Below are 91,645 nucleotides of genomic sequence, written 5' to 3'. Positions count from 1 at the left end.
GCACAGCACAGCACAGCACAGCACAGCACAGCACAGCACAGCACAGCACAGCACAGCACAGCACAGCACAGCACAGCACAGCACAGCCGATTATAGCACCATCGCCATCAAATGATAGTATTATTTAGCACCTAATGCTTTACACAATTCATCGTATACATGTTCAACAGGTAATCCTACAACATTGGTATAAGAGCCTTCTATCTTCTCTACCCATAAAGCACCTTTACCTTGTATGCCATAGGCGCCAGCTTTGTCCATAGGTTCGCCACTAGCAATATAGGATTCTATTTCAAAAGGAGCTAATTTTTTAAAATATACCTTTGTTTCATTATGAAAAACTATTTCTTGACCTTTAATAAGCAAGGCTACACCAGTAATTACAGAATGAACTTGGCCTGATAAACGCTCTAGCATATGACGAGCCTCAGATTCATCATGAGGTTTACCTAGCACTTGATTGTCTAATACGACAATCGTATCAGCACCTAGTACGATGCTCCCTTCAGGTACGCCTACAGCCGCACGAGCCTTACCTAAAGCTTGTTCTTTCACCATTTCAATAGGATCATCATAACCCTTATTAGCCTCTTCATAGGCACTTGATACAACAATATGATCAATACCAACTTGTGTTAATAATTCAGTTCTTCGTGGTGATTGGCTCGCCAAATATAATCCAGCCATTTGCACTCCTTTATAGTATATGAATTTTAGTTAATTTCACCGTTTTATAAATAAAACCATTCCAACTAATTTAGATAATATAAATTAGAAAATATCTGTAAATTAAACAAGAATATCAGGTCCATCCTTTTCCGGTGTTGTTAACTTTTTATAGTACTCTTGTACATCTTCGCCATGTTTTACCGCATCAGCACGGACTGCAGCATAAAACACAATGTCCGCTTGAGGCACACGGATACGACCTGGCACATGTTCCTCTAAGATGTCAAAAAATTTATCATCTGCTTTCAATAAAAGGCGACCATTTTGAACCTTATCACCCTTTACAATCGCATATACTAGAGACCAAATAGGACGTGGATCAGAAGTTGAACATTTTCTATATTTATATCGATATTTAATATTTGTCAATAATTCACGTTCAAACTTAAATACGCCATCAATCATATCGTAATCTACCTCAAAATGGCGCTTTCTAAATACAGAAGCTTCTTCAATTACTAATTTTGTATCTGTCAAAATATAGGTATATCGACTAACAGCTTGTTTAACAATTACGATGATAGCCATAATTTCAATAAAATATTCTGCTATTAAAATAGTATGCAAGTTAATACTACGATATGTAGTGTAGCCAACACCACATAATAATAGAATAACAAAACATAATACTAGCCACTCTGCACTTTTAGCACGCTGAGATTTTTCTTCATATAATACTGTCATATGTTACCCCTTTAAAAGAACTACTACTTTATAACTATACATTCTATTATAAGGTATTCTAAGTATAAAAACTACAAAAACCCCGCCTATATCTATGATATAGACGGGGTTTTATGACTCTATTAGTCACCTAGTTCAGATACGAACTATATTATTTTTTCAAGGATGCTGTAATACGTTGAGTATCGCGAGCAATCATGATTTCTTCGTTTGTAGGGATTACGAAGATTTTAACTTTGGAGCCTTCAGCACTGATTTCTTGTTCTTTACCGCGGATGTTGTTGCGTTCAGAGTCAATGCGAGTGCCTAAGTATTCTAAACCGTTGCAGATTGCATCACGGTTACCGATACCGTTTTCACCGATACCAGCTGTGAATACGATAGCATCAACGCCACCCATAACTGCTGCGAATGCACCAATTACGCGGCGAACTTTGTAATGGAACATGTTCAATGCTAATTGAGCACGTTTGTTACCATTAGATGCTGCTTCTTCGATAACACGGAAGTCATTGGACACACCGGAAATACCAAGTACACCGGATTTTTTATTCATAATAGCGTCTACTTCATCGTAGTTCATGCCAGTTTTGTTCATCAAGAATGGAACGATAGCTGGGTCAATATCACCAGTACGAGTACCCATGATCAAACCAGACAATGGAGTAAAGCCCATTGTAGTATCGATGGAGCGACCACCTTTAATAGCGGATACGGAAGAACCATTACCTAAGTGACATGTGATGATGCGAAGATCAGACATGTGTTTGCCCATCAATTCAGCGCAACGTTGTGCAACATATTTGTGGGATGTACCATGGAAACCGTAACGACGGATGCCATAATCTTCATAGTATTCGTAAGGAAGCGCATACATGTAAGCTTCTTTAGGCATTGTTTGGTGGAATGCAGTATCGAATACAGCAACTTGTGGTACGTTAGGCATGATAGCTTGGCAAGCTTCGATACCTTGAATGTTTGGTGGGTTATGCAATGGAGCCAATGAGCAGCATTCTTCTAATGCTTCCATAACAGCTGGAGTGATCAATACGGAGTCAGCGAATTTTTCACCGCCATGTACTACACGGTGACCAACAGCGTCGATTTCGTCCATAGACTTAATTACACCATATTCAGCATCAACTAAAATATCAAGTAAAATACGAAGAGCTTCTTTATGATTCAAAATTGGTTCAACGCGTTCCAATTTATCTGCGTTAGGACGTTTATGAGTGAAGATAGCGTCTTGATCACCAATCTTCTCAAAAAGACCTTTTGCCAATTCTGTTTCAGTTGTCATATCAAGTAATTGATATTTCAAGGAAGAACTACCGCAGTTAACTACTAATACGTTCATCGATTAACCCTCTTTCTGTTGTGTAACTTGAATCTTGTTTTGAATTTCTTTGCTGATATCAGCACCTACCTGATCCTTTTCAGGATATTGGTAGACTATATTCCACAATACGCCATGATCTAAGAATACGTATTGAGAAAATCTAAATGTTTGCCCTTGAGTTGTATAAGTCACATCAAGCTTTTTAGCAGACGCGCCTTCTAAAGCTACAGACTCTTCTTTGATGGTGCCGCCAATTTTAGTAAACTCAGATTTGCTGCGGTTAACATACTCATCCACCGTTGGCAATGGTTTATTTTCACCGGCACGCAAAGCCTCAACCTCAATCACCATATGGTCTGTAACAGATCCATAAATGTCAATTGGATACCCATCATCAGACATATTTTTTGTGCTTTTACCCATTTCATAAGGCAAAGCAATGGTAATTTCAGATTGACCAGCACGGATAACTTGATGGCCAAAACTATATGTATCCATTACATTTGTAGAGCCACATCCCGCCATTGCTAGTAGCGCAGCACCGAGCAGAGCCCCTTGTAATGTACGTTTCCAATTTTGTTTCATCATATACCTCACATCAATTCAGCATTTACAGTTAATTATAGCCTATAGAACAAATAAAATCTACAAAAAACTTTAGTTTTACACACATTTTTTACATCTATTTCTTTACTATACGGCCTCTTAAGTTCAAAATTTATTTACAGTCTTTCTATGCTTTGTTACACTAACACTAATGAAAGGAGTCACTATGAAAACCATCGGTATTATTTGCGAATACAATCCATTTCACAATGGTCATGCACATCAACTACATACATTAGCTACAAAATACCCTGATGTATTGCGCATCTGCATTATGAGTGGCTCCTTTGTACAACGTGGCGAACCAGCCCTTTTCTCAAAATTCTATCGCGCGCGTTGGGCCATGCTTGGCGGTGCAGATGTTGTTATCGAACTCCCTACACTCTATTCCTTAGGCAGTGCGCAACTTTTTGGGACAGGTGCGGTTCGTTTAATTAAGGCTTTATCCATTGATACGCTTTCTTTTGGTTCTGAAACAACTGATTTAAATCAACTCATTCATACGGCTAAGCGTATGGATTGTGAAAGCACCCAAAATGAATTACGCAATTATTTAAATGAAGGCATGTCCTATGGTACAGCCTTCCGTAAAGCGCTAGGCTCCGAATCACTTAGCACACCTAATGCCTTATTAGGACTTGAATATATCCGTGCTGCAATAAAATATTATCCAAACTTAGAATATATTCCTATTCAGCGTACATCTGATCACCACAATCACAATTTCAATGAAGAGTTACCATCCGGTACGGCATTGCGTCATCTCATCACTACTGCTAATCCCTTAGATATGTGTTCAACGCTTCAAAGTACTATTCCAACACCAATTCTAGCTGATATGACGCATAGAATCACAAATGATGACTATGTCGACTACAATAGATATTACAATATGGTACATATGTTGAGTCGCCGCATGAATATCAATGAATTAGAGCGTTTTGTTGATTTTACTGAAGGTATTGAACACTTGTGGTTAAAAGCAGCACAACAGCCTTCATGGGAATCTGCCATTGAGCAAATAAAATCCAAGCGCTACACCTACGCCCGTTTACAGCGCATGGGTGCATATCTTACATTAGGCATTACGAAAGACTTGATAAATATCGCTATGCAAGACGGTCCTCAATACGCTAGATTACTAGCCTTTAACGACAGAGGACGTCAATGGCTGAGAACTAAACATGACATTCCACTCATTCAAAAATGGGCTAAAGCACCTACTCAGCTCAATAATCTTGGAAAATCTATGCATCATATAGATACGCTAGCGACAGATATACAAGCCTTATGTTTCCATAATGAAGCTAACCGTATAGGCCATACAGACTATACATATACACCACAATATATTAAATAAATAACTTAACTTTGTCATATATGTTTAGATTTAGATTGAGATAAAAAAACGAACAGAGCTTAATTTATCTAGATAAATTTAAGCAAACAAAAAGAAGGGGTTACAATACAGGTTATTCCTGTATTGTAACCCCTTCTTCACCATCTAAATCAGCAACGGCAACGCGTACACTTTCAAGATGTGACGTAGGAATATTTTTACCTACATAATCTGCACGAATTGGCAATTCACGGTGGCCACGATCCACGAGAACTGCTAACTGAATTGATTTAGGTCTACCAGATGTCATCAATGCATTTAAAGCTGCACGAATGGTGCGTCCTGTGTAAAGCACATCATCAACGAGGATAATTGTTTTCTCTGTAGTATCAATCGTACATGGTTCGCCTTCTTTTTGGCGAGCATCACGATCATCACGATACATAGCAACATTGAGTGATTCACATTCAATACGAATACCTTCAATGCGTTCGATTTCGGCCTGCAAACGTTTTGCCAAAATAACACCACGTCGTTCAATGCCTACAATAAGAGCATTAGATAAGCCTTTATTACGTTCTAGGATTTCGTGACTAATACGACGAATCGCGCGCATAATAGCATCTTGATCCATCAATAAGCGTTTCTTTTCCATATATACGCCCTTATAGCACAGAGTTCTCTATGCCCCTTTACAAATATAGTTAGAAGATTATTTAGTAAACCACAATATAAGGCAGTTATTTCATTTGCATGTATTTACGTTTGTCTACGTTTGTCTACGTTTCTTTACATTTCGTTTGATTTCTTTTCATTTTTTCGCTTATTTACGCTTATCTTCTCGATATGTTTTAGCAAACTCTATACATGCTTTGAAGTCATCTGGAAGAGGCGCCTCAAAATGCATACTTTCACCTGTAATAGGATGTTTTACATCTAGAGATTTAGAATGTAATGCTTGCCCTTCAATAGGGAAATCCATACGACGGTAACCATAGAATGGATCATTAACGACAGGATGTCCAATATGAGCAAAATGAACACGAATTTGATGTGTTCGACCAGTCTCTAAATTACATTCCACCAACGTTTGATGGCCAAAACGTTCAACAACAGTAAAGTGAGTGACTGCATCCTTACTATTTTCAAAGACAACAGCCATTTTCATACGATCCTTTGGATGTCTTCCAATAGGAGCCTTAATTGTGCCCTTCTCTTCTACAATATTACCTTGTACCAAAGCTAAGTACGTCCGTTTAGCCGAATGCTCTTTTACCTGCTCCGCTAGCCCAATATGAGCTGCATCATTCTTGGCAGCCATCATAACACCGGATGTATCCTTATCTAAGCGATGGACAATACCAGGTCTTATTTCACCATTAATACCAGATAAATCTTTGCAATGATATAACAATGCATTCACAAGTGTGCCAGAATAATTGCCCACTGCAGGATGAACAACCATACCACGTGGCTTATTTACAATGATAATATCATGATCTTCGTACAATACATCTAAAGGAATATCTTCCGCCTTTACCTCTACCGATTCAGGCTCTGGTACCTCTACATGAATCACAGTATTTGGTGTAAGTCTAAGATTTGCCTTACCAATCTTATTACCAACAGTAACGTGACCACCTTTTATTAAGCTTTGAATATAGCTACGAGACCCTTCCATTTGTTCAGTTAAAAACACATCTAGTCTCATGCCGTCTTGCTCAGCACTTACAATATATTCGTTCATCCTCTACCTCTCTATGAGTTAAGTATCATATTTAATTAATATTTATCATCATATATTAATTAATCATTTATCATCATCTTTTAATGTAAATAAATAGTAGACTACTAAAGCTACGCCAACACAGATACCAATATCAGCAACATTAAAAATAGGCCATATACGGAAATCAAAAAAATCAACAACGCCATGAAGCATGTAACGATCGATACCATTACCAATGGCGCCAGATACTAATAAAGCAGATCCAATCTGCAACGTCCACGGACCTTTTGACAAGCGCTTCCAATAATACGCACAAGCACCTAGCAAAATAACCGCTACCAATAAGAAGAACCATCGCTGATTAGCTAGCATACCGAACGCAGCACCGCGATTAATAATATATGTTAAATGAAATACATTAGGAATAACTGGTAAAGACTCCCCTAACATAAAATGATTCATTATGTAATATTTAGTCCATTGATCTAATAGTAACCATAGGATTAGTATAATATAAAACAAGATGTACTCCCTTACTATAATATATATCTTAATAGTCCTATTATACTAAGTTAACCAAATTTAGGCAAAATAAAAAGCCCCTCAATGAGGGGCGATTTAATTTGTGATTACTCAGCGGAAATTACAGATACTGGGCAAACGGATTCGCAAGAACCGCAATCGATGCAAGTATCGTTGATTTCATATTTAGTTTCGCCTTCAGAAATAGCAGAAACTGGGCAAACAGATGCGCAAGAACCACATTTAATGCAACCATCAGCAATAACTCTCATAATTAGGACCTCCATAAAAATATAGATCAGAACTTTTTATTATCATTTAGAAAGGCACTTGCCTCAACTTATGTTCTCATTATCACACAGTTCTTTTTGAAAGTCAAATGAAAATGATAAAAAACTGTATATATTTTTGCATATTACTTTTTCATTTTTATCATACAAAGCCTATGTTTATAGGTATTTTGATATTACTTTTCATTTAATTAATTGAATATGATATTCAACAAATGAGAATGTTGTAATTATCAATTTTATAAAATCCTAATCATTATAATAGGAATTTAATTATCAATATTTATTATCATAAAAACTATTTTTTTATTACAACAGATTTAACGCTTATCTATATTTTAATCTAACATATAAACTTCACTCTAAAAAAGGCCGAATCATACGATTCGACCTCATTTATATTTATAAAGTAAAGTAATATCTTTACTATTATTCACTATATAACAATAATACTATTTTTTTCTTATAGCACTTAGAAAGATGTTAAGAATGTTAGTGTACCTAAAATAACGCCTGCAAGGTTTGGTACGATTAAAATATAATCACGTTTAGGTGATTTTGTCCAACCATATAATACCCAGATCAAACAGGATACTGCTGCAAATAATGGTTGCCATGGTTGACTAGGTTGACCATGAAGATTAGCAATTATTTGTGGGATATAGGCTAAAAATACAAATACACCAATAAATGCACCAATAGAACCAACTAACATGTTAAATCTTTCTTTTGTCATAGATGAACTCCTTATTCAACATTACATTATTATATCTTACACAATATACTATATCATATTTTTTTCGATGTAGTCAATTGTGTAAAATTAATCATGCAAATTAGTTTAATTCATATTGCTTTTGATTACACTTATATGTAATCTATATTAAAATCATATAGGCTAAAATCATAAAAAACGAGGCCGAATCTTACGATTCGACCTCGTGTGTGCTTGTATAGTAGAGTAACCTATCCCCTATTATTTACCAGGGAAGAATGGCCATACCATTGGAATGATAATTAAGCTTACTACGAAGCAAACTAAAATCAATGGAACGCCGGCTTTTACATAGTCTGTAAATTTGTATTGACCAGGGCCAAGTACTAATGTATTTGGAGGTGTACCTACAGGTGTACCGAATGCACAAGATGCAGCAACGCCGATAGCCATCAATACAGCATGAGGGTCAGCGCCCATACCTTGAGCAATGGAGATACCGATAGGAGCCAATAATGCGCAAGATGCTGTGTTAGACATAAATTGAGTCATAACACAAGACAATGCGAATAATACTGCTGTTGCAAAGTAAGGGCTAGGGTCAGAACCCATAACACCGATTACTGCATTAGCAATCATTTTGCCTGCACCAGATTGATCAAGTGCAGTTGCTACTGGCATCATACCAGCGAATAAGAAGATTGTTACCCAGTCAATAGATGTGTAAGCTTGTTTTTCGTTCAAGCAACCAGTTAATACGCAAAGCATTGCGCCAATAACTGCAACCATGCTCAATGGTAAGTTGATACCATAACCTTTTAGGAAGTCACCTAAAATCATAGCAATGATTACGCCTAAAAGAATAAGACCAGAGTATAATTGTTTCTTAGGATCGTTAGAAATATCTTCAGCAGCTACTTCTTGTTCAACGTCGCCAGCATCTTGAATTTCATGCTTAGGCAATAAATGTTTACCAATAAGCATCATAAATGCGATAGTTGCGACAGTCAAAGGAATACCGATCCAAGCAAATTCAAAGAAACCAAATGGTTGTTCACCAAATTTAGTTAATGTACCACTTACAATAATGTTTGGAGGTGTACCAACCATTGTAATGATACCACCAATACCTGCAGCGAATGCTAAAGGCATCAATTGGCGAGATGCAGGAATCTTAGCAACAGCACAGATACCAACAACTACAGGAAGTAAAGCAGCTGTAGTACCAGTGTTAGATAAGAATGCGGACATAGTTGCTGTAACAACCATGATTGCTAGCATTAAGCCATTTTCGCTAGTACCAGCATGAGATACTACTGTTTCCCCAATTTTTTGAGCCAAACCAGTGTAGAACAATGCTGCACCAACAACGAACATGCCAGCAAACAACACAACTGTACTATCAGATAAACCAGAGAATACAACCTTAGGAGTAATAATACCCATAAGGCCAAGTGTAATAGCGCCGCCTAAAGAAGTAATAGCTAAAGGAATAATTTCCGTAACAAATAAAACAGCCATGACTGCGAGGACGATTAAGGTTTGTTCTGCAGTACCCATACATCATCATCTCCCTTCAGAGAAATGCACTGATATAGTTATAAGAGGTATAAAATATAACCTACGATACCAATGGCGGAAGCCATCAAAAAAGTAATCCCATATCCCTCTCTTGTTTTAGGATACCCAAAGAATAAGGTTTCACCTAAAAATCCTCGGCGATTAAACCAAGTATATTTAGTTCTGCGTTGAAACCATTTAGCTTTGCCTTCAACACCGATAATCAGTGCCGTAATAAAAAATACAATAAATGCCCAGATAAAACAAATCAGTATTTTTAATTCTACAGATAACAAGTGACCACCTCTACTAAATTTAAAGCACTAGAAGGTTATTGTGTGAATGCTTGTATCACCTAATGACCGATCTGAAAAGCATTTATTGCAAATATACCCTATTTATGCATGAATACATAGATTTGAAGGGTTTTTATATTCACCAATAGGTGTACCTAATTAGGCACACCTTGGTGAATAATTATTAAATTACTAGTGGTTGGACAACATAGCAAGCATTGTACCTGCTGCTACTGCTGTACCGATAACGCCAGCTACGTTTGGACCCATAGCATGCATGAGCAAGAAGTTAGCTGGGTTAGCTTTCGCACCTACAACTTGAGATACGCGAGCCGCCATTGGAACCGCGGATACACCAGCAGAACCAATAAGTGGATTTGTTTTACCACCATCTACTAAGCTCATCAATTTACCGAATAATACGCCACCAGCAGTACCACCGATGAATGCAACTAAACCTAAGCAAATGATAAGGAGTGTTTGCACGCTTAAGAAGTGTTCCGCACTCATTGTTAAACCAGTACCAGTTGCTAAGAAGATAGTAACAGTATTGATCAAAGCATTTTGAGATGTATCGGACAAACGATCAGTTACGCCAGATTCACGGAACAAGTTACCTAACATCAACATACCTAAAAGGGATGTAATGGAAGGAAGCAATAAGGAAATGAAGATCGTAGAAATAATTGGGAATACGATTTTTTCAAAACGTGTAACTTCACGCAATTGTTCCATAACAATTTCGCGTTCTTTTTGCGTAGTGAATAATTTCATTACAGGTGGTTGAATCAACGGTACCAAGGACATATAGGAATATGCGGCAACCGCGATTGCACCTAATAAATGAGGAGCTAGCTTAGTAGCTAAATAAATGGATGTAGGACCGTCAGCACCACCGATGATACCGATAGCAGCCGCTTCTTGAGCTGTGAAGCCAAGCATCATTGCGCCACCTAAAGCAACGAATACGCCGATTTGAGCAGCAGCACCTAAAAGCAATGTTTTAGGATTAGCAATGAGTGGACCAAAGTCAGTCATTGCACCTACACCAAGGAAAATTAAAGGTGGGAAGATTTCTTGAGAGATACCTGCACTAATAAGAGCCATAACGCCTTCTTCGAAGCCATTACGAGGAATATTAGCAAGTACACAACCAAACGCAATCGGACCCAACAATAATGGTTCAAACTCTTTAGCAAATGCCAAGTACAATAGGATCAAACCTACAAGAATCATAATAGCATTGCCTGTTGTAAATGCGAGGAACCCGCTATCAGTTATAACGGATTGAATCGCAACAGCAAAAGCCTCCATATGCGTTCCCCTTTCACAAATATAAAATTGTTATACGACGCGGACTAGCCGCGTCATACACAACTTGGTATTAACCAAGAACAACCATGTCATCGCCAGTGGATACAGTTTGGTTAGCAGCTACGCGAACTTCTGCAACTACAGCATCATGAGGAGCTGCGATTTCGTTTTGCATTTTCATAGCTTCAAGAATCAACAAAGTTTCGCCTTTTTTAACTGCTTGACCAGCGGATACTGCTACAGATAAGATTTTACCAGGCATTGGAGCTTTTACAGTTTCAGCACCTGCTGGAACTGGAGCTGCTGCTGCAGCTGGAGCTGGAGCTGGTGCAGGAGCTGCTTTAGGAGCTGCTGCTGGAGCTGCTTTAGGAGCCGCTGCAGGAGCTGCTGCTTTTACTTCATTAACTTCTACATCATATGCTGTGCCATTTACTGTAACGTTGAATTTTTTCATTTTAAATTCCTCCAAAATGTGTATGTCTACACAATACTTATAAATTTCTTTTACACATATAAATTAGATAATCTATTGAATTATCAAATTAGCCTATAATCTTATCGATTACCACGCAAACGGCCTTCCATTTTCCAATTATAGCTTACGATTGGACGGATATGCGCGATTTGATCAGCGGAATAACCCATTGCCGCTAATGCACCAACGATTACTGCTACTACATCTTGAGATGGAGCTTTACCGTTAGTTGTTGTAGCATTGCTCATTACAAATGCCTCCTAAAATTTTATTAACCTCTACCGCTTAAACGACCTTCCAAGCGCCATTTAGCGCTGGTTGCTGTAGGTCGAATAGATGCAATTTGTTCAGATGAATACCCCATCGCCACAATGGCACCTACGATAGCTGCTACTACTTCATCCTCATTTTGAGCAGATGCACTTGGTGCAGCCACTGGAGTAGCTGCTGGAGCCGCAACAGGTGCACTTGCTGGTACTTCTTTTTTCTTCTTAGTAGGGTCAATCAAATGAACAATTGTCATTAAAACACCTAAAAGAATCAACACAACAAATACAACTGTCATATTAATGGCCATGATTAACCAAGGATTGGTAGTAACTGCTTGTCCTTCCATAATCATTCCCCTTTCTAAAAAATTAGTAAAGAAAGGTATCTCCCAAATTCGATGTTCTTGTTATCGAAACGAATTATAATGGAATATTACCATGTTTCTTTGGAGCACGGTTTTCGCGTTTGCTTGCAAGCATTGCCAAAGCGTTGATAACTGCTGGACGAGTTTGTTTTGGTTCGATTACAACGTCTACGAAGCCACGTTCTGCAGCTTTGTATGGAGTTGCGAACTCTTCTACGTATTTAGCTGTTTTAGCATCTTTATCTTCGTCTTTCTTGAAGATAATGTTAGCTGCACCAGCAGGACCCATTACAGCGATTTCGGATGTAGGCCAAGCGTATACTTGGTCAGCGCCCAAATCTTGGGAACACATAGCGAGGTAAGAACCGCCGTATGCTTTACGAGTGATAACAGTAATTTTTGGTACTGTAGCTTCAGAGTAAGCATACAACATTTTAGCACCATGACGAATGATACCGCCCCATTCTTGATTTGTGCCAGGCAAGAAACCAGGAACGTCAACAAAGTTAACGATTGGAATATTGAAAGCATCACAGAAACGGATGAAACGGGAAGATTTGTCGGATGCATTGATGTCCAAGCAACCAGCCATTACTTTTGGTTGGTTAGCAATGATACCAACGGATTGACCGTCAAAACGTGCGAAACAAGTAATAATATTTGTAGCATAGAATGGTTGTACTTCATAGTATTCACCATTATCTACAGTAGCTGCGATAACATCTTTCATGTCGTATGGCATGTTACTGTTATCAGGCAACAAGCTGTTCAAGCCTTCGTCTTCGCGAGTTGGATCATCGCCAGTATCTACTAATGGAGCATCTTCCATATTATTGGATGGCAAGAAGCCTAATAAGTAGCGAATTTGAGCGATGCAATCATCTTCATCTTCAGCTGCAAAGTGAGCAACACCAGACACAGAGTTGTGAGCCATTGCGCCACCAAGGTCTTCAGCTGTTACTTCTTCACCAGTTACAGATTTGATAACTGCAGGACCAGTGATGAACATTTGAGATGTGTTTTTAACCATGTAGATGAAGTCAGTTAATGCTGGAGAATATACAGCACCACCTGCACATGGGCCCATGATTACGGAAATTTGTGGAATAACGCCAGATGCATTTGTATTTTCAAAGAAAATTTTACCGTAACCAGCAAGCGCATCTACTGCTTCTTGAATACGAGCACCGCCGGAATCATTGATACCAACGATAGGAGCACCCATTTTCATTGCTAAACGTTGTACTTTAACGATTTTAGCAGCATGCATTTCACCAAGAGAACCACCTTCTACAGTGAAGTCTTGTGCAAATGCATATACTAAACGACCGTCAATAGTACCATAACCAGTTACTACACCTTCGCCTGGTAATTCTTTCTTTTCTTGACCGAAGTTAACACAACGATGTTTAACAAATTGATCAAGTTCAACGAAAGAGTTATCATCGAATAATTTAGCCAAACGTTCACGAGCAGTCATTTTGCCTTGAGCATGTTGTTTCTCAACGCGTTTTTCACCGCCACCAGCTTTAACTTTAGCTAGTTTTTCGTGCAATAACTCGATTTTTTCTTGCACTGTTGCCATTATAGCACCTCCAAATAAAACTTGTTACAGTATCATTTTATTTCATAAATAATTAAAGTTCAAGCATGCATACATATTTAATATATAACTAGTGATTATATGAATATGTATATCTATTACTCATACATAATGATGTGAATTGGATACTGTATTATTTCATACGTTGACATAATTCAAGCAATACGCCACCTGTTGCTTTTGGATGTAAGAAAGCAATAGAGGAACCGCCTGCACCGTAACGAGGTTTTTCGTCAATCATACGAACGCCTTTAGCCATCAAATCAGCAATAGCATTTTCAATATTATCAACGCGCAATGCAACGTGTTGGATACCATCACGACCGCCATTTTTTTCGATGAATTTACCGATAGGGCCATCTGGAGTTGTAGTTTCTAAGAATTCAAGTTCAGCATCGCCACATGGGAAGAAGGATACTTTTACTTTTTGTTCTTCAACCACTTCATCTTCTGGAAGATGTTGAATACCCAATGCATTTTTATAGAATTCTTTAGTTGCTGCTAAATCATTAACACCAATACCGATGTGATCCACTTGTAATACTTTAAAAGCCATTTCGATTATCTCCTTTTCAAGGCTAAATCTCTAATGCTATGTAGTCGCCGTCTACTTTAGCACGCTTGTCATTACGCCGTTAACAACTGTGTATGGATCGCTTTCGCGTTCGTTAACAGCTGCCACTTGGCTATTAAATTCGTCGCTTGTAACAATTTTATCAGCTACATAACGACCAATTTGTTCATTAATCATTGCGATGATTTCATCACGAGTACGTTCTGCCCGACGAGATTCCAATTCACCAGAATCTTCAAGATACTCAAAATGTTCATCTAAAGCGTCGATGAGTTCATCTACGCCTTGGTCCTTGCTAGCAATTGTGCGCTTAATTGGTGGGCGCCATTTTACTTCACGAGAGTCTAGGTCAAGCATCATTTCAATTTCTACATTCAAACGATCACAACCATCTCGGTCAGCTTTATTGATAGCAAATACATCGCCAATTTCAAGAATACCTGCTTTGATAGCTTGGATATCATCACCGAGACCAGGAACAAGTACAACCAGTGTAGTATCTGCATTTTTAACGATATCTACTTCGGATTGACCTACACCTACTGTTTCAATGATTACTAAATCCATGCCAAAGGCATCCATGAGTTTTACAACGTCCGCAGTCTTTTTGGATAAACCACCAAGACTACCACGCGTGCCCATGCTTCGAATAAATACATTTTCATTTAATGTCAAATCATTCATTCGAATACGGTCCCCCAAGATAGCACCACCAGAGAATGGGCTTGTTGGGTCGATGGCAACGATGCCGATTTTTTTACCTTGATCTAGATAATGTTTAACAACTTTATCAGTCAAAGTACTTTTACCAGCACCAGGGGCCCCTGTAATACCGAGAATACGTGCATTCCCTGTTTTAGGGTAAATTGCCTTCATAATATCAATGGCATTTTCATACTCGTTTTCTACAGCTGTTATGGACCGTGCTAAGGCTAGTCGGGAACCTTCAAAAAGTTCTTTAACTAAATCCACTCGCCTCACCACCTATCTTAAAATATGGGAATAGAGGGGAGTCAACTATTCAGTTGAACCCCTCTCTTGCCCAATTAATTATTTAACGTTTTCGTTGATGAATTTAACGATATCGCCAGTTGGTGTACCAGGTGTGAATACTGCTGCTACGCCAGCTTTTTTCAAGCCAGGGATATCAGCGTCAGGAATAACGCCACCACCGATTACAAGTACATCGCCCATGCCTTTTTCTTTCAAAAGTTCAACAATTTTAGGGAACAATGTGTTATGAGCACCGGAAAGAAGGGATAATGCAACTACATTAACGTCTTCAGAAAGAGCTGCTTCTACGATTTGTTCTGGAGTTTGACGAAGACCAGTGTAGATTACTTCGAAACCAGCATCGCGAAGTGCGCGTGCTACTACTTTTGCACCACGGTCATGACCATCAAGACCTGGTTTTGCTACGATTACTCTAATACGTTTTTCTGCCATGATTAATTACCTCCGAAATTAGCCGATATTATAATGTGGAATGAGCTTCGTATTCACCGAATACTTCGCGCAATACATTACAAATTTCACCCAAAGTAGCATATGTTTTAACTGCATCAAGAATTAATGGCATCAAGTTAACGTTTTCATCAGCTGCACCAGCTTTAAGAGCTGCTAATGCTTTATCAACTGCTGCTTGATCGCGGTTAGCGCGAACTGCTTGAGTTTTCTTGGATTGGTTAACACCAACGGAAGCATCTACGCGAAGTAAGTCTTTTGGAGCTTCTTCTTCAACTTGGAATTTGTTTACGCCAACGATTGTGCGCAAGCCAGATTCAACTTCCATTTGCCATTTGTAAGCGGATTCTTGAATTTCTTTTTGGATGTAGCCTTTTTCGATTGCTACTACAGCGCCGCCCATTTCATCAATTTTCTTGATGTATGCCATAGCTTCGTCATAGATAGCGTTAGTCATAGCTTCTACATAGTAGGAACCGCCCAATGGGTCAACTACGTCAGCCAAACCAGATTCGTAAGCCACGATTTGTTGTGTACGAAGAGCTACTTGTACAGATGCTTCTGTAGGAAGAGCCAACGCTTCGTCACGGGAGTTTGTATGTAAGGATTGAGTACCGCCCATTACAGCAGCTGCAGTTTGAAGAGCAACACGAACGATGTTGTTATCAACTTGTTGTGCAGTCAACATGGAACCAGCTGTTTGAGTATGTACACGAAGCATCATGGATTTTGGTTTTTTAGCACCAAAACGTTCTTTCATGATTGTTGCCCATAAACGGCGGGATGCACGGAATTTAGCAACTTCTTCAAGTACGTTGTTATGAGCATTCCAGAAGAAGGAAAGACGACCAGCGAATGTATCAACATCAAGACCAGCTTTCAAAGCTGCTTCTACGTATGCGATACCATCAGCAATTGTGAATGCGATTTCTTGAGCTGCTGTGGAACCTGCTTCACGGATATGGTAACCGGAGATGGAGATTGTGTTCCATTTTGGAACATTTTGAGAACAATATTCGAAGATATTAGTAATCAAACGCATGGATGGTTTTGGTGGGAAAATGTAAGTACCACGAGCTGCGTATTCTTTCAAAATATCATTTTGAATTGTACCTTTCAATTCTGTGGAAGGTACGCCTTGTTTTTCAGCTACTGCGATGTACATTGCCAACAAAACGGATGCTGGAGCGTTGATTGTCATGGATGTGGATACTTTACCAAGATCGATGCCGTCGAACAAGATTTCCATATCTGCCAAGGAGTCAATCGCTACACCTACTTTACCAACTTCGCCTTCTGCAACTGCATCGTCGGAGTCATAACCAATTTGTGTAGGTAAGTCGAATGCACAGGAAAGACCAGTTGCACCAGACTCGATTAGGTAGCGGTAACGTTTGTTAGATTCTTCTGCTGTAGCGAAGCCTGCATACATACGCATTGTCCAGAAACGACCACGGTACATAGTAGGTTGTACGCCACGAGTATAAGGGAATTCGCCAGGCATACCCAAATCACGTTCATAGTCAAAACCTTCGATATCAACTGGTGTATATACACGGTTGTATTTTAAATTTTGACGTTCTGGAGTTTTTGCACTTTTTTCGTCACAAAGTTTGTTGTACTCAGCAATTTGGGCTTTTAAGTTTTCGTAAGCCATGTTTTCATCATCCTCCTAAAAAAACAGGTTATTTTTTCATGCTTCCAGTTTCTGTGAAGCGTTTATGCCAAGAAAGAGCTTCATCAAGCAACATAGGTGTATGGGCATTCTTTGTTGCAGCTAATGCTTTTTCTAGGTATTCAGTTAACATAGGTTTGTAGTCTGGGTGAGCACATTTTTCAATGATCAAACGAGCTCTTTCCACTGGGCTCAAACCACGGCAGTCAGCAACACCTTGTTCTGTACAGAAAATCATAGTGTCATGTTCTGGGTGATCCACATGAGATACATATGGAACGATAGAACTGATGTCGCCATTTTTAGCAACGGAGTTAGTGCAGAAAATAGTGAGATAAGCACTACGTGCAAAGTCACCAGAACCACCAACACCATTCATCATTTTGCTACCCATAATATGAGTAGAGTTTACATTGCCAAAAATATCAAATTCGATAGCGGTATTCATGGCAATGACACCAATACGGCGAGCAATACCAGGGTTGTTGGAAATTTCTTGTGGGCGAAGAATGATTTTTTTACGATATTCATCAATATTCGCATAGAAACGTTTCAACCCATCTGGAGAAGGACTTAATGCAGTACCAGAACATACAGTTACTTTACCAGCATCGATCAAGTCGAACATACCATCTTGGATTACTTCTGTATAGATGGACAAATCTGTGAATGGGCCTTTAGCAAGACCACTGATTACAGCATTTGCCACAGAACCTACACCAGATTGTAATGGAAGCAAGTTTTTAGGTAAACGACCTTCTGCAATTTCTTGTTCGAAGAATTTGATAAGGTGTTGACTCATTGCTTTTGCATCATCATCGATAGGTGCCAAAGGTCTTGTTGTATCAGGAACATCACAAGGTACAACTGCAACAATTTTACTTGGGTCACAAGGAATTGCTTCAGTACCAATACGATCACCAGGTGTTTCCAATGGAATTGGTTTACGATGTGGTGGATCGAGTGGTTCATAGATATCATGCATACCTACCAAGGAAAGTGGTTGGGATACGTTTACTTCTACGATAACCTTTTTAGCTTGACTAACAAATGTTGGAGAGTTACCAACAGATGTTGTAGGTACTAAAGAGCCATCTTCGTTGATTTGACAAACTTCTACGATAGCTACGTCTAAATCGCCAAAGAAACCATAGCGAACATTTTGTGCCATTGTGCTTAAATGCATATCGATGTATTTAACAGCACCGCTATTTAAGGCTTTACGTGTATCCCCATTTGTTTGATATGGGAAACGACGATTGATACCGTTAGCACGAGTTAACGCGCCATCAGCTTCATCACCTACGGAAGCACCTGTCCACAAATCAATTTTGAATGGTTCTTTTTCCATTCTTTCTGCCAATGCCAATGGCACTGCTTTTGCATAACCAGATGGAGTAAAGCCGGAAATACCAACTTTATCGTTAGGGTTAATCAAAAGAGCTGCATCATAAGCAGTGACAATTTTACCTTGGAGGGCCGCACATTTAACGCGGTCTTTGATGTCTATCACCATTACCATCTCCTTTAAGAGTAACATTGTATAAACGACAGTTTGATCTCTTGGTCGTTCCTTAAACCGACTTCATCGTAGTCCACATCCAACGTATTGTCAACTTATATGACTAAAATGTATTTTTCATCACACTTTATGGGTGCATTATGATTAAAATGCATAGATTTTCATATATTCACATAAGTTTTATTCACATCGCTATAACTCACAGGAATTATCGATTTATGGCATATATTGATGTTTTTCAATTAAATCGAACTCTCTCTATACAATATATAGACACTTTTCAATACAAAACAACATCTCATATACAAGAACTAGACCATACACCTCCCTATAAAGATACAATGATATACAAAAAACCGGCTTTCAAATGCCAACGATAATGTTCAATTATGTCTAACATTAGAAAACCGGTTATACTACTTAATACGTACCTACCCAAGGTATGTATTAATTATACCATATTATGAAATTATATATCTACCATAAAACATGCTAATTATACAAGATATGACAATTATGCAGATTTATCAGCAGACAGTTGAACTTTTACAAAGGCCCCTACCCAGCCAAACAATTGCCAAAATACAATAGTCACTTGATGACTGTATAGCTCAAAATCAGATAAGCCACTAAATAAAACACCTATAGCCAAAGCACCTACACCTATTTGTGCAGCTTGACGGAATATATCGCCTTTAAGTCTTATAGATGTAATAACATGACCTACGATAACTGCTAGGAATGATAGCAATCCTGGAATACCTGTTTCAGCTAACATATTAAGGTATAAATTATGAGCATGATACATCAAGATGTGAGGTCCTTGAATATAGTAATTATAATCTGGATATACTAAATAAAATGTATTCCACCCAATACCAAAGATAGGATTTTCTCGTACGATATACATAGTACTATCCCATAAGGCCCATCGAAGATCAGCTGACGTATCGTGACCTTGGAATATAGACCACAACCTTGAAGCTATTTCACCATCATAAAAATATAAAATTATTGGCACTGCTAATAGGGATAAAAATAATCTTCGCTCCACAAAGATTGCCCAGTACAAAATCATCGCTCCGAAGCTAATCCAAATTCCCCGAGAATAGGTTAATAGCATCGTTAAGAATAATATAATACCTATAATTAGCATTGAAATAACTTCGCGCGTACGATTTTCCTTCATATATACCAAGATATAACTGATACATACACTGAGTACCATCAATAGATAGGCACCCAATAAATTAGGATTTTGTAATGTAGACGACATGCGACGCATCAATTTAGGGAACTGTGCCGCATCTACCCACTCTTTTATATGTATATTAGGAACAAACACATATTGATAAGCACCTATAATACACACTAGAACAGCAGTACCTAGCAAGGCACGAAGAAAATAGTTCCACTGTTTAGGCGTTTGAATGTATGTACGAACTAAATAATACATACCCCCACTAGCCACAATTTGATAAAACCAACTTTGAATTGACCAATCCCAATTTTCTGACACTATAGAAGATATGCCAGTCCATACCACAAAGATCATAACAGACCACGATAAATAGCCTGTTGGTAAACTCAAAGATTTACTAGATATTAAATCATATAGTGCAAGGCCTATCGCTAGCCAAAGGAGCACATCACCCACCATTGGTTGCAAAGGCATGGCCACAACAACGCCATAAATTAAACGTTCAATATAAAATGTAATTCTCTTCTGATTAGGAATAAGTGAGAGTTCCATAGGCTCACCTTAGTGACTCATCTCATGGTTAAACCACTGACGAGCATCTCCTAAAATATATAAAGAACCACAAACAGTGATAATATCACCAGTTTTTGTATGTTTATATGCTAAAGCCAATGCGTCTTCAACAGAATCTGCTGTTTGCGCTATAGCTTTTGGAACGATGTGACGTATTTTCTCAACCAAAACCTCTGGCACTTCAGTTCTATCTGTTGGAGCTGGTACAACTAGAACCGTATCGCCTGCCTTAACAACTTCGCGGATAATAGCATCTTGATTTTTATCTTTCAGAATTGCCATCACAATCGTTTTTGGAGTGTCCTTAAATAATTCAGCATAGGTCATACTGAAAGATTCAGCACCTGCCGCATTATGAGCACCATCAAAGATAAAGGTGCGATCCAAGCCTCGTTTAACTTCAAATCGACCTGCCCACGTAGTGCGAGCAAATCCTTCACGCATCGTTTCTTCACTGATGTTAGTATCTTCTTTCATCAGTAACCGTACAGCCATTAATGCACACGCAAGATTGACAGATTGGTGAATGCCTGCCATTGTCGTAAACAACATTGCAGGAGCGGCATCATTAGTACTAACCGTAATCATTTGGCCACCAGTTACAGCACTACGGCTATCTATACCAAAGTCTTTATTGAAAGCATATACTTTAGCATGCTTCTCTTTAGCTACCTCTTCAATTATACGAAGCGGTGCATCCTGTGCAGCCGTTACAACAGGAACTTTAGATTTAATAATCCCTGCCTTATGACGCGCAATTTCCTCAACAGTATCACCACAATACGCTTGATGGTCTATTGTTACATTAGTAATAACCGATACCTTTGGTGTCACGATATTAGTAGAATCTAGTAATCCACCTAAACCAACTTCCACCACCGCATAGTCCACATCTTGTTCTTTGAAGAACAAAAAGGCAGCAGCCGTCAAAATTTCAAATTGCGTTGGCGCTTCTATGCCGTTAGTAATGATAGTATCAACTGCCACTTTTACACGACTAATTAGATTACCGAAGGCTTCCTCTGTTATATTTCCATCATTGATTTGAATTCGCTCCGTATAGGATTGAAGGTGAGGCGATGTAAATCGCCCCACCCGTAGTCCACTTGTAAACAGTGCGTAGGAAATATATGAGGTAACCGAGCCCTTACCATTCGTGCCTGTTACATGAACAATCTTATAGTCATCTTGTGGATTCCCAAGGGCTTCCATAAGCGCTGTAATTCGTTCAAGGCCAGGCTTAATACCGAATGAAGATGCCTGTTCTAAATAGGCTAAGGCCTCTTGATATGTCATATAAACCTCCTATTATAAGGTTTCAAGGAACGCTTCACGTTCCAATAACGCTTGTTGTTTTTGTTTATATTCTTCTAACTTTTCTTTTTCTTTTGCTACTACAGCTTCTGGAGCTTTTGCTAGGAAGCCTTGGTTAGACAATTTGCCTTCCAAACGGGAAATTTCTTTTTCCATTTGGATTTTTTCCTTTGCAATACGCTCTCTTTCTTTTTCGCCGTCAATTAAGTCTTTAAGCAAGAGGTATACTTCCATACCATTTACAACTGTTACAGTTGCATTTTCTGGTTTTGGATCATCGTCACCAAGAATAGTTACCTTCTCAGCCCAAGCTAATGTTACGAAGTAATCGCTATGACCTGCTACAGTTTGAGCCAATGCTTCATCTGTTGGCGCCACAATAACCTCAGCTTTTTTACCTAAAGGCACATTCATTTCAGCACGCATATTGCGAATACCTTTGATAGCATCCATCATAACTTCCATTTGACGTGCTGCACCTTCAAGATTATCAAACTTCAATGCTTCAGGCCATTTTGCAACAACAATGCTATCCCCTTCATGAGGCAAGTGTTGCCAAATGTGTTCTGTTACGAACGGCATAAATGGATGTAACAATTCAAGCATGTGACGCAAGATTGTTACAAGTAAATATTGAACTGTACGACGATCACGTTCATTACCATCGTTGTATAAACGAGGTTTAGCTAACTCAATATACCAGTCACAGTATGTGTTCCAAATGAAATCATATACAGAACTTGCAGCTTCACCCAACTCGAATTTATCGAGATTAGACGTTACACTTTGTACTGTTTCGTTATATTTTTGAACAATCCATTGGTCTGCTAATGTCAAATCATCTGCAGTTGGAACGAAGCTTTCATCATAATTTGTAAGATTCATCAATACAAATTTGGATGCATTCCAAATCTTATTGGCAAAGTTACGATTAGCCTCAACACGTTCCATATAGAAGCGCATATCATTACCTGGTGTGTTACCAGTAACAAGAGTAAAGCGCAATGCATCGGCACCATATTGGTCGATAACTTCAAGAGGATTAATACCATTGCCCAAGGATTTACTCATTTTACGACCTTGGCTATCACGAACAAGACCATGAATAAATACATGTTTAAATGGAATTTCATGTTCGAACTCAAGAGCCATAAAGATCATACGAGCAACCCAGAAGAAGATGATATCGTAGCCAGTTACAAGAACACTTGTTGGATACCATTGTTTAAGCTCAGGAGTTTGCTCAGGCCACCCCATTGTAGCAAATGGCCACAAGCCAGAACTGAACCATGTATCAAGAACGTCTGGATCTTGTGTAACATGACCGTGGCAATGAGGACATTCCGTAATATCGTCACGACTAACGATTGTTTCGCCGCATTCATCGCAGTACCATGCAGGAATACGATGGCCCCACCACAATTGACGGGAAATCGTCCAGTCGCGGATGTTTTCAAGCCAGTTTACATAAGTTTTTGTAAAACGTTCAGGAACAAACTCTACTTCGTGATCTTTAACGACTTTAAGAGCTGGCTCTGCTAATGGTTTCATATCTACGAACCATTGTTTAGATACCATTGGCTCAATAATTGTGTTACAACGAGAACAATGACCTACTGCATGGTCATGATCATCGATTTTTTCAAGTAAGCCTAGTTCTTTGAGTTCAGCTACAACTTGTTTACGAGCTTCTTCACGAGTCATGCCATTGAACTTGCCAGCACCTTCATTCATTGTCGCATCATTGTTCATAACAACGATGGATTCCAAATTATGACGTTGGCCCATTTCAAAGTCATTAGGGTCATGAGCAGGCGTAATTTTTACACAGCCTGTACCGAAGCTAGCATCTACATAGTCATCGGCAATTACAAGAATTTCTCGATTAACAAATGGTAAAATCAATGTTTTGCCGATGAGGTCTTTATAACGATCATCATCAGGATTTACTGCTACTGCCACGTCACCGAACATTGTTTCTGGACGTGTGGTAGCAACAACAACAAAACGATTATCTTCACCTTTTACAGGATATTTAATATGCCATAAATGGCCATGTTCGTCTTCATGTTCAACTTCAACATCAGATAAAGCAGTGGCACAACGAGGACACCAGTTGATAATGCGTTCACCGCGATAGATTAATCCTTTTTCATAAAGGCTTACGAATACTTCGCGCACAGCATGATAGTATCCTTCATCCAATGTAAAACGTTCGCGAGACCAGTCACAAGATGCGCCTAGGCTACGGATTTGTTTTACGATAGTATCACCGTATTCTTTTTTCCATTCCCATACGCGTTCTACAAATTTTTCACGGCCTAAATCATAGCGAGATTTCCCCTCTTCTTTAGCGAGCATCTCTTCTACTTTGATTTGAGTAGCAATACCAGCATGGTCAGTACCAGGCATCCACAATACATTGTAACCTTGCATGCGTTTGAAACGGATGAGGATATCTTGCAATGTATTATCTAAAGCATGGCCCATATGCAACATACCAGTTACATTAGGAGGCGGCAACACGATACTAAATGGCTCTTTATTTGTGTCTACTTCTTCGTGAAAGTACCCTTGGTTTTCCCAATAAGAATACCATTTCCCTTCTATTTCACCGGGGTTATAAGTGGTTAAATTTTCGTAGGTTTTCATCGTTCCTCCTAAATAAACTCCTTAGCGCTTCATAATCTTAGCCAATACAAATAGGCTCGTTTCATATAGCAATATCATAGGTAATGCAATCATCGTTTGAGAGAACATATCCGGTGTTGGTGAAATGACAGCACCTATGATAAAGGATATAAGAATAAATATCTTACGTTTCGTTTTTAAAAAACGTGATGTAATTAAGTTGAAATATCCCAAGATGATTAAAATCAACGGCAACTCAAAGATAAATCCAAAGGGTAATACAAAGGACAATACAAAGTCCATGTACTGACCGATGGAAAATAACGGTTGTAATTCGTCTGTAGCAAAGCCCATAAAGAACTTAACGGCTGCTGGTAGTACAAGGAAATAAGAAAACACAATACCTATGCCAAATAGGCCTATTGCAACTGGTAAAATCCAGTTAGATAGCTGTTTTTCTCGCACCGTAAGGGCGGGCTTAACAAATAGCCAGATTTGATGCAATATAATAGGCGCTCCTATAATAAGACCACCTACTATGGATACCTTCATATAGGTAAAGAAGGCCTCAGTCGGTTTCATATAATAGAGCTTACCAGCTGGCTTTAGGAGTATTTCCAATAAGAAGTCTACATAATAATAAGAAATACATGTTCCTATGACTACTGCAACAGCCATTATAATAAGGCGCTTTCGCAATTCAGATAGATGGCCTACAAGGGATATTTCCCTCGCCTCGTCCATCATTTTCTGTTCCATTTCAGTATAAATTGGCTCGTCCTCAGGTTCCTCAGGAACGCGTTGATTTGCCACCTTATACCGTTCTTGCTCAGCCTTTAACTCTGCTTCGCGACGTTTTTGACGAACTACACTATCAAAAGAAGGTTTTTGTATGGGATATTCGAAGTCCGGTTTTGGTTCGAATGGTTCCATATTATACCTTTCTATCAGCTAAATTTTCTACTGCCATCACAAGGAATTCCTTGCCTGGGAAATCACGTACAGCATCGAGCGCTGCCAAAGCATCCTTGCAATATTGATCAGCTACAGCTAATGTATTATCAATACCGCCTTGAGCGATAACATAGTCGATAATAGCCTGCTCATCGCCGCCATTATTCAAGGCCTTAATGTCCACAAGCAATTTATCTTTATTATCATCGTTAACGATGCTTAACAACGGATATGTCAATAACCCTTCGCGCAAATCATTCCCTACTGGTTTACCAGTCGTCGCTGTTGTTTCACGATAATCCATAATATCATCAGTGATTTGGAATGCCATGCCCAAAGCATGACCATATTTTTTCAACTCAACGATTTCAGATTCGCTCCAGCCCCCTAATAGGCCACCCAATTCCATACAGCCTTCCATAAAGTCCGCTGTTTTCTTTTGGGTCTTAGTCATATAACGTTCAATCCCTTGATCGATGCGATACACATCTTCCATCTGCATAAACTCGCCTTCCACAAGGCAAGTAATGATATGTGAAAAAATCTGCAAATATTTCATATTAGGCATTTCAGATACAATTTGGAATGCTTTAGCAAACAAGTAATCACCACTAAGAATAGCTACCTTATTTCCTTTATGCATATGTATCGTTTCTTCACCTCGACGAATCTCTGCTTGATCTAACACATCATCGTGAATCAAAGTCGCTAAATGAAGCATCTCTACGGCTTCAGCAATTCTAATACGCTGACGTTCTACAGATGTACCTGCATTAGCAATCAATAAACATAATTGCGCGCGCAAGCGCTTGCCACCTGCAGCAGATAATGGTCGAATCAGTGCATTAAAGTCTTCTGCACCTGTATTAAAAGATGATGCAAGAGACTCTTCCACACCCTCTAAATCTAGAGCAATGCGTTCCATAATCTCTAATTCATTGGTTTGACTCATGCTTCATCTCCTACTAGAACTTTATTGATGCGTTGTTGTAAAAGTTCACGTCCCGTGTGTTTTAAGGAGCTATATAAAATAGGCGGTGTATTCGTTGGATACATTTCCTTAATTTTAGCCAAGTTCGCAGACTTCTCTTTAGCCGTTAGTTTGTCAGCTTTAGTAACTACAATTTGTAATGGTACACCAGCCTCAATAAGCCAATCATAGGCCACCTTATCGATAGGCATCTCTGGATGACGGCCATCAATAAGTAAGCACAACAACATCAATCGTTCAGAATGTAAAATATAATCGGCAATAAAGGAAGACCACAAGTTGCGGTTTCCCTTATTTGTCTTTGCAAAACCATAACCAGGAAGGTCTACGAGAAACCAGTTATATCTGCGTTCCTCTGTTTCAGAAATATCCTCTTTTGATTCAATATCAAAGTAGTTAATTGTCTTAGTCTTACCTGGTTGGCCACTAACGAGAGCCAACCCACGATAATTACACAACGAGTTAATCAACGAAGATTTGCCCACATTAGAGCGCCCGATGAAGGCTATTTCCACAGTATCCCCTTCAGGATATTGATCAGCCTTAACACAGGAAGTATTATATTTTGCTGCTATAATACGAGGCCCCTTCGGTTCTTTTCGTGTATATTGTGGTTTTGGGCCCATTTGTTTAGTGGATTTTTTCTTTTTTTGCATTACACAAGTGCCTTTGCTAATACTTCATCCATTGTCTTAACTGGCGTAATAATGAGACCGTCTTTTACAATATCAGGTAATTCTGCAATATCCTTTTCATTACCTTTAGGAATCAATACTTCTTTAATACCATTAGACAAGGCTGCTAATAACTTTTCTTTTAAACCGCCAATTGGTAGTACACGGCCACGCAATGTAATTTCACCAGTCATGGCAATATCAGAACGAACCTTACGGTTTGTTAAAATAGATACCATAGCCAATGTCATCGTAATACCTGCGGAAGGGCCATCCTTAGGTGTTGCACCTTCTGGCAAGTGAACGTGTATATCGAGCTTCTTATAGAAATCATCTTCGATTTTTAAGGCTTTTGCATTGTGGCGAATATAGCTCATTGCAGCTTGACCAGACTCTCGCATAACCTTACCTAAGCTACCCGTTAACGCAAGTTTACCTGTACCGTTCATAGTTGTTGCTTCGCATGGCAATACAACGCCACCTACAGAAGTCCAAGCTAGACCATTTACATAGCCAATTTGCGGTTTCTTTTCGCGCTCTTGGTCAACAAAAATTGGTGCACCCAAGAATTCGTGAAGATTTTTTGTCGTTACTTTCGGTGCATCCCCACCTTCTTCAACGACTTTATAAGCAATCTTACGACAAATCTTAGCAATCGTTTTTTCTAAGGTACGAACACCCGCTTCACGAGTATATTCGGAAACTACCTTTTTCAATACTGCATCAGATAATTTAACCTTGTAATCTTCAAGACCATTTTTCTTGATTTGTTTAGGTACTAAATAGCGCTTAGCAATTTCTAATTTTTCTTGTTCCATATAGCTAGATAGTTCGATAATTTCCATACGATCTAACAATGGACCTGGAATATTGGATGCAACGTTAGCCGTTGTAATCCAGAACACTTCGGAGAAATCAAATGGTACTTCAATGAAGTGATCACTAAATGTGCTATTTTGTTCAGGGTCCAATACCTCTAACAATGCAGAGGATGGATCGCCTTTATAATCAGATGCAAGTTTATCAATTTCATCCAATAAGAATACAGGATTCTTAGTGCCTACATTCTTGAGGCCTTGAATCATACGACCAGGCAATGCACCAATATACGTACGGCGATGGCCACGAATTTCAGCTTCATCACGAACACCACCTAAAGATGCGCGGATGAACTTACGGTTCATTGCTTTAGCTATAGACGTAGCCAAGGATGTTTTACCAACACCTGGTGGTCCAACTAAGCAAAGAATGGAGCCACTATTCTTACCAGTTAACTTACGAACAGCTAAGAATTCAAGAATGCGTTTCTTAACCTTTTCAAGGCCATAATGATCAGCCTCAAGCATATCATGAGCTTCTTTAATATCTAAGCGATCCTCAGTCAATTCGTTCCAAGGTAACGCCAACACCCAATCTAGGTAATTGCGCAAAATAGTTGCTTCTGGCATCAATTGAGGCATACGACTATAACGAGAGATTTCTTTATCAATACGTTCATGTACATCTTCGCTAAGGTTGAGTGCTTTCAATTTAACACGTAACTCTTCTGCTTCTTCCTCTGGATCTCCTTTGTCACCCAACTCATCGTGGATAACACGAATTTTTTCACGCAAGAAATATTCTTTTTGCGCTTTTTCCATAGATTGACGAACTTGATTATTAATGGAATTTTCCAAATCAGAAATTTGTAATTCCATATTCAAGATGCCTACGATCATATTTAAACGACGAGCTACGGATAACTCTTCAAGTAACTCTTGGCGTTTAGTATTATTAATAGGCAACAAGAACGCAACTTGGTCAGCTAATTCACATGGATCACGTAATTCCATAACCCGTGTTACGCCTTCATCGGTAACAGATTTAGCCTCTTCAGCCCATTCGCCAAACTTAGATTGCACTAAACGACGATAGGCTTCTAACTCAACATCGTCTTCAAATTCGGAGGCTACACGTTCGTAGTCCCCTACATAGTACGGATCCATACTTGTTATATTCATTACGCGAATACGTGTAATGCCCTCTACAAGAACACGTACAATACCACCTGGCAAGCGTAACATTTGCTTAATTTTTACTAATGTACCCATTTGGGCTAAGTCATGAACAGTTGGCGAATCAACAGCATCATCCTTTTGGCTGACAACTGCTAAAATGCGATCCTCGTTCATTGCGGCTTCTACCGCTTTAATGGATTTGTCTCGACCGATATCGAGGTGAATCACGATATTCGGGTATACAACCATGCCTCTAAGGGGTACGGTTGGAATCCCAATTTCGAGTAAATTCATACTTCCTCCAGGTATTTATATTATGAAAAGAAACTCATTCCTACACAGAAATGAGTTTCTTCGAATTACGATTTCAACTGGATGTCTTGGTCTGCCTCATTTTTGAGTATAGGTTCACCTGTGCTCAACACGGATTCACGATTAACTATGCACTTAGTTACTTCCGGCATGGAAGGAACTTCAAACATAACGCGTTTCATCACCTTTTCAATGATAGCACGCAAACCACGAGCACCTGTTTTTCGCTGTAATGCTTCATCAGCGATTTCTTCTAATGCATCTTCAGTGAAAGTTAATTCTACACCATCAAGGGATAGAATTTTTTCATATTGTTTTGTTAATGCATTTTTAGGCTTTGTCAAAATTTGGATCAATGCATCTCTATCCAATTGATCTAATGTTACCATTACTGGCAAACGACCAATGAACTCAGGGATTAAGCCAAACTTCAATAAATCTTCAGGTACAACATCCTTCAAGATAGCCGATATATTACGTTCTTCTTTACGTTGTACATCTGCACCAAAACCAAGGGTTTTCTTAGCGGTACGCTTAGTAATAACCTTGTCCATACCATCAAATGCACCACCACAAATAAAGAGAATATTTGTAGTGTCAATTTGAAGCATTTCTTGATTTGGATGCTTTCTACCACCTTGAGGCGGAACAGAAGCTACGGTACCTTCTAAGATTTTAAGTAATGCTTGTTGTACGCCTTCACCAGACACATCACGTGTAATGGAAGGGTTCTCAGACTTACGTGCAATCTTATCAATTTCATCGATATAAATAATGCCACGTTCAGCCCGAGCTATATCATAATCTGCAGCTTGGATAATTTTGAGCAAGATATTTTCCACATCTTCCCCTACATAACCAGCTTCAGTTAAGCTTGTAGCATCTGCAATAGCAAATGGTACTTCTAGCATTTTCGCTAAGGTTTGAGCCAATAGTGTTTTACCACTACCAGTAGGACCAATGAATAAAACATTAGCCTTTTGTAATTCTACATCATCAACTACATTATCTGTTTGTAAACGTTTGTAGTGATTATATACAGCCACAGCTAAAGAGATTTTAGCATCATCTTGACCAATAACATATTCGTCAAGATGAGCTTTAATTTCTCTCGGCGTTGGCAATTCTTTTAAGTTGAAGTCGTCCGTCTCTACGTCACCTAACTCATCAGCAATAATACGTTCACATACTTCAACGCATTCATCACAAATATATACGTTAGGACCCGCTACTAATTTGCGGACTTCTTCGCTTGTGCGTCCACAAAAACTGCAGCGCATAGTGTCTTTATCTTTTGCCAATGGGCGCCTCCATTACTTGCTTTCTACAGGTTCTCTTGTGAGCACCTCATCAATTAAGCCGTATTCAACGGCATCCTGAGCACTCATGAAGTTATCGCGATCTGTATCGCGAGCTACTACTTCAATATCTTGTCCACTGCGAGAAGCTAAGATACCATTTAATTCTTCACGCATACGAAGAATCTCACGGGCATGGATTTCAATTTCAGATGCTTGCCCTTGAACACCACCTAATGGTTGGTGAATCATAACGCGTGCATGAGGCAACGCATAACGTTTGCCCTTGGCACCTGCTGTTAAAAGCACTGCCCCCATGCTTGCTGCAGAGCCTACACAAATGGTAGACACATCTGGTTTAATATATTGCATAGTATCATAAATAGCCATGCCGGCAGTTACAACACCACCGGGGCTATTAATGTACAAATGGATATCCTTATCAGGATCCTCTGCTTCTAGGAATAACATTTGCGCAATAACCGCATTTGCTACATTATCATCAATAGGTCCACCTAGGAAGATAATGCGGTCCTTTAACAAGCGAGAGTAAATATCATAGGAACGCTCACCGCGTTCACTTTGTTCAACTACGATTGGTACATACATATATTCACCTTTTCATGTACCTAGTTGAGCAAACTATTATTTAGCCGCTTCAGCGCCTTTTGCATTATCAATAATGAATCGAGCTGCTTTTTTGCGAGCTACAGAGCCTGCCAACATAGCTACACGACCTTCTTTTGCAATAATATCCCAAACTTCTTTAGGATCTGCCCCAAAGTTTTGAGCCATAATGAAGATTTCACGGTTCATATCATCTGGAGTTACTTCGATACCTTCAGCAGTTGCGATAGCGTCTAATACTAAATCAGCGCGTACGTTTTCAGCTGCGGAATCTTTGTATTCAGAACGTAAATCTTCGATAGTTTTGTTGGAGAATTTCAAGTAGTCATCAAGTTTCAAGCCACGGCCTTCCATGTTCATAGCCAATTCTTGAATCATTTGTTCTACACGATCTTCGATCATTACTTCTGGGATTTCAACAGTAGCATTTTTAACAGCTGTTTGAATCAAGTCAGCATTGTAAGTATCGATTGCGCGACGGGAAGCTTCTTCTTCCATTTTAGCGCGAAGATCTTTTTTCAATTCTTCAATAGTTTCGTAAGAGCTTGCTTCTTTTGCGAACTCGTCGTTCAATTCAGGCAACTCTTTACGTTTGATATCATGAATATGAGTTTTGAATTCTGCTTCTTTACCAGCAAGTTCTGCTACGAAGTAGTCTTCAGGGAATGTTACTTTTACAGTTACATCATCGCCAGCTTTAGCGCCGATCAATTGATCTTCGAAGCCAGGAATGAAGCTACCAGAACCGATTTGCAATGGGTAGGATTTACCTTCACCACCATCGAATGGTTTGCCATCAACGGAACCAGCGAAGTCGATTACTGCGAAGTCGTCTTTTTGAATTGTAGCGCCTTCTTCAGCAACAACCATTTTTGCTTGTTGTTCACGGATGTTGTTCAATTGTTCTTCGATTTGTTCATCAGTTACTGTAGCATCTTGTTTTTCAGCTTCTAAGCCTTTGTAGTCGCCAAGTTTAACTTCAGGGCGTTTAGTTACAGTAGCTTTGAAAATCAAGTCTTTACCTTCTTCGAATTGTTCGCGTTCGATTTCTGGTTCAGATACAGGAACGATATCGTTTTCACGAAGTGCAGCACTGTAGTTTTGGCTAGCCAATACTTCGAATGCTTCTTCCATGATAGCGTCTTTGCCGAAGTTCATTTCCAAAATACGGCGAGGCGCATGACCTTTACGGAAGCCAGGAATGTTTACTTGACTTGCAATGCGTTTTACAGCTTGCTTAATGCCTTTATCTACTTCTGCTGCAGGTACTTCAATAGTTAACGTTACTACGTGTTGATCAACAGGATTTACAGTTGCTTTCATTTAAAATATGTCCTCCTCGAAGGGCAATACGCCCAAATTTCTGTAGTATATTATGCACTCCTAATAATAACATAAATGCAAAGTCAATGCAATTCTTCTCAATTTACACTAAAAGACCACCCCGAAATGGGTGGTCTTTCTATGTTCTACATAATTATGCGAATTAGTTATCTTTAGCAATCAATTTGATAATGTCACGACGAGACAAGATACCAATCAAATGGTAATCCTTATCTACAACAGGAACATTTTTCAAATGTTGATCAAGCATAACAGATACAATTTCCTCTACATCTTTATCCGGTGTAGTTGTAATGACTTCGTCAGTCATCAACTCATGAACGTGAGATGCTAACAATTTTTTGAATTGCGCATTATATTCGCCGATACCATTGTAATAAATACTAGCGCCCAACACATTTACATAGTGAGGTACATGAGGGCGAACTTTTTTATAAAGCAAATCACCTTCAGAAATAATACCTAATAATTTATTGTTGTCATCCACTACGGAAACAGCTGTTAAATTATATTTTACCAATAAGTCAGCCACATCAGAAATCGGCGCATCCTTGCCAACAGTAACAGGGTATTTATTCATTACTTCTTGAATTTTCATAGTGAATTCCTCCTTACAAATACATCTTGCTTTATTATACTATTCGACATAGCATAATAAAACTCCTTTTTTATAAGAATATTATATAAATAATTTATAAGTCTATTACCAATGATATGGTTCGTTACGATTAATCTTAGAGGCTCTATAAATTTGCTCTACTAGCAATAAGCGTACCATTTGATGGGTAAAGGTCATTGGGCTAAAGGATAACTTATAATTTACTGACCTACGTAGTTCATCACTTACACCAAAAGCACCGCCAACGATGAAGGCCATATCGCTAACGCCATCTACTTCTAATTTTGCTACAGTCTTTGCTAAGTCTTCCGAGGACATCGTTTTACCGTACACATCGAGTAGCACTGTATAAGCATTCTTAGGAACATTTTTTAATAATCGTTCCCCCTCTTCTATAACGACTTGTTTACGATCTGCATCACTTGGTTTATCTCCAATTTTACTTTCATTTAGTTCAGTAATGGTAATGCCGCCATATGGTCGCATACGCTTCACGAATTCTGCTACCCCATCACGTAAATAAGCATCTTTTAGTTTGCCAATACAAATTACATAAAATCTCATACTCTACCTCTTTATTGATTGCATAGACACAATTTCATTAGGCTGACCATGTTGTAATTTCATTTCCGGCCCAATACGTACGCCACCATCTACGAGCATTTTCCCAATTGTTTGAGTAACAAGGACGGCATTATTATTATTTTCAGAGCGATGAGCTAAAATAACTTGCATAAAGTCAGGCCGCTTCATCATAAGCAAGGCTTGAGCTGCCATTTCATTACTTAAATGGCCTTCATCACTGGCCACCCGTTGTTTTAAAAATGGTTGATACGGTCCAAAACGCAACATATGAGGATCGTAATTAGCCTCTAGCACTAACAACGTACTATCATCGATTCTATGTAATATATCATCAGAAATGATACCCGTATCGGTCACGACTGTAGCCTTGTCTTTTCCAGAAAATACATTTATTCCGATTGGATCTGCTGCATCATGACTCACTGCAAAAGGTTCTACAATGAGATTCCCTAAGGTCAAACTCCCTTTAGTCAGTTCAATTAATTGATTCTTTGGTACGACGAGCTTGTCTTGTATTTCACGCCACGTCCCCTGTTTCGTGTACACAGGGATATCAAAACGTTTCAACAGTTGTTGCAGTCCTGCAATATGATCACTATGCTCATGACTGATAAATATGCCCTCTACCTGTGCCATATCGATATGCAATTCTTTTAATCCATTTACGATGCGCCGACAACTAATGCCTACATCGTGCAATATGACGGAGTTCCCTTTTTTTATTACTGTACAATTGCCCTTGCTACCACTAGCAAGGACATGGACCTCCAACGGTGAGGATTCACTCATCAAAACACTCCATATACTTAATCATAATTCTTTACATATTTTTGTGAAAGTCAGTGACTTAGTTATTCGATATAACTATTGTATTAAGTTATATAACCCTAAACTATCATGACTTACTTTCAGATAAGTCAGTCAAACGCTCTACAAAGTAAGCCATATTTGACTCTATGTCCGGACCTCTACGGAACATATCGCCCCCAACGAGGAACATTGTATCATTACCGTATAACTTAACTAGTTCATTAAGACGAGCATCTGTTACACCACCACCTGGTGCTGGACACGCAGCCTTCATCAAGGCCATCGGTTGTTTAATATAGTTGGATATCCGCTTACACTGTTCCTCAGTGAAAGTAAAACGACCGCCATAGGATACAAAAATCGGCATATCTGCACCAAAGATACGAGGCAACAAGCCTAATTGTAGATAATCAGCTATACCAGATGTGCCAGGACTTACAAATCCACCTGAATAAGCGGGATGATGAATAATGGGCAATCGTAATTTTTCATCACTAGCCAGTTTATGTAGCCAACCAAACCCAACTAGTCCTGATGCTACCATGATGGCCGTTGCGCCAGCTTCCTTAGCAAAATAAGCACGTTCTATTACGTCTGTACCATCGCCAGACACATTAGCTGCATATAAGGTATGTCTGCCGTGTTTATCATTCATTTCGCGCACTATAGCAGCACATCGCTTTACCCGATCTTTAAATTGAGAGAACGACTGGTTAGAGATACCATGGTCATCCTTAATAACATCTGCCCCACCACGTGTATAAGCTCCACACATACGAGCTAACTCTTCATTAGGTGTCCCCATAGGTTTTACAACGGCTTGAATCATAGGACGCGTTGGTGTTTCCACTAATTCGCGAAGCCCATGCAAACCAAAACGTGGTCCTTTAAACACATCGTAAAGAGTTGGGCATAATTCAACATCCACCACCCAAATATGAGGTTGTAAGGATGAATTTCCAAAAACAACATTTAAAAATTGCGTTGCTTCTAAGGCAGTAGTATCTACAAGATATGAAATACGAGCCACATAGTAACGAGATATATCGATAACAGCATTAGGCATGACACCAACATTAACATATGCAGAATCTTGTTCCATCGGTTCAAGAGATTCTAATCGACCAGTAATAGTTCCTTTAATATATGGATCTGTAACAAACTCATAAGGAAACTCTATGGTTTGTTCTACTTGAACAGCCCACGCAATAGCTTTTGCCTCTTCATATGAACTTGCTTCTATTCGATACGTAACTATAAATCGCTCGTCTTTCATAATGCGTCTCCTTTGCAATAATATTATTTAATTATATACCAAAGTAGTGCTTCATTCCATACAAAAAAGGCCTCACTCTAAAACTAGAGCGAGGCCTTTTTGAAAGAGTGATAACATGTATATAGATTTTTTACCTATACGAACAAGGTTTCTACCGTGAGAGACAATACATGTAATCATATGAGAATTAATTGACTTAACTATATCTTATTGATAGAAATGTTTAGGATAACCTTTGAATCGTGTGAAGTGACGATACTTACGTGCTGCACGGTTAGGTTCGTTAACAGTTTTGTAACCAAAGCCATTGAATACTACATTCAATAAAACGGCTACAATACTACCAGCTGTGATACCAGATTTCAAAAGAATTTGTGCCCAAGCTGGGAAGTGTGCATAGATTTGAGGTGCTGCCAACGGAATCATGGATACCCCAATACTAATTGCTACAAGCATTAAGTTATAGTTGCCATCGAAGCTAACTTTACCAAGGGAACGAATACCACTGGCAATAATCATACCAAACATAGCAATCCCTGCACCACCTAATACTGCATTAGGGATACTAGCTACAACAGCTGCTAATTTAGGGAAAAGACCTAATAAAATCAAAATTACACCGGATGCTGCTACAACGAAGCGGCTTTTTACGCGTGTTACAGCGATAAGGCCTACGTTTTGAGCGAATGCTGTGTAAGGGAAACTATTAAGCACACCACCGATAAGAGTGGATAAGCCATCGGCACGAAGCACTGCAGCTAACTCTTTTTGACCGATAGGTTTATCTACGATTTCACCAACAGCAATACTATCACCAGTTGTTTCTACCATAACTACAAGCATTACAATAATCATAGAGATGATAGAAGCAAAATCAAAGGTTGGAAGGCCAAAGTAGAACGGTGTTACAACGGAAACCCATTGAGAACGACCTACTTCAGAGAAGTCTGTAATACCACAAATCATAGCAAGAGCAGTACCGAGGATAAGACCTACCAAGATAGCCAGATTACCTAGGAACCCTTTACCAAATCGATATGTTAAAATAACGAGAATAAATGTAGCTACACCAAGAGCTATGTATAGTGGATCGCCGAAGTTTTTGTTACCTACGCCCCCACCCATCCAGTTAACTGCTACTGGCATCAAGTTGATACCGATAATAGTAATGATGGTACCTGTTACTACAGGTGGGAATAGACGGATTAAGCGACTAAAGAATGGTGCTACCAAGAATGTAAATATACCAGCCACGATAATAGCACCATAAATAGTATTAATATCATGCTGTTGGCCAATCAGAATCATCGGCCCTACAGAAGCAAATGTTACACCTTGAATAAGAGGAATACGACCACCAACAGGACCAAAACCTAATGTTTGTATCAATGTGGCTACACCACATGTGAACAGATCGGCTGTGATCAAACGAATTAAATCTTCAATTGGCAAATGCATGGCTTGCGCAATAATGATTGGTACCGCTACGGCACCAGCATACATGGCCAACACGTGCTGTAAACCATAAGCAAATAATTGCGGGATTGGCAGCATACCATCTACATGGTTGACACCAGATACACCTTTACTCATAAGAATCACCTCATATCTTACGTTTTAGTTACTAGTAAATAATATAGTCATACTATCGTACTTGATAGAGTTTAAAAATCTCATAGACTTCACGTGGGAACCTTGATGGTCAGGGGCTAATGCCCCTAACCACTAAGCAAATATTCTATTTTTTATAACCTGTATGTTGAATCGGCAAGGACCTACGTGGTTCTCCGTCGATACGACGATACGCATTTGCAATGGCTGGTGCAATTGGGATACTGGAGATTTCACCAATACCTTTAGCGCCGTATGCATATTGTTCAGGTGTCCCTTTTTCAATAAGACTTACTTGAATTGGTGGACATTGTGTAGCTCTAAGAAGACCTAATGTACCATATTTAGCTGTTACATAACCATCTTTATAAGGGAAGTCTTCTGTAACCGCATAGCCCATACCCATGATGGCGCCACCTTCAGCTTGACCAGAGCAAGATTGAGGATTAACTACACGACCTACATCGTATGCTACATGTAATTCAGCAACTTTATTATCTTCCCCAATTCTAGCTACACATGCACCATAACCATAAGCAACATGATTTTTCGGATGTGGTTTATCAGAGTTGAATGGATCTGTTTCACCAAGGAATTCTTCGTAAATTTCCACACCATTCAATTCTTCTAATGTCTTAGTTTGTAACATTTCTTTCAAGCGAAGACTTGCTTGACGTGTTGCTTCACCAGTGAACACTGTTTGACGAGATGCAGTAGTTGTACCAGAGTCTGGAGTACGTACTGTATCAGGGCGCTCTACAAATACTTTATCAGCTGTTAAACCAGTTGTTTCACAAAGTACTTGAGTAGCCATTGTAGCCATCCCTTGACCGATACAAGCTGCGCCAGTACGGATACGAACTTTACCATCTCGTACTTCTAAGATAACGCGACCAGTATCAGGTAAACCTACGCCGATACCACTGTTTTTCAAACATACTGCAAGACCTGTGCGGTCAGATGCATAGTATGCATCTTTTACTGCTTCCAAGCATTCTGCTAAAGCAGTTTCTTCTGAGCAAATTTGGCCATTTGGCAAGGAGTCACCAGGGCGAACTACGTTTTTATAGCGGAATTCCCATGGATCCATGCCTACCAATGCAGCTAATTCATCAATGTTTTGTTCTTGACCAAAGATAGTTTGTGTTACGCCGAACCCGCGGAATGCACCACCAGGAACAGTATTTGTGTAAACACAAACGCCATCAAAGGCAAAGTTATCAAATTTGTAAGGACCACAAGAGTGTGTACCAGCACGTTGAAGTACTGGGCCACCTAAGGATGCATAGGCCCCACAGTTAGATACGATGTTTACCTTACTTGCCACCAAGTTGCCTTCTGCGTCACAAGCAGTAGTAATATCCATTTCCATCGCATGGCGTTTAGGGTGAATATTAAGACTTTCTTGACGAGAGAATAGAACCTTAGTTGGTTTACCTGTGAGCCAAGCTACAAGAGAAGCATGATGCTGTACACTCATGTCCTCTTTACCACCAAAGCCGCCACCTACGAGCATGCTGTGAACTTTTACAGCTTCTTCAGGAATGCCAAGCATACGAGACACTTCGTGGCGATCATCGTAAACGTTTTGGCTACCGGAATGTAAATGGATTACATCGCCTTCACGATATGCTACAGCACATTCAGGTTCCATGAATGCATGGTCTGTTTGAGGTGTGGAATAGTGATTTGTTACTACAAATGCAGCCTCTGCAATAGCCTTATCTACATCGCCGCGAGATAATGTTTGACGAGACAATACATTTCCGTTTGGATGTAACTGAGGTGCATCTGGTTTCAATGCTTCTAATGGGTCTACTACAGGCTCTAACTCAGTATAATCAACTTCAACGAGAGCAAGAACTTCATCTAAGTATTTTTTCTCAGTTGTTGCTACTAGTGCAATAGCATCACCAACATAACGAGTGATATCGCCTTCTGCAATGAGCACATCCCAGTCTGGTACCAAGTGACCAGTCTTATTGAATGGAACATCTTTAGCAGTTAAAGCCGTTACACATTTAGGATGTGCAAGTGCTTTAGAAACATCAACGCGATCAACTCTAGCGCGAGGATATTTAGAGCGCAATGCTTTAGCATAAATCATGCCATCCATATGTATATCATCAGCGTATTGTCCAGTACCTAGTGCTTTTTCCTCTGCATCTACACGGTGTAAACGAGCACCTACATTACCAGTTGTATCCTTTTCAGGAACTGGTAAGTTCTCACGGAACATTTTTGCTGCCAGCATAATGCCTTCTTCAATTTTTACATATCCTGTACAACGACAAATGTTGCCTAAAATAGCTTTTTTAACATCATCAGGTGTAGGGTCATTATTTTCATCAATCAAAACTTTTGCACTAATAATCATACCTGGGATACAGAAACCACACTGCACCGCTCCGCATTCACCAAAAGCATAGGTGTATACTGCTTTTTCCCGTTCAGACAGTCCCTCAATTGTTACAACCGATTTACCATCTAATTGGGATAATTTAGTTACACAAGCCTTTGCTTTTTTTCCGTCTATAATTACTGTACACGTACCACAAGCACCAGCACTACAGCCTTCTTTAGTGCCCGTCAATTTCAAATCAGCTCTCAAGAAATCAATTAAACGTTGATCCTCTTGAACCTCATGTTGGGTGCCATTCACTTGAAAGCGGTACATATATAGCCCTCCTCTCATTAAGGAATACATTCACCAAGATATGATTCTATTAAGGATCCATCTTGTACCACATGGTGACCTCTAAGGATAACATCTCGAACTTTACCTGTTACAGATATGCCCTCATAAGGTATATAGTCTGCCTTTGTATGGGCGGACTCTTTCGAAAGCACATGCTCAATGCGCTTATCAACAATTGTAATATCCCCATCGCTACCAACGGCTAACGTGCCCTTCTTCGGATACATACCGTAAAGCTTTGCAGGATTTTCACTAACTAATTTCATAAAATCTACAACGCTCATATTGCATTGATTTACCAACACATCATAAGCTATGATTCCTCGTTCCTCAGCACCTGGAATACCACCAGGTATACGAGTAAAATCATGTCGACTTTTTAGCTTTTGATCATCAAAAGTAAAACTACAATGATCAGACCCAATCGTTTGGAATATGCCATTTACTAAGGCATCCTTTATTGCCATTTGATCCTGAATTGTTCTCAACGGTGGGCTCATCACATATTTAACACCTTCAAAATCAGGCAAATTATATCGTGATTCATCGAGCACTAAATATTGTGGACATGTTTCACAAGTCACTTTATGCCCTAGGTTCCGTTCTCGAATAACCTCTTCAAGGCCCTCTTTAGAACTTACATGAACAATATGTACAGGATAGTCTAATGCAGCACCAATTGTACTAAAGCGCTTAATCGCTTCCGATTCAATCATGGCAGGTCTTGTGAGTGGATGATTGCTTACATCTAATTCACCACGTTTACGTTTATCAGCTACGAGCGCATCAATAAGATCACCATTTTCACAGTGCGCTCCAACGAGAGCGCCCGTAGGTTTGATTGCCTCTATAGCATCATAAATCTTTCGATCTGTTAAACGGAAGCCATACGCTAAATACACTTTAAAGGATGATACACCGGCATCTACAACCTTTGGTATCTCACAAGCTACATTTTCATTCATTTCTACTAGTTCCATATGGAATTTGTAGTCACAGGAGCAATGCCCTGCGGCACGCTCCTTATGAACTTCTAAGCCTTTACAAAGGGATCCTTCCTCAGGAGAAGCAAAATTAATGATTGATGTTGTTCCACCAAGAATAGCGGCTTTTGTACCACTATCAAAATCATCCGCAGTAGACGCTAAGGCATTTGTCATCTGAAAGTGTGTGTGTGGATCTATGAATCCAGGGAACACATAGCAACCTTTTGCATCAATTACTTTAGCTCCTTCTGGAACAGGAACGTGTTCATCGATGGCGACAATTTTGTCGCCATCAATTAATAAATCTCCGGTAAGGATTCGATCAGTTAAGACCAAGTCCCCTTGTTGTATGATAATCATGATACATAGTACACATGCTCTTTACAGAAGGCATGTACAACTCCTTTCAATTCTTCAGGTAATGCATCAATGTCACATACGGCTTCTTCACCTTTGAAGCGGTAACCACAGCTAGTGCCTGTGATGTAGAAACCATCATTTGTACTATCTGCTAAAGCTTCAGCATTGTGGAAGAATGTAATGCGATCCTTGTATGGTTGACAAGGTTCTACGCAATGACATGCACAGTTACCACACTCATTACAGCTTTGATCTACATGGACAATCAATTTAGCATCATTTACAGTAACGACTTCATTACATCTGTTAGGACATACGCGAACGCAAGCACCACATACTACGCGGCAGTGGTAGTCAGAGCTACGTGTACTAGGGAAGGATGGCATTGCTTCACGTTTTTTCTTCATTGCATCGCTCTTCTTGAAGATTTTATTTTCACTAATATCTTTAGCAAGTTTAGCGATTAGATCTTTATGCACTTTCAAAGCAGCGTTGTAATCAGTAGATTCAACTTCATCTGCTAAGCCTTTGAACGTATTGTAACCTTCGCCTTGTAGAAGAATTGTACATACTGTTACAGGCCAGATACCACAATCAAAGATAGCTTTGATATTTTGTTTTACAGCACCACCACTGTAAGACATTGGTAAACGTTCGCCGAATTGAGCACTTAGAAGCTCAGCTACGCCAATTGTTACAGGTAACAAGGATTTACCAGACATGTACATTTGCTCGCCTGGCAATTCATTGTTATGAATTTGTACAGGGAATGTATTTGTCAATTTAACGCCAAAGATCTTGTTATGTTTTTCACCAAGAGCGATAAGACGTTCTAACATTGGAACAGCTTTATCGAATTGAAGATCAACTTCGAATTGATGATCTTCAAAGTCAATATATTCAAAGCCAGCATTATCTAATAACTCTCTAATGCGTTTTGGACCTAATAATGTAGGGTTGCATTTCAAGTATAGATGAAGACCTTTTTCACTGATTAGGTAAGAACAAATGGATTCGATTTCTTCAGCCGGGCAACCATGCATTGTGGACAATGTAATTGCTTGGCAAAGTTCATCGCTAATGGAGTTAATGAAATCAGCATCGATATGTTCAAATTCATCTACATGGTCAAGACACCATTGTTTGCATTCATCCCACATAGGAGATTGAGATGCGCTACGCATTGTGTTGATGAATTTATCAACCATTGGGCTCTTAATACCAGCTAAATTGTAACCAACACTCATGATAAACAAGAAACCATCTGGATCGCCTAAGCCTAATTCTTTAGAGATCAATTTCAATGCAAACCATGCTTTGATGTATTCATCAGCAGCTTCATCACAGCTATATTCAGAAGACCATTCTACGTTGTATGTTTCGTCTACAGAGTAGATACAAGGTCTAGGAATACCTAATTCTTCACCGTACATAATTTGTACAGTTTTCAATTCGATGCAACGAGCACCAGCTACATAAGAAGCCACAATATTTTGTGCCAACTGTGTATTAGGGCCAGCTGCAGGACCTACAGGGTTTTCAATGGATTTACCAAAAATAGATAAGCGTTGATCATGATTCGTACGATGAATTTTATTTACATTGTAAATACGATTGTACATCTTGTACTCAGTCATAATGTGGTTCATCAAATTTCCGAAACTTACCGGATACATAATGTCACTCATAATGTCACACTCCTTTAAAGCGCTTGTGTTATGGGTTTAGTCGTTTCCATAAACCTTTAGATGTTGCTAAAACTTCGTTCATTACTTCAACTTTGTCGATGCCTTGTAATTTACGATCAATCATACGTGGTACACCATCACTAATAGTTGTTACCACATACATACCATTAGCACCGAATAATAAGTGACCATTGATGTTATTTTCATCAAGTGGCGTTGGTGCTGCGTAATCAAGAACGATTACGTCAGCTGCGGCACCTTTTTTAAGGATGCCAACTGTAGTATCGAAGAATTCATTCGCCATTTTACGGTTGTTTTCGAATAGCATATGAGGAACTTCACCCCAACCTACATATGGTTTATGTTGCTCATGTTTTACAAGGCAATTTGCCACTTTGTAAGATTCGAGCATGTCATTTGTATAACCATCTGTACCTAGACCAACTGTGATACCTGCACCTAATAGTTTTAAGATATCTGTTGTGCCTACTGCATTACCCATGTTACTTTCTGGATTATGTACAACCTTGGCTTGAGATTCTTTCAATAATTCTACATCTTGGTCTGTTACGTGTACGCAGTGACCTGCAATACTCTTAGGACCTAAAATGCCAGTCTCTACAAGGCGTCTAACAGGTGTCATGCCATATTTTTCTTTACTATCTGCCACATCTTCAGGACCTTCTGCAACATGAACATGATAACCTAATTTATCTTCATTGTGAGCTTTCACATAGTCTAATGTATCAGAGCTTAGTGTGAAAGATGCATGCAAGCCCATCATAGCAGCAAGTCTAGATGGATCTTGTTTTGCTTCTTTACCAAAGCGTACGTTTTCTGCAACAGCAGCTTTCATTTGATCTACGCCGTTGCGGTCAGATACTTCATAGCATAAACAAGAACGAACGCCGAACTGTTTAGCTACCTCAGCAATAACAGATAAGCTGTTATGAACTTCACCATAAGAAGCGTGGTGGTCAAAAATAGTAGTTACACCATTTTCGATACAGCCTAAATACGTAAGTAATGCGCTTGCTTTTACATCAGGAGCTGTCAATTTATTATCTAAGTAGAACCAAAGTCTTTCCAAGATTTCACCGAAGTTAGTCGGTGCTGGACCTGGTAACGATAAGCCGCGTGCAAGAGCAGAGTAAATATGATGATGTGCATTGATAAAGCCTGGCATAATCAAACCGCCATGAGCATCAATAATTTCTGCATCTTTATATTGTTTACATAATTCATCATATGTACCAATATCTATAATCTGAGTTCCGTCAATAACAACAGCACCATCATAAATGATAGGTCTATCAGTATCGCGCGTAATTACAGTACCTTTTCCTAATATAATCATAGGGCACCTCCCCAACGAAACGTTGGATGCATACTTATAAATCTATATATTATTATAATACGATACGCGTACCTGTTTTTCCTGCTATACCATCCTTAGATTTTTCTAATAATGTGATAATGGAAACACGGCCTTTTTTAGATTCCGCAAAAGCAATAGCTGCTTCTACCTTAGGTTTCATAGAGCCTTCTGCAAATTCGCCTGCTGCTGCATATTTTTTCGCATCTGCCACGGTTATTTCATCTAGCCATTTTTCATTTTCTTTACCAAAATTAATGGCAACCTTTTCAACAGCGGTTAATATAACAAGTACATCTGCATCAATTTCTTGTGCTAATAGGCTACTAGTCCAGTCTTTATCAATAACTGCTGCTGCACCATGAAGTTCATTACCTTCTCTAGTTACAGGGATACCGCCACCACCACAAGCAACGATTAGTTGTTTACCTACTAAGCCTTTAATAGCTTCAATTTCGATAATTTCCTGAGGTGCTGGGGATGCTACTACACGACGATAACCACGACCTGAGTCTTCTTTTACAACGTAATCGTAATTTTTTTCTGCATATTCAGCTTCTTCTTTAGTCATAAAGTGACCGATTGGTTTTGTTGGATTTTGGAATCCAGGGTCATTTTGGTCAACTAATACTTGAGTAACCATTGTCATGGTTGGCAAATGTTCAATACCACGATTCAACAACTCTTCGTGAAGGGCATTTTGTAAGTCATACCCGATATATGCTTGGCTCATGGCCACACATACGGACAATGGTGTATTAGGTTGTCCTTCTACTTCTCGTGTCAATGCAGCCATCGCATTGTTGATCATACCAATTTGAGGACCATTGCCATGAGTTACTACCACATCACAATCAGCTTCTACTAAATCAATAATCGTTTTAGCTGTACTTTTTACTGCAATTTTTTGTTCCGGAAGGGAATTACCTAATGCATTCCCACCTAACGCTACTACAACTCTTTTTTTCATGTTATGCCTCATAACAAACTATTAAGAATAAAAAGGGGCCATCAACACGGATGGCCCCTAAAGTTTACTTTACGGTTGAACTCGGTCAGTTCCCTTCCGTTCTAATTCTTTTAAGGTTTCTACAGGATTCTTAAATTTGCTTAAGAAGATCATAGCTGCAATAACATATGGTTTGTAGCTTGCTTCTTTATAAAGAGGTACGCGATAGCGATCGAATACTGTTGCGTCTACTTCGCCTTCTTCACAACTTACACCTGTAATATCTGCTGGTAAGCAATGTAAGTAAAGAGCTTTACCGTCTTTAGTGAGACTCATCATCTCTTCAGTACATGCCCAATCTTTATGTTTACCATTTTCTTCAAGAAGAACTTTTTCTAATGCTTTAATGCCTTCATGATCGTTTTCGCCATACAATTTCGTACGTTTTTCCATCGCACCAAATGGAGCCCAGCTCTTAGGATATACGATATCTGCATCTTTGAAAGCATCCTTCATATCGTTAGTTCTACGGAAGGAACCGCCGCTTTCTTCAGCTTGTTTCTTAGCAATTTCTTCAACTTCTGGCATTACTTCATAGCCTTCAGGATGTGCTAATACAACTTCCATACCTAAACGAGTGAATAAACCAATAGCACCTTGAGGTACGGATAAAGGTTTACCATAAGATGGAGAGTAAGCCCAAGTCATAGCAATTTTTTTGCCTTTAAGATTTTCTACACCACCGAATTCTTTGATGATATGAGCCGCATCAGCCATGATTTGTGTTGGATGGTCGATATCACATTGTAAGTTTACAAGTGTAGGACGTTGTTCTAATACGCCATCTTCATGACCTTCTTTAACTGCATCAGATACTTGATGCATGTAAGCATTACCTTTACCGATGTACATATCATCACGGATACCGATAACGTCAGCCATGAAGGAGATCATATTCGCTGTTTCACGAACTGTTTCACCGTGAGCAATTTGGGATTTACCTTCATCCAAATCTTGAACTTCAAGACCTAACAAGTTACAAGCGGAGGCGAATGAGAAACGAGTTCTTGTAGAATTATCGCGGAATAAAGAAATACCAAGGCCACTGTCGAATACTTTAGTGGAAATATTGCGTTCTCTAAGAGCTCGTAATGCATCTGCTACTGCCCAAACACCTTTTAATTCATCTTCAGATTTTTCCCATGTAAGGAAGAAATCTTCGCCGTACATTTTGCTAACGTCTAAGTCTTTTAAAGTTTCAATACTTTTATTGAAGTCTGTCATCTGTAAGTCCTCTCTTTCAATTCCCTAAAGGGCTACTTAGGATCTAACTTTATACGGTACCTCATCAAATGGTGAGGTACCATATTAAATTTGTAGTTATGAACTATGTTCTAGTGATTTCCGTTTTAAAGAGATCTAATCCAATTTATATGATATTAGTCTTTACAGTATACGGATGGCAATAATGCATATACAGCCGCACATGTTACAAGGTCTTGTTTCCATGTAATTTCGTTAGGAGCATGTGCTTGTGCTTCTGCGCCAGGACCGAAGCCGATGCAAGGGATTCCATTACGGCCCATGATGGAAACACCATTTGTGGAGAATGTCCATTTATCAGTCAATGGACGAGCTTTACGCATTTCAACTGTATCTTCAGCGCCGATACGTTCGTTACCATACAAGCTAGTGTATGCTTCTTCTAAAGCTTCTGTTACTTTGTGATCTTTAGGAATTACCCAAGTTGGGAAGTAACATTCGATTGGATATGTCAAACCAGTCCAGGATGGACGAGCATATTCATACATGGATACTTTCGCACCATATTCTTTAACATGTGGTAAAGCTTCGATTTCTGCCAAGCAGGATTGCCATGTTTCGCCAGCTGTCATACGACGGTCCAAGGAAACGGCGCAAGAGTCAGCTACTGCACAACGGCTTGGAGAAGTGTAGAAGATTTGGGAAGTAGTTACAGTACCGCGACCTAAGAAGCGAGCTTCTTCGTAGTGGTCTGGGTTGAATTTAGGGTCAAGCATTTTTACAAGGCCTTTAATTGCTGTGCTTTCATCAGCAGAGTTAGCATTCAAGTCACGGATATCTTGAAGAATGTCTGCCATTTTGTAAATTGCGTTGTCACCGCGTTCAGGAGCGGAGCCATGGCAAGATACGCCTTGTACATCTACGCGGATTTCCATACGGCCACGTTGGCCACGGTAGATACCGCCGTCAGTTGGCTCAGTGGATACTACGAATTCAGGACGAATATTACGTTCTTTAATCATGTATTCCCAACAAAGACCATCGCAGTCTTCTTCTTGTACTGTACCTACAACAAGTACGCGATATTTATCACTTAAAAGACCTAAGTCTTTCATGATTTTAGCGCCGTATACAGCGGATACGATACCACCTAATTGGTCGGATACACCACGACCACCGATTTTAGTTTCATCTTCGAATCCTTCATAAGGATCGAAGTTCCAGTTATCGCGGTTGCCAATACCTACTGTATCGATATGAGCGTCGAAGGCAATAAGTGTTTTACCAGTACCCATGTAACCAAGAATGTTACCCATTGGATCTACTTCAACTTCGTCGAAGCCAAGATCTTTCATTTCTTTTTCAATACGTTGAACGTGTTCTTTTTCTTCTGCACTTTCACCAGGGAATGCTACGATTTCACGTAAGAACTTGGTCATCGCTGGTCCATAAGTTGCTGCTGCTTGTTTAATTGCTTGTAAATCCATAATTAATGCCTCCTAACGATCTTCACCATACCACATAATGTTTTTATATCTTTCAGGGTCTGTATCACCTTCAGTGGAGAAGCAGAGCACCTTTGAAGACGCATCTAATTCTAATTCCTTGCGTAAGTCTTCATATTCTGGCATTGTCATAATTGCCGTTACAAGACCTAGTGGAACCGCACCAGATTCACCTGTAGTGATTGGTGTATCACCTTTAATCGGTGCACCACCAACGCGCATACCAAGTCTTGCTACCCAATCAGGAGCAGATACGAATACATCCGCATGGTTTCTCAAAATATCCCAAGAAACTGTATTTGGTTCACCACATGCAAGTCCAGCCATGATTGTTTCTAAATCACCCTCAACGATACGAGGATTACCATCATCAGCTACAGCCCCTTTATATAAGCAAGCTGCTGCTTCAGCTTCTACAACCACTAATTTAGGTTTCTTAGTTGCATTGCTGTATAAATTAGTGAAATAACCTACTACAGCACCTGCTAGGGAACCTACACCAGCTTGTACAAATACATGAGTTGGTACCTTACAGTTTTCAGATTCTAACTGATTTGCCGTTTCCATAGCCATTGTGCCATAGCCTTGCATGATCCAGTTTGGAATTTCTTCATAACCTTCCCATGCTGTATCTTGAACTACAACACCATTTGGAACTTCTTTAGATTTTTTAGTTGCTAGCCGTACACATTCATCGTAGTTGAATTCTTCGATCGTTACGGTAGCACCTTCATTTTCAATTTGTTTTCTACGATATTCTGTAGAGCCTTTAGGCATGAACACTACTGCTTTTTGACCTAATTTATTAGCAGCCCAGGCTACGCCACGTCCGTGGTTACCATCAGTAGCTGTAAAGAATGTAGCTTGTCCGAATTCTTCTTTTAATTGTGGAGAAGTTAATACATCATATGGTACATCTTCAACATTTTTACCAGTTTGTTGAGCTACATATTTTGCCATTGCATAAGAGCCGCCTAATACCTTAAACGCATTTAAGCCAAAGCGGTAAGATTCATCTTTTACAAAGAGAGAATTAACACCGATATAATCTGCTAATTTTTCTAGCGATACTAGTGGAGTTACACTATACTGTGGAAAACTTTCATGAAATGCTTTAGCTTTCTTAATTTCTCTAACATCCATAACGGACAAAAACTTGTCACTAGATGGTGCCATCGTATTACGTTTCCACTGAATTCGGTCCATATTTGCCTCCTAGGATTCTTCCTTTACAGTATTTAAATCACTATAAAGAGTAAACTTAGAAATATTGAAATACTCCGCAATCTTTTCTGAAGATTTAGAGATAAGAAAAGCCCCTTTTTCATTTAAGTAGCTAATAGCTTTTAGTCGCTCTACTTTATTCATGAGTGGTCCAGGTTTGCCAACTAATCGTTCTGCTTCTAGTAGTAAATCATCTAATAGTTCCGATACACTTGTAGTAATTTTTTCAACAGTGCCATTCTCTGCTTGGCCTATCCCTATAAGACTTTCAAGTGATCGATGCATCATAACAAACTCTGTGATATCCTGATTAATTCCTAATAGGTATGCAATATTGCCATTATCATCACGGATATACATGGTAGAAGATTTTAATATTCGTCCATCCTTAGTTTTTGTTAGATACCCAAATCTACCTTCACTACCATCATCATAGTTGAGTACATCTAAAACCACATGTGATGGACCATCACCAACATGACGATTTGTTATCGTACCATTTTCTATATATACAAGTGATGTATCGAGATCTCCTTGTAAGTCATGTATTAGTACTTCACAAGATGGTCCGAATTGTATGGCCAATCCATGGGCTATTACTTTTAGCCGTTCCAATGTACTCATTGAGATAACCTCCCTCTCATCGGTATCGGTTAACTTTATGGTCTAAATAACTTCAGTCCGCTTACATAGTTAGCATTATGAGAATAATTCTAACTATTTTTGTATCAACCTAATTTTTTGTTAGGTTCCTTACTTAAATTATAGGTCTATGTATACAAAAATGCAACGCTATTATGCATTAAAGTTATTTATAAACATACAGATACATACATCCATTGTTACAAACACATACACCCCCTGTGATTTCCATCACACAAACTGTCTGTTATAAAAATTTTTAATGACCTTTGTACTATCACATCTATATAATTAAATCTATTCAAATTCTATAAAAATCAATGTATATCTATATTTTTATATGTATTAATTCTATCTGCTATGTCATTATGCATATATATATTTTATAAATATTCCTACTATTTATAACTATCAAAGAGTTACGTCTATATACATAGTAAGTGTAAATAATCTCCTTATTGCATACAAAAAAGGCTGTAATAACGACATATCGTTATTACAGCCTTTATATACTGTTATCTGTTAGGATTTATGTTAATGGCTAAGAGTAAATTATGCGTTTGCTAATGTTTTACCCAATTCTTCACATTGTGCTTTACCATCATCATCAGGTTCACCCAAGATTGCCACGCCATCAGCTACTAATTCGCCACCAGCGTCTTTAATGCGAGTGCCCCAGTCTTCTAACCAAGTGCCACCCCAACCATAGGAGCCAAAGATTGCTACTTTTTTACCACCCAATTTAGCTTCTAATTCTGTGTAGAATGGTTCAAATTCGCCTTCTTCTAATTGTTCTGCACCCATATCAGCACAGCCAAGAGCTAGTTTTTCGTAAGCTGCTGCGTCATCTACGGATACTTCAGAAACAGATTTCACTTCAACTTCTTGACCTGCAGCTTTGATACCTTCAGCTACTGCTTGAGCCATTTGTTCTGTATTGCCTGTACCGGACCAATAAATTACACCAATCATCTTGTACCTCCTAGGCCGTTCTTGCGACCAATGAACTAAATGTTTTTCCCAACATCAATTGAGTTTGACAAAATTCACGACATGCTTTGTAACATAAGAAAGAGCGTTTTGCATCTACCACATCATGGTAAACTTTCCACTCTCCACACATACGATATCCACTACCACGACGAGAAATAAAATATTTCACATCATTTAACGGATAACCTAGAAATACGCCGATTTCATGTGGAAAATCAATACTCGCCTCCATACGATATCTAAGATGCTCAAGCATCTCCATAATGCTCATGCGATCATGATAACCGTAGGCTTTCAAAAATGTCATTACTGCAGGTTGCCGTACATAGTCTCGTAATTGTTTCTCACGGAATACCAATAATAGTCTACGCGCTTTACAGCGACATAATTCAAAGAAGAACAATCCTTTTTCATTGAACTCTTTATTATATTCTGTCAATACAAATTGGATTTGTTCATTCATGTCCCGTGGAATAGAAACCAAGTTCGAAAGCTTAATACCTCGAATTGCCGGTGCACAATGATATCCAATGATATGGTCAATTGAATTCATCATAAAAGTACCTGCCTGTTGCACATCGTTAGAACTTTCTCTAATGAGAATAATTCCTATATGCCAATAGTACTCTTGATGAGAAAAATTGTCAAGAATAATTGATATATATTTTCAATAATTATTTATTTTTTTACTGTTAGCAAAGTCTTAACTTTAGGGAATATTGCAGCATCATTAGCTTCATCTATAGCTATAAAGCGTGCATTCGGACCAGTATATTTATCATCAAAAAGGCTAATATGCAAAACTTCATTATAAGAATTATTATTAGCTACGCTTTTATATTTTAATATTCCTTCATATACATTACCTTGTTTAGCTAATGGCGTTACAACTGTGAAAGTACCAAGGATTGGACTATCCCCCTTATTAATAGCAGAGGCAAGTGCACCTAGTGAAGATGGATCTGCATTGACATGCTTAGTTTCACTCATGCGACCAGATAATTTCTTTCCTAATACTACATCACCATATACAGCATAGTTCATTTCATTTTCGTTTTTAATATTCAATGTAGATACATTAGCAGAGGTAGCGCCCGCTTCTATAAACACAGATTTAATATCTTTTTTTGCCTCGCCTGCAAAAAGTGCTTTAGGATTATTTTGATACATTGTAACACCTTCAGGTAATTTAACACCTTGATATGTTACAGTTTGACTTTTATTCAAAACGGACTTAATGTTTGCTGCAGAACCTATTGCTGGAACAGATACTAATACAGCAGCTGCAGTAGCAAGTAATACTAATTTTTTCATATGTCTCCTCTAACGAAATGTTAATGTCACAAACTCTCAACATTTATAGTAACAACACAGTAGTAAAGAACCGCCCTTAATGGAGCGGTTCTTTATCATTATCTTAGCAATGTATATGACTGACTAAATTATTTCTTTTGTGCCTTAGCCCAGCTATCGCGTAACCCAACAATACGGTTCATTACGATATGATTTGGTGTGCTATCTTTATCAGTTACAAAGTAACCTTGGCGCAAGAATTGGAAATGGTCTCCTGGTACAGTATTAGCAAGACATGCTTCCCCTTTACTATGGAATACTTGTAAAGAGTCATGGTTGAAATCGCCCAAGAAGTCTTTACCGTCAGAATCTTCTTTAAGTAAATAATCATATAAGCGAGATTCAATATCTACTGCAGTAGATGCTTCAACCCAGTGCAATGTCCCTTTTACCTTACGAGTGCAACCGCTGCCGCTCTTAGTTTCTGGATCATATGTACAGTGTATTTCTGTAATATTGCCATTTTCATCTTTAATAACATCAGTACATGTAATGAAGTATGCACCTTTTAAGCGTACTTCTTTACCTGGTGCCAAGCGGAAGAATTTCTTAACTGGCTCTTCCATAAAGTCATTGCGTTCAATGTAGATTTCACGACCGAATACAACTTCACGGTTACCCAACTCTTCATTTTCTGGATTATTTTCAACTGTGCAAAGTTCAGTTTGACCTTCTGGATAGTTCGTAATAACAACTTTCACAGGATCAATAACTACCATAGGGCGGGTAGCTTTGAGTTTCAAATCTTCACGGATACAGAACTCAAGCAAAGCAATATCAACAACGCTATCAGCTTTAGCGACGCCAATGCGATCGCAGAAATCACGAATTGCTTCTGGCGTGTAACCACGACGACGCAAGCCAGAAATAGTAGGCATACGAGGATCATCCCAGCCAGCTACGAGACCAGCTTCCACAAGTGCACGCAATTTACGTTTGGACATAACCATTTTAGTTACATTTAAACGAGCAAACTCAATTTGTTGCGGAATTTCAGTATCATCCCAATCCTCAAGTACCCAATCATACAATGGACGATGAACTTCAAACTCTAAAGTACAGATAGAGTGTGTAACACGTTCAATAGCATCTTCAATAGGATGAGCAAAGTCATACATAGGGTAAATCTTCCACTCATTGCCTGTGTTATGATGTTCTGCATTTACAATACGATAAAGAACAGGGTCGCGCATAACGATATTAGGATGGGCCATGTCGATTTTTGCACGCAATACCTTTTCACCATCAGCGTATTTACCATCTTTCATTTCTTCGAAGAGTTTCAAGTTTTCTTCTACGCTACGATCGCGGTATGGGCTATTAACACCAGGTGTAGAGAAATCGCCACGAGTTTGTTTAATTTCATCAGCCGTTTGATCATCTACATACGCTTTGCCAAGAGTGATTAATTTCTTAGCATATTCGTACATTTGACCAAAATAGTCAGATGCATAACGTGGTTCATCAGCCCAATCAAAGCCGAGCCATTTTACATCTTCCATGATGGAGTTTACGTATTCAACATCTTCTTTTGCAGGATTCGTATCATCAAAACGAAGATTTGTTAAGCCATTGTACTGTTTGCCAATACCAAAGTTAAGACAAATAGATTTAGCATGACCAATATGTAAGTAACCATTTGGTTCTGGTGGGAAGCGAGTTAACACACGACCACCGTATTTGCCAGTTTCGTTATCTTTGTTGATGATAGCTTCGATAAAGTTAACAGATACAACTTCTTCAGGAGCTACAGTTTTTTCAATATCTTTATGTTCCAACGTTCTAACCTCCATAGGATAAATATTCTTTTATTTTACCATATTTTGCATAATACCGCATATCTTTTGAGGTCTTGTGATATTAGTCGAAATCAGCTAAGTCTATACCAGCTTTTTTAAGCTCTTCTAAGGCAGACTCTACATCCATTTCTGGTTTCTTATAGTTAACTTCTTCATTAACACAGGTCTTTAATGGTTTCTTATGAACGCCAGCAATAATATTGTCAGCTGTCAAAATAGACATATCATAACGCGTACGATCAGTATAAGACCCAATATGTGGTACGATAAGACAGTTCTCAACATCCAATAATGGATGATCTGCTGGCAATGGCTCTGGATCAGTTACGTCAAGTGCTGCGTAATCGATTTCACCTGTTTTTAAGGCATTAATCAGAGCATCTGTATCAACGATAGGACCACGGCCAACATTAACAAACAAAGCCGTATTCTTCATTTTTTTGAAGAATGCTTCATCACACATGTGATATGTTTCATCTGTTAGTGGAGCCATCACACAAACTACATCACTAGTAGCTAATAAGTCATCTAATTCCATATACGTAGTTTTATGAATCTTGTCATCAATACGCTGATTACGATTATGGTATACCACAGTCATACCGAATGCACGAGCACGACGAGAAATAGATACACCAATAGCCCCCATCCCAATAATACCAAGGGTACGGCGACTCAAATCAAAGCCTTTAATATTAGATGGTCTTTGAGCCCAACGTCCTTCTTTTACGAAATTAGCATTTTCCAGAATACGACGACTAGCAGTGGCAATCAATGTAAAAGCAAGCTCTGCTACGGTTTCATTAAGAACACCTGGCGTATTGCCATAAGGAATACCTGCTGCCGTTAATTCATCAATTTTTACATTATCATAACCCACAGCTGCTTGAGCAATAACCTTTAAATTAGGTGCATTTTTTACAAGATCACCGTCTACATCTAAAGGGCGAACACACCACAAACCATCCGCATCAACGAGCCATTCCTTTAATGTCTCACGAGGCATTACAGTCTTTTCAGTCCATTGGCGCACATCTACATGCTCTTTTAAATAAGCAATTGCATCTTTACGGACTAAACCGTTTACAACAACTAGAGGTTTTTTTTCCATATGTATAAGTCCTCCAAAAACGTCTTATAATACACGCTCAAGAATTTCGCGTTAAAGTTAATATTATATATTTCTATTATATACTTATATTTTATACTAGAAAGCTGGCGTAATACAACAAAAAGGAGTAAGGCCTAGGCCTTACTCCTTTTATGTAGCTTTAAATTTGAATTATTTCAAATCTGCTGTACAGTTAGGACATTTAACTGCATCAATGTGAATTTCTGTTTTACAGAATTGACATTCTTTAGTTGTAGGTGCTTCAGCAGCTTCTTCTTCTTTCGCGTTTTTCATCATTTTAGCTAATGCGCGAACCATCAAGAATACAACGAATGCCAAGATCAAGAATTGGATCAAGTCGGTAATGAATGTACCGTATGGCAATACAGAGCCTGCTGCACGTGCTGTAGCAATATCTGCACCAGCCATGAATGCGTCTTTAGAACCTGCGCTTAATGGCAAGTACAAGTTACTGAAATCAATACCGCCTGTGAACAAGCTGATAATAGGCATGAACAAGTTGCTTACAACAGAGTTTACCAACGCTGTGAAAGCAGCACCAATAATCATACCAATAGCGAGGTCCATCATGTTACCTTTGAATGCAAAAGCTTTAAAATCGTTCAAAAATTCTTTCATTTCTCACTACTCCTAGATACACTTAATTGAGAATGCGTTAATAACTGTACTAATCATAAAGGAAAGATGAAGAGATGTCAATATTTTTCGATGTAGTTTTTCGAATTTATTTAATATAGTTTTTCATAGGTCAATCTAAAATTGTAATAAATCAGTATTTATGCGTACTTTTCGCACCATGTTAAAAGGTGCCAATCACGAATGTGATTAGCACCTCTACTGTCATACAACGTCTATTATTGTATAGATTCGACAATTATTTAATTTTATCCTCTATAACCTTTCCTTCTTGTAAAGGTCCACTTTGTTCTTTGAGGCGAGCCAACATAACAGAAGATACGAACATCGCCACACCAGCGCCTATCGTTTCAATAGATAAGCTTTCACCAAAGAACAAGAAGCCATAGAAGGAACTGATGAATACACCAACATATTGTAAGAATTGTGCCACTACAGCGTTAGTTGTAACAAAGGCACCAGTCAAGAAGAACTGAGCCACTACACTAATACCACCAATCGCCAAGATGATAAGCCAATCTGTGCCTTGAGGCATAACGAGTTTGTCAGTTGTAACGAGACCTGCAATCATGCCCGTAATCATAAAATACGCCATGATTTCAAAATTACTATGCTTGCCTCGCTTAGATATAAGGCGAATCGTCGTATACGCAGCCGCAGATAAAGCAGCCCCTAAAATAGCTACTAAGGCAAACCAAGTAAAGCCAGTAAAGCTAAACGGATTTACCATAACCATTACAGCTACAAAGATAAAAAGAAGCCATTTACCAGCCCCTTTAGGTACCCGTTCTTTAAGAAATAAGGCGCTAAATATCAATACAAATATACCTGATGTTTGAAATAAAATCGTTGCATCAGATAACTTTAAATGCACTAAGGCAATAAAGTTACAAACCATGCCAAAGCCGCCGTATAAACCGCGCATTAGTAGATGTCCTCTATCTTCTTTAGAGAATCGGATGCCTTGGGCATACATAACGATAAGAACCGCTACAGTACCAAATAAGCCGCGGAAAAAGGCAATTTCCCCAGAAGGAATATTAGAGCCTAGCATCTTTACGAATAAATTCATCGTACTCAACAAAAGAGCCGATAGCAATGCGTACATAAGGCCTTTTTTAGCCATACTACCTCCCTATACACTTCTACTATAATGTTACTACATAGTTACTGTCCTGTATTATCTATATAAGCACTCCGATATACAGGAGATACAGAGTTCACAAAGCCAAAATATATGCCGCCCTTCTAACGAAAGGCGGCATCGTATTATTTAGAGAACGTATCTACAAAATCAAGAATTTCTTGTTTCATATCCTCTTTATCGATTGCTTTTGTGAAACGCAACGGTTTAGATTTCAAAGCTTCCAATTGTTTAGGGAATGCTACACCCGTTACAGCAGAAATATTATCTAAGCTTTCATACGGTGTGTCCCCCACTTTGATATCTAAAGCCTCACAAATGGCTGTAGGGAATTTAAATGGATGTGCAGTAGACGCAATAATTGTATGGCGTGCACCGTCTTCAGGATGTTTTTCTAATTCCTTCATGTATGCACCCATAGCTACCGCCGTATGAGGGTCCATTACATAACCATAGGAGTTGTACACTTGTTCAATGATGGCTTTTGTTTCTTCATCATCAACGTAGGCACCTGCGAAATTAGCTTTAACACGACTGAACTCTTCTTCATTGACAGTCAATTTACCTGTTGCTTTAAGATCTTTCATCCAACCAGCGGTACGTTCACTATCTTCACCAGAAATATAGTACAAGAAACGTTCAAAATTGGAGGATTCAAGAATATCCATAGATGGAGAAATCGTTGTATAGAATGGACGATTCATATCGTATGTGCCAGTTTCAAAGAACTCAGTAAGCACATTGTTTTGGTTGGATGCACAAATCAATTTACCAATAGGAATACCCATTTTTTTAGCATAGTAAGCAGCCAAGATATTACCAAAGTTACCTGTTGGCACTACTACGTTGAAAGCTTCGTCTTCGTGAATAGCACCTTGTGCTACGAGCTCAGCATAGGCATTTACATAGTACACTACTTGCGGTGCCAAGCGGCCGATGTTAATGGAGTTCGCACTGGAGAACATAACACCTTTTTCCGCAACCTCTTCTGCTGTAGCCTTATCAACGAATAAGCGTTTCAAGAATTGTTGAGCATCATCAAAGTTACCATGAATCGCAGTGACATTAACATTCTCCCCTTCTTGCTTTTGCATTTGTTCTGCTTGCATAGGGCTTACACCATCTGTTGGGTAGAATACTTGGATATGTGTACCAGGTACATCTTTAAAGCCCTCAAGTGCGGCTTTACCAGTATCACCAGATGTAGCCGTTAAGATAAGAACCTCTTTTTTCTCACCTTCTGCTTCTTTTGCTGCCACCAATAGATATGGGAATAAGGACAATGCCATATCTTTGAAAGCTTGTGTACGGCCGTGGAATAATTCCAATACAGAAACCTTTTCTAATAAGGAATGTAATGGTGCAATATCACGAGTACTGAAATTAGCATCAGAGTATGCAGAATTGATCATTTCATTTAAATGAGCTTCAGAGAAGCATGGGAACAACTTAGATAATACAATAGCTGCTACCTCTTGATAGTTTTTATCTTTCACATCATTGTAAGTTAAGCAGTTTGTAGGGAATAAAGATGGTACATATAGACCACCATCCTCTGCTAAGCCGTGCAACAATGCATATGTTTCATTTACCGCAACGGTACCGCGGGTGCTAGTATAATTCATGGAATACCTCATTCATAACTACAATGGATTTTACGAGTTTAATAGATTTATTATAGCATAAAAGCGCCCCTAAAAGGAGCGCTTCTATAGAATTTATATGGTATTTTCACTCAAATTATATGCTGCTAACAAAACTGAGCATCACAAACCATATAAATCATGCATAAACTAGCTATGCAGATTATAATTCGCCTTCTGCAATAGCATCCAATGTATCAAGGGATGGAATAAAGAAGAGCATGCCTGTAATAGGTTTGGAATAATCAAGCAATTTATCATTTTGCGTAAACATATTAGTAAGCATTGTTTTAGTTACATCCCAGTAACGAGCATAGCCAATAAAGTATGTACCACGTACACCTTGACCCGGTTGAGCAAAGGCTACATTCATGCGCACGATTTTATGTTCTTTATCATCGCGATTATCTTGAGCCACTACATTATGAGCTGCTGGATCTTTTTCATCATCTTCTAACTCAATATCGCTGAATTTACGACGGCCAATAAACTTTTCTTGCATTTCTGTAGGAAGCGCACGCCACGCATCAAGATCGTGTTCATATTTTTGAGCAAATGCATAAGAGCCATTAATGAATTCAGGATCTTCATCACCAATAACGCCCCACTCTACAGCTTCTTGACCAACAGGGTTTTCAGTACCATCTACGAAATCGATGATGGCGCGACCTTGTTCATAATGGAAGCCATGAGTTTCATCGACTACAGTTGTAATAGGACGTAAGAACTCCATAATTTGATCCACTACAGTATATGTAACGGACTCATCATTAGAACGTACATGTAAGAATAAATCAGCTGCTACAGCTGGTACGTCTTGTTTATCACCTTTAATACCTTGGAAGTCTTCTAACTCTTTTGGTACAGGTGCATTAGGGAATAAATAATCCCATGCTTTCCGGCTGAAACCAAAAGCAATGCCCAAACCTTCACCATTTGCACGAATGCTAACAGAGCGTTTAATAGCTTGAATGCGGTCCGCCATATCTTGAATCACTTCGAGTTCAGCGTCACGATCTTTACGATTTAATAATAATGTTGTAAAATTTACACTTTGTCCAGCATCTTTATACACATCTTGTGTTCTAGAAACATCTACTGCCATTAGTTACCTCCTAATGAGAAAAATTATTATATAGTAATCATAAGCTATTAAGCACGTATTGTCTATAAGATATAAAACATGCCATATCCAATAAACTCATTACAGCTATTAGAAAACTTTCAGAAAAGGTGACATTTAAAAGCTTAAAATATCACTTCTGTATTCATCCAATCCGCCTCTATACAAATAAAAATCAAATCAATTCAATAATTAATCCTGTTGTCCTACAAATACAGCGTTTTACTGCATTTTATATTTGCTTATTTACCTATATTTCTACATATTTTTTAATAAAATGATGTCAAAATGATGTCAAATATAATATATTCATTATATAGAACGATCCACTTCTTCCCCGTATAGCCTTTCCATCCCTTGACGGGTTACAAGCCACATTTTCCCAGACTTTCTAAACTCACCTTCTAAAAAGCCATTCTTTACACGGCCTCTACAATTCTGTTTCAATGCATCCGCCGTAACATTCCATCGTTCTGCCGCCTCTTGTGTTGTCATTACATCATCTAGTTTCATTACAGTACTCCTAACATTACTAATAGATTATATACAGATAATACAAAAGAAAAACCCGCACAGTAGTGCGGGTTTATTTGGTGGACCACCAGGGGTTCGAACCCTGGACACCCTGATTAAGAGTCAGGTGCTCTGCCAGCTGAGCTAGTGGTCCATGACACGACTAATTATATGCCTATTTTATAGGAATGTAAAGAATATTTATTACATTCCTATAAAACATATACATCAATATCGTCCTAGCCAATCCTTCATCGTATTACAAGCCTCTGTAGGGAGAATATCAGTAGTCCCTACGCAGTCAGCACCACTATATAGTTGAAGTACACTATGTGTACGACTTACCTCTTTAACAACGACATGTGTTAGATTATCCTTAGGTACACTAAATTTCAAACCGTAGCGGCCAAAATAGGTAAATACAGCTTTTACGGTATCGTACTCTATATGGACTTGAAGGAATTTACCACCAGGCCAGCATGATTCAATATTTTCTTTTGATCTTGGTTTCAGAAAATCAAAAAATCCCATACTACCCTCCGATGCGCCACATTGGACGTTCTGGTTGATCCATTCCTATTCCATCATGTCGTTCTTGTTTACGCTGTAATGCTCGCTCTATATGCTCAGCTAACATCTCTGCTGTAGCACCATTTCGCACAAGGGAAACCAAATCAGCCTCATCATCACGCAATAAGCATAAGCGCATCTGACCATCTGATGTGAGTCGAACACGATTACATGTATCACAATAGCTATGAGACATTGAGAAAATAAAGCCAACCGCCTTACCACTTGGCAACGCTAAATACGTAGCAGGTCCAAAGCCATAAACAGAGTGAACCTCTGTAAGAGGACCTCCGCTGACACGTTCCAATTGAGCCTTCCACTCATCAAAGGTTGGTCCATGGAACGCATCGCCTTGAAACGGCATATATTCAATAAAGCGCCATACAACAGGCCACTTTTCTACATATTGCAATAACGATTTAACTTCATCATCAGACCAATGTCGAGACAATACCGTATTGATTTTTACGGACTTAAAATTGGCATTAATAGCGCTGCGAATACCTTCAAGGACGGACTCAAGTTGACCTTCTTTACCAACACAAGTCGCAAAGGCGTCACTTTCAAGGGAGTCCAAACTGATATTTACGCGGTTTAAACCTAGTTTTTTCAACAGTTGAGCACGAGATGATAATAGACTACCATTAGTAGTCATAGAAATATCTTCAAACCAACCAGTTGCTTTGATCCGTTCTAACAACTCTTCAATATGAGGATATAACAATGGTTCACCACCTGTTAGTCGCACAGCTTTCACACCAATACGATGGAAAGCCTCTAAGATGATCATCCATTCATCAACGGATAATAGTTGTGTTTGACTTTGAGGCGTAATTTCTGCAGGTCGGCAATAGGGACAACAGAAATTACACGCATCTGTCAGCGACAGACGTACATATTCAATTGTACGGCCCCATGCGTCTTTCATAACACACCTCGTTTACCAATACAGAATTATTTAATAATAGATACTTCATCACCTACGTGAATTGTACCATTTTTAAGAACTTTACCAAAAATGCCCTGTGTCGGCATAATGCAAGAACCAACTTGTTTCATGATTTCACAACCATGGTGACATTCCTTACCGATTTGTGTGATTTCAAGAATAACGTCTTTACCGACTTGTAGTTGTGTACCTACTGCCAATTCGTAAAGCACCATACCTTCAACGGTGATATTTTCTGCAAAATCACCAGGTCTTACATCCGCTCCTTGGGCACGCATATGATCGATGCTTGCAATACCAAGCAAGCTGATTTGGCGGTGCCAATTACCTGCATGAGCATCACCTTCCATACCGTGATCTACAATAAGATTTGCGGATTCAATATTATGTTTCTTTTGCCCTTTTTTCTCACTAATGGAGATAGCAATAATTTTTCCTTCTGCCATGTAGCCCTTCCCTTCTTATGGGAACATACCATATATAAATAACTTTATATAAATATTTAATTGCAAACATATACTTGTGATTCTCATTTTAATAAAAACATCACAAAATAACTCTACAATTATCTATTTATTATAACATAGTATTCTTACAAATTCCCTGTGAATTTAATCACTAAAAAAGAACTCTATCCTTAAAGAATAGAGTTCTCATTTTTATGATTTAGCGACGTCCCATTTCCTTGAATTCATCACCACGATTAACACCATTAAGTAGTAAATTAAGCAAAATTGCCATAATACTACCGAAAGTGATGCCAGATTTTAAAATAATTTGTGCCCACGCAGGAAAATTAGCATAAAAGTTTGGCGCTGCAATTGGAATCATAGCTACACCAATACTGATAGCCACAAGCATCAAGTTATGGTTACCCTCAAAACTAACTTTACCTAGAGAACGAATCCCGCTGGCAACGATCATGCCGAACATGGCAATACCAGCACCGCCCAACACGGCATTGGGAATGCTAGCTACGATAGCCGCTAATTTAGGGAATAACCCCAATAAAATCAGGATTACACCAGATGCAGCTACAACAAAGCGGCTTTTAACACCTGTTACAGCAATAAGACCTACATTTTGAGCAAACGCTGTATATGGGAAGCTGTTAAGAATACCACCGATAACAGTAGAAATGCCATCAGCACGAATAATAGATGCCAATTCTTTACGACCGATAGGTTTATCTACAATTTCACCGATTGCAATACTATCGCCTGTAGTTTCTACCATAACTACGAGCATAACAATAATCATAGATAGTACAGATGCCCAGTCAAATGTTGGTAACCCGAAATAGAATGGCTCTATAAAAGCAACCCAGTGAGCTCTACCTACTTCATCAAAATTAGCTACACCCAAAGCAAAAGCTATTGCTGTGCCTGCAATCAAGCCAATTAAAACGGAAAGATTACTAAAGAAGCCTTTTGCAAATTTGTAAACAAATACGACAATTAAGAAGGTAAGGAACCCTAGTCCAATATTAGTAAAACTACCAAATTGAGGATTACCTACACCGCCGCCCATCCAATTAATAGCAACTGGCATCAAGTTAATACCAATTATGGTAATAATTGTACCTGTAACTACAGGCGGGAATAATCGAATAAGACGACTAAAGAATGGCGCTATCAAGAAGGTAAATAGACCGGCTACGATAATAGCACCATAAATAGCAGTCATACCATGTTGTGCTCCTATCATCGCCATAGGACCAACAGATGCAAAGGTAACGCCTTGAATCATAGGAATACGTCCACCAATATTACCAAAACCTAATGTTTGGATTAATGTGGCAATACCGCAGGTAAATAAGTCCGCTGTAATTAATCGAATCAAATCCTCCATAGGTAAATTCATAGCCTGTGCCACGATAATCGGTACAGCTACAGCCCCTGCATACATGGCAAGTACGTGCTGTAAACCAAAGGCAAATAGCTGTGGTATGGGCAACATACTATCGACTGTATTCGTTTGTTTTTGATCTGTCATAATGTCTCCTACATCAAACCTCGAAATATCACTCATTTATTTTACACTATTGTTCGGATTTCAACAATAGAAAAAAGAGAATCTATTATTATATGTATAACAGCAGATTCTCTTCACGTTATTTTTCCGAACATTCCACTTCCAACAGAATGCATCATTCAATTTTATTTCTACAAATTAATTGTAAAAGTTTATATTATTTGTACAAGCCTATAACCGCGGCCTCTTTAGCATTAAGATCTTGTTCAATAGAATTCATCTTAGCCGTTACAACAGCCACAAAAGTCTCATCTTTAATACCTGATAAATTAATACGTACGTTTAGGAATGCCGCCTTTACTGCAGCACGAGCATTGATTGCAGCAATAATACCATCAGTAATAAGATTTTGATTACCTTTTTTAGATGCCAACTCTGCTAAATCAAAGATTTGATACGCTAATTCACCAATTTCAAAAGGCACCATAGCTGCGTCTTTATAAGCTTGTTGAATCGCCGCTGTGCGCGTAGCCTTTTCTTCATCTGTATTCTTTGGCAAGCCTAAGGCATTCATAAAGATATTAAATACATCTGCATCAGCTTGAGATAATTCGAGCATGCGATTACGAATCGCTTCTGCCTTAGCTTGAAGTTCTTCCATTTCGGTTTGAACCTCTTCGTAGCCCTTTTTACCAAAGGTTAAGTTCGCTACCATTTCTGCTAATGCTGCACCAGTTGCGGCAGTTAATGCTGCGATAGCACCGCCACCTGGTGTAGGTTCTTTAGACGCCGTAGCAGCTACAAAATCTACAACACGTTGTTCTACTAAATTCATAACAAGACCTCATGTAAAAGCGATAACAAGATATCCTTGTTATCGCTTTGTAATTACTATAAAAATATACAGATAAAAACACTATATAAAACTAGTTAGAGCAGACACTACCTATAGGTAGTTAGAAAACTGTCTACTACAAAGGATTTATATTAGAATAAGCCTTTAATTGTGCCGTCTGCTTCGATATCCATATTAAGAGCGGCAGGACGTTTAGGAAGACCAGGCATAACCATTACATCACCGGTACGGCATACGATAAAGCCTGCTCCATTAGCAACGCGGATATCAGATACAGTGATAGTAAATCCTGTTGGAGCACCTAAGAGTGCTGGATTATCAGATAAGGAATATTGAGTTTTTGCCATACATACAGGCAAACGATCTAGCCCCCAATCTGCTAATTGTTTAATTTGTTTTTTAGCTTTGTCCGTAAAGATAACGCCATCGCCACCATAAATGGTTTTAACGATTTTATTTACCTTTTCTTCTAAGCTATCTTCTAAATCATATACGAATTTAGGTGTTGGTTTTGGACCTTCAAGCAATTCCACGACCTTTTTCGCCATATCAGTGCCGCCTTCGCCGCCTTTTTCCCAACATTCATTAAGTTCTACAGGTACGCCAAATTCATGGCAAAGACGAGTTAACTCAGCTATTTCTGCATCTGTATCAGTAGCAAATTTATTGATAGCTACTAAGACAGGTACATTAAAGTAACGCATATTTTCAATAGCTTTTTGTAAATTACTGAAACCTTTTGTAACAGCCTCAACATTTTCTGTATTGAGCTCTTGTTTAGGTACACCACCATGCATTTTAAGAGCACGCAATGTAGCAACGATTACAATTGTATCAGGGAAAATATTACCGTAGCGGCATTTAATATCAAGGAACTTTTCAGCCCCCAAGTCAGCACCAAAGCCAGCCTCTGTGACTACGATGTCACCTAATTTAAGACCAAGTTTTGTAGCTACGATGGAGTTACAACCATGAGCGATATTCGCAAATGGACCACCGTGAACGATAGCTGGTGTATGTTCTAATGTTTGTACAAGATTTGGTTTAATAGCATCTTTCATAAGAAGCGCCATCGCACCTTGGCAACCAAGTTGATGAACATAAACAGGCTCACCTGCTAAATTACAGCCAATAACAATGCGACCAAAACGTTCTTTCAAATCCTCTAGATCTTTGGCTAAGCAAAGAATGGCCATGATTTCAGAAGCAACAGTAATCATAAAGTGATCTTCGCGTGGGAAGCCACACACTTTACCGCCAAGAGCAACTGTCACATTACGAAGAGCACGGTCATTCATGTCTAGCACACGAGTCCAGGAAAGTTGACGCAAATCGATTTGCAATTCATTACCTTGATGGATATGATTGTCAATCATAGCGGACAATAAATTATTAGCTGCTGTAATAGCGTGCATATCACCTGTAAAATGAAGGTTAATATCATCCATTGGTACAACTTGAGCGTAACCGCCCCCTGCTGCACCACCCTTAATACCAAATACAGGACCTAAGGATGGCTCACGCAATGTGGCAATAGCATTTTTGCCAATTTTTTGTAAGCCTTGTACAAGGCCAATGCTCGTTGTAGACTTACCTTCCCCTGCTGGTGTTGGAGTAATAGCCGTAACGAGCACTAATTTACCATCAGGTTTAGATTCTAAACGGCGAATAGCATCAAAAGAAATCTTCGCTTTATAATGACCATATTGTTCAATATCATCAGGTGTTAAACCGCATTTATCGGCAATGACCTGAATTTTCTCCATTTTATTCTGTTGGGCAATCTCAATATCGCTTAACATAAAGCCTCCTTGGCGCTATGGCCACATTAAACCTATATAACAACTATTAGCTAGACATATACTAAACTTAATTATTTGTCTACTGTGAATGTATATTTGTACACTTACATTACTCTATTATATGTGAAAGTGTCTCTAATGTCTAATACTTATGTCTAACAATTTTAGTAATCTATCTAATATATAGCAAAACCAACACAATATATACAGATAACCAAGAAAAAGCCCTGACGTAAATGTACATCAGGACTTTCAATATATACCGAATACTTATCTTATTAGAATGGGAATAGGATTGGAAGTAAAACAAGTGCTACGATACTTGATACAACGATAAGTGGTAAACCAGCTTTCACATAATCCATGAAGCTATAACCAGCTATGTTGTATACCATAGTGTTGGCAGGCATACCAATTGGTGTAGCATATGCCAAAGAACTTGCAATTACGATTGCTGCAAGCACTGCTTTTGGATCAAAGCCAAGTTGAGCAGCTAAACTAAGACCAATAGGAACTAACAATGCACAGGTAGCAGTATTAGACATGAAGTTCGTCATGAATACACCAAGCACAAAGATTACTACTAGAACAACAATTGGAGATGGACTAGCACCAAGGCTATTTACGATAAGATCTGCAATTACAGAACCAGTACCTGTTTTAACCATTGCGTCCCCAAGGGCCATAGAGCCAGCGAAGAGCATGATTGTTTTCATATCTATAGATCTAACAGCTGCACTTTCACTAATAACATTAGTAGCAACTAATACAAGAGCACCTATCCAGGCACTCACATAAAGTTTTACACCTAATTGTTTTTCAAAGATCATAGCAACAACTGTCAAAATCAATACAATTGCAGCAGTCCATTTTTTCCAAGACGGTACATGGCTATAATCGTCATTGCCTTCAAAGGCACCGTCAGGTTGATGACTTGGAGCATCTGGTAAGAAACGTTTACCAATTGTAGCATAGAAAATAGTACCTACGATAAGGATTGGTAAGCCTACTAGACCATAATCAAAGAAACCAAAGGAGCCTAAGCCTGCCTGTTGTAAACCTGCTTGCGCAATCATATTACCAGGCGCACCGATAAGAGAAATATTACCACCCATAGCTGCAGCAAATACAAGAGGCATCAATAATTTAGTTTGTTTAAAACCACTCTTTTTACAAATACCGATAATTACAGGAATCAGTACAGCAGCTGTACCAGTATTAGATAAGAAACCAGATAAAATACCTGTAATCATCATAACTGCAACAAGTAAAGATGTTTCAGTTTTAGCAAACTTATGAACTACATTACCTACACCTACAGCAACACCTGTTGCAAAGAAGGCTTCACCAATAACAAACATGCCCATAAATAGTAAAACGTTTGGATCTACAAAACCGGCAAATGCTTCTTTAGCAGATAAAACTCCACTTAGATGCAAGCCTACAGCTACGATCATAGCGGTAATAGACAATGGAATTTTCTCCCACGCAAACATGACGATGGCAAATACCAAGAAGCCCAGGGTTATCATTACACTCGTATCCATATATACCTCCTAATACGTGTAATATACCTAAAAAAGGGTGCAAAAAAGGAGGATTGTACAAAATCCGTATAATCCTCCTATTTAGTTACATTTCACAATGCAATTATTTAATGAAGCCTACGTGTTTATAGAGCTCTTCTAACACCTCTTCTTTTTTCGCATTGTATTCTACTTTTTTATTTTCAAAGTAGTTATTGCCATCTGCATCAATAGATACGATAAGCGGACCAAATTCTTTTACCTTAAAAGTCCACAAAGTCTCACACATACCTAATTCACGCCAATTAGCAGATTCTACTTTTTCGACTTCTGTAGCAGCAAGAACTGCATTGCCTGCAGGGAATACACAGTGTAGTGCGCCAAAGTCTTTACATGCACGTGCTGTTTCAGGGCCCATCCCACCTTTACCTACAATGAGACGGACACCGGTCTTCTTAACAAAGTCATATTCGAATTTTTCCATTCTCATAGATGTAGTAGGTCCTACAGATACTACTTCAAATTCATTATCGCTTATAGTACGAATAATTGGTCCTGCATGAAGTATAGCCCCATCTTTAACATCAACCGGTAACGTTTGACCTTCTTCTACCACACGACGATGCCCCATATCACGACAGGTTGTAATATGTCCAGTCAAATAAATCACATCGCCTGGCTTAATGCCTGCTAAATCAGATTGTTGAATAGGTGTAGTTAATATTTTCTTAGCCATTATAATGTCACTCCTTTATGAGATTTAACTGTGCAATTACCATCCTTGTCAAATACGAGATCGCCGCGACGATGATTCCAACAACCTACACTAACAGCACAAGAAATAACAGATGGATGACGTGTACCATGTTCAATGTTCACACCTAAAACAGTTTTATCCCCACCCATACCTTGAGGTCCAATACCAATCTTATTAATTCCATCTTCTAACAATTGTTCCATATAAGCCGCTTTTTCATTAGGTGCTTTTGAAGATACAGGGCGCATTAATGCTTTTTTAGATAAATCAGCAGCGGTATCAATAGTTGTAGCAATCCCTACACCTACTAAAAGTGGAGGACACGCATTCAAACCATAGCTTGTCATCAAATCAAGAACAAACTTAGCAACACCTTCATAGCCTTCGCCAGGCATCAATGTTTTACCTGACCCTGGCAAGGAACACCCGCCACCAGCCATATAAGGGAAGATTTCTACATCATCACGGCCAGGAATGATATCCCAGTGAATATAAGGTGCAGTGAGGCCAATATTTTTACCAGTATTAAACTCATCAAAAGTTTCTACACAGTTCAATCGTAATGGAGCCTCTTGTGTAGCCTTATAAGTTGCTTCTCTTAGAATATCTTCTAATTCTCCTAGTAAGGGATAATTAGATCCAACCTTTACCCAAAATTGTAATACACCAGTATCTTGACAAGAAGGACGATTAAGCTGAGCTGCTAAATCCATATTATGTTGCATTGTTTCATAAATAGATTTGGCCATAGGATTTTTTTCATCCTGTGCCAATTCATGAATTTTTTCTTGTACATCATCAGGCAATACCTTTGCCATATAAGAAATGAAATTAGCTATCTTATTTGTCATTTCTTGTACTTGTTGTTCCTTCGTACTCATCGCAAACCTCCAAAAAGACTTCAATATTTAAGACGTGATTATTTCTGTTTCGGAACCTTAGCTCCTTTCGATGATTCTATTCTACTCTTTTTTCAGTATATAACTATCCAATTTACAAGTTGATTTTTTCTGGTAAAAGCGTAAAGAAACGGTAATGAATCACCTATATGGTTATATTTCAACGCATACAAAATATACAATTTTACCTATATACAAGCACAAAAAGAGCACTACTTATCAAAAGTAGTGCTCTTTCACGATCTAATAACCAATTACTTTAGAATATACAAAATTACCTATACCTAATGATTGTATATATGCCTAAAATCAGTTACAAAATTATGACAATATTGTTTGCTTACTAGCGTATTTAAACTTTACTACTATAACTTCAACTTACTAACAATAGCTTCAAGCTGTGCTTTCACATCCTCTAACATTTGATTGGCTTCATCTAATTCAACCTTTTGTCTAGCTTCAGATTGATAAGGTAAACAAGATTGTAATAGCTCCATAATATCCTCTTCTTGTGTAGAGATAATTTCCTTCCAATCATGTAACTTTGTCTTCCGTCCCATCTCTTTTGCTTGCTTTCTATATTCAGATGGAGTTGTATGGAACCGCTTCTTAAATGCCACGTTGAAGGCCTTAATATCTGCAAATCCACAACTGCTAGCAATATGTGCGACTCTATCATTAGAGTTAACCAGACGGACTGTAGCCTCTCGCAATCTCAAGCGCAATACATACTCAAGAAAAGAAACACCTAACTGACGTTTAAAGAATTGGGATGTGTAGTTCACATTATAGCCGCCTATCTTAGCAATATCTTCTAGCTCAATCTTCTGTTGATAGTTTTCATCAATATAAGCAATCATCTTATCAAAGGTGGCTACAGTCATATCCACAGGTTTTGTATGTACAGGGATAGACTTGACCGCATCAATTTCACGATATATAGCACTAGTCAAAGCCAAATAATGATGTTCCAGCCATAATTGATAATCAGGACTTTTACCATTCACCATTAACAACATCATTTGTGCTGCATTATGCCGTAATGACGTAAAGAAAGGATTATTCCGATTACTTGCATCTGAACGCAGTACAAATTGATACATTCCAAAGTTAGGATCAAAGTGTTGAAAAAACTCTTTACTTATATGAATAACAAGAGCTGTTGTATCCTCCTCTAAAGCCAACGTAGCATGTCCTACTTGGGGAGACATAATGATACTATCAAGAGGCTCCATTGTAAAAACCTCACTGTTACAACTCATATCAATTCTACCCTTTAACAAAATTAGGATTTCAACACCACTGTGCCAATTATAATGATATGTACTAACCTTATATATATCACTATTAAAGTCTATATGATTATGTTTATAAGTATAGTAAAAGTAATCCATAACGATTACATGCTCCCTAGAAAATCAAATTAAAAATGCACCCCTTATTAATCTAAGGGATGCATTTATTATGATATATATATTTAACAACGGTCAACAGCAACTTAATTTTTATCTATTAAGCCTACGCAAAATGTTGATATTCACATTACTATTGCTATTATACCTAATTAACAATTACATAACCGCTGTAATAGCTGCTGCTAAACCGAAGAAGATACCTGGTGCATTGGCTAATGCTACTGGAATGTCTCTATGTTCTTTGAACAAACCATATACTACCCATAATGTACAGTTGATAGCCGCTACGAGTGGTTGAATCCAATCACCAGTACCTGGATGTGCTAAGTTGTGCATGATTTGTGGGAAGTAAGATACATACATAGCTACAGCAGTAACAGTTGCAACTTTGCCTACATTTTCCATAAATTTTACTTGATTCATATATCCTCCAAAATTATAACTTACTAATTTGTTTACTCCTGATGAAGTATATTCTACTCAGTTTAGAGAATCTAACTATCCAAATTAAAAGACAAATTTTTGAGTTAAATTAAGCAAAAATCATAGTTTTCCTTATCTTTTTCTTATTCCTAGGCTTCACATATATATAAATTCACCCAGAAAAAATACACTAAAAAAACACTATTCGTAAAGAATAGTACTTTTTTAATCATTTATTCTAATTTTAATATATAGAAAATCACCCAATTCTAATCTTTCTATATGACCCCAAAATTTAATTTACATGAGTCCAAATTTTATTTACAACATTTTGGAGTTAAATCATTAATTAGAAGGATAATTAGAAGATTAGTTATAATGCCTTTACTACGTCGGCTAACTTCGCTTTTAAAGTTTCTAATTTTTGACTCATAAACTCTAGCTCACTCTTAGCCCTTGAATCATCTTCATAAGATAAAAATGAATGTAGTAGATCTAGGACATCTTGATTTTCAACAGATACGATTTCTACGCCATCTTGTAATGTAGTTTTTCGGCCAATAGATTTTACTTGTTTACGATATTCTGTGGGAGTCATACGGAAATATTTTTTGAAAGCTACATTAAAGGCTTTAATATCTGCAAAGCCACAACAACTAGCAATTCTAGCAATAGCCTCATCTGAGCTCGTCAACCGCACAGTTGCATCTCTCAATCTCAATCTTAGTACATAATCTACAAAGGAAATCCCCATTTGGCGTTTAAAGAATTGAGACGTATAAGCCACATTATAGCCACCAATCTTAGCTATATCTTCTAACTCAAGCTTTTGCCGATAGTGTTCATCAATATAAGCAATCATCTTATCAAAGGTAGCAGGTTTAATATCGCCAGGTCTTGCGTTTTCATGGACAAGTTTAACTGGATCAAATTCTCTAAATACATCACCTGCTAAAGCCAAATAATGATGCTCAACCCACATACGATGTACAGGACTTTCACCTTTAGCCATCAACAACATCATCATAGCCGCATGATGACGTAAGGTAGTAAAAAATTGATTATGCCGAGTACTTTCATCAGATCGAACAACAAATTGATACGATCCAAAATCAGAATCATACTGTTGATAAAACTCATTGCCCACATGAATGGTAAAAGCTATTACATCCTCCTCAAGGGCTAATATTGAATGCCCCACTTGAGGTGAAATAATAACTGCATCAAGAGGCTCCAACGTAAACACCTCATCATTACAACTCATCTCAACGCGCCCTTTTAATAGGATGAAAATCTCTGTTTCCCCATGCCAGTTGTAATGGTATGTACCAATTCGATATATATTGCTGCTAAACTCTATGTAATTATGTTTATATGAATAATCGAAGTAATCCATTACACATTTACTCCCTAAAGTAATTTCGCTCTTAACTCCTGCTCCTGTGATTTACTCATCTCTAACAAGGCAAATTCATCTTGAGTCCACGCACCAAATAAAATTTGGTCTACAACAGCTCCAACAGATTCAGTACATAATTGGGAATTATATACTTGTTCTAAATCACGTTTATACACTTGAAGGCTTTCAAAGAGTCTACTCTGTTCAAGTTCATTACTATTAGAGACCAAAGACTTTACAATTCCATCATGATGCTCTTTAGGAGTAGCTCTCGCTTGTAAAGGATCTACTATCATCATTTCTAGATAACGTAATTGTGTCGTCAAATAGGATAACTCTGGCTTAGTAGCAATTAAACAAAAGTCTACGGTATAGCCTTTAGATTTTAATAATGTAGCTGTATTAATTGGTACTGACGCTGAACGCAATGTACCTTCAATAATTAAATTGTATTTTAAAGAGCTTAATTTATCAATTATAGACTCTACCATCTTCCCAGCAAAGACCTTTGTGTAATCTACACTATCAACACCATATTTCTCTTGTAGCTCTCTAAAATGTGGATGCTGAGCACGATAAGTGTCACCATCAATGACAATATAGTCTCCCTTAGACTCCATCATTTTTACACGATGAATTGTAGTTTTCCCAGCCCCACTTTGACCACCTAAGATGACAGCATGAGGTGTACTAGATATATTTTTATTAAACGTTAGCAAATCAATGGTAAGTTCTAAGGCCTTATCAAAGTCTTCAGAACTATAGGACTCAATATCTTGAATATCACTATATGACTTTAAAGACTTAGCAACTTCCGCAGTATGAGCATCAGTCCCTAGTGACGCTTTAATACGATGCTCAATACCTGTCATCTTTGACTTTAAAGATTCTAATTCATCTACCGATGTAACCATATACAGTTCTGTATTAACAATATAAGAAAAGGCTTTTAGTAAATCTATATACTTACTAGTATTGCTATCGCCTACGATTTTACATAAGCGAGCTAGTGTTTCCGCACTTTGTTCTTTAAGAACTTCTATTTGTAAGGTTAAGTTATACTGTTCAATAATATTCATTGTTCAGTCCTCTCTCAAAGCATATAAAAATGCATCCCTAATCTAAGGGATGCATTCATTATGATATATTTATTTAACTACGGTCAACAGCATCTTGAAGTTTTCTCGTGCATCAAGGCTATGAGACACTTCAGATGGCAGGTAGCAGCCCTAATAGATACACATCAAAGGTATCCCCAGGACGTACCTCGTGTATACCTCTCGGAATACATGCCAATGCATTAACAGTATATAAACCTAACATGCTACTACTGTTAAAATGACGGTTAGCCACAAAGCGTGGCACGCCACCACTGAAGATTACTTTACCTTGTACATAGCGATCAAAAGCGTTGCGTTTAAAAATTTCCGAATCCATAACACAGGCCACCACTGGTGTAGTCCAGTTTGCCAAACCTTTATAGCGCTTCAAGGTTGGTGCTACGATTAAATGCCAACCGTTAAAGGCAGCCCCTGGATTACCAGATAGACCAAAGATGATTTGACCTTTCGGTGTCACAGCACCATAAGATGCCGCACCAGGACGCATTTGAATACGTGCATAAATAGATTGAGCCCCTAGTTTCTCATAAATAAGAGGCATTGTATCAAAGAGACCTACCGATACACCGCCAGAGCTAATGATAATATCAGCGTTTTCACTGAGTTTTAATACATGCTCAATTTCAGAATCAAGCGCTTCTGGCGCATCACTCACATGATAATGGGTTATCTTATGAAAACCTAAATCCTCCAACAAGCCACAAATCATAGCTCGATTAGAGTTGTAAATCTTGCCAGGTGTTAAACTTTCACCAGGTTCAATCACCTCATGTCCTGACGTAAGGACTAATACGCGAGGCATTGCATTTACATTTATTTCAGTAAATCCTAGACCAGTCAAAATAGTTTGTACTGTAGAGGTTACCTCTGTACCACGTGGAATCACAGTAGTTCCAGCACTACATTCCTCACCTTGTGGGATAATATGATCACCACATTTATATTTACCTTGTATAGTAATGGTTGTACCAGGTTCGCCAGAACCAACCACCTGTTCTTGCATAATAACTGTGTCACAGGTTGTAGGAATCGGTGCCCCTGTCATAATACGTACAGCATGACCTGCTTCAACAGGTTTATCCCACACTACGCCGGCCCCTATAATACCATCAACAATGTATTCTGTACGGCTTTCTTCATAACTAATAGCATACCCATCCATAGCAGATTTTGGAAATGCCGGCACATCGGTGGGCGCCACAATATCTTCGGCCAACACATAGCCCTTTGCATCCTTCACATCAATAGTTTCCACTTTGTGGACTTTTGTTTGTAAGGCCTCATCCCATAGTTGGAGTGCCTTCTCAACAGTAACAACGATCATGTAAACCCCTCATCATGTCCTGTATGCGGCGTACCAGTTCAGGTACGTCTTGATCTAACTTGCTAATTTCTACGATAGCTACTCGATCCATCGGGTCCGAGATTAACTCTTCCGTATGTCCCTCTTGTGTTACCTCTATAATAGGGGCAATACCTTGAGATCTTGTTTCTAGTATGACTATATCCACAGGCATAAACTGTGATAAATCATACAGATTAGATTGTTCTTGTGTACGCATACGAATCGCCGTTTCATTAGGGCCTGCAATAGCAACTACATCAGCTCCAGCTTTGTAGGCTAAATCAGTATCAGTCCCATCGTGATCCATTTGAAAGCCGTGTTTATCACTCTTTACAACGCCTACAGAAAATCCAGCTCGTTGTAACTCAGCTACAAGGCGGGTTACTACCGTAGTCTTACCTGTTTTACGTTTTGATGCTACTACACTTATAACTGGAACTCGACGAAACTCATTTTCTGCTAATGCACGAGCCCATTGATAGTCATCATAATGATTTACATTACTTAGCTCCCAATTATAATCACTGGCATCGATAGATTCAACATGACCAATCGTATCAAGGGCATGCTGCAACGATACGTCTTTACCGGCTAGAATAGATGGAAGTAATGATACAATATGAGGTCTATAAATTCCTGCCATAGGTTCTGGCTTACCACTAGAACCAGTAGGAACTATGGCATTCCAATTATTATGATTCACTTGATATAACCAATCATAATATAAATCCATAGGCATAAATGGCATATCTACAGCCATCACCGCATAGGCAGGACTCATTCCAACAGCTAGAGCACTATAAAGTCCACCTAGAGGACCACATCGCTCAATAGAATCCCGAACAATAGAAACTTTTTTCTTTTCATCGTTCGATAACGTATCAATGATATGAGTCTGAATGGCATGTCCTAACTGATCATCATCACCAATGGAGATGATAATATCAGCCACATCCGCTTCTAATCCCTTGCGAAGTGCATGAGATATGAGGCTTTCACCATTAACCCAAGGTAATAATGCCTTAGGTTGCCCCATTCGAGAACTCAAACCACCAGCCAAAATAATTAATCCTAATTTATCCACGACGTCCTAAACCTCGTTTAACACCTTGGTAGATGAATAGTAAAACAACAATATTTAAAATCCCATCTGGTACCATATAAGAGGCGTTATAAATCATGGAGTAAATCCATGGATTTTGTCCTTGTGGAGCATAGCTAGCGAACACAACTGCACCACTCGTAACAGAAGCAGCCCAACGCAATACAATAGCTACAATAGATCCAGAAATGAGACCAGAAATAGAATCTTTGAAATAACCACATACACCTATAGCACCATAAGCAACTAGATAATCCAATATAATACTTAAATAGTGTACAGATGATTTAAAGCCTAAAATAAAATGTAAAATACCATATACGACGCCAGCAAAAATCCCCCGTGCACCACCCCAACGATAGGCATAAATCATGAGCGGCACTAAAGCTGCAGCCTTAATAGAGCCGCCTTGAGGCATATGAAAAATCGTAATAAACGATAATACTTGAGCAATTGCAATCGCCACACCTGCTTCTGCAAGCATGCGAGTTTTGGACTGATCCATGTCAACCAACCTCCTTTTACCATATATATTAATGTATATAACTTGCATAATCTACTTGTATTGTACTACAGTTCGTTTCTGAGTCCAAACAAAATATTCGGAACGTATTGAAAATTTTACGCGTCTCTTGTATAATGGTACAGGTTCAATTTGTAATACTCGAAGGAGATATAGAAAATATGATTAACACAACGAACATCTTTGATTATGAAGACGTGCAATTAATTCCTAATAAATGTATCGTAACTAGCCGTAGCGAATGTGATACACATGTTAAATTAGGTAATCGCACATTCCGCTTGCCAGTAGTTCCTGCAAATATGCAAACTATTATCGACGAAGAATTGGCAGAAAAATTAGCTCGTGAAGGTTATTTCTATATCATGCATCGTTTCCAACCAGAACGTCGTATGGACTTTGTAAAACGCATGCACGACCTTAATTTATATTCTTCTATTTCCATTGGTGTAAAACCAGAAGAATTTGCTTTAGTTGATGAATTCAAAAAAGCAAACTTAACACCAGAATACATCACAATCGATATTGCACATGGTCACTCCAACGCAGTAATCGATATGATTCAATACATCAAAAAGAACTTGCCTGGAACTTTCGTTATCGCTGGTAACGTAGGTACACCAGAAGCAGTTCGTGAGCTTGAAAATGCTGGTGCAGATGCAACTAAAGTTGGTATCGGCCCTGGTAAAGTTTGTATCACTAAATTAAAAACTGGCTTCGGTACTGGTGGTTGGCAATTGGCTGCTGTTCGTTGGTGCGCAAAAGCAGCTACTAAACCTATCATCGCTGACGGCGGTATCCGTGACCACGGTGACATTGCTAAATCCATTCGCTTTGGCGCTACTATGGTTATGATTGGTTCTCTATTCGCTGGTCATGAAGAATCTCCAGGGGAAGAAAAAATCGTTGACGGCAAAGCAGTAAAAGAATACTTTGGTTCTGCTTCTGAGTTCCAAAAAGGTGAACGTAAAAATGTAGAAGGTAAAAAAATCTTCATCGATTCCAAAGGTTCTATCTTTGATACATTAGTTGAAATGGAACAAGATTTGCAATCTGCTATTTCTTATGCTGGTGGTACTACTCTACAAGCAATCCGTAAAGTAGACTATGTACTTGTTAAAAACTCCATCTTCAACGGCGATCGCTAATATAATATTACATGTAAAAGCCACAGGATTTATCCTGTGGCTTTTTTGTATGTAATCAATGTGATCTACAACATATTCGTAATAACATTGCCATATTTCATAAATTTAGCCCCAAAGACATACCGTCTTTGGGGCTATTATTTAAGCTTCAGCTTCTTTGGATTTGTCCATTAACATATATGCATATTTACCAATTGCAGCACTTACTACAAGTAATGCAGTCAATACGATAAATGCCACTGTAAGACTTGTGCCATGAGCAATGAAACCAATCAATGCTGGTCCCATCAAAATTCCCATATAACCAAGCATCGTGGATGTTGCCACAGCTTGTGTCATAGGAATAACATTTTGTTCCCCCATAGCAGAGAATAAATTTGGTACTACCATAGCTAAGGAGATACCAAGTAATAAATACGTATACATGGATCCATAACCTGGCAAGAATACGATAAGGCCCATTGCAATAGCACCTAACAAATAACCACCAATAACAACTTGTTTAGAGGTTAAGTGTTTACCAATTGTATTACCAAGAAGACGTCCAATACACATAGTGCCATTAAAGAGCATAACGCCCATAACGGCTTCTTCGATAACAATACCTTTATCTTCGAATAAGTATAGTGCACTCCAATCCCCTACTGCACCTTCAACTAAGTAAGACACAAAGGACAAGAGGCCAAAGATAATAGCAATCGGATGGAAGGATAATGGGCTTTTAGATTTTTTAGTAACCTTTGCATTTGGATCACTCCCAAAGGTCAACATAAATTGACTAACCACAACCATGGCAATGAATAATATGATGAGAAGTCCCCAAATACTTTCATTAACAGGTAAGGATAAGATTTTTAAAAGGACAAGCAAAACACCAGCACCAGCAAAGCCACCTAAGCTCCATCCACCATGATAGGCACCCATTAAGTGCTTTTTACTCACCTTTTCAGTTAGGATAGCTTGTAAATTAGCAGAAGCACCACTAAGGCCGACACCTATGCCAAAGAAGAATAAAGCCGCTGTTGTAGTAGCAATAGTAGAACACATGGTGACAATGGCAAGAGATAACATACCAATAAAGCTAGCTAATAAAACGACTTTCTTGCATCCAAAGTTCTCTACTAACTTACCAGCTATGGCCATGGACAAACAAGAACCTACACCAAGCACTAAAATCATAGAACCCAATACATCTTCACCTATACCAAGCTTTGCTTTTAAATATGGTACAAAGCCTGCCCACAAGGCTGTATACATACCGGGAATAAAAAAGCCCCCAAAGGCACCACGAATATTCGCTGTAGAAATAGAAACTTGATTGTTCATTACATCCTTTCTGGCTTCTAGAACCGTCCGGCGAAGAAAGGCCCTTTTTATCCGCAAAGCGCTAAAACTTGCACAATGCAGGAAACCATTTTAATTACATATGATTTAATCTTGGAATATAATAACCCTCTTTACGATACATGTAAAGAGGATTTTCTAAATTTAAACTAAACTTAAAAAGCGATATAAAGTATATCTGATTAAGTGCAACTAATTAGTCATTTAAATGACATTTAGTAAAGGATACATATTCCCACACAGCTTGTAAGTAAGGCCACAAGAACAGGTACAGCAGTTCGTTTAAGTAAGTCTACTGATTTAATATGCGCCACGCCTGCTACACCAACCATTACTGGACTAATAGGACTAAGGAATAAGCCTAGGCTTGCACCGTTTTGCATACCAAGCATAGTAGTAATCGGATCCAAGCCTAAATGCGCTACGATATTTGGTACTAGTGGAACTAATGTAAATAACGGTGCTACATTGCTGCCGGTTACCATGCTAAGACCTAACATACCGCCCCCTAGAACAGAGGTCAGTCCAATGGAGTTAAGTGATAATGTTTGAAGTGCGCTAACTAAGGATTCAATAAGACCTAAGCTCACTAAGCCTAGTGCAAAAATCTGTCCCCCTATAATCAAGGTTACAGCATAGGAAAACTGATTCCCCATTCCCTCAAAGAATATTGTGGTACTCTTAAGGACTGTCCGTAAATTACGGTGTCGAATCAGTTCCGCTAACAAGGCAATACCAAAAGCCAGCATCATAGCCAAAGTGACATTCATCTTTACACCAGGTAAACCATATTGACTAAAGCCCAAAATAAAACACAATGGTAATAATGGGAATAGCATATATGGCTTAGGCCCTATTGGCGCCTCTGGAATACTTTCACAAGCATCTATAGCCTTAGGTTCCTCCACTCGATCACGATATTTCTGCCAGAAAAAGTGTGCTATAGCCGTCACAATGGCGACTAAGAAATACAGACGCAACTGGTAGCCTACAAAATAGTTTGGCACAGGCATATTCAATGTCTTTGCAATGAGTAAGGTAGATACCGCACCAGGTCCTACATCCATAAGATGCCCCGTAGCAATAACTGCTGCAGCCCCCACTGGGCTCACCCCAAAGCGAAGCAATACGGGATACATAGTAACCATCATAAGGAGGGCAAGACTCAATGGATTAGGTACACAAATAGACAGTCCCATATTAAGCAGAAACATCAGGGCTAGCACAATATATGGGCGATTTAGACGATATAGCGGTCGGATAAAGGTATGTGCCAATCTCGTCCCTGCCCCAATATATTCCATATATTTTGCATAACCAGCACAAGTCATAATCATGAGGCCTAAATTCACTATATTCTCGGATGTAGTAATCCGCACAATATCCATAGCATCAAATACCAAGACACCTGTAGATTGAGACTCAACGAGTATAGCGTCAATCCAATTTGCTTCATAAGCAATAAACATCATGAGGATTCCCATACCAATTAAAACTGGCTGTGGTTGATAGCGCTTCATTAATAATATACCTGTAATAGCAATAATAGTGATACATATAACTATATTCATAAATAAGCACCTCTCAACTAGAGAATATATATCAGACTTATATGGGACTTACATTAGACGTATATTAGACTTACATTACACTTCTATTATAACTATATTATACCTATATCATGCACAAAACATAAATAAAGATACAATGAAAAAGCACCATTATCTATAAGATAACAGTGCTCTTATTTCTTCTTATACTTTTATTTATGCTCTTTTAACCATGCAATGGCATATTCTGCATATACGGCAGATGCTGCCGATAATACGGAGTCATCCATATTAAATCGATTGTTATGATGATCGTACGTAGCCTCTACATCAGGATTTTGAATACCAATAAAGGCAAAGCATCCTGGTTTATCTTGTAAATACCATGCAAAATCTTCCCCTGGCATTACTTTACGCATTTTGGAAAGCTTGTCTTTACCTAATGTATCAATAACGACACGTTCCGCCAATTCACTGGATGCAGGATCATTAATAGTAGGTGGTACTTTTTTTACATACTCTAATGTAGCAGTAGCACCATAGGCCTCTGCCGTATGTTCTACTACACGGCGAATGGAGTCTACATAATATTCTTCTTGATCAGGATCAAAGAAGCGAATAGTACCACCCATTTTAGCTTCCCCAGGAATAACATTCCATTCAGATCCAGAGTGAATATTCCCAATAGTGAGCACTAAAGAATCTAAGGCACTAACATTACGAGAAACCACCGTTTGCAAGTTCATGACGATAGCACTAGCTACTACAATGGCATCAATCGCTTGATGCGGCTGTGCACCATGGCCTTGCTTACCTTTTACATTGATAGTAATCTGGCTACTTGCAGCCATACGAGGACCTTCCTCTACAGATATGAGTCCTGCTGGTAAGTCAATCCATACGTGACCTCCAAAGATGGTATCCACCTTATCGTACCAGTCACCAAATTTAATGAAATCTGGTGCCCCCGCTCCTGTCTCCTCGGCTGGTTGAAAGGCTAAATATACGTCGCCTTCGATGCGGTCTTTCATAGACATTAACATCTTAGCAGCTCCTAACAAGATAGCCATATGACCATCGTGACCACAAGCGTGCATTTTGCCTTCAGTTTCAGATTTATAGTCTACCGTATTATGTTCGTGAACAGGCAATGCATCGATATCGGCACGCAACGCGATAGCCTTGCCAGGTTTATCACCGTGGATGATACCAATCAAGCCGATGCCACGCTCTGTATCTACACGAACCTCTACGCCCATAGATTCTAATTCTTCAGCCAGTGTCTTAGTCGTTTCAAACTCTTCATTGCTCAGCTCTGGATGTTTATGGAAATATCTACGCCAATCTTGAACGTAGCCTTTATATTGTTCAATTAAATCGCGACTATGCATGGTATCGCCTCCTTATAAAATCCCATAATCAAGGGGAATAACAGGGTAAAAGTAAAAGAAAACGACAGGCATAGCCATGTCGTTTTCTTTATGTCTTATCGGTTGCGTAATACTGCTTGTACCGCCAAGGATACAACAGCTGTTGCAACTGCCACAGCAGCCGTAATTTTTGCTGTTGTGAAAAGCTCTTCTTTTGTAGGTTTTGCTTTTGTAGCAATATCCAATGTTTTTGCTACAGCAGGAACTAATACTTCGTTACGTAAGGATTCTGTATTCATATTTACTCCTCCAATATAGACTGTTTCTTCTAGGGTAACACGAATGAGAACTAAAGTCTATATATTCATCGACTTATTTCAATGATTATACGGTTACGCAACTATTTTAAATGATATTTATGAAAGTTATCCGAAATATTATTTTGCTGCTAACTCTTCAATAGCTTCAGCTACAATAGTGATGGCTTTTTCCAATTGGTCTTGAGGAATATTAAGAGCTGGTAAAAGACGTACTTTATTTTTAGCAGATAAGCACACAACGCCCTTTTCAAGACATTTCGGAATGACTGCTTTTGGATCTACTGTAGTTTCAATACCAAGCATAAGGCCCATGCCGCTTACACCTAGAATACCAGGTTTGCCTGCTAAGGTAGTTTTTACATAGTCCCCTTTTGCTTTTACAGAATCTAAAAATTCTGGTGTTAAACGATTAATGATAGTATTGCCTGCTGCCGCACAGATTGGATTGCCACCAAAGGTTGTAGCATGTGCACCAGCATTTAATACATATTGCATCTTGTCATTGAATAATGTAGCCCCCATAGGAAGCCCACCTGCTAAACCTTTTGCAGTAGATACTACATCAGGCTCGATGCCAAATTGTTGGTATGCGTATAGACTACCAGTACGGCCATTACCAGTTTGTACTTCATCGATTAACACGAGTTGATCGTGTTCATGAGCATATTTTGTTACTGCTTGTACGAAGTCTTTATCTAGTGGCATAACACCACCTTCACCTTGAATAGGTTCCATCATGATGGCACAAACTGCTGGATTATCAAGAGCTTTTAAGGCCGCATCAATATCATTAGCTGGTGTATGAATAAAGCCTTCTGTAAATGGGAAGAAATGTTGATGGAATACATCTTGTCCTGTAGCAGACAAGGTAGTAATGGTCCGACCATGGAAGCTATTAACCAAGGTAACGATGACATGACGACCTTCGCCGTATTTATCGTGGCTATATTTACGAGCCGCCTTGATGGCACATTCATTAGACTCTGCACCAGAGTTAGAGAAGAATACCTTCTTCATACCTGTTTTAGCGCACAATTGTTTTGCCAGTTCAATTTGTGGTAAAGAATAGTACAAATTTGAAATGTGGTTCAACGCATGAGATTGTTTTGTCACAGCCTCTGTCCATTCATCATCATCTACACCAAAGGCTGTTACACCGATACCAGATCCAAGATCGATGTATTCTTTACCATTTACATCCCATAAAAGGGAACCTTTACCTTTTTCAAAACATACATTGAACCGGCCATACGTATTGGCTATATATTCTTTATCTTGTTGTTCAAAATCGATTGTATTACTCATTACATCCTCCGAACGTACGGTCGCGCCGTCGTCTATCTATGTGAAAGGTAACGATAGTAATAAACAATTACCATCGTTATACCTACTATATTACTTTACAAACATTGTGCCAAGACCTTCATCAGTCAATAGCTCAATAAGAATAGCATGTGGGATTTCACCATTGATGATAAATACCTTTTGAGCTCCTGATTTAATGGCCTCTAAGCAGCAATCCACTTTTGGGATCATACCGCCAGCGATAATACCATCTGCTTTTAATTGATCCGCCTCTGCCATTGTAATCTTTGAAATTAAAGATTCCGGATCATGCACATCTTTTAGTACACCATCAATGTTAGTCATGGCCACCATTGTTTCCGCCTTAAGGGCCCCAGCAATTTTTGCGGCTACCGTATCAGCATTGATATTATATGTCTTGCCATCAGACCCCATACCAATGGAAGAAATGACAGGAATATAACCTCTACTGATAACATCATCGATAATACTTGTATCAATCGTATCGATAGAACCGACATAACCAAGCTCATCATTTTGTTTATGAACTTGAATCATATTACCATCCACACCACAGAGGCCAACAGCCTTACCACCAAGGTCTGTTAAATCTGCTACGAGACCTTTATTAACCTTACCGGCTAATACCATTTGTACTACATCCATTGTCGCTTCATCTGTGACACGCAAGCCATTTGCAAAATGGGATTCAATTTTCATAGCATCTAGTGTGCTATTAATAGCTGGACCACCGCCATGAACGAGCACAACTTTTACTCCTACCAATTGAAGTAGCATTAAATCCTTCATAACGGATTTTTTTAATTCTTCATCAATCATAGCATTGCCGCCATATTTAACGACAACATATTGATCTGTATATTGTTTAATATATGGAACGGCCGCAGTTAAGATATGCGCCCGCATTGCATTTGTTACGTCCTTCATAGTTCCCTCTCTAACCTAGTGCTAGGCCTGTATCCTCAGGCAAACCTAAAGCAATGTTCATACATTGAACAGCAGCACCAGAGGCACCTTTGCCTAAATTATCGAAAATAGCATGAACCATAATGCGTTCATCGTTGCCAGTCACATAGATTTTCATGCTATCTGTATTGCTCAATTGATTTGCATTTAACATGCCTGTATTACTGTTTTCAGTAAATGGTACGACAGTAATGATTGGGCTACCTTTATAAAAGTCTTCCAATGCCTGTTGCACTGTATCAATGCTTATTGGCTTTTGACATAAACGACTGTGAATGCCTACCGTTACTTCCATGCCAGAATAATAATCGTCAACGATAGGAATAAAAATAGGTGCTTCACTAAGACCACATACATGCTGGACTTCAGGCAAGTGCTTATGTTGTTGACTAAGACCATATTGACGCGGTGCATAGAGGAAATAATCCTTTGGTTCACTTTCATATTGGCCAATCATCTTTTTACCACCACCGCTATAGCCTGTTAAGGATGTGATAGTGAAAGGATACTCTGTTGGCACAAGACCAGCTTTTACAAGAGGTGCAATACAAGCAATCATCCCACTCGCATGACAACCAGGGTTAGCAATATGTTTTTCAGTAGCGATGGCTGTTTTATAATCCGCACCGAGCTCTGGGAAGCCATAAGCCCAATCAGCAGCCGTTCTAAAGGCAGTCGATGTATCAATTACCTTACATGGTAATTCACCGATAGCGGCCATGATTTCTTTAGATGCCGCATCAGGCAAGCAGAGAAATACAATATCTGCCCCTTTAGCTACCTCTTTAATAGCCTCTACATTTTTACGATCCTCATCAGCTGTAGCTAATAATTCTATATCTTTTCTATCGGATAACCGTTCATGAATTCTTAAACCTGTTGTGCCTTCATGACCGACAATAAATACTTTATAGGGTGCCATAATAAACCTCAATTCTCACCTATTGGTGACTCACACCTATTTATACAACTTTCAGTTATTACTTTCAGCGATTATAAATAGGAAACAAACTATACGATTCATCACCTTCTAGGGAGATGATATTATTTCAAAGGATAGTCACTAAATGTAGCAACCATAACAGCCTTAATCGTATGGAGACGATTTTCTGCTTCTTGGAATGCCAAGGAATTTGGACCTTCAAATACCTCTTCCGTTACCTCAATACCATTCATACCAAACCGTTCAAAGATATCTTTACCAACTTGTGTTTCTGTATTGTGGAACGCTGGCAAGCAGTGACAGAATTTGGTATTTGGATTACCAGTTAATGCCATCATTTCAGCGTTAACTTGGAATGGTTTAAACGTATTGATACGTTCTTCCCACATATCATAAGTATCACCCATGGTTACCCATACACCTGTATAGATTACATCTAAGCCTTTAACACCTTCCGCTACGTTATCTGTACATGTGATGGTAGCACCTGTTTCTTTTGCAACTTTCAAACATTCTTCATAGAATGGACCGGCTGGCCAGTATTGTTTAGGACCGATAAGTCTAAAGTCCATACCCATTTTAGCGGCGCCACTCATTAAGGCATTACACATATTAGATTGACCATGACCTACATAAGCATAGGAGATTTCATTCAATGGTTTATCAATATTTTCTTGAAGCGTTAAAAAATTCGCTAATGTTTGTGTAGGATGATCCATATCGGTAAGACCATTCCACACAGGTACGCCAGAATAATCAGCTAGTGTATCTACATCGGCTTGATCAAAGCCTCTAAACTCGATGGCATCATACATAGATCCTAGAACACGAGCTGTATCTTTTAAGGATTCTTTTTTATTCATTTGGGAACCTGTAGGGCCAAGATATGTTGTATGAGCACCTTGGTCCGCAGCACCTACTTCAAAGGCACAACGTGTCCGTGTGGAGTCTTTTTCAAAAATTAATGCAAAGTTTTTGCCTACTAATGTTTTGATTTCTTTGCCTGCTTTTTTATGGGCTTTTAATTTTGCAGCCAAGTCCAAGAAGTATTTAATTTCTTCTGGTGTGTATTGAAGCATTGTTTTAAATGATGTATGTTGTAAACTCTTCATGATAACCTCTTATTTCAAACTACTTATTTAATTGCTTTTCTTGTAAAAATTCGGCGGCAATAGCAGCCATCATTGTTATACCAGGTTCCAGAATGCTTTCATCAATGGTGAAAGCCTCATTATGCAAGGCCGGATTACCTTCAAATCCAGTACCTAACCAAAGGAAAGCACCTTTTATTTTATGAAGATATGCGGAGAAGTCCTCTGCTGCCATAGACGGAAATTCAGGATGAACCACTGCTTCTTTACCAAGATATTTCTCTACAATAGATGTGGCATAATCGATGGCGTCTGGATTGTTGATAGTAGCACCATGACCACGTTTATAATCTAAGGTACTCTCTGTTTTTAATAACATATCGAGAGCTTGTAAACTTTCACCAAGACGTCGTTCTATATAATCCCGTTTTGCTGGTTCATAAGTACGACAAGTACCTTCTAGATATACATCGCCACAGCCTACATTGTATCTGTCGCCCCCCTTGATAACACCGATGGTACATACTAGATTTTCCATTGGATTTGTTTCACGAGCCACAATAGATTCTACGTTTACAATCCAGTTTGCGGCTGCTACGATGGCATCCACCCCATTATGAGGCTCCGCTCCATGAGTTGATTTACCTTTAATATGGACGAAGAAATGATCTGATGCAGCCATCAAATTACCTTTTTTTAGACCTACCGTACCAACCGGTAATTGTGGCCATACATGAAGGCCATATATTTCATCTACATCATCAAGAATACCGCTATCTACAATACCTTGTGCACCGGGGAATAATGCTTCCTCTTCGGAAGGCTGGAATACGAGCTTTACGGTGCCATGCAATTGGTCTTTAATAGACTGTAAAATGGCTGCGGCACCAAGCAAAATCGCAATGTGGCTATCATGACCACAAGCATGCATAACGCCGTCATTTTCTGATGCAAATGGCAAGCCTGTAGTTTCATGTATGGGCAAGGCATCTATATCGGCACGCAATGCAATGACTGGTCCCGGTTGAGCTCCTTCGATTTTACCGATAACGGCATAATCAGAAACATCATTTACAAAAGGAATACCTAATTCACTAAGAATCTTTTGAATAAATAAGGATGTATTTTTTTCTTCACCAGATAATTCTGGATGACTGTGAATATGTCTACGCCATGCTACAACTTGTTCTTTATATTGTGCGGCATATTTCTTGATCAAATCTTGTAATGTATTCATTACTCTATCTCCTTTATACACTATATGCATATTTTATACATCATTAGCGTATTTTTATAACCTATGTACGTATTATAATACTATCACTCGTTTTATTCAAGTTTTATACAGATTTTTTGTATTTTTATTTGTTATACTATAAATTAATTTTTATCATAGTCCTTAAAACTGTAATTTACATGAACTTAATTTAGCATATAAAATACCTAAAAAATATATAATTATCATTTATATGTTTACCTATTTAATCTATAAATCAGAGAAAACTATTTGGTATAAACACACAAAAAAGACACCTTCCAAGGAAGGTGTCTTTTGCTTATATGTTCTTATATTCTTATGCTTCTATTTCTCTATAACCGACTCATCTAGCTGTGTACCGTCTGGTAAGAAAGCTTTTACTATCAATTTATTCGGTGTTACAGTCATCGCCATATAGTTATTTTTATCTCGATCTGGTGCCACATATACATCTAAAGGATGTTCTTTCCACTTAGGGCGACGAGCATCTCCGGCAATACCAGTCAGGATATATAATGGCCCCGAAGCATCTCGATTAAAGTTACGTACATGCCCTCTATTACGATAAGAATGTAAATGTGCTGACAACACTAAATCTACATTAAACTCATCAAAGATAGGCATAAACAATACGCCCTCTTCGTTGAATCCTACATCACGACTTGCGCCAGGGCGGTCAAAGGCATATTGGAATGGGTCGCGATGCATGAGGACTATCGTCCACTTTTTAGTATTTGCTGCCAAATCTTGGCGTAGCCACTGAACCTGTACATCGTATAAATCAGGATGATGTGTATCATGATTATCCTCATGATTGCTTTCATAAAGTTGCGTATCTAATACAACATAATGAACATCACCGAAGTCATAAGAATAATAACGACGATTAAAAATTTCATTTCCATTAGGCGGTACTGCGAAGTAATTCAAATACGCATAAGGCTCGCGCATTTTCCAATCTAATGTATACATCTCGTGATTGCCTAATGTCGTTGCTAACGGCACATTAGCACTCAACGGTCTGATGGAATTTAACCAAGTGCGCCATTGATAGTCTTGTTCGCCATTATCTACAAGGTCCCCCATACTAATATACAGGGCTGTCCTTGGATTGCGATGTGCTGAGTCCTTTACAATCTCTTCCCATTGAGAATAATCCCCCGACTGAGAGTCTGGATAGATAAGAACATCATAGACACTAGCGCCAGCCGTTTCCAGGGAGTACCAATCACTACGGCGATCACTGCCATACCCAACACGATACTCATACTTTGTTTTAGGTGTTAACCCTGTCAAAGTGCCCTCATGAATATAGGTAGTACTGCCATCATCGGTAAAAGCTTTATCTGTAGCATTTATGGTTTGTATAGTATCGGTCCCATCTTGGCGATATTCTATGATAGCATCAGATTCACTACTATCAGACTGCCACATAATGGTACGGCTTGTGCTATTATCTTGAGCTACAATTTGCCGAATATAACGACTTTCAGAATCGAGTAGTGGTTTTATCTCTTGACCACTCACCACAGCCGCAGTCCGTGCAATTCGACTGTATATAGTATCCCTATATACATAGCTACCTACAGTAGCAGCAACCACGGTAATAATAGCTAGTAAGGATATAATTAATCTTTTTTTGTTCATATAATTCCTTTATTAACTAAACTGTTTGACTAATATTTAATATGAACACATTATAAAACTTAAACTTAACTTTAAGTCAAATAAGATTTACCTACTATTTTTCGTAATATTGCTTCATTTGTGTATATCCATTAACGATGACTTCAATTTCACCTGTTCTAGGATGGAAGATAAGACCGTGAATAGGTACGTCTTTCGGAATCAAAGGATTCATACGCAATTCGTCTACAGTGTCTTCTACATTTTCAGCAGGGTGTGTAAATCCATCTGCCCAGCGTTCCATTTCTTTACGGACCATATGAATCGCTTCTGGTGCAATACCACGAGCCAACATTTTTTCTGTTAAATCTTTTGCCGTAGTTTTTGCCATACCACATTCATGATGACCAATGATAAAAATTTCGTTAACGCCTAGCTCATAAATACAAACAAGTAAACTACGTACAACGCCATCAAAGGGACCTGTAATACAGTTCCCTGCAGTCTTTACGATTTTCGCTTCACCGCGGCCAATATCCATGGAATCTTCTAAGAAGTTAACAAGACGTGTATCCATGCATGTAACGATTGCCATTTCACGACTAGGCATCTTACTGCATTTAGTATCTGTTTCTACATAACCTGTATTTTGATCTTCTACATATTCTCTATTATGGGCTAAAATATCATCTAATAAACTCATAGTACCTCCTATATAAAAAGACCTTGGCATACAACCAAGGTCTCTATATCAATAATGGTCGATATAAATATTATATCATATTCAGTTGTATCCATTCTAAATCACTACTAGTCTTAGATCATTATCCGCCAAAAATAGATTTAGAATAATTAGAGTTAAAACTTATCTATCAGGTGTAGATAGTGCTTCGATAGCTACGCTACCACCGCGTACAACTTCAATGCGATTAACGAACATATCTTTAAATAGAGCAATCATGTCGTTATTTTTGGATACTGTTTTTACACATTGTACGAGAACAGATTTGCGGTTATAATCGACTACCAACAAGTCAAAGGTTTGAGCAATGCGGAAGATTTCTTGTTTATCTGCTTCTTTGCAACTGTTGACCTTAATAAACAATAGTTCTTTCTTTGTAATCGGCAT

Annotated in this window: 85 protein-coding genes and 1 tRNA gene (1 of these 86 running past the window's edge); 2 read left to right on the top strand and 84 right to left on the bottom strand. The window is 38.7% G+C overall.

Annotated features, from left to right (window positions below):
* Window positions 1–120: 120 nt before the first annotated feature.
* From KH109_RS04815 to KH109_RS04800, 4 genes are all read right to left on the bottom strand, one after another.
* The gene (locus KH109_RS04815) at window positions 121–687 is read right to left on the bottom strand and encodes a Maf family protein (protein ID WP_295216336.1); all 567 of its coding nucleotides are present in this window, start codon (window positions 685–687) and stop codon (window positions 121–123) included.
* 102 nt (window positions 688–789) lie between these two features.
* On the bottom strand, window positions 790–1,413 hold the full coding sequence (locus KH109_RS04810; protein WP_295216333.1) for a hypothetical protein: 624 nt from the start codon (window positions 1,411–1,413) through the stop codon (window positions 790–792).
* Between the two features lie 151 nt (window positions 1,414–1,564).
* The gene (locus KH109_RS04805; protein WP_105089434.1) at window positions 1,565–2,770 is read right to left on the bottom strand and encodes an acetate kinase; all 1,206 of its coding nucleotides are present in this window, start codon (window positions 2,768–2,770) and stop codon (window positions 1,565–1,567) included.
* 3 nt (window positions 2,771–2,773) lie between these two features.
* Window positions 2,774–3,340, bottom strand: a complete 567-nt coding sequence (locus KH109_RS04800; protein WP_005386026.1) for a hypothetical protein — start codon at window positions 3,338–3,340, stop codon at window positions 2,774–2,776.
* 184 nt (window positions 3,341–3,524) lie between these two features.
* Here KH109_RS04800 and KH109_RS04795 point away from each other — a divergent pair, with 184 nt between their 5' ends.
* Entirely contained in the window at window positions 3,525–4,718 is a 1,194-nt protein-coding gene (locus tag KH109_RS04795; RefSeq protein WP_295216329.1) for a nucleotidyltransferase family protein, read from the top strand.
* A 112-nt stretch (window positions 4,719–4,830) separates the two neighbouring features.
* Here KH109_RS04795 and pyrR read toward each other — a convergent pair whose 3' ends face one another.
* The 68 genes from pyrR to thiT form a co-directional block, all read right to left on the bottom strand.
* Window positions 4,831–5,352, bottom strand: a complete 522-nt coding sequence (pyrR, locus tag KH109_RS04790) for a bifunctional pyr operon transcriptional regulator/uracil phosphoribosyltransferase PyrR (protein WP_156720047.1) — start codon at window positions 5,350–5,352, stop codon at window positions 4,831–4,833.
* A 168-nt stretch (window positions 5,353–5,520) separates the two neighbouring features.
* The gene (locus tag KH109_RS04785) at window positions 5,521–6,444 is read right to left on the bottom strand and encodes an RluA family pseudouridine synthase (protein WP_213466896.1); all 924 of its coding nucleotides are present in this window, start codon (window positions 6,442–6,444) and stop codon (window positions 5,521–5,523) included.
* A gap of 63 nt (window positions 6,445–6,507) precedes the next feature.
* Complete coding sequence (lspA, locus tag KH109_RS04780; protein WP_213466897.1) at window positions 6,508–6,948, bottom strand: signal peptidase II; 441 nt, start codon at window positions 6,946–6,948, stop codon at window positions 6,508–6,510.
* A 107-nt stretch (window positions 6,949–7,055) separates the two neighbouring features.
* Window positions 7,056–7,220, bottom strand: coding sequence for a 4Fe-4S binding protein (locus tag KH109_RS04775; protein WP_005386021.1), 165 nt, complete (start codon window positions 7,218–7,220; stop codon window positions 7,056–7,058).
* A 490-nt stretch (window positions 7,221–7,710) separates the two neighbouring features.
* On the bottom strand, window positions 7,711–7,974 hold the full coding sequence (locus tag KH109_RS04770; protein ID WP_004696474.1) for a SemiSWEET family transporter: 264 nt from the start codon (window positions 7,972–7,974) through the stop codon (window positions 7,711–7,713).
* 240 nt (window positions 7,975–8,214) lie between these two features.
* Complete coding sequence (locus KH109_RS04765; protein ID WP_156719028.1) at window positions 8,215–9,513, bottom strand: SLC13 family permease; 1,299 nt, start codon at window positions 9,511–9,513, stop codon at window positions 8,215–8,217.
* 38 nt (window positions 9,514–9,551) lie between these two features.
* Window positions 9,552–9,809, bottom strand: a complete 258-nt coding sequence (locus KH109_RS04760; RefSeq protein WP_005377387.1) for a hypothetical protein — start codon at window positions 9,807–9,809, stop codon at window positions 9,552–9,554.
* A 192-nt stretch (window positions 9,810–10,001) separates the two neighbouring features.
* Window positions 10,002–11,123 carry a sodium ion-translocating decarboxylase subunit beta gene (locus KH109_RS04755; RefSeq protein WP_105094080.1) on the bottom strand — a complete coding sequence of 374 codons (1,122 nt, stop codon included), beginning with the start codon at window positions 11,121–11,123 and terminating at the stop codon, window positions 10,002–10,004.
* A gap of 70 nt (window positions 11,124–11,193) precedes the next feature.
* A complete protein-coding gene (locus KH109_RS04750) occupies window positions 11,194–11,577 on the bottom strand; it encodes a biotin/lipoyl-containing protein (protein ID WP_005377346.1) in 384 nt (127 codons plus the stop codon).
* Window positions 11,578–11,678: 101 nt separating this feature from the next.
* Window positions 11,679–11,846 carry a hypothetical protein gene (locus tag KH109_RS04745; RefSeq protein ID WP_004696483.1) on the bottom strand — a complete coding sequence of 56 codons (168 nt, stop codon included), beginning with the start codon at window positions 11,844–11,846 and terminating at the stop codon, window positions 11,679–11,681.
* A 23-nt stretch (window positions 11,847–11,869) separates the two neighbouring features.
* Window positions 11,870–12,214, bottom strand: a complete 345-nt coding sequence (locus KH109_RS04740; RefSeq protein WP_105085913.1) for an OadG family protein — start codon at window positions 12,212–12,214, stop codon at window positions 11,870–11,872.
* Between the two features lie 73 nt (window positions 12,215–12,287).
* Window positions 12,288–13,817: a carboxyl transferase domain-containing protein gene (locus KH109_RS04735; RefSeq protein ID WP_105085914.1), complete on the bottom strand. Its 1,530-nt coding sequence runs from the start codon at window positions 13,815–13,817 to the stop codon at window positions 12,288–12,290.
* Window positions 13,818–13,968: 151 nt separating this feature from the next.
* Complete coding sequence (mce, locus tag KH109_RS04730) at window positions 13,969–14,391, bottom strand: methylmalonyl-CoA epimerase (RefSeq protein WP_060923997.1); 423 nt, start codon at window positions 14,389–14,391, stop codon at window positions 13,969–13,971.
* Window positions 14,392–14,442: 51 nt separating this feature from the next.
* A complete protein-coding gene (meaB, locus tag KH109_RS04725) occupies window positions 14,443–15,381 on the bottom strand; it encodes a methylmalonyl Co-A mutase-associated GTPase MeaB (RefSeq protein WP_060923998.1) in 939 nt (312 codons plus the stop codon).
* Window positions 15,382–15,459: 78 nt separating this feature from the next.
* The gene (locus KH109_RS04720; RefSeq protein WP_060923999.1) at window positions 15,460–15,855 is read right to left on the bottom strand and encodes a cobalamin B12-binding domain-containing protein; all 396 of its coding nucleotides are present in this window, start codon (window positions 15,853–15,855) and stop codon (window positions 15,460–15,462) included.
* 28 nt (window positions 15,856–15,883) lie between these two features.
* Window positions 15,884–17,530: a methylmalonyl-CoA mutase family protein gene (locus KH109_RS04715; protein WP_005386006.1), complete on the bottom strand. Its 1,647-nt coding sequence runs from the start codon at window positions 17,528–17,530 to the stop codon at window positions 15,884–15,886.
* Between the two features lie 28 nt (window positions 17,531–17,558).
* On the bottom strand, window positions 17,559–19,064 hold the full coding sequence (locus KH109_RS04710; protein WP_039969068.1) for an acetyl-CoA hydrolase/transferase family protein: 1,506 nt from the start codon (window positions 19,062–19,064) through the stop codon (window positions 17,559–17,561).
* 520 nt (window positions 19,065–19,584) lie between these two features.
* Window positions 19,585–20,823: an O-antigen ligase family protein gene (locus tag KH109_RS04705; protein ID WP_119208523.1), complete on the bottom strand. Its 1,239-nt coding sequence runs from the start codon at window positions 20,821–20,823 to the stop codon at window positions 19,585–19,587.
* A 9-nt stretch (window positions 20,824–20,832) separates the two neighbouring features.
* Entirely contained in the window at window positions 20,833–22,140 is a 1,308-nt protein-coding gene (locus tag KH109_RS04700) for a folylpolyglutamate synthase/dihydrofolate synthase family protein (RefSeq protein ID WP_119208525.1), read from the bottom strand.
* A 12-nt stretch (window positions 22,141–22,152) separates the two neighbouring features.
* The gene (locus KH109_RS04695) at window positions 22,153–24,810 is read right to left on the bottom strand and encodes a valine--tRNA ligase (protein WP_295216314.1); all 2,658 of its coding nucleotides are present in this window, start codon (window positions 24,808–24,810) and stop codon (window positions 22,153–22,155) included.
* A gap of 21 nt (window positions 24,811–24,831) precedes the next feature.
* Window positions 24,832–25,722 carry a twin-arginine translocase subunit TatC gene (tatC, locus tag KH109_RS04690; protein WP_295216310.1) on the bottom strand — a complete coding sequence of 297 codons (891 nt, stop codon included), beginning with the start codon at window positions 25,720–25,722 and terminating at the stop codon, window positions 24,832–24,834.
* Between the two features lies 1 nt (window position 25,723).
* Window positions 25,724–26,695 carry a polyprenyl synthetase family protein gene (locus KH109_RS04685; RefSeq protein WP_295216307.1) on the bottom strand — a complete coding sequence of 324 codons (972 nt, stop codon included), beginning with the start codon at window positions 26,693–26,695 and terminating at the stop codon, window positions 25,724–25,726.
* Window positions 26,692–27,390 (bottom strand): ribosome biogenesis GTP-binding protein YihA/YsxC, encoded by a 699-nt coding sequence (gene yihA, locus KH109_RS04680; protein ID WP_129823194.1) that lies wholly within the window; start codon window positions 27,388–27,390, stop codon window positions 26,692–26,694. The genes KH109_RS04685 and yihA overlap by 4 nt, the downstream gene beginning before the upstream one ends.
* A complete protein-coding gene (gene lon / locus KH109_RS04675; protein WP_295216304.1) occupies window positions 27,390–29,699 on the bottom strand; it encodes an endopeptidase La in 2,310 nt (769 codons plus the stop codon). The genes yihA and lon overlap by 1 nt, the downstream gene beginning before the upstream one ends.
* Before the next feature lie 65 nt (window positions 29,700–29,764).
* Complete coding sequence (gene clpX / locus KH109_RS04670) at window positions 29,765–31,018, bottom strand: ATP-dependent protease ATP-binding subunit ClpX (protein ID WP_105085922.1); 1,254 nt, start codon at window positions 31,016–31,018, stop codon at window positions 29,765–29,767.
* Between the two features lie 12 nt (window positions 31,019–31,030).
* A complete protein-coding gene (gene clpP, locus KH109_RS04665) occupies window positions 31,031–31,624 on the bottom strand; it encodes an ATP-dependent Clp endopeptidase proteolytic subunit ClpP (protein ID WP_005385987.1) in 594 nt (197 codons plus the stop codon).
* A 36-nt stretch (window positions 31,625–31,660) separates the two neighbouring features.
* Window positions 31,661–32,965 carry a trigger factor gene (gene tig / locus KH109_RS04660; RefSeq protein ID WP_105085923.1) on the bottom strand — a complete coding sequence of 435 codons (1,305 nt, stop codon included), beginning with the start codon at window positions 32,963–32,965 and terminating at the stop codon, window positions 31,661–31,663.
* Window positions 32,966–33,128: 163 nt separating this feature from the next.
* Window positions 33,129–33,584 carry a CBS domain-containing protein gene (locus tag KH109_RS04655; protein WP_024065467.1) on the bottom strand — a complete coding sequence of 152 codons (456 nt, stop codon included), beginning with the start codon at window positions 33,582–33,584 and terminating at the stop codon, window positions 33,129–33,131.
* A 105-nt stretch (window positions 33,585–33,689) separates the two neighbouring features.
* Window positions 33,690–34,169, bottom strand: coding sequence for a 23S rRNA (pseudouridine(1915)-N(3))-methyltransferase RlmH (gene rlmH / locus KH109_RS04650; protein WP_129823198.1), 480 nt, complete (start codon window positions 34,167–34,169; stop codon window positions 33,690–33,692).
* Between the two features lie 3 nt (window positions 34,170–34,172).
* Complete coding sequence (locus KH109_RS04645; protein ID WP_287539241.1) at window positions 34,173–34,979, bottom strand: MBL fold metallo-hydrolase; 807 nt, start codon at window positions 34,977–34,979, stop codon at window positions 34,173–34,175.
* 106 nt (window positions 34,980–35,085) lie between these two features.
* Complete coding sequence (locus tag KH109_RS04640; RefSeq protein ID WP_295216300.1) at window positions 35,086–36,276, bottom strand: RuBisCO large subunit C-terminal-like domain-containing protein; 1,191 nt, start codon at window positions 36,274–36,276, stop codon at window positions 35,086–35,088.
* A gap of 207 nt (window positions 36,277–36,483) precedes the next feature.
* A complete protein-coding gene (locus KH109_RS04635) occupies window positions 36,484–37,869 on the bottom strand; it encodes a nucleobase:cation symporter-2 family protein (protein WP_105094091.1) in 1,386 nt (461 codons plus the stop codon).
* 145 nt (window positions 37,870–38,014) lie between these two features.
* Window positions 38,015–40,564: a selenium-dependent xanthine dehydrogenase gene (gene xdh, locus KH109_RS04630; RefSeq protein WP_295216296.1), complete on the bottom strand. Its 2,550-nt coding sequence runs from the start codon at window positions 40,562–40,564 to the stop codon at window positions 38,015–38,017.
* Window positions 40,565–40,581: 17 nt separating this feature from the next.
* The gene (gene hydA / locus KH109_RS04625) at window positions 40,582–41,931 is read right to left on the bottom strand and encodes a dihydropyrimidinase (RefSeq protein ID WP_295216293.1); all 1,350 of its coding nucleotides are present in this window, start codon (window positions 41,929–41,931) and stop codon (window positions 40,582–40,584) included.
* Complete coding sequence (locus KH109_RS04620; protein WP_213466902.1) at window positions 41,928–43,619, bottom strand: selenate reductase; 1,692 nt, start codon at window positions 43,617–43,619, stop codon at window positions 41,928–41,930. The genes hydA and KH109_RS04620 overlap by 4 nt, the downstream gene beginning before the upstream one ends.
* A gap of 28 nt (window positions 43,620–43,647) precedes the next feature.
* Complete coding sequence (gene ssnA, locus KH109_RS04615; RefSeq protein WP_295216289.1) at window positions 43,648–44,976, bottom strand: putative aminohydrolase SsnA; 1,329 nt, start codon at window positions 44,974–44,976, stop codon at window positions 43,648–43,650.
* Between the two features lie 52 nt (window positions 44,977–45,028).
* Window positions 45,029–45,964 (bottom strand): carbamate kinase, encoded by a 936-nt coding sequence (gene arcC, locus KH109_RS04610; protein WP_105085932.1) that lies wholly within the window; start codon window positions 45,962–45,964, stop codon window positions 45,029–45,031.
* Between the two features lie 69 nt (window positions 45,965–46,033).
* Window positions 46,034–47,227 (bottom strand): knotted carbamoyltransferase YgeW, encoded by a 1,194-nt coding sequence (ygeW, locus tag KH109_RS04605; RefSeq protein ID WP_024065750.1) that lies wholly within the window; start codon window positions 47,225–47,227, stop codon window positions 46,034–46,036.
* A 155-nt stretch (window positions 47,228–47,382) separates the two neighbouring features.
* Window positions 47,383–48,693: a YgeY family selenium metabolism-linked hydrolase gene (locus KH109_RS04600; protein WP_060924011.1), complete on the bottom strand. Its 1,311-nt coding sequence runs from the start codon at window positions 48,691–48,693 to the stop codon at window positions 47,383–47,385.
* Window positions 48,694–48,705: 12 nt separating this feature from the next.
* Window positions 48,706–49,917 carry a diaminopropionate ammonia-lyase gene (gene dpaL, locus KH109_RS04595; protein ID WP_024065752.1) on the bottom strand — a complete coding sequence of 404 codons (1,212 nt, stop codon included), beginning with the start codon at window positions 49,915–49,917 and terminating at the stop codon, window positions 48,706–48,708.
* Between the two features lie 9 nt (window positions 49,918–49,926).
* Window positions 49,927–50,559, bottom strand: coding sequence for a helix-turn-helix transcriptional regulator (locus KH109_RS04590; protein ID WP_295216283.1), 633 nt, complete (start codon window positions 50,557–50,559; stop codon window positions 49,927–49,929).
* A 570-nt stretch (window positions 50,560–51,129) separates the two neighbouring features.
* Window positions 51,130–51,549: a flavodoxin gene (locus tag KH109_RS04585; RefSeq protein ID WP_105089459.1), complete on the bottom strand. Its 420-nt coding sequence runs from the start codon at window positions 51,547–51,549 to the stop codon at window positions 51,130–51,132.
* A gap of 10 nt (window positions 51,550–51,559) precedes the next feature.
* On the bottom strand, window positions 51,560–52,147 hold the full coding sequence (locus tag KH109_RS04580) for a DUF3793 family protein (protein ID WP_363158584.1): 588 nt from the start codon (window positions 52,145–52,147) through the stop codon (window positions 51,560–51,562).
* 101 nt (window positions 52,148–52,248) lie between these two features.
* Window positions 52,249–52,884 (bottom strand): hypothetical protein, encoded by a 636-nt coding sequence (locus tag KH109_RS04575; protein WP_295216280.1) that lies wholly within the window; start codon window positions 52,882–52,884, stop codon window positions 52,249–52,251.
* A gap of 128 nt (window positions 52,885–53,012) precedes the next feature.
* The gene (locus KH109_RS04570; protein WP_285364283.1) at window positions 53,013–54,701 is read right to left on the bottom strand and encodes a glutamine--tRNA ligase/YqeY domain fusion protein; all 1,689 of its coding nucleotides are present in this window, start codon (window positions 54,699–54,701) and stop codon (window positions 53,013–53,015) included.
* Window positions 54,702–54,783: 82 nt separating this feature from the next.
* A complete protein-coding gene (locus KH109_RS04565) occupies window positions 54,784–55,833 on the bottom strand; it encodes a D-glycerate dehydrogenase (protein ID WP_105089462.1) in 1,050 nt (349 codons plus the stop codon).
* Window positions 55,834–56,004: 171 nt separating this feature from the next.
* Window positions 56,005–56,472, bottom strand: a complete 468-nt coding sequence (gene mscL / locus KH109_RS04560) for a large conductance mechanosensitive channel protein MscL (protein WP_295204412.1) — start codon at window positions 56,470–56,472, stop codon at window positions 56,005–56,007.
* Window positions 56,473–56,728: 256 nt separating this feature from the next.
* Window positions 56,729–57,616: a DMT family transporter gene (locus KH109_RS04555; protein WP_295216276.1), complete on the bottom strand. Its 888-nt coding sequence runs from the start codon at window positions 57,614–57,616 to the stop codon at window positions 56,729–56,731.
* 143 nt (window positions 57,617–57,759) lie between these two features.
* Window positions 57,760–59,259: a threonine synthase gene (gene thrC / locus KH109_RS04550; RefSeq protein ID WP_257846338.1), complete on the bottom strand. Its 1,500-nt coding sequence runs from the start codon at window positions 59,257–59,259 to the stop codon at window positions 57,760–57,762.
* A gap of 181 nt (window positions 59,260–59,440) precedes the next feature.
* Window positions 59,441–60,382: a Dyp-type peroxidase gene (locus tag KH109_RS04545; protein ID WP_257846337.1), complete on the bottom strand. Its 942-nt coding sequence runs from the start codon at window positions 60,380–60,382 to the stop codon at window positions 59,441–59,443.
* Between the two features lie 330 nt (window positions 60,383–60,712).
* Window positions 60,713–60,913 (bottom strand): helix-turn-helix domain-containing protein, encoded by a 201-nt coding sequence (locus tag KH109_RS04540; RefSeq protein WP_295204402.1) that lies wholly within the window; start codon window positions 60,911–60,913, stop codon window positions 60,713–60,715.
* Between the two features lie 78 nt (window positions 60,914–60,991).
* Window positions 60,992–61,067 (bottom strand) — tRNA-Lys (locus KH109_RS04535).
* Window positions 61,068–61,141: 74 nt separating this feature from the next.
* Complete coding sequence (locus tag KH109_RS04530; RefSeq protein WP_295216271.1) at window positions 61,142–61,444, bottom strand: hypothetical protein; 303 nt, start codon at window positions 61,442–61,444, stop codon at window positions 61,142–61,144.
* A gap of 1 nt (window position 61,445) precedes the next feature.
* On the bottom strand, window positions 61,446–62,411 hold the full coding sequence (gene moaA, locus KH109_RS04525; protein WP_295216268.1) for a GTP 3',8-cyclase MoaA: 966 nt from the start codon (window positions 62,409–62,411) through the stop codon (window positions 61,446–61,448).
* A 26-nt stretch (window positions 62,412–62,437) separates the two neighbouring features.
* Window positions 62,438–62,878 (bottom strand): MOSC domain-containing protein, encoded by a 441-nt coding sequence (locus KH109_RS04520; RefSeq protein ID WP_295216266.1) that lies wholly within the window; start codon window positions 62,876–62,878, stop codon window positions 62,438–62,440.
* A gap of 220 nt (window positions 62,879–63,098) precedes the next feature.
* The gene (locus KH109_RS04515; RefSeq protein WP_295216263.1) at window positions 63,099–64,427 is read right to left on the bottom strand and encodes a nucleobase:cation symporter-2 family protein; all 1,329 of its coding nucleotides are present in this window, start codon (window positions 64,425–64,427) and stop codon (window positions 63,099–63,101) included.
* Window positions 64,428–64,623: 196 nt separating this feature from the next.
* Window positions 64,624–65,241 carry a cyclodeaminase/cyclohydrolase family protein gene (locus KH109_RS04510; protein WP_295216260.1) on the bottom strand — a complete coding sequence of 206 codons (618 nt, stop codon included), beginning with the start codon at window positions 65,239–65,241 and terminating at the stop codon, window positions 64,624–64,626.
* A gap of 152 nt (window positions 65,242–65,393) precedes the next feature.
* Window positions 65,394–67,064 (bottom strand): formate--tetrahydrofolate ligase, encoded by a 1,671-nt coding sequence (locus tag KH109_RS04505; protein ID WP_295216257.1) that lies wholly within the window; start codon window positions 67,062–67,064, stop codon window positions 65,394–65,396.
* 278 nt (window positions 67,065–67,342) lie between these two features.
* Window positions 67,343–68,611, bottom strand: coding sequence for an SLC13 family permease (locus KH109_RS04500; RefSeq protein ID WP_274204758.1), 1,269 nt, complete (start codon window positions 68,609–68,611; stop codon window positions 67,343–67,345).
* 103 nt (window positions 68,612–68,714) lie between these two features.
* Entirely contained in the window at window positions 68,715–69,326 is a 612-nt protein-coding gene (gene ttdB, locus KH109_RS04495) for a L(+)-tartrate dehydratase subunit beta (protein WP_105089475.1), read from the bottom strand.
* On the bottom strand, window positions 69,326–70,228 hold the full coding sequence (gene ttdA, locus KH109_RS04490) for a L(+)-tartrate dehydratase subunit alpha (RefSeq protein WP_295216252.1): 903 nt from the start codon (window positions 70,226–70,228) through the stop codon (window positions 69,326–69,328). Before ttdA ends, ttdB begins: the two co-directional genes overlap by 1 nt.
* A 383-nt stretch (window positions 70,229–70,611) precedes the next feature.
* On the bottom strand, window positions 70,612–71,640 hold the full coding sequence (locus tag KH109_RS04485; protein WP_295216250.1) for an AraC family transcriptional regulator: 1,029 nt from the start codon (window positions 71,638–71,640) through the stop codon (window positions 70,612–70,614).
* Between the two features lie 177 nt (window positions 71,641–71,817).
* Window positions 71,818–72,084 carry a SemiSWEET family transporter gene (locus KH109_RS04480; RefSeq protein ID WP_295216247.1) on the bottom strand — a complete coding sequence of 89 codons (267 nt, stop codon included), beginning with the start codon at window positions 72,082–72,084 and terminating at the stop codon, window positions 71,818–71,820.
* A gap of 373 nt (window positions 72,085–72,457) precedes the next feature.
* Window positions 72,458–73,480 (bottom strand): AraC family transcriptional regulator, encoded by a 1,023-nt coding sequence (locus KH109_RS04475; RefSeq protein WP_295216245.1) that lies wholly within the window; start codon window positions 73,478–73,480, stop codon window positions 72,458–72,460.
* 14 nt (window positions 73,481–73,494) lie between these two features.
* Entirely contained in the window at window positions 73,495–74,562 is a 1,068-nt protein-coding gene (locus tag KH109_RS04470; protein ID WP_295216243.1) for a zeta toxin family protein, read from the bottom strand.
* Window positions 74,563–74,692: 130 nt separating this feature from the next.
* Complete coding sequence (locus KH109_RS04465; RefSeq protein ID WP_295216239.1) at window positions 74,693–75,928, bottom strand: molybdopterin molybdotransferase MoeA; 1,236 nt, start codon at window positions 75,926–75,928, stop codon at window positions 74,693–74,695.
* Window positions 75,909–77,033 carry a molybdopterin-guanine dinucleotide biosynthesis protein B gene (gene mobB, locus KH109_RS04460; protein WP_295216236.1) on the bottom strand — a complete coding sequence of 375 codons (1,125 nt, stop codon included), beginning with the start codon at window positions 77,031–77,033 and terminating at the stop codon, window positions 75,909–75,911. The genes KH109_RS04465 and mobB overlap by 20 nt, the downstream gene beginning before the upstream one ends.
* Window positions 77,026–77,556 (bottom strand): energy-coupled thiamine transporter ThiT, encoded by a 531-nt coding sequence (gene thiT / locus KH109_RS04455; RefSeq protein WP_295216234.1) that lies wholly within the window; start codon window positions 77,554–77,556, stop codon window positions 77,026–77,028. The genes mobB and thiT overlap by 8 nt, the downstream gene beginning before the upstream one ends.
* Before the next feature lie 179 nt (window positions 77,557–77,735).
* Between thiT and KH109_RS04450 the strand changes: the two genes are divergently transcribed.
* The gene (locus tag KH109_RS04450) at window positions 77,736–78,722 is read left to right on the top strand and encodes a GMP reductase (RefSeq protein WP_039969037.1); all 987 of its coding nucleotides are present in this window, start codon (window positions 77,736–77,738) and stop codon (window positions 78,720–78,722) included.
* Between the two features lie 141 nt (window positions 78,723–78,863).
* On the opposite strand, the gene KH109_RS04445 is transcribed toward KH109_RS04450, so the two are convergent.
* The 12 genes from KH109_RS04445 to ilvN all read right to left on the bottom strand — a co-directional run.
* Window positions 78,864–80,048, bottom strand: coding sequence for an MFS transporter (locus KH109_RS04445; RefSeq protein WP_295216232.1), 1,185 nt, complete (start codon window positions 80,046–80,048; stop codon window positions 78,864–78,866).
* Window positions 80,049–80,281: 233 nt separating this feature from the next.
* Window positions 80,282–81,637: a C4-dicarboxylate transporter DcuC gene (dcuC, locus tag KH109_RS04440; RefSeq protein ID WP_295216229.1), complete on the bottom strand. Its 1,356-nt coding sequence runs from the start codon at window positions 81,635–81,637 to the stop codon at window positions 80,282–80,284.
* A 191-nt stretch (window positions 81,638–81,828) separates the two neighbouring features.
* On the bottom strand, window positions 81,829–83,007 hold the full coding sequence (locus tag KH109_RS04435) for an amidohydrolase (RefSeq protein ID WP_295216226.1): 1,179 nt from the start codon (window positions 83,005–83,007) through the stop codon (window positions 81,829–81,831).
* Between the two features lie 95 nt (window positions 83,008–83,102).
* Window positions 83,103–83,285, bottom strand: coding sequence for a hypothetical protein (locus KH109_RS04430; RefSeq protein WP_005385822.1), 183 nt, complete (start codon window positions 83,283–83,285; stop codon window positions 83,103–83,105).
* A gap of 138 nt (window positions 83,286–83,423) precedes the next feature.
* Complete coding sequence (locus KH109_RS04425) at window positions 83,424–84,611, bottom strand: aspartate aminotransferase family protein (protein WP_295216223.1); 1,188 nt, start codon at window positions 84,609–84,611, stop codon at window positions 83,424–83,426.
* A gap of 90 nt (window positions 84,612–84,701) precedes the next feature.
* Window positions 84,702–85,559: an acetylglutamate kinase gene (argB, locus tag KH109_RS04420; RefSeq protein ID WP_295216220.1), complete on the bottom strand. Its 858-nt coding sequence runs from the start codon at window positions 85,557–85,559 to the stop codon at window positions 84,702–84,704.
* A 10-nt stretch (window positions 85,560–85,569) separates the two neighbouring features.
* Window positions 85,570–86,520, bottom strand: a complete 951-nt coding sequence (argC, locus tag KH109_RS04415) for an N-acetyl-gamma-glutamyl-phosphate reductase (protein ID WP_295216216.1) — start codon at window positions 86,518–86,520, stop codon at window positions 85,570–85,572.
* Between the two features lie 122 nt (window positions 86,521–86,642).
* Complete coding sequence (gene argF, locus KH109_RS04410; protein WP_363158572.1) at window positions 86,643–87,653, bottom strand: ornithine carbamoyltransferase; 1,011 nt, start codon at window positions 87,651–87,653, stop codon at window positions 86,643–86,645.
* A 19-nt stretch (window positions 87,654–87,672) separates the two neighbouring features.
* The gene (locus tag KH109_RS04405) at window positions 87,673–88,869 is read right to left on the bottom strand and encodes a M20 family metallopeptidase (protein WP_295216213.1); all 1,197 of its coding nucleotides are present in this window, start codon (window positions 88,867–88,869) and stop codon (window positions 87,673–87,675) included.
* Between the two features lie 345 nt (window positions 88,870–89,214).
* Entirely contained in the window at window positions 89,215–90,537 is a 1,323-nt protein-coding gene (locus KH109_RS04400) for a fibronectin type III domain-containing protein (RefSeq protein WP_295216210.1), read from the bottom strand.
* A 94-nt stretch (window positions 90,538–90,631) separates the two neighbouring features.
* Entirely contained in the window at window positions 90,632–91,219 is a 588-nt protein-coding gene (locus KH109_RS04395) for a carbonic anhydrase (protein ID WP_105089499.1), read from the bottom strand.
* A 162-nt stretch (window positions 91,220–91,381) separates the two neighbouring features.
* Window positions 91,382–91,645: the 3' portion of an acetolactate synthase small subunit gene (ilvN, locus tag KH109_RS04390; RefSeq protein WP_060924047.1), read on the bottom strand. The gene runs 249 nt beyond the window's last position; 264 of the gene's 513 nt are visible here — the last part of the coding sequence; its start codon lies off the right edge, out of view; its stop codon occupies window positions 91,382–91,384.

Origin of the sequence: Veillonella sp. (assembly GCF_018381775.1) — a bacterium.
GTDB lineage: Bacteria > Bacillota > Negativicutes > Veillonellales > Veillonellaceae > Veillonella.
Note: the sequence above shows the minus strand (reverse complement) of the source record. Positions and strands in the feature narration are given on the sequence as shown.

Excerpts from the sequence above, each read along its gene's own strand:
- KH109_RS04815 (WP_295216336.1), bottom strand. The coding sequence starts at position 687 with ATGGCTGGATTATATTTGGCGAGCCAATCACCACGAAGAACTGAATTA.
- KH109_RS04810 (WP_295216333.1), bottom strand. The coding sequence starts at position 1,413 with ATGACAGTATTATATGAAGAAAAATCTCAGCGTGCTAAAAGTGCAGAG.
- KH109_RS04805 (WP_105089434.1), bottom strand. The coding sequence starts at position 2,770 with ATGAACGTATTAGTAGTTAACTGCGGTAGTTCTTCCTTGAAATATCAA.
- KH109_RS04800 (WP_005386026.1), bottom strand. The coding sequence starts at position 3,340 with ATGATGAAACAAAATTGGAAACGTACATTACAAGGGGCTCTGCTCGGT.
- KH109_RS04795 (WP_295216329.1), top strand. The coding sequence starts at position 3,525 with ATGAAAACCATCGGTATTATTTGCGAATACAATCCATTTCACAATGGT.
- pyrR (WP_156720047.1), bottom strand. The coding sequence starts at position 5,352 with ATGGAAAAGAAACGCTTATTGATGGATCAAGATGCTATTATGCGCGCG.
- KH109_RS04785 (WP_213466896.1), bottom strand. The coding sequence starts at position 6,444 with ATGAACGAATATATTGTAAGTGCTGAGCAAGACGGCATGAGACTAGAT.
- KH109_RS04775 (WP_005386021.1), bottom strand. The coding sequence starts at position 7,220 with ATGAGAGTTATTGCTGATGGTTGCATTAAATGTGGTTCTTGCGCATCT.
- KH109_RS04770 (WP_004696474.1), bottom strand. The coding sequence starts at position 7,974 with ATGACAAAAGAAAGATTTAACATGTTAGTTGGTTCTATTGGTGCATTT.
- KH109_RS04765 (WP_156719028.1), bottom strand. The coding sequence starts at position 9,513 with ATGGGTACTGCAGAACAAACCTTAATCGTCCTCGCAGTCATGGCTGTT.
- KH109_RS04755 (WP_105094080.1), bottom strand. The coding sequence starts at position 11,123 with ATGGAGGCTTTTGCTGTTGCGATTCAATCCGTTATAACTGATAGCGGG.
- KH109_RS04750 (WP_005377346.1), bottom strand. The coding sequence starts at position 11,577 with ATGAAAAAATTCAACGTTACAGTAAATGGCACAGCATATGATGTAGAA.
- KH109_RS04745 (WP_004696483.1), bottom strand. The coding sequence starts at position 11,846 with ATGAGCAATGCTACAACAACTAACGGTAAAGCTCCATCTCAAGATGTA.
- KH109_RS04740 (WP_105085913.1), bottom strand. The coding sequence starts at position 12,214 with ATGGAAGGACAAGCAGTTACTACCAATCCTTGGTTAATCATGGCCATT.
- KH109_RS04735 (WP_105085914.1), bottom strand. The coding sequence starts at position 13,817 with ATGGCAACAGTGCAAGAAAAAATCGAGTTATTGCACGAAAAACTAGCT.
- mce (WP_060923997.1), bottom strand. The coding sequence starts at position 14,391 with ATGGCTTTTAAAGTATTACAAGTGGATCACATCGGTATTGGTGTTAAT.
- KH109_RS04720 (WP_060923999.1), bottom strand. The coding sequence starts at position 15,855 with ATGGCAGAAAAACGTATTAGAGTAATCGTAGCAAAACCAGGTCTTGAT.
- KH109_RS04715 (WP_005386006.1), bottom strand. The coding sequence starts at position 17,530 with ATGGCTTACGAAAACTTAAAAGCCCAAATTGCTGAGTACAACAAACTT.
- KH109_RS04710 (WP_039969068.1), bottom strand. The coding sequence starts at position 19,064 with ATGGTGATAGACATCAAAGACCGCGTTAAATGTGCGGCCCTCCAAGGT.
- KH109_RS04705 (WP_119208523.1), bottom strand. The coding sequence starts at position 20,823 with ATGGAACTCTCACTTATTCCTAATCAGAAGAGAATTACATTTTATATT.
- KH109_RS04700 (WP_119208525.1), bottom strand. The coding sequence starts at position 22,140 with ATGACATATCAAGAGGCCTTAGCCTATTTAGAACAGGCATCTTCATTC.
- KH109_RS04695 (WP_295216314.1), bottom strand. The coding sequence starts at position 24,810 with ATGAAAACCTACGAAAATTTAACCACTTATAACCCCGGTGAAATAGAA.
- tatC (WP_295216310.1), bottom strand. The coding sequence starts at position 25,722 with ATGGAACCATTCGAACCAAAACCGGACTTCGAATATCCCATACAAAAA.
- KH109_RS04685 (WP_295216307.1), bottom strand. The coding sequence starts at position 26,695 with ATGAGTCAAACCAATGAATTAGAGATTATGGAACGCATTGCTCTAGAT.
- yihA (WP_129823194.1), bottom strand. The coding sequence starts at position 27,390 with ATGCAAAAAAAGAAAAAATCCACTAAACAAATGGGCCCAAAACCACAA.
- lon (WP_295216304.1), bottom strand. The coding sequence starts at position 29,699 with ATGAATTTACTCGAAATTGGGATTCCAACCGTACCCCTTAGAGGCATG.
- clpP (WP_005385987.1), bottom strand. The coding sequence starts at position 31,624 with ATGTATGTACCAATCGTAGTTGAACAAAGTGAACGCGGTGAGCGTTCC.
- tig (WP_105085923.1), bottom strand. The coding sequence starts at position 32,965 with ATGAAAGCAACTGTAAATCCTGTTGATCAACACGTAGTAACGTTAACT.
- KH109_RS04655 (WP_024065467.1), bottom strand. The coding sequence starts at position 33,584 with ATGAAAATTCAAGAAGTAATGAATAAATACCCTGTTACTGTTGGCAAG.
- rlmH (WP_129823198.1), bottom strand. The coding sequence starts at position 34,169 with ATGAGATTTTATGTAATTTGTATTGGCAAACTAAAAGATGCTTATTTA.
- KH109_RS04645 (WP_287539241.1), bottom strand. The coding sequence starts at position 34,979 with ATGAGTGAATCCTCACCGTTGGAGGTCCATGTCCTTGCTAGTGGTAGC.
- KH109_RS04640 (WP_295216300.1), bottom strand. The coding sequence starts at position 36,276 with ATGAAAGACGAGCGATTTATAGTTACGTATCGAATAGAAGCAAGTTCA.
- KH109_RS04635 (WP_105094091.1), bottom strand. The coding sequence starts at position 37,869 with ATGAGTAAAGGTGTATCTGGTGTCAACCATGTAGATGGTATGCTGCCA.
- xdh (WP_295216296.1), bottom strand. The coding sequence starts at position 40,564 with ATGTACCGCTTTCAAGTGAATGGCACCCAACATGAGGTTCAAGAGGAT.
- hydA (WP_295216293.1), bottom strand. The coding sequence starts at position 41,931 with ATGATTATCATACAACAAGGGGACTTGGTCTTAACTGATCGAATCCTT.
- KH109_RS04620 (WP_213466902.1), bottom strand. The coding sequence starts at position 43,619 with ATGAGTGACATTATGTATCCGGTAAGTTTCGGAAATTTGATGAACCAC.
- ssnA (WP_295216289.1), bottom strand. The coding sequence starts at position 44,976 with ATGATTATATTAGGAAAAGGTACTGTAATTACGCGCGATACTGATAGA.
- arcC (WP_105085932.1), bottom strand. The coding sequence starts at position 45,964 with ATGAAAAAAAGAGTTGTAGTAGCGTTAGGTGGGAATGCATTAGGTAAT.
- ygeW (WP_024065750.1), bottom strand. The coding sequence starts at position 47,227 with ATGACAGACTTCAATAAAAGTATTGAAACTTTAAAAGACTTAGACGTT.
- KH109_RS04600 (WP_060924011.1), bottom strand. The coding sequence starts at position 48,693 with ATGGATTTACAAGCAATTAAACAAGCAGCAGCAACTTATGGACCAGCG.
- dpaL (WP_024065752.1), bottom strand. The coding sequence starts at position 49,917 with ATGGACCGAATTCAGTGGAAACGTAATACGATGGCACCATCTAGTGAC.
- KH109_RS04590 (WP_295216283.1), bottom strand. The coding sequence starts at position 50,559 with ATGAGTACATTGGAACGGCTAAAAGTAATAGCCCATGGATTGGCCATA.
- KH109_RS04585 (WP_105089459.1), bottom strand. The coding sequence starts at position 51,549 with ATGATTGGTGTAATTTATTGGTCCGGTACAGGCAATACAGAACAAATG.
- KH109_RS04575 (WP_295216280.1), bottom strand. The coding sequence starts at position 52,884 with ATGAAAAAATTAGTATTACTTGCTACTGCAGCTGCTGTATTAGTATCT.
- KH109_RS04565 (WP_105089462.1), bottom strand. The coding sequence starts at position 55,833 with ATGGAAAAAAAACCTCTAGTTGTTGTAAACGGTTTAGTCCGTAAAGAT.
- mscL (WP_295204412.1), bottom strand. The coding sequence starts at position 56,472 with ATGAAAGAATTTTTGAACGATTTTAAAGCTTTTGCATTCAAAGGTAAC.
- KH109_RS04555 (WP_295216276.1), bottom strand. The coding sequence starts at position 57,616 with ATGGCTAAAAAAGGCCTTATGTACGCATTGCTATCGGCTCTTTTGTTG.
- thrC (WP_257846338.1), bottom strand. The coding sequence starts at position 59,259 with ATGAATTATACTAGCACCCGCGGTACCGTTGCGGTAAATGAAACATAT.
- KH109_RS04545 (WP_257846337.1), bottom strand. The coding sequence starts at position 60,382 with ATGGCAGTAGATGTTTCTAGAACACAAGATGTGTATAAAGATGCTGGA.
- KH109_RS04540 (WP_295204402.1), bottom strand. The coding sequence starts at position 60,913 with ATGAAACTAGATGATGTAATGACAACACAAGAGGCGGCAGAACGATGG.
- KH109_RS04530 (WP_295216271.1), bottom strand. The coding sequence starts at position 61,444 with ATGGGATTTTTTGATTTTCTGAAACCAAGATCAAAAGAAAATATTGAA.
- moaA (WP_295216268.1), bottom strand. The coding sequence starts at position 62,411 with ATGAAAGACGCATGGGGCCGTACAATTGAATATGTACGTCTGTCGCTG.
- KH109_RS04520 (WP_295216266.1), bottom strand. The coding sequence starts at position 62,878 with ATGGCAGAAGGAAAAATTATTGCTATCTCCATTAGTGAGAAAAAAGGG.
- KH109_RS04515 (WP_295216263.1), bottom strand. The coding sequence starts at position 64,427 with ATGACAGATCAAAAACAAACGAATACAGTCGATAGTATGTTGCCCATA.
- KH109_RS04510 (WP_295216260.1), bottom strand. The coding sequence starts at position 65,241 with ATGAATTTAGTAGAACAACGTGTTGTAGATTTTGTAGCTGCTACGGCG.
- KH109_RS04505 (WP_295216257.1), bottom strand. The coding sequence starts at position 67,064 with ATGTTAAGCGATATTGAGATTGCCCAACAGAATAAAATGGAGAAAATT.
- KH109_RS04500 (WP_274204758.1), bottom strand. The coding sequence starts at position 68,611 with ATGGATACGAGTGTAATGATAACCCTGGGCTTCTTGGTATTTGCCATC.
- ttdB (WP_105089475.1), bottom strand. The coding sequence starts at position 69,326 with ATGGCTAAGAAAATATTAACTACACCTATTCAACAATCTGATTTAGCA.
- ttdA (WP_295216252.1), bottom strand. The coding sequence starts at position 70,228 with ATGAGTACGAAGGAACAACAAGTACAAGAAATGACAAATAAGATAGCT.
- KH109_RS04485 (WP_295216250.1), bottom strand. The coding sequence starts at position 71,640 with ATGGATTACTTTTACTATACTTATAAACATAATCATATAGACTTTAAT.
- KH109_RS04480 (WP_295216247.1), bottom strand. The coding sequence starts at position 72,084 with ATGAATCAAGTAAAATTTATGGAAAATGTAGGCAAAGTTGCAACTGTT.
- KH109_RS04475 (WP_295216245.1), bottom strand. The coding sequence starts at position 73,480 with ATGGATTACTTCGATTATTCATATAAACATAATTACATAGAGTTTAGC.
- KH109_RS04470 (WP_295216243.1), bottom strand. The coding sequence starts at position 74,562 with ATGAATATTATTGAACAGTATAACTTAACCTTACAAATAGAAGTTCTT.
- KH109_RS04465 (WP_295216239.1), bottom strand. The coding sequence starts at position 75,928 with ATGATCGTTGTTACTGTTGAGAAGGCACTCCAACTATGGGATGAGGCC.
- thiT (WP_295216234.1), bottom strand. The coding sequence starts at position 77,556 with ATGGATCAGTCCAAAACTCGCATGCTTGCAGAAGCAGGTGTGGCGATT.
- KH109_RS04450 (WP_039969037.1), top strand. The coding sequence starts at position 77,736 with ATGATTAACACAACGAACATCTTTGATTATGAAGACGTGCAATTAATT.
- KH109_RS04445 (WP_295216232.1), bottom strand. The coding sequence starts at position 80,048 with ATGAACAATCAAGTTTCTATTTCTACAGCGAATATTCGTGGTGCCTTT.
- dcuC (WP_295216229.1), bottom strand. The coding sequence starts at position 81,637 with ATGAATATAGTTATATGTATCACTATTATTGCTATTACAGGTATATTA.
- KH109_RS04435 (WP_295216226.1), bottom strand. The coding sequence starts at position 83,007 with ATGCATAGTCGCGATTTAATTGAACAATATAAAGGCTACGTTCAAGAT.
- KH109_RS04430 (WP_005385822.1), bottom strand. The coding sequence starts at position 83,285 with ATGAATACAGAATCCTTACGTAACGAAGTATTAGTTCCTGCTGTAGCA.
- KH109_RS04425 (WP_295216223.1), bottom strand. The coding sequence starts at position 84,611 with ATGAGTAATACAATCGATTTTGAACAACAAGATAAAGAATATATAGCC.
- argB (WP_295216220.1), bottom strand. The coding sequence starts at position 85,559 with ATGAAGGACGTAACAAATGCAATGCGGGCGCATATCTTAACTGCGGCC.
- argC (WP_295216216.1), bottom strand. The coding sequence starts at position 86,520 with ATGGCACCCTATAAAGTATTTATTGTCGGTCATGAAGGCACAACAGGT.
- argF (WP_363158572.1), bottom strand. The coding sequence starts at position 87,653 with ATGAAGAGTTTACAACATACATCATTTAAAACAATGCTTCAATACACA.
- KH109_RS04405 (WP_295216213.1), bottom strand. The coding sequence starts at position 88,869 with ATGAATACATTACAAGATTTGATCAAGAAATATGCCGCACAATATAAA.
- KH109_RS04400 (WP_295216210.1), bottom strand. The coding sequence starts at position 90,537 with ATGAACAAAAAAAGATTAATTATATCCTTACTAGCTATTATTACCGTG.
- KH109_RS04395 (WP_105089499.1), bottom strand. The coding sequence starts at position 91,219 with ATGAGTTTATTAGATGATATTTTAGCCCATAATAGAGAATATGTAGAA.